Below are 108,247 nucleotides of genomic sequence, written 5' to 3' on the forward strand. Positions count from 1 at the left end.
AATGATCTCTTTCTCATCAGCCCCCGGGTCATCCCCGAAAGCGAGTGCAAAGGTACGCACTTTTTCCGAATATGCAAGAACTGGGGGAAACTTTTTTCAAACTTTTTTGGACACCGGAGAGCAACCGGCTGGAATACAGCGGAATGAGGACGAAAAAAAATGAAAGACGGATCAAGGAGAAGGAAAGGCCTGCACATTATATATAATATAAAGCCGAAAGAGAACATGAGGGAAAAAGAAAAAAACAAAAAGAAAAGACCTTTTCACTCCAGTGAGGAGATCGCATCACTGGAGTGAAGAGATGTCTTCACTAAAGTGAGGAGAACGTATCACTCCAGTGAAGAGATAAAAACAACAAGACATTCTACAAAACACAGCCCGCTAAACAAAAAAGGGTGCGTCATGCGCACCCACAAATTATCCGAATTCTTTTCAGCAGTCCTCATCGCCCTCAGCCATCGGATTAGTCACCAGCACCTTATCGATACGGGCGCCATCCATATCCACAACCTCAAACACAAACCCTTTCCATTCAACAGTTTCTCCACTCTGAGGTATATGCTGAAGTTGTTGAAGAATCAATCCGCCCAACGTATGATAGTCGGTATTCTCAAACAAGTCACGGCGGTCGAAATATGAAAGGAAATCATACAACGGACACTGCCCGTCAACCAGCCATCCCTCTTTATTGACACGCTTGATGATGTCAGGCTCCTCACCCGGCCCGTCCATCGATCCGACAAGCCCCTCCAATATGTCGCGCAGCGTTATGATTCCCACACAAGCTCCAAACTCATCACACACCAGCGCGCGGCTGATCTTTTTCTGCTTCATCTGTTCGAGCGTCTTGTATACGTTCATATTCTCATGAAAATAAACAGGCTCATGAGTGAGCGCGTCCATATTGAAATCCGGTTCAGAAAGATGCAGCACCAGATCCTTCAAATTCACCACACCTTTCACATGGTCCAGATCGCCCTCTTCCACTACAGGATAGAACTCATAGAGATGATCGCTCAACACTTCACGCACATCAGCAGCCTTCATGTCTGATTCCAGACAAACAATATCACTTTTGTGAGTCATGATAGACCCCACCTTCAGATCACCCAGCAAGAAAACCCGCTGGACGATATCCTGCTCTACCGGCTGCACCTCACCGTCTTCCGTCCCCTCCTGAATGATCGATTTTATCTCTTCTTCGGTCACCTTGTTGTCCGACTCCTTGATTCCAAGGAAATTAAATATAACCTCCGTACTTTTTGCCAGCAGCCAGACGAAAGGAAGGGCAATCTTCGCCAGAACATTCATCGGGCGTGCAACCAGTTTGGCAGCCTTTTCAGCCACCCCCAAACCAATGCGTTTGGGAACAAGTTCGCCGAAAATGATAGAAAGGTAAGTAACGATCACAACGATAACGATTTGCGCCAGCATGGGGGCATAGGCCGGCGAAACTCCCCACGACTCAACCACTCCCCCCAAATGAGCGGCAATCTTGTTGCCTGAATAAATACCGGTCAGAATGCCGATCAACGTAATGCCAATTTGTACTGTAGAAAGAAAACGGTCGGGATCTTCAGCCAATTTCAATGCTACTCGGGCAGATTTGTTTCCGTTTTTCGCGTCAGTGGACAACCGAGATTTACGGGCTGATATCAATGCCACCTCGGACATGGCAAAAATGCCGTTAAGCACTATCAACCCGATAATAATTATTATTTCATCCATAAAAAAACAAAAATGTATTCTGAAAACAAAAATACGAGATTGTTCATTTCAAAACCGTATGCCACACTGACAATTAAATAGTTTTAACAGAAAGAAATCACGACAAAGAGCTTTCCCCCGCCTGCCCCATTCCGTCAAATTCAGTTTTCATCAGGCGTTTCATTTCCAGTATTTCATCGGTAAGCAGCGCATTCTTGCGATAGCCGATATACAGCGTATTCTCCAGCGGACGGCTCCCGCCCCATAGGCGCACAAGCTCGCCGCGCCCGAAAGCTTCGCGGCAAAGAAACTCGGGCAAGACAGCCAGCCCCCTGTTTTCCGACAGGCAGTTCAGGATAGCCAGTTTATCAGGCAAAATATAATTGGGAGGAAAATCCGGCTCTCTCCCAAAGTTCTGTTTCCAGAAGCGGTTGAACAGCTCTCTGTCGGTCGTGTTATACCATAGCTGGGATTCGAGCCAAAGCATCAGCTTCTTCTTGTGTCCCAGCAGGCTCCGGAATTCAGAAACATCCGTTTTCGCGCCTGTCACAAGCACAAAACGCGTCACTCCCAACACATCATAAGCTATATTGCGCAAGGGAATTTCCTGATTCAATACAGCCAGATCCACAGAGCCGTGAGCAAGAAGCGGAATAAGCTCCTCAGTTGTCCCGACATGAATTATCAGGTTGAAGTTCAGCTCCGGAACATGCTTTTCCAAGCACTGACGGAACAAAGAAGGATACATGCCTACGCTCAACGTGCTTCTCCCCTCGGTTTTCTTTTTCCTGAAATTGCTCTCCACTTCCTCCAGCTTCACCAGCGAATTGCACACCTGCTGATAGAGCATTTTCGCCCGTTCGTTCGGAACCATCCGGCGCGTGTTGCGCTTAAACAACGGATGTCCGATATAAGCCTCCAGCGCATTCAGATGCAGACTTACTCCGGGCTGAGAGATATTCAGTTCTTTGGCCGCATCGCTCATAGTCCCCGTTTCAAAGACGGCCTTGAAAGTTCTGAACCATTCCAAATCTATTCTCATATAACAATTCTTATAGTAATATCAAATTTTTCTTATTTTCATGATTCGCATCCATCGCTTATCTTTGCGCCACAAATGTAATTCTTATTTAGAACAAATAAAAACATTAACAATAAAAAAGCAACAAATCCCTTGAAAACAACTATTAATTCTTTATTGATTCTTGTGCTGTTAACATTAGGCATACCAACAAACGCACAGCACTCACACAGACAAGGACACGGCAAACGGAAAGCCGAATTCTCATTGTCGGGAAAAGTGATGTCTGCGGAAAAAGTTCCGGTAGACTTCGCCACCGTTTACCTGAAAGGCACGAACTTCGGATGCACAACCGACAGCAGGGGGATGTATCACCTCCATGTTCCATCCGGAAAATATACCCTTGTCGTATCCATGCTCGGATATGAAACCTACGAAAGAGGCATTGAAATAGACGGAAAAACAGAAAACAGATTCAACGTGACGCTGAACCCGTCGGCAGAAGAACTCGATGAGGTGGTGGTCGTATCAAACGGAGTAAGCCGGGTCAAGCGTTCGGCGTTCAATGCCGTAGCCATGGATCTGTCTGAAATGAAAAATACGACCAAAAGCCTCAGCGAAGCCTTGCAGAAGCTTCCGGGAATGAAGCTGAGAGAATCGGGCGGAGTCGGCTCTGACATGCAGATCATGCTTGACGGATTCAGCGGGAAGCATGTGAAGGTATTTATCGACGGAGTGCCACAGGAAGGAGCGGGAACAGCGTTCGACCTGAACAACATCCCTGCCAACTTTGCAGAACGCATTGAAGTGTACAAAGGGGTAGTTCCTGTGGGCTTCGGCACAGATGCGCTGGGAGGAGTAATCAACATTGTCACCAACAAAAAACGGCGGGAATGGTTTCTGGACGCGTCGTATTCATACGGTTCATTCAACACACACAAATCATACATACATTTCGGCCAGACCTTCAAGAACGGCCTTACCTATGAAGTCAATGCCTTTCAGAACTTCTCGGACAACAATTACCACATAGACAATTACATTACGGAATTCAGCGAAGACGGGGTTACTGAAAGTACGGACAGAAACAAAATTTACCATGTCAAGCGCTTCAACGACCAGTTCCACAACGAAGCCGTAATCGGGAAAATCGGAATCGTAGACAAAGCTTGGGCCGACCGCCTGATGATCGGATTCAACTACAGCAATTTCTACAAAGAGATACAGACCGGAGTATACCAGTACATCGTTTTCGGACAAAAACACCGGAAAGGACACTCGCTGGTACCTTCGCTCGAATACAGCAAGCGAGATCTTTTCACTAAAGGACTTGACGTTGTGCTGACCGCCAACTACAACCATAACATCACGCATAACATCGACACCGCTTCCTATAAATACAACTGGCTTGGCGAGCGGAAGTATACGGGCACGCCGGGAGAGCAGTCATACCAGAACAACGAGTCAAAAAACACGAACTGGAACGGAACATTCACGGCAAACTACCGCATCGGGTCTGTACACATGTTCACTTTTAACCATGTTCTCAGCACCTTCAAACGCACGACCCGCTCTTACGTAAGCGGCAGTTCGAAGATTTCTGACTTCAGCATCCCCAAAATCACAAGAAAAAACATCTCCGGACTTTCGTACCGCCTGATGCCTTCAGAGAAGTGGAACCTGTCAGCATTTGCAAAGTACTACAACCAATACAACGAAGGCCCCGTCTCACAAAACGAAGACGGCGTAGGAAACTATATCAACCTGACGCGCCATACCAGTTCGCTTGGGTACGGAGCGGCCGGAACCTACTTCATCATCGAAGGATTGCAAGCGAAACTTTCATACGAAAGAGCATACCGCCTGCCCACCACCGACGAACTGTTCGGCGATGAAGACCTGGAAGCCGGACGCGCAAGCCTGCGTCCAGAACAGAGCCATAACTTCAATCTCAACCTCAGTTACGAGAAACATTTCGGCAAGCACGGCATCTACCTGGAAGGAAGCCTCATCTACCGCGACACCAAAGACTACATCAAGCGCGGACTGGATGCCATCGGAGGAATGAGTTACGGAATTTATGAGAACCACGGAAAAGTAAAGACCAAAGGATTCAACATCTCGGCACGCTACAACTATGCACATTGGTTCAGCATCGGAGGGACATTCAACAACATCAACGCCCGAGATGACGAACGATACCGCGCAGGAAACACGCTGCAGGAAAGCGTAAGCTACGGCCAGCGCATTCCGAACCAGCCTTATACGTTTGCAAACTTTGACGCCAATTTCACATGGCGCGACCTCTTAGGCAAAGGGAATGCACTGACTCTCAGCTACGACAGCTACTACCAGCATGAGTTTCCGCTGTACTGGGAAGAACTGGGCGACCCGACTACCAAAAGCCGCGTCCCCGACCAATTTTCTCACAACCTCATCCTCGGATATTCACTGAAGAACGGACGCTACAACTTTTCGCTGGAATGCCGAAACCTTACGGATGAGAAACTGTACGACAACTTCAGCCTGCAGAAAGCCGGACGCGCCTTCTACGGAAAGTTACGCGTGTATTTCGGAAACTAAATAAAATTATTCACTAAAAAAAGAAGCAATATGAACAAGAAACACTTTACGGGAATCATGGCCGCAACTCTGCTTGCCGGCAACCTTTTCACTGCATGCAGCGACGACACCAACACACCAGACACCGGCGATGAAAAAGGAGAAGCTGTCCGCCGCTATGTCATTGCCGCACAAGCCGGCGATGCCAGTTACCTGATTGCAGCAGAATCTTTGGACGAAGGAGAAGTGTCAGGAAAAGGCAACGGACTTGAAACCGAATCCGGTTCAAACTGGATATTCTACCGCGAACGCTACCTCTTCAACTTCCAATACAACGACGGAAATGCTGGAACTGGATTTTCATACCAGCTCAGCCCGCAAGGAAACGTCACGGAAGCACGTCAGTACACTTATAACCGCACCACAACTTACGGCACATGGGGAAACAACGTCATTACAGCCTCAACCAACGCTGGAACAAAAGAACAGGATGAAAAAGGAAACTATGCTTATTATCTGCAGTTCAACTATTTGAACACAGACGACGGTTCATCAACCACCGGTGACCATATTGCCGAAAACTTTTTGGGCAACGGCGAACGCGTCAGCTTTGCAGGCTTTGTAGAAGCCAACGGCCGCCTCTATACATCCGTAGTGCCGATGGGCATGAGCCACTACGGTGTCAACACTTACCCGCAGCTTATCTCAGACACGAAATACATTACGAACCACAGCGGCGGACAAGGCTCCGGCCAATATACAGCAGGAATGATTCCAACCACCCAATATCCGGACAGCGCATTCGTGGCAATCTACAGCGGAGATGACTTCAACGAAACGCCGGTTATCGCCCGCACCAACAAGATAGGCTTTGCCAGCGGACGCATGCGGTCGCAATACTACCAGACAATCTGGGCTGCCGACAATGGCGACCTGTACGTATTTTCTCCCGGATACGGACGTACAACTGTAGCAGAAACAACCGTAACCAACGAATCCGGGACATTCACCCTTCACCGCGTAAAAGGCGAACTTCCCTCAGGAGTGGCACGGATCAAAGCCGGAGAAACGACATTTGACGATTCGTATTATGTGAACCTGGAAACCTTAGGGAACAACAATCCGATGTTCCGCTGCTGGCACATCTCCGAAGACTATTTCCTGCTGCAAATGTACAGCGATGGAGTGAACGGCATGGCTGGAACTTCAGCCAAGCGCAACGAACTGGCCGTGTTTAAAGGTGAAGACAAAAGCCTGACCGTTGTAACCGGACTTCCGGATGCCAGCGTTCTTTCAAGCATAGGCACTCCTTGCAGCGATAACGGATATGCCTACATTCCCATCGTGACAACCGACGGAACCGCACCGACAATCTACCGTATTGACCCGAAAACGGGAAAGGCAACGGCCGGACTGAAGATCACGAACATAGACTCGGTATCCGCTTTAGGAATCCTTTCGAGCGAGGCTGCAAAATAAAGCCGCAAACACAAACAGCACCCGATTAAATGAAAAAGATCTTCAAGAAGATACACCTCTGGCTGTCTGTACCGGCAGGCATACTGATCTCAGTCATATGCCTGTCGGGGGCAGCACTGGTATTCGAGCAAGACATTACACAAGCGCTCAACCCTCATCTTTACCGTACCGAACAACCAGCTAACGGAAAATTCCTGAGCCCTTCAGAACTGGTATCAGGCGTTCAAAAGCAAATGCCCGACCTGCCGCCGGTTGCCTCCCTGCAAATGCCCGGAACTCCGGAAGGAGTATGCATGGCAACTTTCGAAGGAAGCGGAAAGAAAACGTTAAGCGTCAATCCTTATACAGGAGAAATAAACGGATGGACAAAAACCTACCCGTTTTTTCAGACAATGAAAAAGCTGCACCGCTGGCTGATGAACCCGCCCGCAAGGAAGGGAGAACAGTCGGCTGGAAAAATGATTGTCGGCATATCAACCCTATTGATGGTAATCATTCTGGTCAGCGGACTCGTCATCTGGACACCCCGCACGGTGAAAGCATTAAAGAACCGGCTGAGAGTGTCCTGCACCAAAGGCTGGAGGCGTTTCTGGTATGACAGCCACGTATCTTTAGGATTTTATTCCACGTTATTTCTTCTCGTTATGGCCTTGACCGGACTGACCTGGTCGTTCGGCTGGTACCGAAATGCCGCCTATTCCTTATTCGGAGGAAATACGCAATCCGCTCCCTCGCAGCCTGCAAGCAAAAAAGGAAAAGCCAACAAGGAAAAAGATGAAAAGGCAGGCAACAGGGAAATCAATCTGGAAACATGGAATCAAGTATACAGCCAGCTCCAGGCAATCTACCCGGAATACAAGTCCATAACGTTGTCCGCTAAAGAAGCTCTGGTAGCTCCCGACCCTGCCGCATCCATGCGAAAGAACGACCGAATATCATTCGACAAAGAAAACGGAGAAATAACAAAAATAACTCCCTACAGCCAGATACCCCGTTCACAAACATTGAAAGGATGGTTCTATGCGTTCCATACAGGAAGCTGGGGAGGAACCATAACCAAGATTTTATACTTCGTGGCGGCACTGACAGGCGGAATACTGCCTCTAAGCGGCTATTATTTATGGCTGAAACGGAAAAGATACATCTGATCCAACAGCATAAACACCCATCAAAAGAACAGAAGCAAAGACCTTATTCCAAAGGACAGAAAGAACAACCGTCTTGCGCTTCTGTTCTTTTTTCATCGCCTTATTCGTAGCCATATAACGAAAAATCAAGAGCAAGCCTTATTCTGTAGCCAGATTTTCATATCTTTGCAGACCAACAACACTTATGTAAAACCATGAAGCGTATACGAATCACTCCACCTGCCGGAATCAATGCAGCGGTCCAGCTGCCTTCGTCCAAAAGCATCTGCAACCGGGTGCTCATCTTGAATGCACTGGCAAAAGGGAACAACGACATACAGAATCTTTCGGACTGCGATGACACACAGGTTATGACGGATGCCTTGCGAAACATGCCAGACATCATCGACATCAAGGCCGCAGGCACAGCCATGCGTTTTCTCACCGCTTATCTCGCAGTGACCGAAGGCACGCACATCATTACGGGCACAGCCCGCATGCAGCAAAGGCCCATAAAAGTATTGGTCGACGCACTCAACGCTTTAGGAGCAAGCATCCGGTATACAACCCGCGAAGGATACCCGCCATTAAACATCACCGGACAGACATTGACGAAAAACGCGATTTCGCTGCCCGGCGACATCAGCTCCCAATATATATCAGCCTTGCTGATGATCGGCCCTGAACTGAAAGGCGGACTTCAGCTGACATTGACAGGAGATATCATCTCCCGTCCGTACATTAATCTGACGCTGGAACTGATGAAAGAGTTCGGCGCACAGGCAGAATGGATTTCAGACAACCAGTTGGCTGTATCTCCCAAGCCCTATGTGCCCCGGTCCTATTTCATAGAAAGCGACTGGAGTGCCGCTTCCTACTGGTATGAAATAACGGCCTTGTCCGGTCAGGCAAGCGTCAGGCTTCCCGGGCTTTTCAGAAACAGCTTTCAGGGAGATGCGAAGGTTGCCGAACTGTTCACCCGCCTGGGAGTCAGCACAGCCTTTCATGAAGACTCGGTTGTTCTGAAAAAACAAGGAACTCCCCTTCCCCGTTTGGAATATAACTTTGTCGACCAGCCCGACCTGGCCCAGACATTTGTCGTCACCTGCGCCATGATGGACATCCCCTTCTGCTTCTCCGGACTGCAAAGCCTGAAAATCAAGGAAACCGACCGCATGTATGCCTTAATCACTGAAATGCGGAAATTAGGCTTCGTCCTTACAGAAGAATCAGGCGCCGTACTAAGCTGGAACGGACAACGCTGCAATCCCGAGCCCAGTCCGGCCGTTGACACTTACGAAGACCACCGGATGGCCATGGCTTTTGCTCCGGCAGCTATCAGACTGAAGGAGCTGCGAATAAACAATCCGGAGGTCGTGTCCAAATCTTATCCGCATTACTGGGAGGATTTGGGCAAGGCAGGCTTCTTTATTACAGAGGAGTAAACAGCATGTGGATACTGATTCTTATCCTGATCGGAGTAATCCTTCTCGGACTGATTGCCGGATACTTCTACAACCGGAACCTCCGGAAAAAAATCGAAAAAGGAGAGCTTGAAGAAACACCGGAGGTCAAGCCCGTCGACGGAACGTGCTGCGGACAGCATGCTGTATGTGAAAAAGAAAGCCTGCTGGCCGCCGTAAGCAAACAGATAGAGTATTATGACGACGAAGAACTTGACCGGTTCAAGGGACGTTCTTCCGCAAGCTATTCGGAAGAAGAAACCAACGAATTCCGCGAAATCATGTACACCATGAAAGAAGATGAAGTGGCAGGATGGTGCAGAAGCCTGCAGCTTCGGGGCATTGAGTTTCCCGACGGACTGAAAGACGAACTGTTCCTGATCGTAGGAGAAAGACGCTTCCACTGACAGCATAAATACAGACTATGGAACTGATTGAACTTTTACAATATACCTTCTTCCAGCACGCCTTGCTGGGAAGCCTGTTCGCAAGCATCGCATGCGGCATCATCGGCACCTACATCGTGACCCGGCGGCTGGTATTCATCAGCGGAGGGATTACCCACGCTTCGTTTGGAGGCATCGGCATCGGACTTTATGCGGGAATATCCCCGATTCTCTCCGCCGCCGTATTCTCGGTTCTTTCGGCATTTGGAGTAGAATGGCTGAGCAAACGGAGTGACATGCGCGAAGACTCTGCCATCGCCGTGTTCTGGACATTCGGCATGGCGGTGGGAATCATATTCAGTTTCCTCGCTCCGGGATTCACTCCCGACCTGTCTTCTTATCTGTTCGGCAACATCCTCACCATTACCCAAAGCGACATTTGGATGCTTGCCATACTGAGTGGCGTACTGACATTGTTCTTCAGCATCTTTCTCCGTCCGATACTGGCCATTGCCTTCGACCGCGAATTTGCCCGTTCGCAGCGCATGCCTGTTGCCGCTTTCGAGTATATGCTGATGATGTTCATCGCCCTGACCATCGTGGCATGCCTGCGCATGGTAGGCATCGTGCTGGCAATCTCATTGCTGACACTCCCGCAAATGACTGCCAATCTTTTCACTCACAACTTCAAAAGAATAATCTGGCTTTCGATTCTGCTGGGCTATGCCAGCTGCATAGGAGGACTGTTTCTTTCATATAGCCTGCAAGTGCCGTCGGGAGCATCCATCATTTTCGTTTCGATCCTTATTTATACAGGAGCCAAAACCGGGAAAATACTCCTTTGCCGTCAAAGAAAAAAATCCGCCACAGGTATTTAACCGACCCGCCTGCATTTATTCCATTTTTTATTGTACATTTGTAATCAGATTAAACTAAAGCCATATATGGAAATCAGAATCAATTCACTCGACAATATCCACGAAGCCGCCAAACAGTTTATTGCGGCTATGGGTGACAACACTGTTTTTGCCTTCTACGGCAAAATGGGAGCAGGAAAAACAACCTTTATCAAAGCGGTCTGCGAAGAGCTGGGAGTGACCGATGTAATCAACTCGCCCACTTTTGCCATCGTAAACGAATACCGCTCCGACGAAAACGGCGAACTGATCTACCACTTCGACTTCTATCGCATCAAGAAACTGGAGGAAGTGTACGACATGGGGTATGAAGACTATTTTTACAGCGGTGCGCTCTGCTTCATCGAATGGCCGGAGCTGATTGAAGAACTGCTGCCGGGTGACACGGTAAAAGTGCAGATCGATGAGCAGGAAGACGGCACACGTACCGTCCGCTTCAATGCAGAATAATCATCATGCAATTCCATTACGTCATACAGGCATTGTTCGTTCTGGTCGGACTGCTTGCCGTGCTGGCAGCCATCTTCAATTGGGACTGGTTTTTCATGGCTCAAAACTCACAGTTCATCGTGAAGAATGCAGGACGCCGGCAGGCACGCTTTTTTTATGGTGCAATAGGTTGCCTGCTGATAGCTACGGGCGTTTTCTTCTTCTTGTCCATACAAGGGGTTGTATGACTCATGCAACATATTGGCAGAAAACTTCTAGGCTTAAGAGCCTGTCGTTTCTAAGAAACTGTTTTGAATTTATCGTGTGCTGATTTGGGATGAGTTTTTGAGGCATTTCCGTTTGTGTGATGAGGAAGATAGCGGGCTATCTGACGAAGAACAGAAGCGGAAAAGACCAAAAAATAGCCCAAAGCACACACGAAAACGAACACATCAAGCCAAGAAAAACTTTTTGGAGAAATTCAAAACAGTTTCAGAATGTTTTCGGTTCCTCGCTTGCGGTTCTAAAATATTTTTTATAACTTGCCACTGTTTTTCAGTCAGGTCGGTTGGATAGTGTGTCATAACTTTATAGTTTGGTACCTTTAAAGATATAACATTTTTCCAATTGGCCTGCTGATTTCAAATTTTAAGGAGACTGTAACATTATTCTTGAATCAATTCAAAACAGTTTCTTAATCGGAAAATTTAAGCGACAGGCTTTTATATATATGCAAAATTAAAATAATATTCATATGAAGAAATTGTATTTACTTGCATTACTGCTATGCACAAGTGTATTTGCACAGTCCCAACAACTTGCTGTCGGATTTTCCGGCAATGGCTATATAACCCGCCAGCAAGATGGTGCGCAAATTACAGAAAAAGGAATTGCGCATTGGACAAATCCTAACACAATCATTAGCATTTATTTTTATCTGCATCAACCCACGACAGCTGATTTGTCATTATATGCCAAAGGACATTCTGAAATCAAAGTCAGTTATGGAAAGAATAGCTTTAAAGTCAATTTACAATCAGATGACTACACAAAAGTTCCTGTAGGAAGTGTCAATATACAACAAGTTGGATATGTCCGCATCGACTTACAAGGAATCTCCAAGCGTGACGATAATTTCGGAGAAATCAAACAATTAATAGCAGACAATGTTACGGGAAAAAGTAATTACGTAAAAGATTTCTCTGACTATTGGGGGCGCCGTGGCCCTTCCGTTCATTTGGCATATACGCTGCCAGAAGGCGATACCGAATGGTTCTACAATGAAATTACAGTGCCCAAAGAAGGTGAAACAATGCATAGCTACTACATGGCAGCCGGATTCGGGGAAGGCTATTTCGGAATGCAATACAACTCCCCGACAGAACGCCGTATCCTTTTCTCCGTATGGAGTCCCTTTGACACGCAGGATCCCAAAGAAATCCCTGATGAACAAAAGATTAAATTGCTTCGACAAGGCAAAGATGTACATATCGGTGAATTTGGCAACGAAGGGTCAGGAGGACAAAGCTATTTGAAATATCCCTGGAAAGCCGGTCAGACATACAAGTTTCTGATGCAAGTAAGACCGGACGGAAAGGGCAACACAACCTATACGGCCTATTTCTATGCAACAGATGAAAAAAAATGGAGATTAATTGCAAGCTTTTTACGCCCCCAGACCAGCACGTGGTATAAACATCCTCATAGCTTCCTTGAGAATTTTAATCCAGAACAAGGATATTTGTCACGCAAAGTGTTATTCGGAAATCAATGGGCACGCAGCAAAGAAGGCAAATGGACCCGGCTCACTGAAGCAACTTTTACACACGACGCAACGGCAAGTGCCCAAGTCCGCCTCGATTATCAAGGGGGCTATACTAAAGACAATCGGTTTTATCTGAAAATGGGAGGTTTCTTTAATGAATCCGTTCCAATGGGAACAAAGTTTCATTGCAAGCCAACAGGCAAAGAGCCGGAAATTGACTGGGATGCATTGCAGCAACTGTAAACAAATTCTGCTATGATGGCAAGAATTCGGATATAGTGAAATATTGCTGTCCGATAAAAATGCTTTGGGAATACATAAAGAAATTGCTCGGCCATTGTTTTCAGTGGTCGGGCAATAGCACGAAGGAATATTCATTAAATAGCATAAAATCAGTCAATAGAATCATACATAGAACATTGTGAGTTCGTCGGCTTTTTTGTTTCTTTGTTTCGTAAAATACTGCATACCATGAAAAAGACATGCCTAACTTTTGCTATCGCTTTCTTCGCTTTGGCGGCCCAAGCGCAATACTGCAATACAGAAAAAGGAACTGCTCTGCTGTATATCAGTTCAGACCGGCAGGCAAACGAAACCCGTATCGACACGACCCTAATCTCCGCAGTCAGGACACAAGACAGAAAAACACTTGTGGAGCAGACGCTATGCAACCCGAAAACAAGAGGAAAAGATTCGATTTTTGATGACAACAGTACGATAAAGTTCGCTTACGGAACAGACAAGACCACAGAGCGAATCATCATCGATGAAAACTGGGGAGTTGAAACGATGCAGACACTTCAGAAAGAGCTGGCACCTCAGGAGAAAGGCATGCCATTCGATCCTGAGGAACTGGAAAGAACAGCCGGAAACCACAAGGGAGCAATTACAATCCCCTTACGGAAAGACATTACGGAAGGAGAAAAGATTCCTTCGGGAAAATTCACCATAAAGGCAAGTTTCATGAAAGCCGGGCTCGAAGTCAGCAAAGGCAGGTACGAAGGATTTGAGAAGGTAACCGTCCCGGCAGGGGCATTCAACTGTCTGAAAGTATCATACAAGCTCCGGAAAAACATCCTCTACCTTCCCCGGACTGTCTATGTCACCCAATGGTACGCCGAAGGCATCGGTCTGGTAAAGGAAGAAACGGCAGACAAGAAAGGCTACCTGAAACAAAGCAAAACGCTGCTCCGCATCATCTCACCGGAATAATCAGCTGAAAAAAATGCGCCAAAGCATGTTTCCAGTGCTATGGCGCATCCATTTTTTATTGCCTCATTCTTCGCCGAAGTCAAAAGAGAGCTGTCCGTCACCCAGCAGATTGAACGACATGCGATGGTAAGGCGTTGTACCATATGCCTTAATGGCTTCCCGGTGCTTCTTCGTAGGATACCCCTTGTTCTTTTTCCAGCCATAAGCCGGATACTCCGCTGCCAGACGGTTCATGTAATCGTCACGGTACGTCTTTGCCAAAATGGAAGCCGCCGCAATGGAAAGATACTTTCCGTCGCCCTTCACAACCGTTGTATGCGGAATGCCGGGATAAGGAGTAAAACGGTTGCCGTCGACCAACAAGTGCTGGGGACGCATCTTCAACTGGCCGACAGCCCGGTGCATGGCGAGAAATGAGGCATTAAGGATGTTGATTGCATCAATCTCAGCCGGTTCAACCACACCCACAGCCCAAGCCAGCGCTTCCGCCTCGACCACCTTGCGCAACTCATAGCGCTGCTTCTCCGTCAGCTTTTTCGAATCGTTGAGCATTTCGTTCCGGAAGTCCGCAGGCAGAATGACGGCAGCCGCGAATACGGCACCCGCCAGACAGCCGCGTCCGGCCTCATCACAGCCGGCTTCTATCAAATCTTTATGCAAATAAGGCAGCAGCATACTTCATCTGATTTTCGTTAAAGAATAGTTCAGCCCAGACTCGTTTTTCTCAAAATCACGGTTCAGCAAAGTCAAAGTCTGCGCATCTTTGTCACACAGGAAATTATAAACGTCTTCGTCCCGGTCGGCCACCAGCTGCCATACAACGGCATCCTTGTCAGACGGAATGCCACGCTGCGTATAGCGTCTGCCGACATACGTATAAACGGCATCCTTGCCGTTTTCAGCCTCAAGATAGGTGAGCCGGAGCAGAAACGTCCCATCCCCGCTATGCTTGCGGCTGCGTATGTCCAGCTGATATCTGATGCCCGGACAATCGGCGGCAGGAAGCACGCCTTCGTAAGAAGAATCTTCCCATGGACCCAGGCTTGCGTCATTGTCGCTTGCAGACTGCCTGAACAAAAGCTTTCCTCTTTGGCTGACGGTCCAGCAGCCGTCTGCATAACGCACATTCTTTGTATCATCGTCTTCCACATTCCATACGTGTCCGCCGGAAGGGAGCGTGCGGCGGTCCAACATTTCCGGCTTGCCCTGTGCCGGACCGAACAGTTCCGCCTTCGATGAGTCAGGACTGAACACGATGTAGACAGCACGTCTGCTACCGTCCACCGCCTCCGTTCTGATTCCGGACTTGAACAAACGGATCAGTTCTGCCCCGGGAGCGTTTCCCCGCGACGGAACCGCCCTGCTTGCAACCGTATCTTCCACCATCCCTTTATCATCCGCAGAGCGGGAAAAGTATCCGCAACTCCCGAAAAAGGCGCAGGAAACCGCCAGCAAAATTTCTTTTTTCATCCTCAACAACACCGTTTATTCTTTCTTCAAAGACATTTTTTTCACATCTACCACTTGATACACACTCGCATAAGATTCCGCAAATCCTTCGTCCGATTTGCCCATGTCAACCACCTCCAGTTCAGCGTATACCGGAGTTCCGTTCTTAACGCCTTTCGTCAGTTCATCATACTTTCGGGCCAGATCGCCTGTCTTGTCTGTCACCCAATAAGAAACAGAATCTCCGGCCGGAACAAACGAACGGACTTCATGGGAAAATACCAGCGTGCCTTCTGTCTGGAAACTGGGTTTCTTTGCCGGAACCAGTTCGGCCATAGGCACCGTATCCCCGCTCTGTTTCCCTTCGCTTCTGGAGTATCTCAGCACAAGCGTCCCTTTTTTCAGAATCAGACTGTCTTGTGTCAGCTTCTCCACCAACAGCGTGTCAGAAAAAGGAATAGTCAGTCCGTTTCCGATGCTTTTCCCGGAAAGGACAAGGTGACTGCCTTCGCGTTTCCAGGATTCATACTGCAAGGTCGCCATGTTGACCGACGACGCTTTGCCGCCTGCCTGCAACGAAATACCCTGCATGCAGTTTTCCATGCCGGGAACAGGCTCTACCCATTCCCCTTCGATGCTTGCATCAGACGTGCAAGCAACCAATGCCGCTGCCACAACAAGCCCGCTTGCCGCAGCCCATAAGCTTCTGTTTGTTCTCATAACTGGTTTCTATAATAAAATCATTCGGTTTTCGCCATGTCTTTACAGAATGGACATACTTACAAATATACAAAAACCAGTGCAATTACGGACGAATTTAGAAAGAATAACATAAAACCGCCAGAAATATGCGCCTTCCGCCAGGCAGCAGCCTGTGTCCCTTTTCAACCGCATAAACTTATCGGAAAATGCGGCAAGGTTATTCCAACGTTTTTTCATAATTTTGCGGCGTAAAAACAGACAGCAATGCAGATATGATACAGATTGACGATGTAATAGTAAGTTTGGATGTATTCCGCGAAAAGTTTTTGTGCAACCTGGAAGCATGCAAGGGAGAATGCTGCATAGAAGGAGATGCAGGCGCCCCTGTGGAAGAAGACGAAGTGAAGAAACTGGAAGAATGCCTTCCGGCAGTATGGGAGCTTCTCTCGCCGGAAGCAAAAGCCGTCATCGAAAAACAAGGAGTTGTCTACACCGACGAAGAAGGCGACCTAGTAACCTCTATCGTGAACGGGAAAGACTGCGTATTTACATGCTATGACGAAAAGGGATGCTGCTTCTGTGCCATAGAAAAAGCTTTCAGAGAAGGGAAGTGCGACTTCTACAAACCGGTTTCATGCCACCTCTACCCCATCCGGATCGACAACTGCGGCCCGTTCAAAGCCGTCAACTACCACCGATGGGATGTATGCAAGGCAGCCGTGCTCCTCGGAAAAAAAGAAAACCTGCCCATCTACAAGTTTCTGAAAGAGCCGTTGATACGCAAATTCGGCAAAGACTGGTATGCCGAACTGGAACTCGTGGCAGAAGAACTGGACAAACAGCACATGCTCTGATTCGCCCCAACTTTCCGCCCCCCCTTCCGTATAAAGGCAAAGGCGGACTGCCGAAATCTTGACCTTCAGGTTAAAGACATATATCCCCAGCCTAAAGACATGCATCTCTAAACTGGAGATGTATATCTCCAGGCTGGAGATAAAGAATCCGAACCGCACATCCGGAGTTTTATACTCGGAAAACCCTCTTCAGAAAGTGCGGATATTCAGAAGAATACACTATCTTTGCAGCCTGTTCTATTCAAAAAAACGCAAAATACAACCGAAAAAATGGGATTATTCATTCGAAAAAGCATAGAGTCACTGCAAGATGAAGCTGCCGAAACCGGGTCGAAAACGTTGAAAAGAGTGCTCGGACCTGTCAGCCTGGTAGCCTTGGGAGTAGGAGTAATCATCGGAGCCGGACTGTTCTCCATCACCGGAACCGTTGCGGCAAGCTATTCAGGCCCTGCCATCACCCTGTCATTCATCATAGCGGCCATCGGCTGCTGCTTTGCCGGACTGTGCTATGCCGAGTTCGCCTCCATGATTCCCGTGGCCGGAAGTGCCTATACGTATTCGTATGCCACGATGGGCGAACTTATCGCATGGATTATCGGATGGGATCTTGTGCTGGAATATACCGTTGCGGCAACTACAGTAAGCATCAGTTGGAGCCGGTACCTTACGGTGTTCTGCCAGGGCATCGGCATCGAATTCCCTCACGCCCTGACAGCTTGTCCATGGGACGGAGGCATCATCAACATCCCCGCCATGGTCATCGTAGTGCTGATGAGCATCATTCTGATGAGAGGAACGGCGGGGAGCTCGTTCTTTAACGGCCTCATCGTGTTCCTGAAAATAGCCGTCATCCTGATTTTCGTGATATTGGGATGGAAATTCATACAAACCGACAACTATATCCCATACATTCCCGAGAACACAGGAAAGCTGGGAGAGTTCGGCATCTCAGGCATACTCAGAGGTGCAGCCATTGTCTTTTTCGCCTTTCTGGGATTTGACGCGGTGAGCACCGCAGCACAAGAAACCAAAAACCCGAAACGCGACATGCCGATCGGGATTCTGGTATCGCTGCTCATCTGCACCATATTATATACACTTTTCGCCCATGTGATGACCGGCGTGGCGCATTATACGGAGTTTGAAGGCCAGGTGGGAATCGCTCCGGTTGCCGTAGCTATCGAGAAGATGGGCTATCCGGATGCAGCCGGCGTTGTCCAGCCCGTCTATCCGTGGCTGAACAAGGCAATCATACTTGCCATCCTTTTCGGCTACTGTTCGGTAATCATGGTCACCCTGCTCGGCCAAAGCCGGGTATTCCTGAGCATGAGCCGCGACGGACTGCTTCCGCCTTTCTTCTCAAGAATCAACGAAAAATACCGCACGCCCGTCCACAGCAACTGCCTTTTCATGGTGCTGGTCAGCCTGCTCGCCGGGTTTGTTCCGGCAGAAGTGGCCGGAGAAATGACAAGCATCGGCACCTTGCTGGCTTTCACCCTGGTGTGCGCCGCCATTCTGGTGGTACGCAAAACCATGCCCGACATCCACCGGGCTTTCAAGACACCTTTCGTGCCTTTCGTCCCGATTATGGGCATACTCACCTGCCTCTGCATGATGTGCTTCCTGCCCGCCGACACGTGGATCCGACTCGTCTTGTGGATGCTTGTGGGACTGGACGTATACGCATGTTACGGCATCAGGCACAGCAAGCTCGAACATGGGAAAGCTCACCGTCAGGGCGACATCGTGCTGAACGTGCTCGGGCTGGTTCTGTCGGTACTGAGCGTCATCACAGGACTGTGGCACCAGCAAACCGTGGGATGGCAGGAAGACAAGACATTGCTCACCGTTTCATTCGTGTTCGCCTTTGCCCACTGCGCCTTTTATATGTGGCGGATATGGAAGCACTCGCACGCACATGAAAACGCGGACAAAAACGCAAAAACGGAGCCAAATCCTTAAAATAAGTTATAGGAGAAAGACTTGAACAAAAAAAACGACTTTTAAGCTATATCCCATCTTTAAAAAAGCTGTTATTTTACAGCAATTTATGTATTATGGATAAAAATATTTTATACGTTGCCATTCAGGCTGCCCTGAAAGCCGGGGCGGAAATCATGAGGGTTTACACTGATCCGAACGCTGATTTTGAAATAGAAAAGAAGGCAGACAACTCGCCGCTGACCGTCGCCGACCGCAAGTCACACGCAGTGATTGCGAGTATGCTGGCCGACACTCCCTACCCAGTATTGAGCGAGGAAGGGAAAAAAATGCCTCAGGAAGAACGGATGAGGTGGAATGAATTGTGGGTGGTCGACCCGCTGGACGGAACCAAAGAGTTCATCAAGCGAAACGGAGAATTTACCGTGAACATCGCTTATGTCAAAAACGGAAGCCCCGAAGCAGGAGTAATCTATGTACCCGTAAAACGGCAATTGTATTTTGCGGACACGGAATGGGGAGCGTACAAGGCCGAAGATATCCAGGAACTGAAAGAAGGGACAACCATTGACAGCCTGATAGCAGACTGCCGGCGTCTGCCGGAACCGGGAAACAGACACGACAACTTTGTCATCGTGGCATCGCGCTCGCATCTCACGCCGGAAACGCAGGCCTACATCGACGAGATGAGCAAAAAGCACGACAAGGTGGAAACCGTTTCGAGCGGCAGCTCACTAAAGCTGTGCCTGGTAGCCGAAGGAAAGGCTGACGCTTATCCGCGGTTTGCCCCGACAATGGAATGGGACACAGCGGCAGGACACGCCATCGTACGCGCGGCAGGAGGTGAAGTCTACAATGCCGGAAGCGACAAGCCGCTCCAATACAACAAAGAAGACCTGCTGAATCCATGGTTCATCGTGCTGCCCGCAACGGAACGCCGCACAGATTCAGACGAACGATAAACTATCTGATAAAAGAATATGAATTTTGAAATAATATTTGTACTGCTCGGACTGATCGGAATGCTGACAGCACTTATCCTAGACAAGATGCGTCCGGGCATCGTACTGCTGTCGTTGGTTGTCGTATTCATGGCAGCAGGAATTATTACGCCCAAACAGATGGTAGCAGGATTCAGCAACCGCGGAATGATAACCGTAGCCCTTCTGTTTCTCGTAAGCGAGGGCGTAAGGCAGAGCGGCGCGTTGAGCACCATCGTAAAGAAACTCCTTCCCGAAAAGAAAACGACAGTGACTAAGGCCCAGCTCCGCCTTCTTCCCATAGTGAGCGCATTCTCTGCTTTCCTGAACAATACGCCGGTGGTGGTGATATTCGCTCCGATAGTGAAAAACTGGGCGAAGAAAATCGGCCTGTCGTGCACGAAATTCCTGATTCCCCTCTCGTATGCAACCATCCTGGGAGGCTTGTGTACGCTCATCGGCACATCAACGAACCTGGTTGTACACGGAATGATGATCGACAAGGGACTTGGAGGACTGAAGATGTTTGACTTGGCTTTCATCGGCATTCCCATCACGGTTGTGGGACTGCTTTTCATCATTCTGACATCAAAGAAGCTGCTTCCTGCCGAAAGGCCCGACAACTTCGAGGAAGAAGAGGCAGACGCAGCCGTAGAAAAAGGACAGCACATCGTGGAGGTGGTGCTGGCATCCCGCTTTCCGGGACTGAAACGAAAACTGAAGAACTTCGACTTCAAAAGAAAATACGGAGCTGAAATCAAGGAAATACGCCAGGGAGGACAGATCATCACCGAAAATTTGGGAGAAGTAAGGCTGCAGCAAGGCGATACGCTGGTCTTGCTGGCCGATGATGACTTCACCAAGACCTGGGGCGACTCGTCTGTGTTCTTGATGATGACCAACGGCAAGGAAATTCCTACCCGCCCCGTACCGTCCTGGAAGAAATGGACTGCACTGGTCCTGCTTCTCATCATGATCATCGGAGCTACAATCGGCGAGCTTCCGGCCATTCAGGAACGCTTTCCCAACGTAAAGATGGACATGTTTTTCTTTGCAGCCGTCACTGCGGTTGTCATGGCGTGGCTCAAGATGTTCCCTCCGAAGAAATACACCAAATACATCAGCTGGGACATTCTGATTACAATCGCCTGCGCTTTTGCCATCAGTGCGGCGATGGAAGAATCCGGACTTGCCGCTCTGATTGCAAACTTCATCAAAAACGTGGCCGGCTCGCTGGGAGCATGGGGAGCGCTGGCCTTGCTCTATTTTGTCACGCTGGTTATCACGGAACTTATCACCAATAACGCAGCGGCCGCACTTGCTTTCCCGCTGGCTCTGGAAACAGCCCAGAAATTCGGAGTAGACCCGATGCCGTTCTTTATCGCGATCTGCATAGCCGCATCAGCCGGGTTCGCCACTCCAATCGGCTACCAGACCAACCTGATCGTGCAAGGCGCCGGAAACTATAAGTTTACGGATTTCATGAGAATCGGCATTCCTATGGACCTGATTGTCATGATAATATCCGTTTCACTCATCCCTTTAATCTGGCCGTTTGTACCGGCTTAACAAAAAACAAAAAGATTATGGAACATATCTATCCTATATTCGACAAGATGCTGACCCGTTCCGACAAGGAAAACCTGCTCGGACAGCATGGACTGATGATCTGGTTTACCGGACTGAGCGGTTCGGGAAAAAGCACCATCGCCATTGCGCTGGAACGTGAACTTCAAAAACGGCACTTGCTCTGCCGCATCCTTGACGGCGACAACATCCGAAGCGGAATCAACAACAATCTGGGATTCTCGGCCGAAGACCGCACGGAAAACATACGGCGCATAGCGGAAGTTGGAAAGCTGTTCGTTGATACGGGCATCATTACAATCGCCGCATTCATCAGCCCGAACAACGATTTGCGTGAAATGGCGGCCGACATCATCGGAAAAGACGATTTCGTAGAGATTTATATAAGCACACCGATCGAAGAATGCGAACGGCGCGACGTAAAGGGTCTGTATGCCAAGGCACGCAAAGGAGAGATCAAGAATTTCACAGGAGTGTCCGCACCGTTCGAAGCCCCGCTTCACCCGGCTCTCTCGCTTGACACATCGAAACTGTCAATCGAAGAATCTGTCGGCCGGCTCCTGGAACTGATATTACCGAAAGTAACTAAAATATAACTATACAATCATGCAAGAAGAATATAACCTGAGCCACTTGAAAGAACTCGAAGCCGAGTCTATCCACATCATACGTGAAGTGGCCGCCTCTTTTGAAAACCCGGTAATGCTCTACAGCATCGGAAAAGACTCTTCCGTAATGGTGCGTCTGGCCGAAAAAGCATTTGCCCCGGGAAAAGCTCCGTTTCCGCTGATGCATATCGACTCGAAATGGAAATTCAAGGAAATGCTGAAGTTCCGCGACGAATATGCCAGGGAGCATGGATGGAAACTGATTGTGGAAAGCAACATGGAAGCGTTCCGTGCCGGAGTAGGTCCGTTTACCCACGGAAGCAAGGTGCATACAGACCTGATGAAAACACAAGCCTTGCTGCACGCACTCGACAAATACAAGTTTGACGCGGCCTTCGGAGGCGCACGACGCGATGAAGAGAAGTCACGCGCCAAGGAACGCATATTCTCGTTCCGCAACGAGTTTCACCAGTGGGATCCGAAAAACCAGCGTCCGGAGCTGTGGGACTTGTACAACACGCGCATCCGCAAGGGTGAAAGCATCCGCGTGTTCCCGCTGAGCAACTGGACAGAACTGGATGTATGGCAATACATCCGTCTGGAAAATATTCCGATTGTACCGCTGTATTTTGCAAAGGAACGGCCTACCGTAAACATCGACGGGCAACTCATCATGCCCGACGATGACCGTCTGCCGGAAAAGTACCGCGACAAGATTGAAATGAAGAAGATCCGTTTCCGCACCCTCGGGTGCTGGCCGCTGACCGGAGCGATCGAAAGCGAAGCCGATACAATTGAAAAAATCGTGGAAGAGATGATGACAACCACCAAGAGCGAACGCACAACACGTGTCATCGACTTTGACCAGGATGCCAGCATGGAAGAAAAGAAGCGTGAAGGATACTTCTGACAAGCAATGAATAATCAAGGATGAATGACGGGCAGCAGCCTGCCGATACGTTCTTAATTATCAACAGTTAACTATTAATTGAAAAAATGATGGAAGAATTAGATAAGACCAAATCAGGAAACCCGATGGAAGGCGAAACAAGAGGTAAAATGTCTATCGAGGAGTTTCTGAAAAAAGACGAGCAAAAGGACTTGCTCCGCTTTCTGACTGCCGGATCTGTAGACGACGGCAAATCGACCCTTATCGGCCGCCTGCTTTTCGACAGCAAAAAAATTTATGAAGACCAGCTCGACGCTTTGGAACGCGACAGCAAACGCGTGGGAAACGCCGGAGAGCATATCGACTACGCACTGCTGCTCGACGGACTGAAGGCTGAACGCGAACAGGGAATCACCATTGATGTGGCTTACCGCTACTTCTCGACCAACAACCGCAAGTTCATCATTGCCGACACTCCGGGACACGAACAGTATACACGCAACATGATTACCGGAGGGTCTACCGCCAATCTGGCTATCATTCTGGTAGATGCGCGCGCCGGTGTCATCACCCAGACCCGCCGGCACACATACCTGGTTTCTCTGCTGGGAATCAAACATGTGGTGCTGGCTGTCAACAAGATGGACCTGGTGGACTTCTCAAAGGAAGTATTCGACAATATTGTAGCCGACTACAAGGCTTTCATCGCGCCATTGGGAGTGCCCGACGTCACTTGCATTCCTCTGTCGGCGCTTGACGGCGACAATGTGGTAGAGAAATCTGAACGTACACCCTGGTACGAAGGCCCTTCGCTGCTGGAATTCCTCGAAACCGTACACATCGGAAACGACCACAACCTGACAGACTTCCGCTATCCGGTGCAGTATGTACTGCGTCCGAACCTCGACTTCCGCGGATTCTCATCAAAGGTAGCTTCGGGAATCGTACGCAAGGGAGATGAAGTGGTGGCGCTTCCTTCCGGAAAGAAAACCCACGTGAAAGCCATCTACTCGCCCGACGGAGAATGCGACTACGCTTATCCGCCGATGTCTGTCACACTTACTCTGGAGGACGAAATTGACGTGTCGCGAGGCGACATGCTGGTTCATCCGGACAACATGCCGATGGTAGGACGAAACTTTGAGGCCATGCTCGTATGGATGGACGAAGAAAAAATGGACATGGAAAAGTCCTTCTTCCTGAAACAGACAACCAATATGAGCCGCACACGCATAGACTCCATCAAATATAAAGTGGATGTGAATACGATGGACCACCTGAGCGTGGAAAACGGAAAGCTCAAAAAAGAAGACGTGCCTCTGCAACTCAACCAGATCGCACACGTTGTGCTGACTTCATCGAAAGAACTGTTCTTCGACCCGTATACGGAAAACAAGGCCACGGGCGCTTTCATCCTCATCGACCCGATTACGAACAACACGAGCGCTGCCGGCATGATCATCAGCAAGGTAGAAGACAAGGACATGCATACAACCATGGAAGTGCCGGTGCTCGACCTTCCGCGCCTGGGTATCGGTCCGGAACATTACGAAGCGATAGAAACAGCCGTGAAAGATCTGGGACGACAGGGATACACCATCGAAATCAAAAAATAAACAATTAAAAAATCAACAGTTAATAGCGGAGATTCGTTATTCCAGTCTTCGCTGTTAACCATCAACTGAACGACATGGGATTACTAGAATTCAGCAAACTGCCGGTGAATACACTAGTCGGAGCCGACTGGAAAACATTCAACGAAATCACCAAAGGACGCACGATTGACCCAGCATACAAAGGAAAATTCCGACTGACCAAAGCGGTATGCCGCCTGCTTTCCGTCTTGAAGCCATTGCAGGACAAGAAATATGAAAAGCTGCTGGCCGACAAACCGCTCGAACACGACCCGGTGTTTATCCTGGGACACTGGCGGAGCGGAACAACATTCATGCACAACGTGTTTTCGTGCGACAAGCATTTCGGCTACAACACGACTTACCAGACCGTATTCCCGCATCTGATGATGTGGGGGCAGCCGTTCTTTAAAAAGAACATGAGCTGGCTGATGCCGGACAAGCGGCCCACCGACAACATGGAACTGGCTGTAGATCTGCCTCAAGAAGAAGAGTTCGCGCTCTGCAACATGATGCCGTACACGTACTACAACTTCTGGTTCCTTCCCAAACACATGCAGGAATACGCTGACAAATACCTGCTTTTCGACGACATTTCGGATGCCGAACTGAAGGTGTTTGAGGAAGTGTTCACCAAACTCATCAAAATATCTTTGTGGAACACCCGCGGCACCCAGTTCCTAAGCAAGAACCCGCCGCATACCGGACGCGTAAAAGAGCTGGTAAAGATGTTCCCGAATGCAAAGTTCATTTACCTGATGCGCAATCCCTACACCGTGTTCGAGTCAACGCGAAGCTTCTTCACAAACACCATCAAGCCGCTCCAGCTTCAGGAAATCAGCGCGCAGGAGCTGCAAGACAACATCTTGTCGGTCTATGCAAAGCTATACCATAAATACGAAGCCGACAAGAAGTTCATCCCCGAAGGCAATCTGGTGGAAGTCCGCTTTGAGGATTATGAAAAAGACGCCTTCGACCTGACACAGGAAATCTACCGGAAACTCTCGATCCCCGGTTTCGAGGAAGCCCGGGCCGACATCGAAGCCTATGTAAACAAGAAGAAAGGCTACAAGAAAAACAAATACCAGTACAAGCCCGAAACGGTGGAACTGGTTGAAAAGAACTGGTCGTTTGCCCTGGAGCAATGGGACTATAAGCTGTAAATGCAATGAAACGCAGGAACAAAGAGAGCAAAAAAGCTTCTCCATGTTCCTGCGTTTTTTCATCAAGGCCATTCGCTTCCATAAGAAAATCTGATTTATCCTGCAACAATCCCAATTCCACAATGCGGTTTTTATATTCCACAGTGTGGAACACACAAACCATAATGCGGAACATATAAACCACAATGCGGTTTACAGAAAGCAAGCGGCAAAATACCAAAAAGATGCGGAAGAACAGATAAAAAGGCAGGCGCACAAACCGTGCAAATGCTGCGAACGACTCAAAAAGAATCGGGACAAACATCATCCGGCACCGTTTTTCCACATCAGGAAATTTTCCCCATCTCCACCTTTTTTATACCTTTGCAAAATCAATCGCCCCGAACATGAGAAAACTATTTATTCTATTAACGCTGGCCATGACATGCGGACTTATGGCATGCTCCGGCCACAAAAAGAAAAACAATATGGAAGAAACTACTGTACGTCTGGAAACCACAATGGGAAATATCACCGTAAAGCTGTATGACGAAACGCCCAGACACCGCGACAATTTCATCAAGCTGGTGAAAGAGGGCATGTACGACAATACGCTTTTCCATCGCGTCATCAAAAACTTCATGATACAGGCAGGAGATCCGGAAAGCAAAACGGCCTCGGACACCGCATCATTGGGAAGCGGCGACGTAGGCTATACCATCCCGGCCGAATTCAATCCGAAGTTCATTCACAAGAAGGGAGCTTTGGCGGCCGCACGCAAGGGGGACGAAGTGAACCCGAAGAAAGAATCGTCCGGATGCCAATTCTATATCGTGACGGGGCAGGTGTTCAACGAAGAGCAGCTGCTGGACGTGGAGCAACGCATGAAAGACGCACGGCTGACAAACATCTTCAACTCACTGGCTCAAAAACACATCAAGGAAATCTACAAGATGCGCCGCGCCGGTGACAACGACGGACTGATGGAACTGCAGAACAAGCTGGAGGAAGAAGCATACAAGGTTATGGAAAAGGAAGAACCCGTAAGATTCACTCCCGAACAGATTCAGGCTTATACAACAGTCGGAGGTGCGCCGCACCTGGACGGCGAATATACCGTATTCGGTGAAGTTATAGATGGAATGGATGTAATCGACCGCATCCAGAAGGTGAAAACAAACCGGAAAGACCGCCCGGAAGAAAACATCCGCATTCTGAAGGCAACGGTAGAGGAATAATATTGTAGAGGAACGGAATAAAAATGATAGAAGTAAACCATCATACGCTGGATAACGGACTGCGCATCGTACACCACGAGGACAAATCAACCCAGATGGTAGCTCTGAACCTGCTGTACAATGTAGGAGCGCGCGATGAAGACCCCGAACATACGGGATTCGCACACCTGTTCGAGCACCTCATGTTCGGCGGTTCAATCAATGTGCCCGACTATGACACGCCGGTACAGAACGCAGGAGGAGAGAACAACGCATGGACCAACAACGACATTACCAACTACTACATCACGCTCCCGCACCAGAATGTGGAAACCGGATTCTGGCTGGAGAGCGACCGCATGCTCAGCCTCGACTTCAATCCCAAAAGTCTGGACGTGCAGCGACAGGTAGTCATCGAAGAGTTCAAGCAGCGCAACCTCAACCAGCCGTATGGAGATGTTTCGCATCTGATGAGAGAACTGGCATACAAGCAGCACCCCTACCGCTGGCCCACCATCGGGAAGGAAATCAATCACATTGCAAATGCCACGCTCGATGAAGTGAGGGAGTTCTTCTATCATTATTATGCACCGAACAATGCCATTCTGGCCGTAACGGGGCATATCTCGTTCGAAAAGGCCTTGCAGCTGGCGGAAAAATGGTTCGGCCCCATACCGAAACGCGATATCCCGGCCCGCCAACTTCCCAAAGAAGAGAAGCAGACGGCAATCCGCAGAAAAACGGTAGAACGGAAAGTTCCGGTAAACGCCATCTACATGGCGTTCCACATGTGCAACCGCAAGCATCCGGACTACTACGCATACGACATGATCACCGATGTGCTGTCCAACGGACGCTCATCGCGGTTTGTGCGCTCGCTGATCCAGGAGCAGAAACTGTTCACCGGAATAGACGCCTACATCTCCGGAAGCATAGACGACGGCCTGCTGCAGATTACCGGAAAACCGGCACAGGGAATCACGCTGGAACAAGCCGAACAAGCTATCTGGGAGGAACTTGAACGGATGAAAACCGTTCCGGTAGACGACCATGAACTCGAAAAGGTGAAAAACCGCTACGAAAGTGAACAGATATTCAGCAACATGAACTATCTGAACGTGGCCAACAATCTGGCTTTTTTCGAACTGATCGGGAAGGCCGAAGACATAAATGACGAAGTGAAAAAATACCGTTCGGTCACCGCATCGCAGATACAGCATGTGGCGTCCCGATGCTTCGTCGCTGAAAACTGTTCTGTCCTATATTATAAAGCAGCCGAATGAAACTCAACCACTATTGCTCATTGCTCAAACTGGGTTTGCCCATCATCATCGGACAGATCGGAGTGATTGTGCTGGGATTTGCCGATACGCTGATGATCGGACACCACAGCACGGAAGGACTTGCCGCAGCAAGCTTTGTCAACAACATGTTCAATCTGGCCATCATTTTCTGCACCGGCTTTTCTTACGGACTGACTCCGGTTGTGGGAAGCCTGTTCGGGCAGAAGCGGATTGACGGAGTGGGACGAGCACTGAAGAACAGCCTGGCAGCCAACACTCTGCTTGCCGTCATCGTCTGCCTGGCCATGGCTGCCCTTTATTTCAACCTGGCCAATCTCGGACAGCCGGAAGAGCTGCTTCCTTTCATGAGGCCTTATTTTCTGGTGCTCCTCGCCTCCCTGCCTTTTGTACTCTGGTTCAATGCATTCAAACAGTTCTCCGACGGCATTACCGACACAAAAGTATCCATGTGGATTCTGCTTGGCGGAAACCTGCTCAACATCATAGGCAACTACATCCTTATCTACGGAAAGCTCGGCTTTCCGGAACTGGGACTGACCGGAGCCGGAATCTCCACACTTGTGTCCCGCATACTCATGGTTATCGTTTACCTGATGCTTTTCTTCGGCACTTCACGCTACAGAATATTCCGCCAAGGTTTTCGCACAGGACGCATCAACAAAAAAGATTTCAGCCTGCTCAACCGCCTGGGATGGCCCATCGCCGGACAAATGGGGATGGAAACGGCTTCGTTCAGCCTCAGCGCCATCATGATAGGATGGCTGGGAAGCACTGCGCTGGCCTCGTACCAGATCATGATTGCCGTATCGCAGATCTGCTTCATGATTTATTATGGCATGGGAGCCGCCGTTTCGGTCCGCATAAGCAACTTCTACGGGCAGAAGGATATAGAAAATGTGTGCCGGACAGCCAATGTCGGCTTTCACCTGATCCTGATGATGGTCGTCTGCACTTCCGTTCCCATCTTCTTGCTCCGCCACCATATCGGCGGATGGTTCACCGACAACGAAGCGGTCAGCCTGATGGTAGCGCAAACCATCGTTCCCTTCCTCCTTTACCAGTTCGGCGACGGGCTGCAGATAAATTTCGCCAATGCGCTCCGGGGAATAGCAGATGTCCGGCTGATCATGCTTTTCTCCTTTATCGCCTATTTCCTCATATCCCTTCCGGCAGGCTATCTGTTCGGCTTCGTCTTCAATTGGGGAGTAACAGGCATATGGGCGGCATTTCCTTTCGGACTGACCAGCGCCGGCATCATGTATTATCTCCGCTTCCGGTATAAAACAAGAAAAATGATATAGCCATGTTCTCCACTTCCACTAAAATCATCGTCGGATATATTGTTCTGATCGGCTTGCTGTTCGGAGCCATTGTATATACATTCCAGCAGATGAGTCTGCTGGCCGAACCGACCGGAGTGGAAGAAAACATCAATAACCGGAGGCACATCACACACCGCATCATCAGCAAGCTGTATGATGCGGAGATAACCGGACAAACATTGCGCATCGGCAAACTGGGAGAATACTCCAACTATATAAAAAAGATGAAAGAGGTCAACGCCTCGATCGACTCGCTGGAGACTATGCTCACCGACACGATCCAGCTGGCACGCCTGGATACGGTGCGCACGCTGCTGAAAAGCAAGCAGTGGAACATGTTTGCCGTTATCGAAGCCATGCAGGACAACCCCACCGATGCCCTCTACCAGCAGGAGCTCGACAGCCTGATCGCCTCGCAGGATTCCCTTCTCAACGCCCCGCACATACGCAGGAAGGTTGTGACGCATCACAACTCATATACAATCCGGCACAAGAAGAAGGGTTTTTTCAAAAGACTGGCCGACGTGTTTGCTCCCAAAGAAGATTCGACACTGGTCAACAACGTCATACAAGAAGAATACACCGATACGCTCAACGAAGTATATAGCCCGGTAGACACAATCACGAACATGCTGGCAGGAATCCAGCATAAAGTGTTCCAGACAAAACAAAAGCAGACACGCATGCTGAACGCGCGCCTCGAACGCCTGCGAATGGCCGGAAACAACCTGAGCCAGCGGGTAAACCAGTTGCTGGAAAACATTGAAACTGACGAGCAGACTGCCTACAAAGCGCGCCTGACACAAGAAAGGGAAATCCGGCAGAAAGCGGCACGCACCATGGCAAACATAGCCATCGCAGCCATCGCCATGGTACTCATATTCTCTATCGTAATCGCTAAAGACATCGCCCGGGGGAACCATTACCGGAAAGAACTGGAAAAAGCCAAGCTTTACGCTGAAAACCTGCTTGTCGCGCGCGAAAAGCTGATGCTTACCATTACGCACGATATCAAGGCTCCGGCAGGGTCAATCATCGGTTACATTGATCTGCTGGTGCGCCTCGTCAAAGACAAAAGACAGCTTTTTTACCTGAACAACATGAAGAGTTCGGCCAAACATCTGCTGGACCTGGTGACTTCACTGCTCGATTATCACCGGCTGGAAGCGGGCAAAATGGATGTACAGCGCATCGCATTCAACCCGAACGAACTGTTTGCGCACATTCATAACGGCTTCCTGCTTCTCGCCGAGAAAAAGGGCCTGAAACTTAACCTGAATATAAGATTCAACCCTTCGCTCACCCTGGAAGGGGATCCGTTCCGCATCCGCCAGATAGCGGAAAACCTGCTTTCTAATGCCTTGAAATTCACGGCAACGGGAGAAATCACCCTCAACGCTGACTACAGCAAAGAGGTGTTCACATTCAGCGTCACTGATACAGGATGCGGAATGACGGAACAGGAACAGCAGCGCATCTTTCAGGAATTTACCCGGCTGCGCAGCGCACAAGGACAGGAAGGGTTCGGATTAGGGCTCTCCATCACACGCAAACTGACAGAGCTGCTCGGAGGAGAAATATCAGTCAGCAGTGCCCCCGGAAAAGGCAGCACCTTCCGGGTTGAGATACCGATGCGACAAACCGAAACGCATGACGCGGCCGAAAAAACAGACTCCCGACAAGAAAACATCCATAAGAAACAACTGCACATTCTCCTCATAGACGACGACCGCATACAGATGAACCTGACAGAAGCCATGCTGAAAAGTATCCTTGACAACCACCAAGGAAGCAGCCCCGACATACGCTGCTGCGAACAGCCGGAAGAAGTGTTCAGCCTACTGCTGTCAGAGCAGTTCGATCTGGTTTTCACCGACCTGCAGATGCCGGCAATGAACGGCATTGAACTGCTGCAACGCATCAGAAACTTAAATGTTGCGCAAGCGAAAACGATTCCAGTCATTGCCATCACCGCCCGAGGGGACATGAATGAATCCGACTTTCAGGCAAAAGGCTTTGCAGGAATGCTTCAAAAGCCATTCAGCCGGCAAGACCTGATGCTGACATTGAAAAAGACGCTCCCAAAAGACGAAACGGCAGACAACGCCTCCCCCTGCCCGGAACATTTCCAAACATCTGCCGGAAAAAATGAATTCAATTTTGCTCCGCTCACTGCATTCTCAGAGGACGACCCGGAAGCCGCACTTGAAATCATGAGCACATTTATCAATGAAACGGAACAAAGTATCCAGAAACTGGCTCAGGCCGCAAAAGAAGAGAACATGGAACAAGCATGCGCCATCGCACACAAGATGCTGCCTACATTCATCATGATCGAAGCGAAAGAAGCGGTCCCGGCATTGCAGTGGCTCGAGCGCAAACGGGGGGAAACAAAATACACGCCCGAAGCGGACAAAGCCGTGCATCTCGTCATCGAACAGGCGCAAAACGCGCTGAACAAAGCTGAAAATGCAACAGGACAGATTGATTGAAAAGAAAAATCGCTATCTTTGTAACCACAAACAACTGACACATATATGGCTTCATCTTTATTGATTGTGGAAGACGATCTGACTTTTTCGACCATGCTGAAGACATGGCTTAAAAAGAAGGGGTTTGAAGTAGAAACTGCAAGCACGCAGGCGCGTGCCCGCAAACTGCTTGCAGAACAGCCCTTCGACCTTATACTTTCCGATCTGCGGCTTCCGGACAAGGACGGGATGACGCTGCTGTCATGGCTGCGCGAACAAAGCAACCAGGTTCCGTTCATCATCATGACCGGGTATGCCGAAATTCAAAGCGCAGTGAAAGCCATAAAGGAAGGAGCAACCGACTATATCTCCAAGCCTGTACAGCCGGATGAACTCCTGAAGAAAATAAAAGAAGCAATCAATACAGAACATGCCTCAGCCGAAGAAGAAGAGGCTGGAATCTCCCAACAGAACTTTCTGGAAGGAGAAAGCGAGGCTGCGCACCAATTATATAACTACGTCAATCTGGTAGCACCCACACAGATGTCAGTGCTGATAAACGGTGCAAGCGGCACAGGCAAAGAGTATGTGGCACATCGCATTCACAGGCTCAGCAAGCGTGCCGGCAAGCCTTTCATTGCCATCGACTGCGGATCGATTCCCAAAGACCTGGCAGCATCAGAGTTTTTCGGACACGTCAAAGGTTCTTTTACCGGAGCTTTCAACGATAAGGTCGGGGCGTTTGAAGAGGCAAACGGAGGAACACTTTTTCTGGACGAAATAGGAAACCTGAGCTATGAAGTGCAGGTACAGCTGCTGCGTGCTCTTCAAGAAAGACGTATCCGGCGCATCGGTTCCAGCAAGGAGATTGAAGTAGACGTGCGGCTTATCAGCGCAACCAACGAAAACCTGAAAGAAGCCATCGCCAAAGGAAACTTCCGCGAAGACTTATACCATCGCATCAACGAGTTCACATTGTACATGCCTTCGCTGAAAGAACGGAAAGACGACATTCTGCTATTCGCCAATTTCTTCCTCGACCAAGCCAACAAAGAGCTTGACCGAAACCTCATCGGGTTCGACCAGGAAGCTTGCGAGGCATTGCAGAACTACCCATGGCCGGGAAACCTGCGACAGCTGAAGAACACGGTAAAGCGAGCGACCCTCGTGGCACAAGGCGAATTCATCTCACCGAGGGATTTGGGAGAAGATTTTAACAATGCAGGCCTGGCAGATATTCCTGCATGTGCCGACGAACCGCTTCTTCTTCACAACGAAGAACATGAAAAGCAACGGATTCTTCAGGCACTCCAGCACACCAACAACAACAAGAGCAAAGCGGCCATACTTCTGGGCATTGACCGGAAGACATTATACAACAAGCTGAAACTGTATAACATTCCACAATAAAGTGTGGAATATTTCCACAACAGCCAATTGAGGATTCCACAAATTATCCACAAAAAAACGACCATGCCAGTGCAAACAATTCGGACACTTCGTTTGTTATTACTAAATAAAGAAAACAATTACAAGTTGAATAACAAGATGATAAATAGAAAATAAGATATCCGTTGCCAAATAAAGCAAAAGGATGGCACGCTTTGGCACGGAGATTGCATTAAATTATATATACGGAAATTAAAAACAAAACAGTACACAAAAAAGATTAGAACTAGATTTTAAACCCAACCCCATTTAAGAATTGAGAGAATTTAAGCTTTAAGCTATAATCTCTTATAAATGAAGATGCCTATGTGTTAAAGAGAGGAGAACGCTGTGAAGCCTTCTCCTTTCGTCATTCCAGACCGATCCCTTCGAAGCACCGCCAAAGCCCGTCATCGGGAAGAGGAGCCGTCAAATCAATAAGCGCTTTCGAAACCGGATGCACAAATCTCACCCTGCGCGCATGCAGCGATATGCCGCCGTCCGGGTTCGAACGGGGAAAACCATACTTCAAGTCACCCTTGATGGGACAGCCCATTTTCGCCAACTGGCAACGGATCTGGTGATGCCTGCCTGTCTTCAGGTCAACTTCCAGCAAGAAATAATTCTGCGAACAGCCTATCAGACGATAATGAAGCACAGCTTTCTTGGCATTCTTCACTTCCTTGTCATAGGCATACGACTTGTTCTGCTTCTCATTGCGCACCAGATAATTGACCAGCTCAGCTTCTTCCAGCTCCGGACGCTGGCGGACAATGGCCCAGTAGGTCTTTTTCACCTCTCCTTTCCGGAACATCTCATTCAGCCGCTCCAGCGCCTTTCCCGTCTTGGCAAACATCACAAGTCCGCTCACCGGCCTGTCCAGGCGATGCACCACACCCAGAAACACATTGCCGGGCTTGGCATACTTCTCCTTAAGATACTGCTTGACTGTTTCAGAGAGCGGCGTGTCGCCCGTCTTATCGCCCTGAACGATTTCAGACACAGTCTTGTTGACTACAATGATATGATTGTCTTCGTAAACAACTTCCATAAATACTTCGCATATAAACGCAGAAGACGCAAAGACGCAGAGATCCGGTCCCTGCGTTTCTGCGTCCCTACATCAAACAAATATTCTCAAAAATTACATATTCATGCCACCGTCAACCTGAATAACCTGTCCTGATACATAAGAAGACAAGTCGGATGCCAGGAACAATGCGATGTTGGCCACATCTTCCGGCGTACCGCCGCGGCGCAACGGAATCCGCTTGTTCCATTCAGCCTTCACTTCGTCAGAAAGCTGCGCAGTCATGTCGGTGATAATAAATCCCGGAGCGATGGCGTTCGCACGGATGCCGCGTGAGCCCAACTCCTGAGCAATAGATTTTGCCAGCGCAATCAGTCCGGCCTTTGAAGCCGAATAGTTGCACTGTCCGGCATTGCCGTGTACGCCTACCACAGAAGCCATATTGATGATGTTTCCGCTTCTCTGACGCATCATGATCGGCGTGCAGGCATGGATGAAGTTGAAGGCCGACTTCAGGTTTACGGCAATAACCGCATCCCATTGTCCTTCGCTCATGCGCATCATCAGGCCGTCTTTCGTGATTCCGGCATTGTTCACCAGAATGTCAATCGAGCCGAAGTCGCTGTGGATCTGCTCCACAACCTTGGCGGTTTCTTCAAAACTTGCGGCGTTCGAAGCATATCCCTTCACCTTCACGCCATAAGCGGCGATTTCCTTTTCTGTATTCTGACCGTTTTCATCAATTACCAAGTCTGTAAACGCTATGTTGGCTCCTTCAGAAGCAAACTTCAAGGCAATGGCCTTACCGATACCACGGGCAGCACCCGTAATGATAGCTGTTTTTCCAGTTAATAATCCCATTTTCTTTTTATATTAAAAATTAAACTATAAGTTGTCGCGTCTGTTCTTGCAGCCCAATGCGCCGAAAACGATCTTCGACACATAGCGCCACCCGATTTCATCATCCAGATCGTCGGCGATTTGCCCGCGGATATACGGCACTTCAATACCTTTTATACAATAATGCAGGATATCGGCCATGATATCCACATTGTCGAGATCAAAATAACCTGCATCCTTCCCGTCCTGAAGCACCTTCCGGAAAAGAAGGATTTCTTTATGGTCGAACTCCTTCCTTACAGCCTCAACCTTCCAGATATCCCTGAAGAAGCTTGCCTTCAACGTTCCGTTACGGTAAACGACCATTTTGATGGCCTCGAGATGTGTCATTATCAGTTCCATGATTTTATCGTCGGGGGCCGTATGCCTTTCGGCGGCCTGTTCCATCTTGGTGGAAAGCACTTCAAGCTCCGACTCTACGACAGCCAGATAAATCTGATCCTTGCTTTTGAAATAAGTGTACAAAGTCCGCCGCCCTTTCTTTGAGGCCACAGCAATATCGTTCATCGTCGTCTCTTCAACTCCTTTTTTCGCAAAAAGCTGACGGGCGACATCGACCAATTGGGCTCTCGTTCTCTGTACAGTCATTGTTTATTGCACATAATGATATTGATGTGAGCAAAATTAGTGCTTTTCTTTCTATTACACAAATATAGACACCGCAAATTGGCAAAAAAGGCGAAACCCGAAAGCGCATCCTTCCGCTTCCGTAAAGCAAGGAACGGCATGCCGGCTATTTCTTCATCTCCAGGCTGAAGATACAAATCTCCAACTTAAAGATACATATCTCCAGCCTGAAGACATGCATCTTTAGCCTGAGGATGAAGCTTGCTTCCCGACAAGCCCACGATTCCAGCGTATCTTTTCATGTCAAAAAAACGCCCTGCACAGGTGTCCATAACCGTTTATGAAGAAGCACTGAAAAAATATTGCATAAAAAATTTGTTTTTTCAGAAAAGAAGCCGTACCTTTGCAGCGGATTTGAGAAAGAGTATATATCGCGGAGTGGAGCAGTTGGTAGCTCGTTGGGCTCATAACCCAAAGGTCGTCTGTTCGAGTCAGGCCTCCGCAACCAAAAGTCCGGAAACGGAAAAAGAACCTAACACCGCGGAGTGGAGCAGTTGGTAGCTCGTTGGGCTCATAACCCAAAGGTCGTCTGTTCGAGTCAGGCCTCCGCAACCAAAAGATGCAGAAAGAGCCTCACAAAGGCTCTTTTTTTATTTCACGCAAACAAAAAATAATGTAACTTTGTTGTCATAGACATATAATACAAATCAAATCCTCTTATCATTATGACACGAATTTACTCTAAACTGACCGATTTAATCGGACATACCCCAATTGTACAACTTAACCGGCTGGCGGAAAAACACGGAGTGCAAGCACCGCTGTTCGCCAAAGTAGAATTTTTCAACCCCGGAGGAAGCGTAAAAGACCGCATTGCCCTGGCTATGATTGAAGACGCCGAAAGACAAGGCAGACTGACTCCGGAAGCCGTCATCGTTGAACCCACAAGCGGAAACACTGGTGTAGGACTTGCGTGGATCGCTTCCGTAAAAGGATACAAAACCATTCTGACCATGCCCGAAACCATGAGCATAGAGCGCAGAAAACTATTAAAGGCACTGGGAGCCGAAATCGTGCTGACACCCGGAAGTGAAGGAATGGGAGGAGCCATACGCAAGGCCGAAGAACTGCGGAATTCCATCCCGGGAGCCATCACACTGCAGCAGTTCGAGAACCCGGCCAATCCGGAAGCCCACGCACGCGGAACGGCTCATGAAATCTGGGAAGACACGGACGGAAAGGTTAACGTATTTGTAGCGGGCGTAGGAACCGGAGGCACAGTAAGCGGAACCGGGAAAGCCCTCAAGCAACTCAACCCGCATATTGAAATCGTGGCCGTAGAACCGGACAGCTCCCCCGTACTCTCGGGAGGGAAAGCCGGACCGCACAAGATCCAGGGAATAGGAGCCGGATTCATTCCCAAAACCTACAACCCGGATGTTGTGGACAAGATCATACGGGTTACAAACGAAGACGCCATGCAAACCGCCCGCGAACTCGCCAAGACAGAAGGCCTTCTGGTAGGCATCTCATCCGGTGCGGCCGCTTATGCAGCCCTTCAGCTGGCCAAGAGCGACGAATACAAAGGAAAGAATATCATCGCCCTGCTTCCGGACACCGGAGAAAGATACCTTTCTACTGAACTTTTCAGCACGGAAGGATAGCAGCAAACGGCAGGGAGCGTGCGCAATAAACGCACAACGGTCACATATTGCAGGGAGAACAGCAAAAAAAGAGCTGCAAATTTTTCCAAATCAAAAAGAATCAGTATCTTTGCAACCCGAAAACGACCATTGCACACGTTTTTTGTGTTACCAGGAAATAATAACAATAAAAGCATATACAAAAATGAAAAAAGGCATTCATCCTGAGAACTACCGTCCGGTAGTATTTAAAGACATGTCAAACGGTGACATGTTCTTGTCACGCTCCACTTGCGCCACAAAAGACACTATTGAATTTGAAGGCGAAACTTATCCGCTGATCAAGCTGGAAATTTCAAGCACTTCACATCCGTTCTACACAGGTAAAGCTAAGCTGGTAGACACTGCAGGACGTGTCGACAAGTTCATGAGTCGCTACGCAAACCACAAGAAAAAATAAGCAAACCTTTTAAGAAAACAGGCACTCCTTTTCAAGAGTGCCTGTTTTTTTATGCCCGGACGGAACAAAAAAAGACAAAAAAAAGAATGCCATCCGATGATGGCATCCCCTTGAAAGACATTTGAATCTGCCTTTAAGCTTTCACACGGCCCACATACGAACCGTCACGAGTATCCACCTCAATCATTTCGTCTGTATTAATGAACAGAGGTACACGCACGGTAGCTCCGGTTTCAACCGTAGCAGGCTTCGTTGTATTTGTTGCAGTATCTCCCTTCAAGCCCGGCTCAGTGTATGTAACCTTCAGCTGAACTTTCACCGGAAGCTCTGCATAAAGAATCGTTTCAGTAGAAGCGTCAGAAACCACGTCAACCACCATTTCTTCCTTCAGGAAGTCAACGCCTTCAATCTGGTCATGTGCGATGGGCACCTGCTCAAATGTTTCCTGATTCATGAAAATATAATCTTCACCTTCCTTATAAAGGAACTGGTAAGGACGGCGTTCAACACGGACATCTTCCAGCTTTTCACCGATATTGAAACGGCGTTCCAATACATATCCGTCAACCACATCTTTCAACTTAGTACGCATGAAAGTATTTCCCTTTCCCGGCTTTACATGCAAAAAATCAATGCAGAAATACAGCTTTCCGTCCATACGGATAGCTGTTCCGATTTTAATGTCTTGAGCATTAATCATAACTAGAAATCTTTTATATTATTTACTGTGTTAATCGTCTGAATCTGATTTCGAGCGCAAAATTAATCTAAATCAAGAAAAAACGCAAAAAGATTTCAGTAAAAAAGACTTAGCACTTTGATTATTTAAAAAAAGTCACTAATTTTGCAGCCTGAACGTATGGAATAATAACATAATAATATATAGAAAGATGAAAAGAACCTACCAACCCTCTAACAGAAAGAGAAAGAACAAACACGGATTCCGTGAAAGAATGTCTACCGCCAACGGCCGTCGAGTTTTGGCAGCACGCCGTGCTAAAGGCCGCAAGAAACTGACTGTTTCTGACGAATACAATGGCGTAAAAGCTTAAATCCTTTTATTAAAGCTACATCAGGAGCCGCAAGAACATGAGTCTTTGCGGCTTCTTTCTTTTTTACAGCCGCACTGCCCGGCAACACAGACAATAAGACAATAGAAAAGAAATAAGAAGCACTAAATTTTACGAATCCACAAACCGCATACAGGCCAAAAGGGCTACCTTTGCAGATAACAACCATTAAAGAAAATAAATTATGAAAAACTGTATTTCATTTTTATCTGCCTGTGCATGGCATCTTTCTGCCTGACAGCATGTACAGACGATGAAGGCAAGCAAAGCTCAGGCACCAATCTGACCCCGGATGAACATAAGGAAAAACTGGAAAATATCGGACTGGAAGTGCTCGGAAAAATCAACCCGGCAGACCATGAAAAGCTACTCAACGCCATAGACAACTTCGCAAGGCTGGCAGACGACGGGCTGGACATCGAGCGGGACAAAGCAATCCAGTCGGGAGTGAATCTGGCAAAGACGATGGCAAACATTTGCCGCAGATCCAACCCGGGAGAAATGATGAGTTTCGCCAATGCAAAAAGCGATGTGTATGCGGCTGCTCAGTTCGCAAAAATCTATACATATAATAATGGGAACTAGCCAACGCGGAAGTCAACATCAACAACCAGGCAATCATCAAAGTTTCATGCTCCAACATAAATGCTTTCGTTGACTTTCTGGAAGATTTCGACAACCGGTATCCTTCATGGGAAGAACAAGAAAGTCAGGAATATAACGACAAGGTGGCAGCTGCCTATAACAAATATAACACAGCAGAGCTTTACTATACAGACGGCGACAATGTTATCGCCAATCTGAGCATGCAGAGCTATCTGTATGAGGACACCTACAATCCTGAATACAATTATTATGATGTCGAACCGATAATCACATTCGTGTCCGACGAGTCGTCGTTCAGCATCGAAAGCTATTTTGATGACATCAGTTTCAATGACCTGATCAACAGCGCAGAAGATTTGACCGAAGCATACAAAGACTATCTTCAGTATCTGGTGGAATGAACCTCCCGCCGGAGATACGAAACTTTATCGGGGATGTATCAAGACCGCTTGGTGCATCCCTTTTGTTCGCAACCGTTTGGACTGATATCTCATGACAAAAACCGTATTCGCACTTTTGCTGTTCTTTTCCTGCTGCCAGCTCAAGGCCCAGCCTTCTGATACGCTCTATCTCCCCAAAGACACCGTCTATGAGCTGGACGCAGTGGAAATTTCGGCGGTAAGGGACAACAGCATCATGTCGGGAACCATGTCGGGAAGGATTGATTTGAAAGCGGAAAACCTCCAGTCTTTGCCGAAATTTCTCGGAACAACGGACATGTTGCGGACCATACAACTGACACCCGGCATACAAACCAGCGGCGAACTGGACGCCGGCCTGTATATCAGGGGATGTGAATCCGGACACAATCAGGTCATGTTCAATGACGTTCCCATTTATAATCCTATGCATCTCATGGGTTTCTTCTCTATCTTCAACAGCGACCACATCTCGTCAAGTTCCATTTACAAATCATACATTTCTCCCCAATACGGAGGACGCCTGTCGGGAACAGTCTGTGTGTCAAGCAAGTCGAAGCAGGCAGAGCGTACATCCGTAAGCGGAACCGTAGGGATACTCTCTTCGCAGGCTACGCTGGAAACTCCCGTCAATGACAAGAGCAGCCTGTATCTTTCGGGCAGAGGCACCTATGTCAATCTGCTGCTGGGCCTGATTGACCTGAACGAAGAAAGCGTCCAGCCCGAGTATGGCTTTCAAGACTACAACCTCACCTACACGGCAAAGCCTACCGAGAAAAGCGACGTGCTGGTGAATGCATTTTTCGGAATGGACGATTTTTCCATCAAAGAATATTATTATCAGGCCAACGGAGGAATTTCATGGAAAAATGCAGCTGTATCCCTGCAATGGACGCAGCAATTGTCCGCTTCCAGCCGCATGGCTCATACGGCCTATTATTCGTATTACGATAATCTTATTGACGTAAACTTTGCCGGAAGCCAGATCCGCTTTCCGTCACGCATACAGGATTTCGGTTATAAAGGGAAGTATCACTTCCGGACAGGGCGATGTTACTGGACGGCAGGAGCGGATTATGTCCGGTATTCCGTCCGCCCGCAATATCCCGAAACACAGGATCTGTTCAGCTCCGCATTGAGCCAGTCAGCAGAGAATATACAAACTCATGAATATGGCATCTATGCACAAGGGTCATTTCATCTGTCACCACAGATCAGTGCCCGGCTGGGACTGAGGTACAGCGGCTCTATCCAGCCGGGGCATGCTCCCTACCATGGGATTGAGCCGCGCATGTCTTTGGAATACGAATGGAAAAACGACCGGAAAATCATGTTCTCCTACACTTTACAGCGCCAGTACATGAATCAGATCGTTGTGTCGGGCATCGGATTTCCCACGGACTTCTGGTTGCCAGCCTCCAAGAATATACCGGCACAGAAAGCCCATAGCCTGTCCTTAGGATATTTCCATGCGATAAACGGACGTGACTATGAATTCAGCGTGGAGGGATATTTCAAAAGGCTGTACAATCAGTTTGAGTTCAACGGAGAAATGCTTGACATGGTAAACCAGTCTTATCAGATCGACGAGCACCTCAATATGGGCGACGGGCATAGCTACGGCATAGAATTCATGCTCCAGAAGCATACGGGAAGGCTCAACGGATGGGTCAGCTATACATTGGGACGATCCACCCGGAAATTTCCCGACATAAACGGAGGGAAAACATTTCCCGCAAAGAACGACCGGAGGCACAACCTCTCCGTAGTGACCAACTACAAACTGAGCGAGCGGTGGGAACTCTCCGGCATATTCGTTTACGCAACCGGAAGCGCGTTCACGATGCCCGCCGCGCTTTATCTGATAGGAGAAAATGCCATCAATGAATATGGGCCTCACAACGGAGCGCGGATGCCGGCCTATCACCGCATGGACCTGTCGGCCAGCTATTGGTTCAAGCGGAACTCCAGAAGAGAGAGCATGATCAATATCTCGCTTTACAACGCTTATGGCCGGGAGGACCCGATATACCTGTCAGTCGGAATCGAGGCAGACAGGGAAAAAGGAAAAGTGCGCATCTCGCCCAAAGGCCAGAGCCTGTATTCGTTTGTCCCCTCAATCAGTTATTCATTCAAGTTTTAGCATGAAAAAGATAAGCCTTAAAAGTCTTCCACTTGTGCTGTCAGCTCTCTGCGGATGTACGCCCGAGTTCGACTTCGGAAGCATCGATTTTGAACCTCAGATCGTAGTAGAGGGATGGATTGAAAACGGCGGAGTGGCCAATGTCTGTCTGACGCAGGCATTGACTATGGATATGGACACAGCCGGAACTTCCATTTCTGACATTGCCATCCGCTGGGCAAAGGTAACGGTCAGCGACGGCCAAACAGAAGAAGTGCTGACAGGAAGAGTAGACAAGAACTATATGCCTCCTTTTATCTACAGAGGAAGCCGCATCAAAGGAGAAACAGGAAAAACTTACCGGCTGAAAGTAGAATATTCCGGGCGTGTGCTTACGGCCAGCACGACAATCCCTCCCGTCACCCCGATTGAGAAGCTGACAGTGAGCAAGTGCACGGACAGCGACACGCTTTATCAGATTGAGCTGAAATTCCATGATGACCCGCTCCAGCAAAACTATTACAAGATATTCACTCAGGTCATCCCTGAAGACACACGTTTTTATCCGGCTTTTATGGGAACCTTTGCAGACAATGTGCTGGAAGACAATACGGGAAGCGTCCGGGCAAACAGAGCCATGAGGCATTCGCATATAGGAAAGTACACTCCTTTCTTTTCGCTCAACGATACGGTCAACGTCAAGCTCACCCAGTTGCCCGAAGAGGGATTCGAGTTCTGGAGCGGCTACGAAAATGAAATCATCAACGGAAAGAATCCGATTTTCCCCAGCTCCACCAACCTGAGCACAAACATTCAGGGAGGAAAAGGCATATGGTGCGGATATGGAAAAGTGATACGCCGCGTAACAATTGCGGACAGCATCAGATAAAAAAAGCGAATCCTAAAAGTTTTTTGTTCAACTTGTCGGGTTCGCTTCGCAGTTTAATATCATATCTTGTCCCGAGGCATCCGGCATTCAGTCATACAGCCTTCTGCCCAAGAAACGAAATATCAGTCCTTTATCAGGTCATTGCCCGTCATGTCTGCCGGCTGAGGCATTCCCATGATATGCAGAATAGAAGGAGCAACATCAGCCAGGACACCGTTTTCTACCTTTGCATTCTTGTTGGCTGTCACATATACGAACGGAACAGGGTTCAATGAATGCGCAGTATTCGGAGTGCCGTCATCATTCAGCGCATGATCGGCATTCCCATGGTCAGCAATGATGATTACCTCGTAATCATTGGCCTTGGCAGCCTCTACAGTGTCACGCACGCAATTGTCGATTGCAGTCACCGCCTTCTCGATTGCCTCGTAAACACCTGTATGCCCTACCATGTCACCGTTGGCGTAGTTTACAACGATAAAATCATATTTCTTTGTATTGATAGCTTCCACAAGTTTATCCTTCACCTCGTATGCGCTCATCTCCGGCTTCAGGTCGTAGGTGGCAACCTTCGGACTCGGAACCAGAATGCGGTCCTCATTGTCAAACGGAGTTTCACGCCCTCCATTGAAGAAGAATGTAACGTGAGCATATTTTTCTGTTTCAGCGATATGCAGCTGCGTCTTTCCATTCTTTGAAAGATACTCGCCCAGCGTGTCCTGAACGTTTTCTTTGGGGAAAAGGATATGCACGCCTTTGAATGAAGCGTCATACGGAGTCATGCAATAATACTGCAATCCCGGAATCGTCTTCATGCCTTCTTCAGGCATATCCTGCTGCGTAAGCACGATAGTCAGCTCTTTCGCACGGTCGTTGCGGTAGTTGAAGAAAATAACGGCGTCGCCTTCCTTGATCGTACCGTCAAAGTTTGCGTTATTGATCGGTTTGATAAATTCGTCCGTAACGCCCTCATCGTATGATTCCTGCATGGCCTGCACCATATCTGCAGCCTGCTTTCCCTTGCCTTCAACCAGCAAGTCGTATGCTTCCTTGACACGGTTCCAGCGCTTGTCGCGGTCCATGGCATAAAAACGCCCTACGATAGAGGCAATTCGTCCGGCAGATTGCGCGCAATGAGCAGTCAGCTGTTCGATAAATCCCTTTCCGCTCTTCGGGTCTGTATCACGTCCGTCCATAAAGCAATGGATGAATGTATTGTTTTCCAGACCGTATTCTTTCGCAATATCACACAGTTTGAAGAGATGAACCAATGACGAGTGGACACCGCCATTCGAAGTCAACCCCATGAAATGAATATTCTTGTTATGCTCTTTTGCATAAGTGAAAGCAGAAACCACTTCTTTATTTTTCAGAATGCTGCCGTCAGCGCACGCACGGTTGATTTTAACCAAGTCCTGATATACGATACGTCCTGCACCGATATTCAAGTGACCTACTTCCGAGTTGCCCATCTGTCCGTCAGGCAATCCGACATTTTCACCGCTTGCCTGCAACTGAGAATGAGGATACTCAGCCAGCAGACTGTCCCAATACGGAGTCGGGGTATTGAAAATCACATCATCTTTCTTGTGGTCACCACATCCCCATCCGTCAAGAATCATTAATAGTGCTTTCTTTGCCATAATTATTTTGTTTAAAAGTTGAAATCCACTTTATGTTTTCCGACAGCAAAAATACAAAATATCCTCGGTCGAAATGCATATTTAACAAATAAAAAATGTCATCCAAGCCGTTTGGCTCGAATGACATTTCTCTATTTCCTGATATAAGGCAAATTATTCGGCACGCAAAGTGAAGCGCTTGAAGTCAACGACTGCCAATTCCGGATCAGCAGCCTTCAATGCATCCGCAACCGTCTTTTTCGGATCCATGATGCTTTCCTGCTTCAACAGGCAGACTTCTTTCAGGAATTTGCCCAAACGGCCTTTTGCAATATTCTCAATCATAGCTTCAGGCAGGTTTGCAGCTTTCTCGGCAGCAACAGAAGCCTTGATTTCTTTTGCCTTAGCAACATCTTCAGCAGTAATCCATCCCTTAGCCATGTTGCTTTCCATGTGCTCTTCGCTGTCTACGTGAGCAGGATTAATGCCTGCTTTCTTCAAAGCGGCATCTACAGCCTTCTGCACCTGTTCAGCTTTAGTCTTTTCGATGGCAACCTTGATTTCTTCCTGTTTCACAGCTTCAGGAACACCAGCTTCGTCAATGGCAATCGGATTCATAGCAGCAATCTGCATGCAGATTTCGTGAGCGACACTTTCGCTGCAAGGCTTGTTGAAAGCCACCAGTGTGCAAAGCTGATTCTTGTTCATGTGGTTATAAACAGCTGTGCAAGCTCCCGAAACGAAGCTATAGCCGTCCAGTTCAGTCTTTTCTCCAGTTACACCGCTACGTTCGATCACAGCATCTGCTACCGTACCGTTACCCATCGGCAAAGCTTTCACTTCGTCCAATGTCTTGCATTTATTAGCTATTGCAGCATCAAGGATGGCTTGAGTCAATGCAACGAAGTCTGCATTCTTAGCAACGAAATCTGTTTCACATTTCAGAGCAATCATTGCAGCATAATCGCCTGTAGACTTAGCAAGCACACAACCTTCTGAAGTTTCACGGTCAGAACGTTTTGCAGCTACAGCCTGTCCTTTTTTACGAATAATTTCCATAGCCTTGTCAAAATCGCCTTCAGCTTCTGTCAAAGCGTTTTTGCAGTCCATCATACCAGCTCCCGTCATTTTACGAAGCTTGGTAATCTCAGCCATACTTACAGCCATAATCAATCGGGTTTATTAGTTAATTAATGAATTATCAAAAAAACAAGGAGTTAAAGAAGTCATACCGAACCAGGAGGAAGATGACAGCAAACCATCTTCTACATCCTTTCTGTCCGACTCCTTTAGCTCCTTGAAAATATTAAGCTTCTTCGTCTTCCTTAGTCATGAAAGCAGCAGCCTTAGATGCATTGATGGCATCTTCTTCAGCCTTGTCCATACGAGCTTTAACGGCTTTCTTCTTGCCACCTTTCTGTGCATTTTCGCCAGCAGCTTCCATATCTACCTTTTCAGCCTTTCTTTCTTCCAAGCCTTCAGCCATAGCACCGCAGCAAGCGTCCAGAATTACTTCGATAGACTTTGTTGCATCGTCGTTAGCCGGAATGACATAATCAACATTCGAAGGGTTTGAGTTTGTATCCACAATTGCAAATACAGGAATGCCCAAACGGTTAGCTTCGCGAACTGCGATATTTTCCTTCATCACGTCAACAACGAACAAAGCCGACGGCAAACGAGTCAGATCAGCGATAGAACCAAGATTCTTTTCCAATTTGGCACGCTGGCGAGAAATCTGCAGAATTTCTCTCTTAGACAGATTTGCATATGTACCATCGTTAGTCAGCTTGTCGATAGTAGCCATCTTCTTCACAGCCTTACGGATTGTCGGGAAGTTAGTCAGCATACCGCCCGGCCAACGTTCGATAACATAAGGCATATTCACAGAAGCTGCTTTCTCAGCAACAATCTGCTTTGCTTGTTTCTTAGTAGCAACAAACAGGATTTTCTTTCCTGATTTCGCGATCTGCTTCAAAGCTTCGGCAGCTTCGTCAACTTTCGCAACGGTTTTATTCAAATCTATGATATGGATTCCATTACGTTCCATAAAAATATACGGAGCCATTGCAGGGTTCCACTTTCTTTTCAGATGTCCGAAGTGGCAACCAGCCTCCAATAATGTATCAAAATTAACTCTTGACATTGTTCTAATCTTTTAATCGTTTACTTTCCTTTTTGTTTTAAATGAACCAACCGACAGGTAGTCCTTCCACAAACCACTTGCAGGAAGAGTCCTGACAGTTTAGATGCTAAACGCCTTTTTAAGTTTCTGAGTTCTTGAGTTTTTAAGTTTCCGGATTGACATATCCGAATATTGCCGACAAACTTATAAACAAAAAAACCGACGAACTCAAATCAACGTTTACTGAACTGGAATCTACGGCGTGCTTTCGGACGTCCCGGTTTCTTACGTTCAACAGAACGAGAATCACGAGTGATGAAGCCCTCTGCACGAAGCGACTTCTTATCTTCAGGGTTGATTTTAACCAACGCGCGGGCAATAGCCAAGCGAAGAGCCTGAGACTGGCCGGTAAATCCACCGCCATTCAGGTTTACTTTAATGTCATATTTTTCAGCTACATCCAGCTTGTTCAACGGTTGTTTTACTACAAACTGCAGAATCGGTGAAGGAAAGTATACTGCAAGATCTCTTTTATTGATAGTAATCTTTCCTGTGCCTTCGCTTACGAATACACGAGCGACTGCGCTTTTACGTCTGCCTAATGCATTTACTACTTCCATGCTCTATTATTTAAGTGAATTAATATCAATTACTTTCGGCATCTGAGCTTCGTGTTTGTGTTCGCTGCCTGCATAGATATACAGGTTGCCCAGCAATTTGGCTCCCAAACGGTTCTTGGGAAGCATACCCTTCACAACTCTTCTCATCAGCTTGTCTGCACCGTTAGGCTTAGCCATCAGACGAGCCGGAGTAATCTCACGCTGACCGCCAGGATATCCCGTATAGCTCAGATAAATCTTGTCAGTCATCTTCTTGCCTGTAAATTTCACTTTGTCTGCATTGATGATAATCACATTGTCACCGCAGTCTACATGAGGAGTAAAGTTCGGTTTATACTTACCTCTCAACAACTTTGCAACTTTTGCACCGAGGCGGCCTACAACCTGATCGGTAGCATCAACAACAACCCACTCTTTCGTTACGGTTGCCTGATTTGCAGAAATGGTCTTGTAACTTAAAGTATCCACTCTTTGAAAAAATTTAAAATGTTAACTACTAAAAAACAATTATCTTCCGACCTTCTTTCCCGGACAAAAAGAAAGAGAAGTCCTCAGAATTAAAAATTTATCACTTGTTGATAATAATCGGCTTGCAAAGGTACGGCTTTTCTTTTAACCGACAAAGATTTTAAGCATTTTTTTCGCTTGATAAGAGCTTGATAATTAACCCACACACATACAAAAAAACAGACGCAGTCCGGAAGCCGGCACTGCATCCGTACAACGTCTGTGAAATTTCATGGAATGAAAACCTGACTTACCTGAACACGTCGCCAGGATAAGAAGATGCCACATCAACACGTTTCCACACCTCATTATACCAGGCTTCTATTTTATTGCCGTTTATGTCGGTATCTACAAAATACTTCACTGTCATCAGCGTTCCGTTCTCCTTCATTTCAAAATACATTTTGTTTTCCTTCCCCTCCAATTGGGGCAAATGTACATTCTTTTCTATATATTCGGTATAAAACGTGCCGGAAGTCAGACTGAATGTCCCATAGCCGATAATGACAGCACCCGCCGGTGTCATAACCAAATTGCAAAAACGGCCGTCATTGCTTAAAATCTTCAGCGAATGACTTGTCCGCAGTTCGCCTGGAACATCGGGAGATGCAGAACAATAGAAACACATCTGCCAAATGCCGCTAAGATTAATCGGACGCTTTTCCTGGATATCCTGCGCATTGACTGTACTCATACCGCAGAAACACCCTAAAATCATGACAAACAAAAAACGCATTCTCATAGCTTAAAAGTTTTAAGGATTTCGATAAGTGTTATTTACAAATCTACGAAAAGATATTCACATAAGAGAATTTTTCATGAAATTTCTTCCCGCCGGAAAAGAATATCAGAAAGTTTTACCAACAAACAGAAAAAAGAAAGTCCGCCACAATCGGGCGGACTTTCGATTCTTATCAGAATTCGGCATTGCGCGGCGTACGGGGGAAGGGAATCACATCTCGGATGTTCGCCATACCTGTGACAAACAGCAGCAGACGTTCAAATCCGAGTCCGAATCCGGAATGCGGACAAGTTCCATACTTCCGCGTATCAAGATACCACCACATATCCTTCATCGGGATATGGAGTTCCTTGATCCGGGCGAGCAATTTATCATAACTAGCCTCACGCTCCGACCCTCCGATGATTTCACCGATCTTCGGGAACAGCACATCCATGGCACGCACAGTCTTGCCGTCATCGTTCTGCTTCATATAGAACGCCTTGATTTCCTTCGGATAATCAGTCAGGATTACCGGACGCTTGAAATGTTCTTCAACCAGATAACGCTCGTGTTCAGAAGCCAAATCAACGCCCCAATATACCGGGAACTCAAACTTATGGCCGGCAGCCACTGCGTCTTCCAGTATTTTGATGCCTTCAGTATACGGCAGACGTACAAATTCCTCTTTCAGCACTCCCTGCAAACGCTCTATCAAGCCTTTGTCAAACATGTCGTTCAAGAATTTCACATCATCATAACAATTGTCAAGAGCCCACTGTACGCAATACTTGATGAATTCTTCAGCCAAATCCATATTGTCGTTGATGTCATTGAAAGCAACCTCAGGCTCAATCATCCAGAATTCAGCCAAATGACGCGGCGTATTAGAATTCTCGGCACGGAATGTAGGACCGAACGTATAGATAGCGCCCAGCGATGTAGCAGCCAATTCGCCTTCCAACTGACCGGAAACCGTAAGGCTGGCTTGTTTGCCAAAGAAATCGTCATCATAAATGATCGACCCGTTCTCATCCTTCTTCAAATCATACAGATTAAGAGTAGTCACCTGAAACATCTGTCCGGCACCTTCACAGTCAGAAGCTGTAATCAATGGCGTATGGAAATAAAAGAATCCACGGTCGTGGAAGAACTTATGAATAGCAATAGCCATGTTATGACGAATACGGAAAACGGCTCCAAACGTATTTGTACGCGGACGAAGATGAGCAATCTCCCGAAGGAACTCCATCGAATGGCCTTTCTTCTGCAAAGGATAAGTATTGTCGCAAACGCCGAGCACTTCTATTTCCGTGGCCTGAACCTCAGCGGCCTGTCCGGCTCCCACCGACTCTACCAGCTTTCCGTTCACACTCAGGCAAGCCCCGGTAGTAATCTGTTTAAGAACCGACTCGTCAAAATTAGCCAGATCAACCACAATTTGAATATTATGAATTGTAGACCCGTCATTCAGTGCTATAAAGTTCACCTGCTTGCTGCCACGGCGCGTCCGCACCCAACCCTTTACATTTACAATCTCGCCAAATGTCGGTTTTGTCCACAAGTCTACGATTTTTGTCCTACGAATTTTTTCCATATTATCTCAAATTATATTTTTATTATCTAAGACAAAGGGCACAAAGTGCAGAACCAAGAACATTCTTCCTCCAACTTTGTGCCCATATACTTTTCATGACCGTTTCTCTGCTCACTCAAAAGCTCCCATACGAAGCATGTTCACTTCATTTTCCGTCAGATAACGCCAATCTCCGCGACGGAGCCCCTTCTTCGTCAGTCCGGCAAAATATACGCGGTCCAGTTTTACGACACGGTATCCCAACGATTCAAAGATCCGGCGCACGATACGGTTTTTTCCTGAATGGATTTCTATCCCTACCTGCGATTTGTCTGTGTCCGAGGCATAGCTTACCGCATCGGCATGGATTTCGCCGTCATCAAGCGTGATACCCTGCACGATCTTGTCCAAGTCAGCCCTTGTTACATTCCGGTCACAATACACATGATAGATTTTCTTCTTGAGGAATTTCGGATGAGTAAGCTTCGAAGCCAAATCACCGTCATTCGTCAGCAACAGCACACCGGTTGTATTGCGGTCAAGACGGCCGACCGGATAAATACGCTCCCGACAGGCGCCCTTCACAAAATCCATCACCGTTTTCCGCTCCTGAGGATCGTCAGATGTAGTCACGCAATCCTTCGGCTTGTTAAGCAGCACATAAACCTTGCGCTCAATGCTTACCGGCTCGTCATGGAACTTCACCTCGTCCGAACGTTTGATTTTCGTTCCCAGCTCAGTCACCACCACGCCGTTCACAGAAACCACTCCCGCCGTAATGAATTCATCCGCTTCGCGGCGCGAACAGATTCCGGCATTGGCGAGGAACTTGTTCAAACGGATGGGAGCATCCGGATCTGCCAGAATATCCTTGTATTCGATCTGCTTCTTCTTGCTGTATTTTGCATTCGGATCATAATCGGCTGTACGCGGACGGAAGCCTCTTCCCTGCGGACGGCTGTACCCTCCTTGCCCGCCGTTATTATAGCGCGGACGATACGGGCGTTCTCCATCCTCCTGACCATTGCCAAAACGAGAGTTTCCTCCCGAGTAGCGCGAATTATACGAATTTTGCCGGCCATTCCAGCTTCCTCCGCTGTTAGAGCCATAACGCGGGTTATACGATTGACGTTCGCCCTCCTCAGCATTGTCATTGTTGTACGAACCATACGGACGATTTCCGTACGGACGCTGCTGCGGACGGTTTCCATACGGGCGCTGATAGCGGCCTTCACCGTTTCCATTAAAACGAGGAGTATAGGAAGAGCGGTAATTCCCGTTTCCTCCTTCCTTATTATATGAACGTCGGCCAGCATTGTAGCTGCCGCTCTTTTCACCTCTGTTATACCTGTTGCTTCCTTCTCTGTTGTAAGATTTGTAACCGTCACGGCCAGACTGGCTGTTCTCACCTTCCTGTCTGAATTCTTTTTCTGCCATAATAAAATTCTTTTTTCAAAATTAATAATAGACCCCTCTCGGGCTCAATTCTCAAATTCCTGTATAGTTGTGCGGTGTTATAGCCCGCAATTCTTTCTTAATATTTTCGCTTACTTCCAACGTGTCAATGAAATTCGCTATAGACTCTTCGGTTATTGCCTGGTTCGTGCGCGTCAAGGCCTTCAGCGCCTCGTAGGGATGAGGATAAGCCTCCCGGCGAAGAATAGTCTGGATAGCTTCAGCCACAACGCTCCAGCAATTGTCCAAGTCTTCGTTTATCTTATGTTCGTTCAGCAAAAGCTTGCCCAGCCCCTTCAATGAGCTTTGGATAGCAATGAGCGTATGTCCGAAAGGCACACCCACATTGCGCAAAACGGTTGAATCAGTCAAATCACGCTGCAATCTTGAAACCGGAAGCTTCATCGACAGATGAGAGAACACCGCATTGGCAATTCCCAGATTCCCTTCCGCATTTTCAAAATCAATCGGATTAACCTTATGCGGCATTGCGCTGGAACCGACCTCGCCCGCTTTTATCTTCTGCTTGAAATACTCCATCGAGATATACATCCAGAAGTCACGGTTCATGTCAATCATTATCGTATTGATACGCTTCATCGCATCAAAAACCGCTCCCAGACAATCATAATTTGATATCTGTGTCGTAAACTCCTCGCGCTCCAGTCCCAGCTTTTCAGAAACGAATCTGTTTCCAAAAGCCTTCCAGTCAAACGCCGGATAAGCCACATGATGGGCATTATAATTTCCTGTGGCTCCTCCGAACTTGGCTGTAATCGGGCAAGACTTCAAGATTTCCAGCTGGCGCTTCAAGCGATAAACGAACACCATGATTTCCTTTCCCAAACGGGTAGGCGAAGCAGGCTGTCCGTGCGTCTTGGCAAGCATCGGAATATCCTTCCACTCTTCCGCATAAGAAGCCAGCTTGTCGATGAGTTCCTGAAGCTGAGGATAATAGACTTCGTTCAGCGCATCCTTGACCGACAAGGGAACAGACGTATTGTTGATATCCTGTGAAGTCAGTCCGAAATGAACGAACTCCTTATATGCATCAAGACCTCCCAGCTTGTCAAACTGTTCCTTGATGAAGTACTCCACAGCCTTGACATCATGATTTGTCACACTCTCAATTTCCTTGATGCGTGCGGCATCCTTCTCCGAGAAGTTGCGGTAAATGTCCCGCAGCGATTCAAACCGTGCCGGACCGACTCCTTCCAACTGAGGCAAAGGCAGTTCGCACAAGGTAATGAAATATTCAATTTCCACACGCACGCGATATTTCATCAGCGCGTATTCAGAAAAATAGTCGGCCAAAACTCCCGTTTTGTTTCTGTATCGACCGTCAATGGGTGATACAGCCGTGAGTAAATCAAGCTCCATCATGAGTAGAAAATATTTGATATCTTGTTTTTATGCGCAATTAATCAGGTTGCAAAGGTAATACTTTTTTTTCATAGATACGGGAGAGCAGGCACAAACTTTAGGATTTATTTTTAACGAGCCGTCTGAAGTCCGGCACATGACGCATCCATCGCCACCGTCTTCAACGGAAAAAACGTAGAATTCAGGCGCAGAGCTTGCCTGAGTTATGCGGCCAAGTATCCCGACTTCTGCCGTGAGAAACAGCAAGGGATGCCCTGAAATGAAGCCGCCTCCATCTGGCAACGGCCTTGCCCTCCAAGGCATCCCTCGCGGGTGTGACACTTACGGAATATCAGACACTACTCCGTCCCTGTCACAATCAATAAGAAAAGTCCGTCTTTCTGACAAACACTTTATAATCCTTTATCAATCCCGGAGCGCCGGCTTCAGCGCGGGGCAACATCCGGAATCCGGTAATCTGATACTCCTTGCCCAGATCGATAACAATCTGATGCGGATAAGCCGTATTGTCGACCGTCTGCCAGAATGTACTTTCCTGCAAGTCAAAGACCTTGTCGGCCGTACGATTGCCGCTGCGCGTTTCCTCGCTGTCAGCGTATACAATCTTCCAGGACTCGCGCGATACGGGCTTGCCGTCAGCTCCCAGCACATCCATCTCGGCAATGGCCGCAATATTTGTGCCATCGTAGTTAGAAGTGCCTTCCAGACAGAAATAGCGTCCGTTTACAGCCTTGCCGAACTTCACTTCCTGCCATCCGTTTCCAGAAGCAAACGTGCCAGCATGAACCGGAGTTTCAGAAGCCAGCTTCAGCGTCTGTCCGTCCTTGCGATGAGTTTCAGGAGCCTTTTCGCGGAGCATATCCAGTATCGGCTTTTCCAGTCCCGACACTTTTGCCTCAGCGGGGCCTTTCAGATCGAGCACTATAATCTCATTTTCGCCCTCTTTCAGCCAGCAGCCCGGCATATAAAGCGTCTGCTGAGGACCTATTTCCCAGAAACGTCCCAAAGCATGGCCATTTACCCAAACCATACCTTTTCCCCAGGTCTGCATATCGAAGAACGTATCGCCCACCTTGTCGAGCGTAAAAGTCGCCTTATAGTAAGCAGGCCCCTGAAGAGGCTTCCCTGCCTTATAGTTCTTCTGACTCACAAAATCATAGAACGGAGGAAGATTGTATACTGTCCACCCTTTCAATTCAACGGAAGCATCACCACTGATCACTTCCACTTTTTCAGTAATACCCTTGCGGTCATGGATAGACTTGTCAAAATTCACGCGTCCCATCGCTTCGACCAGGATGTCGAGCCGTGTACCTTTCTTCAACGTTTCTTTCAACGGCAAAGTAAACTCTCCGTGACGGCGGTCAAGACGTCCCAGCAGTTTTCCATCAGCAAACACCTGAGCCCAGTCGTGCATTTCATCCAAATGAAGCGTTCCGCTGACGTCTTCTTTCAATACCGTGCGGTACAGAATGCTTCCCCAGCCCTGGTCGAACATCTCCATCGGCTTGATATCCTCCGTCTGCTTCGACTCCGGAAGATTCTCAAACAAAGGAGCCACCTGCCAGTCCGTAATCGGAGCTACGCTTATCACAGGATAAGAAGCCGGCGGTTCGGGCAACGTTGTTCCTTCCGGAAGATACTGCTTCAGCAATTCACGCAACTGGAAATATTTCGGAGTGGTCCACCCCGCTTCACTGATAGGAGCGTCATAATCATAAGAGCTGCACATAGCCGAATAAGCCGGATTGTTTGCTCCGCCCCACCAGCCGAATGTCGTTCCCCCGTGCGTCATATAGAGGCTGAACGAAATGTTGCGGTCAAGCATATCCTTTATTCCGCTCACCATCGTAGCGGCATCACGGGTTTCGTGCTTGCGTCCCCAATGGTCAAACCAGCCGCTCCAGAACTCACTGCACATGAGCGGAGTATCCGGACGGACCTGTTTCAGCTTTTTAAACTGCTCTTCAATGTTTGCCCCTGTCCCGAAGTTGACAGTCCAAATCAAATCATCCAGCGCATTGTTGGTGAAATTGGAGCTCCAGTCGCACTGGAATAAAGGAACATCCGTAAAGCCGGCCTTTTTCACCAGGTCACGGATAGCCGATACATACGGTTTGTTGGTTCCATAAGACCCATATTCGTTCTCAACCTGAACCATGATAATATTTCCTCCGCGAGAAATCTGCAGGTCTTTCAGCTGCTTGCCCACTTCGTTCATGAAAATGCCGACACGCTCCATATAATATGGATCAAGCGTGCGCAACTGCACATCCTGCTTTTTCAGAAGCCACCAAGGCAGACCGCCCATCTCCCATTCGGCGCAGACATAAGGACCCGGACGTACAATCACATACATCCCATGCTTCTGCGCGAGGCGGCAGAATTTGGCAATGTCCTTATTGCCTGAAAAGTCAAACTCTCCCGGATGCTGCTCGTGGAGATTCCAAAACACATACAGGCAAAGCGTATTCATCCCCAAAGCCTTGCACGAGAGGATACGCTGTTCCCAATAAGGTTCCGGGATACGCGGATAATGCACTTCGGCCGCCTTAACGACAAACGGCTTGCCATTCAACAGAAAAGTTCCTTTCCCCACTTCAAAAGTTTCTTTCTGATCAGTCCCTGTTGCTGTTCCTGCAGAAGAAGCCGTAGCAGAAACCATTCCGCACGAAAGAAGCAACGACAGAGCCATACCTAAAAAACGATGATTCATGATATTCTCTTGTTTTTTTCAAAAGGTTAATACTCAAACGATTCGCAAATATAAGACATTTTTGGAAACCGCAACATATATAAATCGGTCAGCATGGAATGGAAAAAAGTCATATTTGCTTTCCCGCGATCTAAAGCCTGCCAGCATTTGTACAGTCCAACCCAATAATTTAAACGAACAAATGCATGGCAAGTCCTTATTTGTCAAGAAACTCGTTGGTTCCGACCCTCAAAGCCGGACCAAGATGAACCGCTCCGGCTTCTACCGGAAGCCAAACCATCATCTTTCCCTGCCCGCGATTTGCCCACGAATAATAAGGTATCAGTTTCAATGTAACGTCAGAAGTACACAGTTTCCCCTCTGCATCGTACGACAGCCGCTGAGCCTTGGCAGCAATCACACATGCCCCTCCGGGCGCCTTTTCGCCTGTTACCGCCAATTGAGCCTCACGAGGCAAGAGCACCGAGAACAGATCAATATTTTCATTATCCGGCCATTCCGCACAATATACCAACGGACCACGTTCCACCGCCATCTTACCGCGGTCGTCCGCAACTTTCTCGTTGGCCGCCACCAAACGGGGAGTCATATCCAAAGACAATTCAACCACATCTCCTTTCTTCCAGCGTCTGCTTATTGCAAGATAACCATTCTCCAGTTCCCCGTCTACGGTTTCTCCATTCACCTTTACAGAATAACCTGTCTTTTTTTTATCGGCAAAACGATACAGGTCGCTCGGAACCACTTCTCCACGTACCCATCCCGGGATACGCACTTTCATAACAAAATCACCCTTCCCTTTTGTAAGCTGCATCCTGACAGTCCCTTCAAAAGGATAAGCAGTCTGCTGCCGGAGTTCCAGCTTGTACTTGCCCACTTGAATCTCCGAAACCCCTTCCATAAAAAGATTAACATACAGACTATCTCCGCGGGTTGCATAAACATACCCCGGAACGGATGGAAGGAAACGGCAAAGATTCGACGGACAGCAGGCACAGCCGAACCAGGCTTTCCGTTCATACCCTCCGGCAGACTCCAGCGGATTAGGATAAAAGAATTTGCCTCCATCCAGCGAAATGCCCGACAACACACCGTTATATAGCGAACGTTCGAGAACATCATAATATTTAGCATCACCATGGAAAAGGAACAGCCGGTGATTTACATACACGTTTCCGATAGCTGCACATGTTTCACAATAGGCTGTAGCATTCGGCAGTTCATAATTGCCGCCGAAAGCTTCCCCGTTGGCCGTAGCGCCGATTCCGCCGGTCAGATAAAGTTTCTTTCCCACAATATTGTCCCATATGCGGCCAATGGCATGAACATAAGCAGTATCCCCCGTCAAAGCAGCCACATCAGCCATTCCCGAATACATGTAAGTGGCACGTACAGCATGACCTACGGCTTCATCCTGCTGCACTACCGGCTTGTGCGCCTGGCTGTAAGCATCCTTGCGCGATGTATATCCCCGCTTGTCGAGAAAGAATTTCGCCTCATCCAGGTATTTCCTGTTTCCGGTCACAAGATACAGCTTCGCCAAAGCCATTTCAGCGATCTGATGTCCCGGAACGCGCACCGTCTGGCCTTTATCCGGCCCGATCGCCTTACATACACAGTCGGCATATTTGATGGCTATGTCAAGAAAATTCCGCTTGCCTGTGGCCTGATAATGAGCCACCGCCCCTTCAATCATGTGTCCGAGATTATAAAACTCATGGCTCAGCTCTTCAACCTTTTCCCAACGCTTTGATCCGGCCCACGGATGCGGATGCTTGGGATTCATCGTGCGGGCGGTATACAGATAGCCGTCGGGCTCCTGCGCTCCCGCCACGATATGCAGCACGCTGTCGATATAACTCTCCAGCTTCTTGTCGGGATAAGTCTGCAACAGATAGCTCGCTCCTTCTATCGTCTTATAGACGTCCGTATCGTCAAACGAAAAGCCTCCGACCGAAAAGGTATCGCAAGGATGCTGAGCCTTCAGGAAATTATCGTAACGCCCTGTTTCTTCACACTTGCTGAAGGCCAAAGGAATGGTTACATCCCGGCAGGCGTCAAGACGCTGTTTCCAAAATCCTCCGTCCACGTGGGTAGCGGTGAACGGTACCGGCGTGACAGGATATCCGACCTGCTGAGCCATAGTGCCGGATCCGGCAAGCAATCCGGCAACGAACAATACTGCTGTTTTCATCAACTGTTGATTTTATCGGTTATTACTAGAATCAGAAGAAATGCGAAAGACGCTTAAAGAATAGGCCGGCATTTCGTATGCAAGATCTTCTCCGACAGCCAGCGAACTGGAAACAGGCTTCACGTTCTTGTCGGCCGGTTTTCCGGAAAGCACATGCAACGACGCTGAACTGTCGCTCGTTCCGAAAGGCAAATCCAAGTCGGCCTTGACCGGAACCGGAAGCAGATTCACCATCTTCACAATCAGATCTCCCGTTCTGCTGTCACGGACAACAGATGTCGCGATACGCTCGCGGACATCCTCTCTCTGATTGTCAACCGCACATTCAACAGGCAGATAAGTATCTCCCGCGTTCTGCCCGAACAAGAGTTGGGTATAGTAGCCTGCCGTAGGCTTCACCTCCCTGTTGTTGAAATAAATCAGATCCGGATTCCATTGCGTATAGCCTTCCTTTGCCAGCAACGGGGCATAGGATGTCATCCGGACAATATCACCGTTCCGCTCCACCGCGGTCAGGTAAAGCGCTTCAGCCAAAGCCGTTTCAATATTGTTGGGACGTCCCGGCAGATGCGCGGCATATTCACCCAGATAAACCTTCGACCCGGAGCGGTCATATCCGTCATAATAATTCTGGTTATAGATGAACCATCCCGGCGTGTTATAATAATGTTCGTCTACCATCGGCAGTTTCAGCCTGTCGGCCAGATCCCATCCCTCCTCATAGTCAGTGCCTTCGTAAAACGGACCTACTGTTCCGATCACCGTGATTTCGGGATGTTTCTCCTTTATCGCCTTATAGATCATGGCAAAGCGTTCTTCAAACACGTCCGTTATCTGGTCTTCATTTCCGATTCCGATATACTTCAAGCCAAAAGGCTCCGGATGACCCGCTTCGGCACGCATCTTCGCCCATTTGTTATTTTTCGGATCTGCGTTCGCATAATCAATCAGGTCCAATATATCCTGCACATATTCGTCCATCTCATCCATCGGAATGCCTCCCTGCTGGCCTCCTCCCAACAGTTTGCCGGGAATACATGCCGAATTCTGGCAGGGAACTCCGGCAGCCAGTACGGGCAAAGGCTCGGCCCCCATGTCTTCACAAAACTGGAAATACTCGAAATAGCCCAGTCCCATTGTCTGATGATACCCCCAAATGTTCTTCATCGGCTTCCGGCTTTCCAGCGGTCCGACCGTATTTTTCCAGCGGTAAATGTTTTCAAGTCCCTGTCCGTGCGAAGCGCATCCTCCCGGGAAGCGGACGAAGCGCGGATGCAGATCGGCTATCGCCTGCGCCAAGTCCGCACGCAATCCGTTCTTATGTCCCTTAAACGTATTCTGAGGAAAAAGAGAAACCATATCCAGCTCGTAGCTTCCCTCCGCCAACGGAGAAAGAGTCAGCACAGCCTTGTCGGATGAAGCCTCAGCACGAAGCACTGCAGACTTTTTCTTCCAGCCGCCCGACGAAACGCTCACTGTTTTATCCGCCAGTACATTCCCGCTTTCATCGCGCAAACAGACTCTCAGCTTCCCGCTTTTTCCTCCCTGCATTCTGCCAAAGAATGAGAAGTCGTATTTCTCGCCTTCCTTTATTACCATACCGTCAAAGCCGGAATTCACAAGCGACGCTCCCGCATGTTCCACATCTAAAGCCAAATAATGGGAGTTGTTTTCATGGATCGGACGTTCGCTTTTTACGGACATCTGCATTCCTGCCCCTTCAACCGACCAGGCGTATACAGGCCCCCAGTCCTTTACACGGCCGTTTTCCCCCGCAACATACTCGAAGTCACGGTTCTGAACCAGTTCGGCATACAAGCCGCCGTCCGCTCCGTAGTTAATGTCTTCAAAAAACACGCCGATCAACTTGTCACTAATCGGCTTTGCCTGTCCCTCCGGCACCTTCACCTTCAGATTCACAGGCTGAAGTCCGGCAAACCTTGTCCCGTCCTGTTCCGCCCGTTCATCGTGAAGACGAGCCCGATACGCCCGGTGATCGGCAAACATCGACAACCTTTCCACATCGCTCCATGCCACCTTCTGCACCGTTCCGCTCTCGGAGGATCCATCAACCAGCACTGTCTTTTGAGGAAACTTTGTCCATCCGTCCGACACATACCGGCCGAACTGATCGTCTGTAAAATATGTCTGCCGCTTCCACGAAAGCAGGTCTTCCGAAGCCGCATGGGCAAATTCCTTGCCGTTCCCGTTCAGCTGCCAAATGCAGTGCCACGTGCCTTCACTGTCACGGCGCAACTCCGGATCCACCATCCGTTTCTCCGCACCCCATGCCGCATAGTCACACTTCACGTAAGCATATCCGTTTCCGACACTGAACCATTTCTCGCCGTCGGGACTCCACGCAAACTTCAAGCCGCTTCTTCCGGCATCGGGAACCGTTGCGTACGAAAACAGATAGACCGAGTCCGGTTCGTTCATAATCTCTCCGACATGCGCCGACACAGGAAAAGTTCCCGCACATGCGCATAGAACTGCGATACATGCCAAATGTTTCATCATATCAGGATTTTAAGTGACATAAGATTTATTCTGTAAGCTGTACCCGTTTAAGCGTACCGTCCTCGTTAAACTCCAGCCGGTCGATGCAAACCTCCCGATGGACACCAGGGCCTTTGTCTTTATCCAGATAGTTTTTATTGATACGATGATAAACGATATACCACTCATCCGTCCCCGGCTTGCAGATGACAGCATTGTGCGCCGGGCCATAGATTTCCTTTTCCGGATTCTGTATGGTGACAATCGGATCTTCCGCCACCTTAATCTTTCCTAACGGCGAATCGGATGTCCCGTATGCCACATGATAGTTGGCCGAACCCGTATCATCCACCGACCACATGAAGTAATAGATTCCTTTCCGATAGAATACATAAGGAGCCTCCCTGTATTCATAGTCCTTCAATGTTCCGCCCTTGGGAGTCATCACCCGCACCGTTTCCTTCTTCAGAGAAACCATATCAGCATTCAGTTCAGCTCCTGCCATATAGCCATTTCCCCAATAAAGATAAGATTTGCCGGAAACCGGATCAGTAAACACGTCAACGTCTATCTGCTGCCCTTTCCCGGCGGGAGATTCCGTGACAATCGGCTTGCCCATATCCTTGAACGGACCGGCCGGACTGTCGGCCACCGCAACTCCGATCTGTTTCCCGGAACCGTCGTTCGGGTTGCCGCTGTAATAAAAGAAATATTTGTACTTTCCGTCAATCAGCTTTTCTTCTGCGGCCGGCGCCCATGCATTTCCGTTGGCCCAGGGAACCTGCGGAGAACGCAGATCCAGCACCACTCCCTCATAGCTCCAGTCCTTCATGTCGGGCGAAGAGAAAGCGGTGAAATACCACCCTCCCCAGCCGGGCTGTCCGTCGGTAGTGGAATAAATATAGTATTTGCCGGTAAGATGAGAATAAAGAATCTCCGGATCTGCATGGAATCCGGGCAGAACCGGGTTCTGAGGCAGCTCGCCCAGTTCGGCAGGCTTTCCCCATCTGTCTGTTATCCGCTGCAGTTCGGCACGCGTAATCGGGATAATCGTTCCGTGGCGCGGATGGAAGTTCATGCTCACCGCATGGTCAATCACCTTGAAGTGCTCCAGATCAGTAGTTTCCGTGAACTGATACTGGCCTTTCATATACACATCATACATCAGGATGTATTTGTCCTGCCCGATCAGCTTGAAAGTTCCGGCTCCCTCTACCGCCTCTTTCGTCTGCTGCTTGTAGTCGGCGCTTTCTTTCCATTTTCCGGAAACGAGCGAACGGGTGGTTGCAACCTTTATGCCGTTTCCATGCCCTTCGGTCTTGTAAAACAGATGATAGGTTCCATCCTTGTATACAATGTCCCCGTCAATGCACGATTTCTTGTCCGCCGGAATGAACAAAGGCTTCGGCTCGCCGATCAGATCAGTAAAATCATCATTGGCGTATGCATAATAGATAACATCCGGCCCGCCGGCATACTGCATCGACCAATAAATCATATATTTCCCCGCTTCTCTGTCGAAAATAGTCTGGGGCGCCCATACGCGCTTCAGCTTCTCCTGCCCCTTATACCGCTTCTGCATGTTGATGATGGAATGCGACCAGTTTACGAGGTCGGTCGACTTCAACAGCACCATGGCACGGTTCGAATCCCATCCGTTGTCAGACACCATATCCGTAACAACCATATAGAATGTCTTTCCGTCCTCACAGCGCAGGATATGCGGATCACGCACGCCGCCCGTAGAGCTGATAACTTTAGAATCGATAACAGGCTTGTTTCCGTTCAACGCCCAATACGAATACCCGTCCATGCTGACGGCATAACAAACAGCCTCTTCACTGATGTGATTTCCCGTGAAATACGTAAAGAGATAAGCCACATAATCTTTTTCTTCGACAGAAGACGCAAAAGACACATTTGCAACAAACGAAAAAAATGCGAGCAAAGTCAAAATCCGGTTTCTCATAATCTGTTCTTAAAATGTTAACTTGACTGATGCAAAGATAAGGATTAGTGTACAAACTACACAAACAAATCATTCAAAAAACGATAAATAATCGGGCAAAATCAAAATTTTCAGTCTGTTTGATGGCACAGGAACAAAAAATCAGTCACCCGTGAAATTCATCCGGCTTCCCCTATGAGCAAAACGACGGAACGCCACAGAAACTTCAAACCACACTGTGAACTGTATAAACCACATTGTCGTTTCTATAAACCACATCGTTGTTTGTACAAACCACAGTGTGGTTTACAGAATGAAACGGGACAGTCCAAACTTTTCACGGCGGAGAGCGGAATCTTCCGCCCCCTCAAGCCTTCATTCCCTTCACTATAACCTTCTCGTTATTCCCCAGCGTAGTGGCAAAAAGATACACATCCCCTCCTTCCCTGAGCTTTAGCCTCTTGCGCAGGTCGGCCACCGCAGCAGGGAAATTGCGGACGGTCAGATTCGCCTTGTCCACGCCGTGAAGGAACGCTTTCAGCTCTTTCTTCCCGAAACCGGAAACACCGGTCACGCGGAAACGGCGCCCGGGGAAGTCAACAAGCTGCCCTGAGGTATACAGATGGCTGTCGGGGTGCAGCTTCCTGAGCCCGTAACGCTCCGCCAACAGGCGGAACGGACCCGCTTTCATTAAAGAAGCGCCCGGTTCATAAAGGTATTCTTCCACAGAAACTGCCAGCGGGCAATCGGCCTTTTTCTCCTCCGGATAAGTAAACCGGAAGGGTTCGGATAAAAAGTTATCAACAGCCTGTTCACAACATACAACCGGATCAGAACATGCCTCTGTGCCCTTTTCAAGCATAATCAACAGTTCTTTGCACTCGTTATTAACAGCTACCACATGCACTTCGCACACATGCTTCAGTTCCCTCAATGCCGAAAAGATGTCCAGCATCGGAGAAAGCTTGACCATCACCCGCTTCCCTTTTTCCAAAAGCAAAGGCTCGAAGGCCGACACATCCGGCTCACAATCAGCTATTTTCACGGTTTTCCCGCCATGCGAGTCCCGACGGGCCGGATCCAGAAAGAGGCAGTCTACCGGCTCCATCGCTTTCAGATAATCCACGGCATCGGCACAATGCACCCTGACATCCTCCAGCCCCAGCAAAGGAAAGTTATGAACAGCCTGTTCACAAAGAGCCTCCTGCCTTTCCACATAGTCCGCCTCCCTGAAATTCCGCGCCATGCAGACAAAATCGACACCGAAGCCTCCGGTCAAATCCGTAAAAGTATATCCCCTCACCAGCGAAGCCTTATACCTTGCCGTTATTTCAGAAGAACACTGCTCCATCGACAGATGCTTCGGATAGACAATCCCCTCGGTCTGCGCCCATCCGGGCAGTTTTTTCCGGGCAACCTGCCAGCCCGCAATCTGTTCTGCCGCCGCCTGCACATCTATGCCGGGATACCTGGAAGCACGAAGAGCCAGGTCGCGCACATTGTCCGTGCGATGCTCCCGTATGAACTGCAATGTTTCGGATGAAAACTGTATCATGTCTTTTCGTTTTATCGGACACCACAAAGATACGGAAATCCTCCGGTATAAAAAACAGGCGGCTATCTTGATTGAAACAGGCGGCCATCTCAGAAGGGCAATCCGCCGAACCGGAGAAACTTGAAGCAAAATTTCCACAATTAAGCAAATATAGTTACTTTTGCCCCAAACAAGCAGAGAGAATGGACAAAGCCCACGCTCATTTCCTTACCGGCTCCATAACCGACACGAGGAAAAGAGTCTGGCCGGTTCCAGACTTCTGAAATTATATAAAAAAAGACAACAACAAGATGATATCGCTCAAAGATTTCTTTTCGTTCAAAAAGAACCGTTTCTTCTGGCTTAATCTGGCCGGAATGATTATAGTAACCGTTGCGGTCTGCTGGGGCACCTTGCTCTGGCTCGACAAATACACGCACCACGGAGAATCGTATGTGGTGCCTGACGTAACCAACAAGACTATTGCAGAGGCAAAACGTGCACTGGGAACCCAAAAGCTAGAATACGCTGTCGTTGACTCCAGCTATGTGAAAGGGTCGCCTGCGGGAATCGTACTCGACCAAAAGCCGTCGGGAGGATCCCGGGTAAAAGAAGGCAGGACTGTATATCTGACCGTTACAACAACCAACGTACCCCTTGTGGCCCTGCCCGACCTTATCGACAACAGTTCACTCCGGCAGGCTGAAGCCAAGCTGAGGTCCATGGGATTCAAGGTGACGGAACCCGAATATGTATCCGGAGAACAGGATTGGGTATACGGAATCAAATACAGGGGCAGAAGCCTCTCGGCCGGCGACAAGGTGCCAAACGAAGCTCTGCTGACGCTCTGCGTGGGAAGCACCGCCATGCGCGAACTGACAAAGACAGATTCCACCCAGATAAGCCTTCCTGCCGACAACTCGGAGGGAGGAGAAGCGGAAGTTGACGGTTCATGGTTTTAAGGCTATACAACGGAAATGGCAGAAGACTACATTGACAACGAACTGGACGACTCGCTGGAAGACATAGACTCCGCAGAAGGGCAGGACGGACTTTACGAACACTTCCGGGTAGTGGTGGACAAGGGACAGGCTCCCGTCCGCATCGACAAATACCTGTTTGAACGCATCGTCAACGCATCGCGCAACCGCATACAGACTGCGGCTGACGCGGGTTTCGTCATGGCAAACGGCAAGCCCGTAAAAAGCAGCTACAAGGTCAAGCCGCTCGACGTGCTGACGGTCATGATGGACCGCCCGAAGTATGACAACGACATCGTTCCGGAAGACATTCCGCTGGATATCGTATATGAAGACGATGACCTGATGGTCATAAACAAGCCTGCGGGACTGGTGGTGCATCCGGGATGCGGAAACTATCACGGCACACTGGTCAATGCCATCGCATGGCATCTGCGCGACGTTCCGAGCTACAACCCCAACGACCCGCAAGTAGGACTTGTCCACCGCATCGACAAGGACACATCCGGACTGCTGGTGGTGGCAAAGACTCCGGACGCGAAAACAAGCCTGGGACTGCAATTCTACAACAAGACCACCAAAAGGGAATACAACGCACTGGTGTGGGGCATCATTGACGAAGACGAAGGCACTGTCGAGGGAAATATAGGGCGCAATCCGAAAGACCGCATGCAGATGGCCGTCATGAGCGACCCCGAGCAGGGGAAACATGCGGTTACCCATTACCACGTGCTGGAACGTCTGGGATATGTCACTTTGGTAAAATGCGTACTCGAAACCGGGCGCACGCATCAGATCCGTGTCCATATGAAACACATCGGCCACGTACTGTTCAACGATGAACGGTATGGTGGACATGAAATATTAAAAGGAACTCATTTCAGTAAATACAAACAATTTGTAAACAACTGTTTCGAAATCTGTCCGCGGCAGGCGCTTCATGCCAAGACGCTGGGATTCGTACACCCACGCACGGGAAAAGAAATGTTTTTCACATCCGAACTGCCCAAAGACATGGCAAACCTGCTGGAACGGTGGAGAAACTATATCAGCAACAGAGAACAATTATGAAACGTATCATTGCTATCGTAGCAGGAGGCGACTCGTCCGAACACGGAGTCTCCATGAAAAGTGCAGAAGGTATCTATTCATTCATAGACAAGGAAAAATACACGCTTTACATCATCGAACTGACCAGACAAAGCTGGGAAGCCATCCTTCCAGACGGTTCGCGTTCACAGGTGGACAAGAACGACTTCAGCTTTACAGACAACGGACAGAAGATTGTTCCTGACTTCGCCTATATCACCATCCACGGCACGCCGGGCGAGAACGGAATCCTGCAAGGATACTTCGAACTCATCGGCATACCTTATTCCACTTGCGACGTGCTTGTATCGGCGCTTACGTTCAGCAAATTCACTCTCAACCAATACCTGAAAAGCTTCGGAGTGCGCATTGCCGAATCCATGCTGGTACACAAGAGCCATGGCATCAGCGACGAAGAAGTCATAGACAAAATCGGCCTGCCCTGCTTCATCAAGCCGAACGCCAGCGGATCCAGCTTCGGCGTAACGAAAGTAAAGACCCGGGAACAGATCCAGCCTGCACTGGAAACGGCATTCAAGGAATCAGACGATGTGATGATCGAAGCGTTCATGGACGGAACCGAACTGGCAAACGGATGCTACCGGGCTAAAGGAAGAACGGTCGTGCTTCCCATAACCGAAGTGGTAAGCAAAAACGAGTTCTTCGACTTCAACGCCAAATACAACGGAGAAGTGACAGAAATCACGCCGGCACGCCTCAGCCCCGAACTCACCGCACGCGTGCAGAAACTGACTTCTGCCATCTACGACATTCTGGGATGCAAGGGACTGGTCCGTGTGGACTACATCATCACCGAAGGAGAGAAAATAAACATGCTTGAAGTCAACACCACACCGGGAATGACCGCCACCAGCTTCATCCCTCAACAAGTGCGCGCGGCAGGACTCGACATAAAAGATGTTATGACCGAAATTATAGAAGATCATTTCAATTAATTTTATTACCTTTGGAAAAGAAAATGAAGAAACTATGAATATACCTGCCGAATTTGACGAAATCCGTCCGTATACTCCGGAAGAACTACCGCAAGTGCTCAGCGAACTGATGGCTGATCCGATGTTTCAGACGGTCATCAAGGCGGTCATACCCGACATGAGCCCTGAAAGTTTAAGACATGTGCTGGCGCGTTGCAAGACCAATCTGGACATTCAGAAAAACATATTCTACGGACTCCTGCAAAACATCATCAGCCAGTACAGCGACGGCTTTGACCTGGACGTTTCCGCATTGGGCGACAAGCGCACCAGCTACACGTTCATTTCAAACCACCGTGACATCGTGCTCGATCCGGGACTGCTTTCGGTGGGACTGATAGACAACGGCTTCCCGACTACGGTGGAAATTGCCATCGGAGACAATCTGCTCATTTATCCATGGATCAAGAAGCTGGTGCGGATCAACAAATCCTTTATCGTGCAGCGTGCGCTAAGCATGCGGCAAAAGCTCGAATCGTCGGTCCGCATGTCACGATACATCCATTTTGCCGTTACGCAGAAGCACGAAAATGTCTGGATTGCCCAAAGGGAAGGAAGAGCCAAAGACTCGAACGACCACACGCAGGAAAGCGTGCTGAAAATGCTGGCCATGGGCGGCGAAGGGGATATAATCGACCGACTGAAGGAGCTGAATATCGTCCCTCTGTCGCTTTCTTACGAATATGACCCTTGCGACTTCCTGAAAGCAAAGGAAATGCAGCAGAAACGGGACATTGAAGGATTCAAGAAAAGTCAGGAAGACGATCTGAACAACATGAGAACAGGGATATTCGGCTATAAGGGAAGAGTGCATTTCCAGGCTGCAGCCTGCATCAGCGGAAAGCTTGAAGAACTGAGGTTCCTGCCTAAAACTGAAGTTTTCAAGAAGGTGGCTGAACTGATCGACAGGGAGATTCACCGCAGCTACCGGCTCTATCCGGGAAACTATATCGCCTGCGACCTGGCCGAAGGCACCAGCCGTTTCAGCGACAAATATACGCCGGAAGAAAAGGAAAAGTTCGAAGCTTATCTGCGGAAAAAGCTGGATCTGATTACACTCAATGACAAGGATGAAGCCTTTTTGCGCAAACGCATCCTCGACATGTACGCAAATCCGGCACTCAATCATCTGAAAGCGATCGGGGCATGAAAAAATTGCAGTTACTGACAGGAAGTTTGCTGGTGTGCCTTGCCGTGTCTACGGCATGCAAGGAGGAGGAATATGTATATCCCGATGTGATAACCGAATTCATCGATGCGGGTACAGACGCAGAAGGGAGCCTCCAGCGGCTGATAACCGACAATGGAAAAACATTGGAAATCCAGAAACGGGACGGACTGGACGGACTGGACGCAGACACAATCTACCGGACCGTTTCTGTCTACACGCTGCAAGACAATAACGAAGCATACCTCTACTCCGCACAACTGGTGCTTTCCATGATTCCTGTCGCAACGGATTATTTCAAGGATGAAATTAAAACAGACCCGACTGATATCCAGAGCATCTGGCAGTCGGGAAACTACCTGAACATGATTCTGACTCCGCTCGTAAAGGACCAGAGCCATGCTTTTCACTTTGTAAACCACGGCATAACGGAAAGCAACGGAAAACAGATCCTTCACCTGGAACTGTATCATGACCGCAACAACGATCTGGAAGCTTTCAGCAAAGAAGTTTACCTGTCTGTCCCATTATGGGCATACCGGAACGAACTTCAACAGAATGACAGTGTCTTTTTTGAAATCAATACATACAAACAGGGAAAAACTGTTTACAAATTTCTCTATCCTGAAATTCATACCTATTAGCAAAGACTGACCATGAAGAAACTATTTCAGATTATCACCTTCTGCCTGTCGGCAATTATCATACCGGCATGTGCCGGCAAAGCGGATACAAAATTCACAAATCTGTCTGCCGATGAGTTTGAACGACTTATCGATGACAGTGAAGTGCAATGCGTAGACGTGCGTACAGCAACTGAATATTCAGAAGAACACATAGCCGGAAGTCTGAACATCAACGTGCTGGACCAGCACTTCCTCGATGACGCCGAAAAACAGCTTGAACACAACCGCCCCGTAGCCGTCTATTGCAGGAGCGGACGCAGAAGCCGGAATGCAGCCGAACGGCTTTCAGAAAGAGGCTATACCGTCTTCAATCTGGACAAAGGATTTGAAGGATGGAAGGACGCAGGGAAAAACACGGAGAAATAACACCAGGCATTAATCAATAAAACAACCATACCATGAAAAAATTTCTATTTTATGTACTGCTGCTGGCTCTTTTCCCAACAGGAATGCTGGCGCAAACCAAAAACACATTCGAAATCAAAAACGGCCATTTCTACCGGAATGGAGAAATAGTACCGATTCTTTCGGGAGAAATGCATTACTCACGCATCCCACACCAATACTGGAGGCACCGCCTGCAAATGATGAAGGGAATGGGACTGAATACAGTCGCCACTTATGTATTCTGGAATCTGCACGAAACCGAACCAGGCAAATGGGACTTCAGCGGAGATAAGGATCTGGCCGAATACATCCGCACAGCAGGAGAAGAAGGCATGATGGTCATTCTTCGCCCGGGCCCATACGTATGCGCCGAATGGGAATACGGAGGGTATCCCTGGTGGCTGCAAAACGTGCCCGGCATGGAAGTCAGACGCGACAACAAGGCTTTTCTTGAACACACAAAGGCTTATATCAACCGCCTGTATCAGGAAGTGGGCGATCTGCAATGCACCAAAGGAGGCCCAATCATCATGGTGCAATGCGAAAATGAATTCGGATCATACGTATCCCAGCGAAAAGATATTACCCTGGACGAACATCGCAGATACAACGCGAAAATCAAACAGCAACTGGCCGACGCCGGCTTTGACGTTCCCTTGTTTACATCCGACGGAAGCTGGCTGTTTGAAGGCGGAACCACGGAAGGAGCACTGCCTACCGCCAACGGAGAAAGTGATATCGAAAACCTGAAAAAGGTTGTCAACCAGTATCACGACGGCAAAGGCCCGTATATGGTGGCTGAGTTCTATCCCGGATGGCTCTCGCATTGGGCTGAGCCGTTCCCGCAAGTAAGCGCCTCCGAAATCGCCCGCCAGACAGAAGCATATCTGAAGAACGACGTGTCTTTCAACTTCTATATGGTTCACGGAGGAACGAACTTCGGATTTACCAGCGGAGCCAACTACGACAAGAAGCGTGACATCCAGCCGGACATGACAAGCTATGACTACGACGCTCCCATCAGCGAGGCAGGATGGGTTACGCCCAAATACGACTCCATCCGCACGGTCATCAAGAAATATGTAAAATATGAGGTTCCCGCTCCTCCTGCTCAGAATCCGGTCATCGAAATCCCTTCGATCAAGCTGAACCAGGTGGCCGACCTTCTGGCATATACCGAAAGAATGCAGCCGGAAACCAGCGCAGACCCTCTGACATTCGAGCAACTGAACCAAGGGTACGGATATGTGCTCTACACGCGCCGGTTTAACCAGCCCATAAGCGGAACGCTTGAGATACCCGGACTGCGCGATTTTGCCGTAGTATACGTCGACGGCGAGAAAGCAGGCGTACTGAACCGCAACACGCAGACCTATTCGATGGAAATAGAGGTCCCGTTCAATTCCACCCTGCAGATTCTGGTAGAAAACATGGGACGCATCAATTACGGCAGCCAGATCACGGAAAACAGCAAAGGAATCATCAGTCCGGTAACTATAGCCGGCAAGAAGATTACAGGCGGATGGAACATGTATAAGCTGCCGATGAGCCAAGCGCCGGAATGCGGCAAAATGGGAAGCTGCACATTCACAAACAGTGCCGCCCAGGCTGCAAAGCTGAAAGACAGTCCGGTCATCTACGAAGGAACATTCACGCTTGACAAAACAGGCGACACATTCATCGACATGGAAGAATGGGGCAAAGGAATCATCTTCATAAACGGCAAAAACATTGGCCGCTACTGGCAGGTAGGACCGCAGCAGACGCTTTACATCCCGGGCGTATGGCTGAAGAAAGGCGAGAACAAGATTGTCATCTTCGAACAGCTGAACGAAAATCCGAAGACAGAAGTGAAGACTGTCAAGACTCCGGTCCTGACCAAACTGCAATAAATCCGGCTCTGGCCAAAACAAAAGACGCAAGGCCACGGAGTTTTTGTACGCACAGCAGAACGCTCTGGGGCTTTGCGCCCTATCACCTCAAATCATTTACAGCATGAAAGCACTGTTAGTATCCATCCTGTTGGGACTCGGAGCAGGATGCTTCGCCCAACAAACCGAAAAATACCCATTAGGAAATTACCAGGAACTGACCGACACCAAACCGCACGACAGCAAAGAAACCTGGATGAAAATGAACGCCCCTGCCGCTCTGAGCTGGGGAACAACCGACATGCGCTATACCAAACTGAATATCCCGGATGTGAAGAAAAGCACCCGGATACAACTGAAAGCCTGGAAAGGAGAGCGCGTCAATGCGCAGGCGGTGCTGTGGACAAGAAACGATCTCAACCATGTTTCCGTTGCGGTCAGCGACCTGAAGAACGGCAAGTCAGCCATCCCTTCATCAGCCATATCCACTCATTTTGTACGCTACGTAATGACCGATGAATTCGGACAAGGATGCGGACACCGCCCGAACAAAGCCGAATGGGACTCGCTGATCGTGGCAGACGCACTCGACATAAACAAGACACTCGACGTAAAAGCTTGCAGCACCCAGCCTGTCTGGATAAAGATATGGGTGCCGTCGGATGCAAAGGCCGGAAAATACAAGGGAACACTGACTGTATCCGGAGAAAATCTCAGTCCCATGAAACTGCAAATGGAGGTGGAAGTGCTCAACCGTACGCTTCCCGAGCCGAAAGACTGGGCGTTCTATCTCGACCTGTGGCAAAATCCATATGCCGTGGCGCGGTATTATCAGGTGCCTCTTTGGAGTCAGGCTCATTTTGACGCGATGCGCCCGATCATGAAGATGCTGGCAGATGCCGGACAGCGCACCATCACCGCAAGCATCATGCACAAGCCATGGAACGGACAGACCGAAGACCACTTTGACAGCATGATTACGCGCATCAGAAAAATCGACGGCACGTGGGAATATGACTATGCCGTATTCGACAAATGGGTAAGCTTCATGATGGATGAAATAGGCATTGACGACATGATTTGCTGCTACACCATGATTCCGTGGGCCTTACGCTTTGACTACTACGACCAGGCAACCAACCGCATACAGTTTGTAGAAGCCAAACCCGGCGACAAGGCTTATACCGAATACTGGGGAACTTTCCTGAAAGATTTTGCGGACCACCTGCGCAAGAAAGGATGGTTTGAAAAAACGGCTATCTCCATGGACGAACGGCCGATGGAAGCCATGCGTGAAGCTATCAAAGTAATCAAGCAGGCCGATCCGGAATTCAAGATCACACTGGCCGGAAACTATCATGCCGAAATCCAGGAAGACCTGCACTATTTGTGCATCCCGTTCGGACAGAAATTCCCGGACGACGTGCTGGCTGCCCGCAAGAGCAAAGGACAAATCAGCACATACTACACTTGCTGCGTGGAACCATTTCCGAACCTCTTCACTTTTTCTGATCCGGCAGAAGCTGCATGGACGGCCATACATGCCGTTGCAGACAATTACGAAGGCTATCTGCGCTGGGCCGTAAACAGCTGGACCGCCGACCCGCTGCGCGACTCCCGCTTCCGTACATGGCCGGCTGGCGACACTTACAGCATCTACCCCGGGCCGCGCAGCAGCATCCGCTTCGAACGACTGGTAGAAGGAATCCAGGACTGCGAGAAAATCCGCATCCTGCGCAAGGAACTGGAATCAGAAAAAGCCGCCGGCAAACTGAAAAGGCTGAATGAAGAAGTCGGCAAATTCAAGTTCGACAACATCAGCGGCTCCAAGCCGTCGGCAAGCACTATGGTCAACAGGCTGGAAGAGATTCTCAACTCGCTATAAGCGCTTCCGCACAGCCCATGAAAAAAGCCCCATCTTTCGGTGGGGCTTTTTTCATTTCCACGTGGGCGTTGACGGATTCGAACCGCCGACCCTCTGCTTGTAAGGCAGATGCTCTGAACCAGCTGAGCTAAACGCCCGAAAGGGAAAGTTGACAATTTTTGTTTTCGGAGTGGGCGTTGACGGATTCGAACCGCCGACCCTCTGCTTGTAAGGCAGATGCTCTGAACCAGCTGAGCTAAACGCCCGAAAACGATCTTGTTCTTTTTGGTGGGCGTTGACGGATTCGAACCGCCGACCCTCTGCTTGTAAGGCAGATGCTCTGAACCAGCTGAGCTAAACGCCCAAAAAGAAAGCAATGAACAACGAGAAATACGAGTGGGCGTTGACGGATTCGAACCGCCGACCCTCTGCTTGTAAGGCAGATGCTCTGAACCAGCTGAGCTAAACGCCCGATATCTCGTTCTGATTGCGGTTGCAAAGGTACAGCTTTATTTTTAACCTGCAAACTTTTCCGCCGTTTTTTTGAACGCAAAATAAAAATTGTCGCCTGCCGGACCCGCATGCGGCAAACGCACAGACTCAAAAGAAACGCCAACGGCCGCATGAAAAGAACCGGAATGCACCCGGAATTCTTCAAACCACAACGTGGTTTGTATAAACGGCATCGTGGTCTGTACAAACGACACTGCCGTTTATACAAACAGCAATGCGGTTTGAAGTTTGCATAAGGATACATCCGCTTCAAATCCGGCAAAAACGGGACAATTTCTTTCTTCCTACCCGATAAAGTATGAATTATTGTGTGTACCTTTGCAGCACAGAAACAGCAAAGGTCAACATGAAACAAAGAACCGCAAAATACATCAACGTCAACGGCCGGCTGATGGATCTCTCCCGCCCGCAAGTGATGGGAATCCTGAATCTCACACCCGACTCTTTTTATGCCGGAAGCCGGAAACAGACGGAGCAGGAAATTGCCTGCCGGACAAACCAGATCATCTCTGAAGGAGGAAGCATCATTGATGTCGGCGCATATTCTTCACGGCCCAACGCAGCAGACGTCCCCGTGCAGGAAGAAATGGAACGGCTGCGCAAAGGACTGGCTGTCGTATTCAGAGAGCAGCCTGAGGCCGTCGTTTCTGTCGACACCTTCCGCGCGGATGTCGCCAAAATGTGCGTAGAAGAATTCGGTGTCGCCATCATCAACGACATCGCCGCCGGAGAAATGGACAAAGATATGTTTCATGCCATAGCGCGCCTGGGAGTTCCCTATATCATGATGCACATGCAGGGAACCCCGCAAAACATGCAGCGGCATCCTCACTACGACCATCTGCTGAAGGAAGTCATCTGCTATTTTTCGGAAAAAGTGCAACGGCTGCGCGACATGGGAGCCAAAGACCTGATCATCGACCCGGGATTCGGTTTCGGGAAAACGCTGGCCCACAACTACGAACTGCTTGGCAAAATGGAAGAACTCTCCATCTTCGGCCTCCCCATACTGGTGGGAGTGTCGCGCAAGTCAATGATATACAACCTTCTTGGCGGAACGCCCGAAGACGCGCTCAACGGAACGACGGCCATAAATACAATCGCATTGATGAAAGGGGCGGACATCCTGCGCGTCCACGACGTAAAGCCCGCAGCAGAAGCGGTGAAAATTGTATCAACAATGAACGACACGACTAACTGAAAAACAGAAACCCATGCCTTTTGACATACACATACTCAGCCTGAAAGACATACTGGACATCCTGCTGGTAGCCTTCCTCCTCTACAAGACATACAAGCTGATGAAATCGTCCGGTTCCATCAACATTTTCATCGGGATCCTGGTTTTCATCGTAATATGGGTTATCGTGTCGCAGGTGCTTCAGATGCGGCTTCTCGGATCCATATTCGACAAACTGGTCAGCGTGGGAGTCATTGCCCTGATCGTGCTTTTCCAGGATGAGATCCGTCACTTCCTGCTGTCTTTAGGATCGCGGCACCGGAGCAACGGGCTTTTCCGCTTTCTGAAAGGAAACAAAAAAGGAGAAACGCAAAAGGAAGACATCATGCCGATAGTCATGGCCTGCCTCAACATGAGCAAAGGAAAAGTGGGAGCCCTCATCGTCATCGAAAAAGACTTTCCGCTGGATGACATTGTGCGCACAGGAGATGTCATCGACGCGAACGTCAACCAGCGGCTGATCGAGAACATCTTCTTCAAGAACAGCCCTCTGCACGACGGAGCAATGATCATAAGCCACAAGCGGATCAAGGCAGCCGGATGTATCCTACCCGTATCACACAATCTGGACATTCCCAAGGAACTGGGACTCCGCCATCGTGCCGCACTCGGAGTTTCGCAGGAAACAGACGCCATGGCCGTCATCGTATCGGAAGAAACCGGAGGAATCTCCATCGCATACAAAGGGCAATTCCATCTGAAGCTTTCTGCAGAAGAACTGGAGCGCATGCTTACCAACAAAACGGAATAGTCCGCACGCCTCAGTCCAGCATCAGGTTCATATAAGGCAAATGGCCTTCAAAAAACAAACGGGTGAGCCCGGATATCGTATAGGCGGAAAAATCCTGACCCGCTTCGTCTACACGCCGGCAAGCGCCTCCCTCCAGAAGGAAAAGCGCGTTGTTTACCGCAATGGCCTCATCTCCCTCCACTTTAATGAACCGCGGAACATCATCGCAATGAACACGGGCGTAAAGAGAAAGCATCTGTTCGGCATTGATTATGCGTGCCATCCCATACACACGGAGTTCGCCTTCAGACGGAGATACAATCCGCATCTCTCCTGCCCGGTAATGCAGGCGGAAGAAACGCAGCAAAGCTTCATGCGGCCCAGTTCCGGAAGCGAACATTTCGCGGACAAGCAAACCCGTGTCCCGCTTCAGACAAAGCGCCAGTCCGGAAACCTTCTTCCCGTCATAGACAGCCCACACTTCCCCTCCGTTCAGACTCCAGTCGGACAAGACTATCTGAAAGTCTTCTTCCGTATGCAGCACTGAAAAAGGCAACGAACGGAGATGTTCATAAAGATATGGACAAATCTCTTCCGGAAGAGTTTTGCACAGATCTATCTTTTTGATTTCCAATGAAGAGTTGGAGTTATCAACAGATTTGCACCCACCTGTTAATAACTTGACATGCTGTTGAAATCCCGGCACATAGCCCGAACGGGCATAATAGCCGAAAAGCCATTCTTCCGCAGGAATCAGTCCTGCCAGCCATTTGCCTTCTTCATACATGCGGCGATGCGCCGAAGCAAGCAAACGCTTCATGAGTCCCCGGCCGCGATACGCAACGTCCGTACAGGCTCCCGAAATATAGGCCATCGGAATCACTTCTCCGTAACAAGTCATCGGATAAGGAATGCGCTGCAGAGCCGACACCACCTTTCCGTCTTCCTCCAGACAAGTATTGATCTCATCCGTATAGCGGCGGCCGAAATACAAATCCATGAATTCTTCCGAATCGCCGAAGCATTCTTTCCACAGCCTGCGCACCTGCTCTTTCACACTCATCTCAGCGTAGCCATGTATTTTTCCAGAATCACTTCCGGCTGATACGACAATTTAGCCTTGCGCAGACCCTCCAGCCCCAAGTCTTCTTCACGGTTGATATAAATATACTGCTCCGGAAGATGGTTGGCAAACTCGTAATTGATCATCGCATACGCGCCCTCAAAATCCGTATTCGCCTTTTCCACACAAGTGTCGAAAGTGGCTGCATTGATCGGCGCCCCATAGGTGAAAGCCACGATCTCACCGCCAACATGAAGGACACCTCCCTGCAAGCCAAGCTCGCTTATATGCTCCAAGGCGGCATTCATCGAACGGCGCTCGTTCAGCAACGCCTCATTTTCCGCACAATCATTGGCCTTACACCACAAGTTCTCAAGCCGGATACATTCCGGCACCAGCTCAGGAGTAAGCTCTTTGTATTCGTAATCCGGGAAATTCGTCCGGAAACGGTTGATATGATTCCGTTTCGGCTGGAACTTCTTCCCTCGCAACGAAGCCAAATCCGAACGCAAATAGATGTAGTCTGCATAATCACGGTCCGATTCAAATTCAAAATGGTTGGAGAAAGCTTCTTCCAGTTCCTCGCGCATATCGGCACAGACACCCAGCATCTGGAACTTTTCATTTTGGGATTCAGCGTCTTGAATCAGCATTTCAATTACCGGGCGGACATTGCCCTGCCCCACCGGCATCATGTATGCCAGCGCACCGTCTACCCGGAAGCGGAACAGCAGAAACCCGTCCGCCTCAGCCAGCTCCGTATGATAAAGGAAACGCCAGCTGTAAAGATTCGAAAACGACAAGTCGCAATTGCGCCGCGAACTGACAAGCGTGTATTTCTGCACCCGCTGCCTGTCTTCCAGTTTTATCGGATTGAAATCAATCATATGTAATTCGAGATATATTCATTTTATGTTATTCCATCTCTTCCGAAAGATGACGGGACATTTTGAACAAGCCGCCAGCCCGGCCCAAACGAAACGGGCCGTCATCTTGACCAAGATGAGCCGCCACCTTTTTATATAACTTGCGACATCCTGAATTGTTCATTCAATACATCCCCAGCAGATGCAGGATAGTGGGAGTCAGCAATGCGGTCAGAATGCCGTTCAAAGTAAGTCCCAGGCTGGCATAAGCCCCGTATTTGCCGCTCACCTCCATGGCGCGCGAAGTCCCCACGGCATGAGATGCCGTTCCCATTGACAGCCCTTGCGCTATCGGACTCCCGACATGACCCACCTGCAACACCTTGAAACCGCAGATGGCACCGAACAGACCGACAACAATCACCACGGCGGCCGTCAGCGAAGGAATTCCTCCAACCGCATTCGAAACTTCCATCGCAATCGGCGTAGTCACCGATTTCGGAGCCAGCGACATGACCACCTCAGGCGAAGCGCCCATCACTTTCGCAATGACCGTCACCGAAACCAAGCCGACAATACATCCCGCCAACTGGGATACAACAATCGGCATGAGCTGCTTCCTGATCATCTTCAACTGCAAATAAAGCGGCACGCCCAAAGCCACGACCGCCGGCTTCAGCCAAAACTCCACCAGCGAGCCAGCCTCTGAATAAGTTTCATAAGAAACTCCCGTCAGCTTCAAAAAGCAAATCAACAATGCAATCGCTATCAGAATCGGATTCAGAAGCACCCAACCTGTCTTTTTCTGCAACAATTTAGAAATGAAAAAGAAACCAAACGTAATGGCCAGCAAAAAGAACTTATTTTCGAAAAAATCCATATTTCCTAACTAATTGATGAACCCAACCTGTTACAACCAGCACAAGCACCGTACTCACTACCGTAGCAATGACAATCGGCCAGAACTGAGCCGAGATGATGTCAAAGTACAGCATCAGCGCAACGCCCGAAGGCACAAAGAAAAACCCAAGATTGGCAACCAGAAAATTGGTCATTCCCTGGACCCACTCCAGCTTAATCCAGCCCAGCTGGAGAAACAAGGTAAGCAAAAGCATACCGATAACGCTCGAAGGGAGCTTGATCCCTGTCAGATAAACAATCAGTTCACCTAAAGCCAAGCATCCGAAAAGGATAGAACATTGACGAATCATAATACCTAAAATTTATCGTATTGAAAACCGGGCGCAAAGTTATACATTCGCAGATAAAGCGAGCGCGAAAGCGGCGTTTTTTTTAAACCTGCCGTCAAACATATTTATTTTACATACTTTAAACTCAAATATTTCATCTTTTGCCAACTTGATATTACAAAAATGCTTATTTTTGCAAAGTGATAAGGCCACTTCGTTATCGCACACAGGCCAGATTATACACAATAATTCTTAATATATAACCGATATGGATTTAATTAGTCAAATCGTTGAGCGCGCTAAAGCAAACAAACAGCGCATCGTTCTTCCGGAAGGAACAGAAGAACGCACATTGAAAGCTGCCAATCAAATCTTGACAGACGGTGTTGCAGACTTGATTCTGCTGGGCAACCCGGATGAAATCATGGGGCTTGCCAAGGAATGGGGATTGGGAAACATCCACAAGGCAACCATCATCGACCCGGAAAACCACCCGAAAAAAGAAGAATACGCACAGCTGCTGTGCGAGCTCCGCAAGAAAAAGGGCATGACAATCGAAGAAGCACGCAAGCTTGTCCTCAACCCGCTGTATTTGGGATGTCTGATCATCAAATCGGGAGATGCCGACGGACAACTGGCAGGCGCCCGCAATACAACCGGCGACGTACTCCGCCCTGCTCTGCAAATCATTAAGACTGCTCCGGGAATCACCTGCGTATCCGGCGCGATGCTGCTGCTGACCCACGCTCCCGAATGCGGCGACAATGGCGTGATCGTTATGGGAGATGTTGCCGTAACTCCGGTTCCCGACGCAGGCCAGCTGGCTCAGATTGCTGTCTGCACAGCAAGAACAGCACAGGCCGTTGCCGGACTCGACCCGCGCGTTGCCATGCTGAGCTTTTCAACCAAAGGCTCTGCCAAACACGAAGTCGTTGACAAAGTTGTCGAGGCCCTCCATATTGCGCAGCAGATGGATCCGGCACTGAAGATCGACGGAGAACTGCAGGCCGACGCCGCTCTGGTTCCAAGAATCGGCGCAAGCAAGGCTCCGGGATCAGAAATCGCAGGAAAAGCGAACGTGCTGGTTGTTCCGAGTCTTGAAGTGGGAAACATCTCTTACAAGCTGGTTGAGCGTCTGGGACATGCCACAGCCATCGGACCGATCCTGCAAGGTATCGCCCGTCCGGTAAACGACCTGTCACGCGGATGCTGCATCGACGATGTATACAAGATGATCGCCATTACGGCTAACCAGGCTATCGCAGCCAAATCTCAACAGTAATTTTATTCACCAAGAAATTGAAGCAACAAAGATGAAAGTATTAGTATTGAATTGCGGTAGCTCTTCCATCAAATACAAACTGTTTGAAATGACAAACAAGGAAGTGCTTGCGCAGGGCGGCATCGAAAAAATCGGTCTGCCGGGTTCTTTCCTGAAAATGACATTGCCCAACGGCGAAAAGAAAATCATCGAAAAAGACGTGCCGGAACACACAACCGGCGTACAGTTCATTTTCGACACACTCACCAATGCCGAATACGGAGCGGTTAGCAATCTGCATGAAATCAATGCAGTAGGCCACCGCGTACTGCACGGAGGAACCAAGTTCAGCGGCTCTGTACTGATTGACGATGCAGTGATTGCAGCCGTAGAAGAATGCTGCGATCTGGGCCCGCTGCACAATCCCGCCAACCTGAAAGGCATCTATGCCGTTCAGAAGCTGCTGCCTGAAGTGCCGCAAGTTGCCGTATTCGACACGGCGTTCCACCAGACAATGCCCGACTATGCATACCTGTACGCAATCCCTTATTCATATTTCGAGAAATACGGAATCCGCCGCTACGGCTTCCACGGAACATCACACCGCTACGTATCAAAACGCGTATGCGAGTTCCTGAACATTCCGCAAGAGGGATCAAAGATCATCACCTGCCACATCGGAAACGGAGGTTCTATCGCAGCGGTAAAAGACGGCAAATGCGTGGATACGTCCATGGGACTGACTCCGCTGGAAGGTTTAATGATGGGAACCCGAAGCGGTGACATCGACGGAGGAGCAATCACATACATCATGAAAAAGGAAGGGCTGACGCCGGACGAAATGTCTACGCTGCTGAACAAGAAAAGCGGCGTGCTGGGAATGTTCGAAAAGTCAAGCGACATGCGCGAACTGGAAGACGCTGTCGCAAGAGGCGAAGAACGCGCCATCCTGACCGAGAAGATGTATTTCTACCGCATCACCAAGTACATCGGAGCATATGCTGCCGCAATGAACGGCGTTGATGTCATTCTGTTCACCGGCGGTGTAGGTGAAAATCAGGCTACCGCACGTGCCGGAGTCTGCAAGAACCTGGAATACCTGGGCGTAAAAATCGATCCGGAAAAGAACAAGGTGAGAGGCGAAGAAGCCATCATTTCTACCGACGATTCCAAGGTTAAGGTCTGCGTCATCCCCACCGATGAGGAAATGATGATTGCGACAGACACAATGAACATCCTGAACAGCAAATAAGCGCCTCGGGAATCCTAAAGAGATTTAAAAGGGAATACTTCCTGCCGGAAATTTCTTATCTTTGTGACACAGACGTGGAGCAGATAATAAAAAGAATATTCCGACCGGAAGTTTTCCCTTTCTTTATATCGGCCCGCACGCAACAAAATGATAAAACACCCCACTATGAGTAAAAAAATCGTAACATTCGGAGAAATTATGCTCCGCCTCACCACCCCTGACAATCTCCGCATCGAACAGTCAAGGGATTTTCTTGTAAACTATGGAGGAAGTGAAGCCAATGTTGCCATCTCAATCGCCAACTTCGGAGGTGAAGTTGAATACATTACCCGCCTTCCGGACAATGCGCTGGGAGATACCTGTCTGGCAGAACTCCGCTCCCACAACATCAAGACAGACCACGTGCTTGTCGGAGGACACCGCCTCGGTACATATTACATGGAAAAGGCAGCCGCCATGCGCAACTCAAAAGTCATCTACGACCGTGAAGGATCGGCCTTTTCCGAACTCAAGCCCGGCATGATCGACTGGAAAGACGCCTTCAAGGACGCCGCCATATTCCACTGGTCGGGCATCGACGCTGCGCTGACTCCGGGACTTGCCGATGTATGCAAGGAAGCAATCAGTGTAGCCAAGGAAATGGGACTGAAGATTTCATACGACATCAACTACCGCAAGAACCTGTGGAACTACGGAAAAACCGCGCAGGAAGTATTGCGCCCGCTGATGGTGGACAGCGATATCATGTTCGGGAGCGAAGGCGAATATGCTCTGGTGACGGGGATAAAGGCTCCGGGATTCAAGGCTACGCGCAACGGAGAGAAATACGACATCGCCGCATACGAAAAGTTCTGCCAGGAAATCAGCAGGCAAGTGCCGAACTGCAAATACATCTACATCGCATTGCGCAATGTGATGAGTTCGGAGCACCATACCTTTGCGGGAGTGCTTTACAGCAACGGCACGATGAAGCACAGCCGCGTATTCGACATCGACAATGTGATAGACTGCGTAGGCGTGGGCGATGCATTCTGCGGAGCCATGCTGTATGCACAGGGTGCATTTGACGATGACCAGAAGCGCGTAGACTTCTCTACAGCGGCATCCGTGCTGAAAAATACGATTGCAGGTGACTACAACCTCGTAAAGGTTGCCGAAGTAGAAGGGCTGCTTGCCAAACAGGAAAGCGGCGAAGTGGCACGGTAACGGAATATCTTCACATACAAAGGCGCAGATTCCGCAGCCGGCAGGCTGCGGAATCTGCGCCTTTTGCTATAAGGCCGTTTCTCCCTCAATATATTGTTCCAGGAACATGCTTTCCCCGTCGAACACGGCATACGAGAAATCATGAATCCAATCTCCCAGGATCATCAGCCGCGAAGAGCGGGATAGCATCAGGTCGAGCATGATATGCCGATGCCCAAAGATGAAATAATTGATGTCCGCATGCGTCTTAAGGTAATCTTTCGCAAAAAGCACCAGCGGTTCCTTATCCTCGCCCATGTAATCCGGTTCGCGTCCGTTCTCCCGCTTCAGACGGCTGTGCTTTGCCCATTCCAGTCCCAGCTCCACACTCCAGCGCGGATGCAAGGCAGAGAAAAGGCACTGCAGGGTATGGCTGTGGAAGACCGTACGCAAGAACTTGAACTTGCGGTCATCATCTCCCAGCCCGTCACCGTGTGCCAGGAAGAACTCCTTCCCGTAGATTTCACAAGTCAACGGCTCACGGTGCAGAATCACTCCACATTCTTTTTCCAGGTAGTCGCCGCACCAGATGTCATGATTCCCGATAAAGAAATGCACTTCCACCCCCAAATCGGTCAGTTCTGATATTTTCCCGAGGAAACGGGTATAGCCTTTGGGTACGACCAGCTTGAATTCGTACCAGAAATCAAACATGTCGCCCAGCAGATAGACGGCCGCCGCCTTATGCTTGATACCGTCCAGAAAATTTACGAGCCTGCGTTCCTGCGTACGCCCATGAGGAATCGCGCGCGACCCGAGGTGAGCATCCGACAGGAAATATACATTTTTCAGCGCATCCATCATACCATCGTTTTATAGAAATCCCAGTTCGAGTTTAGCTTCTTCGGTCATCATGTCCTTGTCCCATTCCGGCTCGAAGACAAGATTTACCTGAGCAGAAGTCACTCCCTCCACCGACTCCACCTTCTGGCGGATATCCTCCATGATAAAGTCGGCCGCAGGGCAGTTGGGAGCCGTCAGGGTCATGTCAAGCGTCAAGGCCCCGTCGTCTTGCAAGTCTATCCTGTAAATCAGTCCCAGGTCATATACATTTACAGGAATTTCGGGGTCGTAAACAGTTTTCAGCATCTCGACAATCCGTTCTTCTATCTTCAGTTTCGTTTCGTTATCCATAGGTTCTATTGCCATTTAGTATTGTCTGCAAATGTAACAAAAAATATGAATCGCTACAACCTTCCTTCATCTACATAACTGTAATATGCTCCGTCGGTTACAATCACATGGTCGAGCAGACGGATGTTCATGGTGTTCGAAGCCTGATTCAGAGCCTGGGTCAGCCGGTCGTCATCCGTGCTGGGGGTCACATTTCCAGAGGGATGATTGTGGCAAAGCACGATGGATGTGGCACGTTTCAGCAGGGCTTCGCGCAACACACACCGCACGTCTACCTGCGTGGAAGCCAGCCCTCCCTGACTGATTCTGATTGCGTCGACCACCTTTGCTGCCTGGTTGAGCAGCATCACCCAGCATTCTTCAACGGAAAGATCGCACATCAGCGGATGGAAGTAGGCAAAGATATCGGTCGAACAACGGATCTGCACCCGTTCCTTCGGCTCTTCCTCTTTTCTGCGCTTGCCCAATTCAGAAGCCGCAAGAATAGTCACAGCTTTTGCAGGGCCTATTCCCTTGTAGCGGCACAAGTCTTCGACCGAACATTTGCCCAGCTCGCCCAGCTTGTTGTGGCATCCGTCAAGCACCTTGCGCATCAGCTCCACCGCCGTATCCTCCGTGTTTCCCGATCCTATCAGAATGGCGAGAAGTTCCGCATTGGTCAGCGCCGATGCTCCGTGCAGCATCATCTTCTCGCGCGGGCGGTCTTCTTCCGCCCATTGGTTGATGTTCAGTTTTTCATTCATACAGATTTAAGATTAGCGACATGATGCAAAAATAAGGAAAACTTCCGGATAACCCAAGATGGCAGAGGAAGATTTTCAACGCCAGACGCAAAAGGAAACTGCTGATTTCCCGATACATTCTGCAAACCACGATGTGGTTTATAGAAACCACACTGCGGTTTGCAGAAACGGCAACGCGGTTTATAAAAACAACGATGCCGTTTGAAGTTTGCAGGCCGGAATCGCAGCCTTTCCCGCACGAGCTTCCGGACTTTCAGGCGAATCAGGCAATGTCAGATGAGAAAAGCATTCAACGCCCTCCGTCTGCCTGTCCCCCAACCGAAACCTTCATAATGAAGCCTCCGCCGGGTGCCAGATGAATCTTCTGCTTCCTGCCAGACGAAAGAGAAAAGACACGGCGACGATAGTCCCTGCCCACGCGGTCGGCATTGGCTCCGTCTTCAAAAAGCTCCACCCGGATATTTTCTCCTTCCACAAAAGAAAGATCCACCTCTATGTCCCGGGCAGTCCAGTCCGTCAGCCCGGCCACATACCAGGCATCTCCCTGGCGGCGCGCCATGACGATATATTCTCCCACCTTTCCGTCCAGCGGCAACGTTTCCTGCCACGTTGTTGGGATTCCGGCAATAAACCGTGTACACTCGGCCTCCCTCATGTAATTGGAAGGCGAATCGCAAAGCATGTTCAGCGGAGAGTCAAAAATGACATACGCAGCCAACTGGCGGCATCTGGTTCCCTGGCTCATCGGCTCGGAATAGATGGCGCGGAAGTTTTCCCTGTTCATGTTGACCATCGCTCCCTGCGTGTAGTCTACCGGACCAGCTACCATGCGGATAAAGGGCATAGTCACGTCGTAAGTCACCTGGTCCGTCCCCGGCTGCGCCCACTTCATTTCCTCCAGTCCGTGAACTCCCTCAAAATTAACGGCATTGGGATAAGTGCGCTGAAGGCCGGTCGGCTTGGATGTCCCGTGCAAATCGATCAGCAGCTTGTATCGGGCACCCGTTTCGGCACAACGGCGGTTAAAGTCTATCATATACTGGTCGTCCCTGTCCATAAAGTCAATCTTGAATCCTTTGATTCCCATTTCAGCATAATGTTTGCAGACACGCTCCATATCCTTGTCGAAAGCCCGGAATCCCGCCCACAAGATAAGTCCGACATGCCTGGCCTCAGCATAGCGCACCAGTTCTTCCAGGTCGATTTCCGGAACCACTTGAAAAAGGTCAGCGGGACCTGCAACAGCCCATCCCTCGTCCAGAATAACATATTCGATGCCAAAGCGGGAAGCAAAGTCAATATAATATTTATATGTATCCGTATTTATGCCGGCTCTGAAGTCTACGCCGCTGATATTCCAGTCGTTCCACCAGTCCCATGCCACCTTTCCCGGCTTCACCCAAGAATAATCTCCTTCGGCCGGAGCGGCAAGCTTATACACCAGGTCGCTGCACAGCAAGTCTGCATCTTTCTCTGAAACGATTATCACACGCCAAGGAAAAGCCGTGCACCCTTCAGACTTAGCGATATACGGCTCACGCGACTTGACCACTTCCTTCAGTCCCCTCACTTCTACGGCGACCTCTTTAGGATAAGCGGCAAAGTGTCCGTAAAGCCCTTTATCTTCGTCATCCGCTTTCAAGAACATGCCCGGATAATTCAGCAAGTCAGCCTCAGTGATGCAAACTTTCTTGCGTTCTTTCCCTTTTTTAGCGAAAAGCACCGGAAGAAATGCCAGACGTGACTTGTCCCATTCAGAAAGCGGCACATGCCGGTAAGTATTCTGAAAAGAACTGTGATACTGATTCTCTTTCCCGTCAATCTGTCTGCCCTTCGGAGTGGCCGCAAAAATGTCCGGATTATCCGGCAGGTTGAATACCGCCTGCTCGTCCTTTACCCAAAAAGGCGCTTTACGCGATGAAACGAAACGATAGGCAACTCCTTCATCGTATGCGCGGAACACCACCTTATAGTCTTCTTTAAATTCGAGCGTCAGTTCATTGTAACAGTCCGCGATGACTGACTTCTTGTAAACAGGCGGATTGATGGTCTGATTCACCGACCTCGAACGTTTCTTCTTCAGCCGAGGAAAGCGTCCGAACACGGTTCCGTCCGTCAATGTCATGGATATGGGAGAAGGAGCGATCATCGTATCCTCCTCGTGTATTACAGAATAGGTTATCTCATTTCCGGTTGCCACTTCCAGCCGGAGCTTTCCGGAAGGAGATGTCACTTTATATTTCGTCTGCGCATAAATGCAGGAAGGAATGCCCACCAACAAAAGGAGCATCCATTTCTTTAAAAACAGTTTCATATCACCTTGCTTTAGCAACTACAACATACAATTCAAAGCCGTTCCATTTTTAATCTTCTTCTCCAACAGCTGCTTTCCCTCATTCCACACTGTTACCCTCAGCCGTTCTCCTTTCAGCCGGACAACCTCAATGTCAAACGACCCATTGAAAACCTTCACTTTCCGCAAGGCCATTCTGTCCCATTCCGCAGGCAATTGGGGTTGCAGAGAAAAAGCGTTCAGTCCGGTGGAACGGATGCCGAACATGCCTTCCGTAAAGATACGCCCGTACAGAGCACTTTCAGCCGACAGATGACGCTGCCCTCCCTCAGGCCAAGCCTCTACAGCATACGGCACATGTTCTCCCAACAGTCTGACCGATGAATAATGCTTCAGAAACTTGAGAGCCTTTTCGCGCTCGCCCGCCATGAACACGCCCCGCAGAGCATACAAGGTGGAGCGATCCCAGAACGTTTCGCTTCCGGCTTGCGTCAAAAGTCCGTTCTCAGTCCACAAGCGCGGAGAGAACAGGGCGTCAACAGTGCCTTCGGCGCGTTCATGAATCCCTACAGTCAACGGGATGCATATCCAGGCACGCAAGACATCGTTTCCTTTATAGTAAGCATATGTATCATAGCCTTCCACTTCAGCGGCAAAATAAGTGTCGATGGATTTCCTCAATTGCCTGGCCTGATCCCTGTATCGTTTGGCAACACCCTTTCCTTTGCCTAAATCATCAGCAAGATAAGCCGCCGAAAGCAGCGCGTCATAATAAAGCGAAGAGGTGCACAAGTTGGCGTTTCCGGCAGGGAAGCGTCCTTCCAGTTCGTCCGAGTCCGAAGCTACCACCCCATCCGGATTGATTTTCCTCCGGCAAAACTCCAGACACCATTCAATCAAAGGCCACAACCGGGAGGCTTCTTCCCTGCTTCCTCTTGCCAAAGCGTAACGTGCAGCACCGTAAGCTATCATGGCAGCATCGCCCCTATCTCCCGCTCCGTTCCAATAACTATCCCCCTCCGCAACAATTGAACTCGGAATAGGCTTCCAGTCTGGATTCATGTACCGCGCAAAGAGTCTAAAGGAGTTCAAGGCCGATGCGTTTCCGTATGCGTATCCAGTATAAGGGAAATAAGGATTTATATATTCCGCCTGGTCATTGGCCCAGATTGCAGCATAATAAGATTCGCCTCCAGGCCCGTGCATGGGGCCTCCTTTCGTTTCATAGATGCTTTCCAGCGCACGTATCTTGGAAAACGCAAACATTTCATTGATTACCGGATCCGGAGTTTCCAGCATTAGGTTTCCGGTCCATTCATCAACAAGAGCCTTGCGTCTGGCAAGTTCCGCCGAAGCAGACATTGCGGCTTTTTCCTCTCCTTCGGCATAAGCGGCAAGCGTGGCCGAGTAAACGAACGACTGACCGGGCGCAAGCGTGACGCTTCCACCTTTGTCCGTATCCATACAAATGGCGTAAGAACCTTTAACGCCTTTCTCCGGGTCGGTATGCAGCACGGTGTGTTCGTGGGGAAGTTCAAGCGTAACGGCCGTTTCTCCCACATTAGCAAACTCATACATCTCCACCAGTGCCGGATGTTCAGCAGAGGGGAAGAAAGTCCGTTTCAGTGTCATTTTGCTTTTGCCTCCAAGCTGAAGGTCGCTCACAGCCTCCAGGGTTCCGTTCAGCGTAATGCACTTCACCTGCTCTTGCAACGCCCTCCCGTTTGCAGTCACAGCGTCGAGCGGGTTCCAGTCCAGCCGACGCATCAGACTCCCGTGAGTATTGTTAGGGACGGTGCGCAGCATGGGCCACACCATACTTTTATTCAGTTCGAACTCTCCTTCTGCATTCACTCCATATCTCAATACGACAGATACGCTTTTTCCTGACATTTCGATATGGTCATGATGCGTTTCTCCCTTTTTCAGTTGCCACGTGATGCTGTTTCCTTCCTTGCTGATACGCCAGTAGTGTTTCGCATGCAACGGAGCGATGCACAAGATACACAAAGCGATCGGCACTATAAACCTTTTCATGGAATATGATACGTTATTTGTTTTCATACAATTTCTATTTCGATTATCTTTTCACTACAGACATGGCAAAGCCTCCTCCGGGAGCCAGCCAGATGTTTTTCCTCGAAGTCGAAGTGACAGAAAAAGCTTCTTTCACATAATCTTCAGCCTGCCTGTCCGCATTAATGCCATCTCTGAATAAAATGACATCATACGTTCCCTCTCCCAAAAAGCTGAAATCCAGCGTGACACTCCGAGGAGTCCAGTCTGTCATTCCGCCCACATACCACGCACTCCCTGTTCTTCTGGCTGTGACAATAAACTCACCCAATTTCCCTTGAAGTATCCGCGTTTCATCGATGCCTTTATTAGGCATTCCAACAATGAAGTCCGTGCATTCCTGCTCTTTCCTGTAAATAGTCGGATTGTCAGCAAGCATTGTCAAGGGCGAATCATGCACCACGTAAGCTGCCAACTGATGGCAACGGGTTCCCTGGCTCATCGGATTGTGGTATATCGGCTTGAAATCTCTTTTCGCGGCATTGCGCATCGCCCCCGGCGTATAATCCACCGGCCCTGCCATCATGCGGATATAAGGCATTGTCACGTCATACTCCATCATGTCCCTGTCGACTGTGCTCCACTTCATCTCCTCCATTCCGAAGACAGATTCATAGTTGATGACGTTCGGATACGTGCGGTTCATCCCGGTAGGCTTGTAGAAGCCGTGCAGGTCCAATGTCAGCCTATACTTTGCGGTCATTTCAGCTATGCGGCAAGCCATCTCTACTGCCGTCTGGTCATCACGGTCCAGGAAATCCACTTTAAACCCACTGATTCCCATGGCCGAATATTTCCGGCAAGCTTCTTCCAACTGTTCATCAAGCACGTTGAAAACCGTCCAAAGAATCAAATCCACACCCTTGCTTTTACCGTATCGGACCAATTCCTCCAGATTCAGTTCCGGAATCACAGCAAGCATATCTCCTTTAGCCGGGTTATACCAGCCTTCGTCCAGCACAACAAACTCTATCCCGTTCTCCGCAGCGAAATCGATATAATGTTTATAAGTATCCATGTTGATGCCTGCCTTGAATCCGACACCGGAGATTCCCCAGTCATTCCACCATTCCCAAGCCACTTTCCCGGTTTTTATCCACGAGCAGTCCCCTATACGGTTGGGAGATGCCAGCGCATATACCAGATTGTTTACAGGCATTTCCGTGTCCTTTTCCGTCACGGCCCAAATGCGCCAGGGATAATTGCGCTTTCCCGCCGCCTTGGCTATATAATCGGAACGCTCAACGACCTTCGTCATGGCACGCGGGGGAAAACGTTCCAAGGCCTTGGGATAACGGGCGAAAGTTGCCTTCAGCGAGCAGGATTCCCCGTTTCCCTTCTCTATAAACATTCCCGGATAGCTTTCCAGATCTGATTCCAGCAAAGTCATTTTCACTTCATCCCCGCAATCCAGCGTAATCGGCAGGAAAGCGATATTGTCCGCTTCCGCCTCCTTTACGGTCGAAACCGTATAAGTATTCTGGAATGCCATCGCATATTGGTCCGATTTCACACCTGCGGTTGAATAAGCCATATATGAGGTATAGTTTTCCGGAAAATTAAAAGATGCAATCTCATCCTCGACAATGACCGAGTCTTTCATTGTTGTATAGAAACGGTAGGCCATCCCTTCGTTATAGGCACGAAACACAACTCCGTAGTTACCCTTCATCTTCAAGTCCAATTCATTATAAGTGACCGTGAAAGACGGCACCCGATAATGAGGTGACTGAATGTCTTCCGTAAATGAAGATTCTTTCTTGCGGATTACTTTTGCATCTGCTCCCAGCGTCCGATCAAGAAATACCAATCCAATAGGACTTGCATTGAGCAAAACTCTGTCTTTATGCCTTACACTATACGTAATTTTCTGACCAACAGAGATGTTAACCTCCAGATTCTTATCAGGAGAAGCTAATCTGTACGTATACTCTTCACCGAATGCCTGCAAGCACAAGCAGCATAAACTTAAGATAAACAACGGTTTCATTTTCATATCATTCTATTTTTTCATTTCGCAGGGAATATACGGAAATTTATCTGCATCTTCTGTAAGCAAGAGAATGGAAAAAGCGCTTGACCATCCAAAATGCATGGCCGTCATGGCTTCTCCTGTTTCCGAATTCCAGTTTTCGCGGATTGGATACCCTGGCTCAGCCAACCCTTTCAGACGGTCGGGAAGCAGCCACGTATACTTTTCAGCGTCTTCTTTGAAACCATAGTTCTTCCATCCCCGAATACCGAAATAAGTATAGTTCATCCATGTCTGTCCACGGAAATATCCTTTATCGGGCTGGTATAAAGGATGCTTGTGGTTCAGACTGGAAAACGGGAAATACGTACCGAACAATTCCGGATCAAGCATATTCTCCTTGACGGAAGCCGCCTGTTCCGGAGTGGCTACCCCTGTGAACAAAGGAATCCATCCGGAAATGTCTATTACTTTCACCAGCTCCCCTGTTACCAGCTTGCGGTCATAAAAGAATCCTGTTTCCTTGTCAAAGAATTTTTCCTGAATCATTTTGCGGAGTTTGTTGCCGTCAGCGCGGAACTGTGAAGCTTGTTCCTTCTCCCCTATCTCATCCAGCATGTAGGCAAGATAAAATTTCTCGGCACAGAGATAGCTGTTCAATTCGATAGATTCCTGATCAAACGACCAGGCACCTTCCGCATTCTTCAGCATCTTCACCCCGTCGAATTTTACGGCAACATCCATGCCGCTTTCCCACTGTCCCATATAGACTTCCGGGCCGATGCCCCCGTATTCACACAATCCGTTACCGTCATGATCGCGGTACTTGTAACGCCATTCATGAAACTTCAGCAGTTTAGGGAGCATTTCCTTGACAAACGCTTTGTCTTTTGTGCGGCGGTAAACCATATAAGTCGCCCAGCCGGCAATAGGCGGTTTAGAGCAGACGTTGTTGTTTTCTTTCTTATCCAAAGCTATCAGGTCAACAATCATACCTTCAGGAGTCTGGTAGTCAAACATAGTCAGCATCTGTTCTTTTGCCAGTTCCGGATTAAAGACAGCAAGCGCCGCAGCATGTTCCCAACTGTCCCATGCCCAGAACGCATTGAAGTGTCCGGTAGCCGGCTGCACACCCCCATGCTTCAAATCTCCGGCCGCACTGCGCCAGTTGGTATGCAGCGTCATCAATGCCTTTACAGCCCATTTCCTGTTGCGTTCGCTTTCCATATAAGGAGTAGGACGGTCTACAATGGAACGGATATAGCCTTCCCACCGCTTCTTGTTTTCCTTGAAATATTTTTCCGTTTCATTGCTCCGTATGCTTTGGTGTTCAGCCATGGCCTCCTGCTCGGTAGATGCAGGACAATAAGTGGTGAACACATACAATTTTACCGACTTGCCCGGACGCAAGGAACGGCTTCCCATATTCATCATATATCCTTGCGTTCCGTCCATCTGCAAATTTCCGTCTTCCGAGAAGGAGAATATGAAATGATGACGTCCGTCTTTTACACCGACATGTATATCATCTCCGTCTACAGCCTTGCACGAGGCATCCTTATATGTCAGCTTTCCCGTAAATCCAATTTCTATCTCACGCTCAGAATTCCCCTCGTTGCGAATTTCATATTCCGTCAAAGTGCTCCGGTCTGAGATTGCTATCTCTTTCAGATGTACAGCAAGCTCTTTGGCATCCAGGCTTTGTCTGAGCATTCCCGGAAGGTATTCGTTCGCCCCGACAGCTTCGAACGGAATATCTTTCCCGTTTTCCTTGAGTACAAGCCGGCTGAAGCAGTCAGACAGCCATTGCAGCCCCAGCGAACGCTCCCCGGCAAACGCAGGCCCTCTGAATCCTCCCGCCAGTGACAAATCCGACTTCCTGTTGAATCCATAGCCGTGCCATCCGCCCAAATCGGCGAAGAAGAAGCCTTGCGGCATGGGTTTGTAGCCTTTTTCGATATTCAGCAGATTGATGAACTGTTCTTGCGAGCAGTTGTTCTTTCCCGAAACGGAGAGAACAGACAATGCACAGAATGCAAATGTTGCACATGTATTTTTCACTTTCATGGTTTATTCTTTTAGTCGTTTATAAATATCATTCCACAGCCCGCAATTCCAGCGCGAGGCTTGCATATTCGGATGCCAGCAGTTTCGAAAGAGCGATGCCTTCCTCTTTCAACACTTTTCCACTGATTACTTTCCCGTCCAACGGGCAGGGTTTGTCTGCACGTACAGGAGTAAGATCCGTGATTCGATAATTCCTGCCCGGATCAAGACCGCTCATGCGTACAAAAGGAACGGTCATGTTAATGAAGTGATCTGTCTTGTAAGCAAAGAAAACCGCACGGCTCTTGTCTTCCGTTGCGTACATGAGCGAAGATACACCTTTATTGTCATATGGTGAAACCAACCGGTACAAATCTCCCAATTGAACGACGGGACGTATCTCCTTATATGCCGCAATGGCCCGTCTGGCAAAATCCTTATCCTTGTCCGTCATGTCCTTAGGCTGCATTTCCATGCCCAGACGTCCCGACATAGCCACATCAAAACGAAACTTTAACGGCAGGGTGCGCCCTGTCTGGTGATTCTTGTCCGCACTGACATGGGCAGCCATGGCAATGGCCGGATAAAAATTGGAAATTCCCCATTGGAGGTAGATGCGTTGAAGCGCGTCGGTGTCGTCGCTGGTCCAGAACTCGTTGAAGTACGGAAGCATCCCGTAATTCACACGCCCGCCTCCGCCGGCACATGCCTGCAAAACCAGATCCGGATATTTGGCCCGAATGCGTTCCAGCACCTTGTTCAGCCCGCGGTGATAGTCGATGTAGAGATGCGACTGCTTGTCCTTGGGCAGGAAAGAAGAGCCATAATCCATCAGCCAGCAGTTATCGTCCCATTTCATGTAGGAGATTTCGGGATATTGCGTCATCAGCTTGTCTACAACTCCAAACACATGATCCTGCACCTCGGGGTTTGTCAGATCAAGCACCACCTGAGTGCCACCTCTCCCTGTCGACAAGGAACGGTTCGCTACACGCATAATCCAATCGGGATGTTTATCAAACAGTTCACTTTTCGTATTTGCCATCTCCGGTTCTATCCAAAGGCCGAACTTGATTCCATATTTCTCAGCCGACTTCAGCAACCCTTCGATGCCTTCCGGCAACTTTTCCTTGCAGACCTCCCAGTCGCCCAATGCACAATCCGTCCGGTTGCGCGGATATTTGTTGCCGAACCATCCGTCGTCCATGACAAACAGTTCCCCGCCCAGTGCAGAAAAATCCTTCATCATCTCTTCCATGCTCTCCTGATTCACCTTCAGATAAACGCCTTCCCAACTGTTCAGCAGAATGTCATGCAATTCATCACCTCCATGCAGCTTGTATTTTCTCGCCCAACGGTGAAAGGCACGGCTAATGCCGCCTTTCCCGCAACTGCTGTATGTCATGGCAAACTCCGGAGTAACGAACTTTTCTTTTGCTTCCAGCTGATAATGAGAAGTTTCTTCATTGATTCCTGCTATCACATTAAACTGAGTATTTCTCAGATCCATCTTGATAAGGTAATTCCCAGTCCACGCCAAAGTACCCCCGAACACTTGTCCGGACTCTTCCTGAGGCTTTCCGTCCAGACTGATCATGAAAGAAGGATTGTCCGTTTCCGTGTTCACCAGTCCGTCCTTATTGGAAATCACTTTCTGCCCGTTAGTGAGCTTTTCTTCTTCCATCGTTGACTCAGCCCCCCAATGCCCGTGAAAGTGAGTCAGCCAATTCTCGCCGCGTCTGACGGGCAAAAAGGCAGAAGCAAAACGATACAGCGTAACCGGCTTCTTGCCCATGTTTTCCGCCTCCACCCATGTCGAAATGATATCGCTTTCTTTATAAGCCTTGAAGCACTGCTTTACACAAAAAGGATAAACCTTGTCTTTCATGCATATTTCCGTTATCTCTCCCTCATCGTCGGCATACTGCCTGACCTCTTCTACGGCCAAGTTGAGCGACATGTTTCCGTCTGCATGCGTAACCGCCATGGCACGCTCTCCGGCTGTATTGAGTCCGAAAACCGGATAACTGTCAGCGTTGAAAGCGAGCCCGCTATCATAAACGCTTTGTATGTCAGCCGGAGATATGCGGCTTCCGTAATATTGGAATTTGGGCTTCTCCCCCTTCTCCACTGTAAGCAAAAGCGAAGTGTTTCCGGTTGACACCAGATAATCTTTGGCCGGCAAAGACACGGAAAACAGTCCGAGTGCCGCCAGCAAATAAATTCTTGTTTTCATTTTCACTGATGATTATATTGTTGGTCACTGATTTTCTTAAAGTTTGTTCTGATTTTCCCCGCTTCGGCCCGCGAATTATCCGACAGATGGAAACGGGAAAACAGAACGGCAACAAACGCAAAACGGAGCTAAAATTTATCTCTCACTTCAAAACAGAAGGATGTACAGATGTCCCGTCCAGTCTGATGCGGTAAGGCCATTGCGTTTCTTCGCCTTTTTTCTCACCGTTTCTGTGAGTTTCCCAATGTGCTGTCGGTGCACCGGTCACCACCAGCCAAAGGAACTGAGTGTTCTGAGGCACAGAGAAGCTGGCCGTACGGTTCATTCCGTTTTCTCCGCGGTTCATATTGCCGTAGACACGTTTGCCCTCGGTGGTCACAGCAACAAAACCGTAGCGCCATCCAGCCTTGTCCGGGTGTACATTGTGAAAATCCCAGCTGCCCGCAATGCCTTCAAAGTCCAGCCTGACCTCGGTTCCACCTTCAGGAACGCTCAAACGGATCGCATTGTATCCGTAATTCTGCGGGCAACGACTTTGAGCGATCTGCATCCAGCCGTTTTCCTTGCCCTCCATTTTACAGCTATGCTGGTTAGCATAACTGCTGCACGAAGCCTTGACACGCGGCAAATCCCAGGTCACAAAACGTGAAGCGGCATCATAAACCTCATCATTGAACTGCTCCTGACTGACCCCCGTAAGACGCTTATAGGCAGAAACGGGGTCTTCCGTGCCCTCGGCCTCTTTCCAAAGACGTGCAATGAAATCCAGTCCATGCCTGTATGACCAATATTCAAGGAACTGGGGCGCATGGTATTGATTCTCCCCGTTCAGCAGCGAATAGTGCGTCTGTTTCATATAAGCATCCAGATGAAACTTTTCGAGCGTCACCCAAGAGGGATAAACCTGCCAGAGCATCCATTGCGAGGTATACTCCACCAGCGGGCTTCCCGAAAAGCCGCGCGCCCCGTCGGCCTCTGTCATATACTGAAAAGAATGCCCCATCTCATGAGCCAGCGCGCAGTAAGGGTAGGCATTGGTGCGGCACGGGCGCATCCACATCATTCCTACTCCTTCATCTCCCCATCCGTAAGCAGTTGTTTCATCATCATTGAACATCCAGATTATCATTTTATACTTTGATGCATTCGATGTCGTCCGGTCAGCGAATTTCAGCTTGTCCGTATAATACGTATAGAATCGTTCGCCTTCGCGCAAGATCTCGTCCGGATAGAAACGTCTGGACTTGTTGGAATACTGCTCCGGATTCTTTCCGAACGACTTCTCCCAAAACAGGACCAGATTCTCCGACTCAGCCTTATACTCATACGAAAAGTTTCCGTCCGTCTGCCCGAACCTGTTTTCCTTTTTCTGTTTTTCCGGAATCAGAATTGTCTTTCCTTTCGCAGCCGATGGACAGATACCTCCCACCAGCAAGGCACATGCAAGCAGGATGCCCATAACTTTTGTTCTTTTCATAATCGCTGATTTTAATAAGTTGTGTCTTTATATTTATCCTATGTGAAAACTTCCGTCATGAGAAGCCGCTACCTGCGGCATCTGTCTGTGTGCAAATTTAAACGGAGCGATTGTATATCGCTTTGTTTTCCGTCCTTACGACTTTGCTATCTGTTCTAATAAGCGGCATTACCTAAGAGCCTGTTTTATTTTTCCAATAAAGTAATGTTATATCAGGTTCTAGATCCATAATAAAATTCTATCCTGCACATTAAAAAAAGACACCTCCGCTTACAATCCATCGGTTAATTTCATTTATTTTGCATCACAATCAAAAAATCAATACCGACATGAAAAAACTTTATCTTGCACTTGCATTCATTTCTTCTGCGCTAACCAGCCTCATGGCTCAGCCACAAGCCTTGTTCACCGTTTCACACGGCCCTTACCTCCAGGAAGTGACACCTCAAGGAGCAACGTTCGTGTTTACAACCTCGCTCCCATCGTTCTCCTATATCGAACTGAAGGAAGAGGGAAGCGAGGATATCAGACAATGCTATCACGCGGAACATGGACTGCGTGACGCCAACACGACTTTCCATTCCGTCAGGGCGGAAGGACTGAGGCCCGGAACGGTCTACAATTACCGCATCCGCTCGAAAGAGATGCGTGACTTCCAGCCGTACAAGGTGGTGTTCGGGGACAGCATCGTGTCGCAATGGTACACTTTCCGAACCGTCGACCCGGAAAGCAAAGGAGGCTCTTTATTCGTGGTGAGCGATGTCCATAACAACAGCAGCCAGCTGGAAACCCTGCTCAACCTGTGCGACTACAAGACCTGCGACGCTTTTCTTTACGCCGGAGATATGATGAGCTACATGGAAAACGATGAAACGCCATTCCAGGCTTTCATCGACACAAGCGTCCGTTTGTTCGCATCTTCCATTCCTTTCGATATGGTGCGCGGAAACCACGAAACACGGGGAAAGCTGGCACGCAGCTATCCGGGGCTGTTCCCGAAGTCAAGCGGAAAGATCTATGGTTCGCGCCGCATCGGGGACATCATGATTGTGATGCTGGACTGCGGTGAGGACAAGCCGGACAATGTGCCTGTATATGCCGGACTGACGGACTTCGACGCTTACCGCACGGAACAGGCGGAATGGCTGGCACAGCTGGTTGAAACGGAAGAGTTCAAGACCGCACGCTACCGCATCGTCATCTCTCATTTCCCCATGGCAAACGTATTCCCCGACGAGGAACTGAACCACGGAATCAATGACCTGAAAGCCAAAATGCTTCCCATACTCAACAAGGCCGGCATTGACCTGATGGTTTCAGGACATACGCACCGCTTCGCCTTTCATGAGAAAGACAAAGCCGGAAATGCCTTTCCGGTGATTGTAGGAAGCAACCGGAGCGCCACACGCCTGGACATTTCGGATGGAAAAATCAAGGCAAAGGTCATCGACAACACCGGCAATGTCTTGCTGGACACGACATTCTGAACCGAACCGGCCAATCCTATATCTGTCAGACCGCGGCAGGACTTTTCTTCAACGACTCGGACAAAAGATGCAGATTCTCCGACACATTCTGTAAACCGCATCGTGGTTTATAGAAACGACAACGTGGTCTGCACAAACGGCGACGTGGTTTATACAGACCACATCGCCGTTTGAAGTTTTCACAACCCCATTCTGAAGTTTCCGGAACGGGAACCTGCTTTTATTCCACCGCCCGGCCGATTTACATTTTTCTCAAAAAAGCGGAAAGAAAAAGACCTGACACACGACTACCCGGGCTTTTTTCTGCCAAAAAACGTTAACAATCTGTCGTTTTATTCTTTTATACGGTAATTTTACCCCCCATTTTGAACCTGTCCTGATCAGTCGCCCAAATATTTCAAATTTTACGGCCCGACATTCCGGCATGTTCAGAAAAAAGTTACCTTTGAAGTTATGAACAGATTAACAATAAAAATATATCCAAGCACATTGAAAAGCTTGACCCTATCGGTGGGATGCGCCCTATTCGTTTATGGAGGATGGTTTATGGCTCATGACACCTATCCGCTCCATGTCATCATCGGCTATTCAGGTGCCGCTTTCTTCGGAGCAGGCTTTGTTGTTTCATTGGGATATACGATGCTTCGGCTGTTCAGCCGGCCTTGGGCAACCATTCACAAGGACCGCCTTAAGGTGCTGGTTCCCATCAGATTCGGATACAAGACATTCATGTTTGAAGACATCGGATTTTTCTATGTAGCAGGAAGCCAGATTTATGCGGCTTATTCGCGGAAGAAGGGCAATGTTCCTACCGGCCTGCTCAGCGTTATGCTTGACAACCTTCCGGAGATATGCAACATCCTGAACGAAAGGCTCGAACGGTATCGCCTGGACGCAAAATAAGGAGCCGGCAATGCCATCCGCCCTCTCATCACAAGGTCCGGCGGAAATAAAGCATATCACGCAACACCTGTCCTTCCTCTACGATAAGATGATCATAATGCTGCGTAAAAAAGTCGGGCACCGTATGCGAATAGGTGAAACCGCAGCTCAGATAGAAACCGACAGTCTGCCGGCTGTCGCCCGTACCGACAAGCATCGTATGACACATTCCCTTATAACGTCCGAAAAGGTATTCCACCATCCGCTTCCCCATCCCCTTGCGCTGGCATTGCGGAGATACAGCCAGATTCTTCAATTCGCAAACACCTTCTCCCTCAAGCGTAACGACCGCCACGGCAAAAGCGTCGTGCGCCTGCTTATCCCGCATGACATACAGATCGCCCCGTTCCAGGTAACGGTCGATCATCGACTCTTGTTCGTCGGCAAGAAGCAGAAGAGAGAGATACCGTTTCTTATCCGAAGAAACAAGACAAATCTCAGGAGAATCGTTCAGAGCTGGAGAATCCCTCAAGATTCCGTTACGTAAGTTCCACTCTTCCGCAGTTATCCGCATGAAATGCTCTGTACGCACATCTCCCAAAGGAGAAACTTTGCCTGTTTCTGTATGATGATACGTAAGCCCGCACTTCTCCATTACCCGCTGCGATTGCCTGTTCCCGTCATAAAAGCCGCACCATACGGCCGACAAGCCCAAATCGGCAAAACATCTGCGCAACAGGCAACGCACGGCCTCCGGAATCATGCCTTTTCCCCAATAAGGAACGCCGATCCAGTAACCGATCTCAGCCTCATCAGCCTGCATATCTGCGCTGTGCATTCCATCTCCGCGCATGATGCCTGCACTTCCCACCGGCTCGCCCGTTTCTTTCAGCACCACCGCATACGTTTCCGGCTCCGAAAAAACGGTGCGGATAATCTCGCGGCTATGTTCAACCGACGCATGAGGCGGCCATCCAGCAACAGGACCGACGGCCGGATCTTTGGCATATTTATAGAGGGATTCCGCATCGGCTTCTTGCCAAGGACGGAGAATAAGACGAGAAGTTTCCAAACAATTGCCCATAACACTGCCTTTTCATTCTGAGATTTCCACCAGATTGCCTTCCGGCCCTTCAATGCAGCTTTCATAATAACCGTCGCCCGTAATGCGCGGACCGCTGACAACCGCATAACCGTCAGCACGAAGACACTCCGTCAGCTGATCGACTTTTTCTTTCCCTCCCACGCAAAAAGCAAGGTGGACAAGTCCTGTCCGCAAAGGATCTTTAGGCAGGTCCGCCATATCCGGGCGCGACATGATTTCCAGCCGCGCTCCACGGTCAAAAGAAAGGAAGTAAGTCTTCAGCCCTGTCCGCGGGTTAGGATACATCTCATTTGACACCGCCCCAAAATAACGGATAAAGAAATCCCGGGCAGTTTCCAGGTCATTCACATACATCGCCACATGATCAAGTTTCATAAATTCCCCTCTTTTATAAATTACACATTCAGGTACCGGACTGACCCAGCCAATCCGATTTATTGTCTGATTACAAAAGTAATAATAATCCGACAAAAAGCAACTGAAGAATAGAAATCAAGAATGAAATCTTCAAAGTTAAAAAAAGTCCGGTTAATAAGAATAATTCAAGGAACAATGGGAAAATTATGTATCTTTACAGCAGAATATCTTTCTTGGATAAGGCTACAGGAAGAAGACGGCATGTCCAATGGGGATTCAAAGCAGGTAAAAGATAAATAAAAAGAATCTGTTCATTCAATAATATGTATATCGCCGGCGTCATTCTATTTTTTGCAGCGGTAATCTTCATTAAATTAAAGATGCCGATGTGGAAAGGCAAGTATTCTGAAAGGCTTGTAAGAAACAAAATTCAGAAACTGCCTGAAGAATACGTCGTGTTCAATAATCTGCTGTTCGAAGACAATGAACATTCAACACAAATCGACCATATCGTAGTTTCGCCTTATGGTGTCTTTGTCATTGAGACAAAGGGATATAAAGGCTGGATTTCAGGTGGCGAGAACAGCGAATACTGGACACAAACCATTTATAAAAGCAAACACCAGTTTTACAATCCGATAAAGCAAAATGCCGGACATGTGAGATTTTTACGTCACCTGCTCAAAGGTTCGGCAAATATACTTTTTATTCCGATTGTCGTTTTCAATAACAGCGCGGCATTAAAAGTGCATGCCAATAACAGTATTGTTGTAAACAGACATAACCTTAAACGTGCGATCCGACAATACAAGACTCCGTTCTTGATCGGGAAACCATCGATTGGATAATACGGACAATCAACCAAAATCGCATAATTGGTGATAAGAACAAGCTAAAACAACATAAGCACAACGCAAAAGCACGACAATACAGAAGTTCAAGCCTCATAAGTCAGGGCATCTGTCCCCTATGCGGAGGACAGCTTGTTTTGCGGCAAGGCAAATACGGCTCTTTCTATGGGTGCTCAAATTTCCCCAAATGCAAGTTTACTTTAAACTCATAACGGTAATCCTTGCCTAATTCTTAGGCATATCAGAACATAAAATTAAGCGGAAAAGTCAGAGGGGATATTCAGACAAAAAGAAAAAGCTAAGTAATTGACTTATCAGTACTTAGCTTTTATTGTTATTCAGGGATATTCAGTAAATGCCTCCAAAAATAAGAAAAGACTAAAACAGAAAGCTAACCCCTCTCTTCTGCGAAGCATTAAACCGCTCAACCTCCAAAGAGAGAGATTTCTTTAGCTGACCAGCCATAAAGTCCAAAAACGGCTGATTCGTTTCTTCGTCCTGACATTGGTGCAGGGAAAGTATATATTCTTCTCTATTTTCCTTGAATATTTTAGTTGGAAAAAGATTGTAGCAGAACTGAATGTAATTCATCAGCAGGCGGGCGGTTCTTCCGTTGCCATCTACCCACGGATGAATGGCTACTAAGTTAAGATGGGCATTGAAGCTTAGTTCGTATTGTTCCCGGAATGTTCCCACAGCCTTTTGCTTTTCCTGCAATAAAGCGCAAAGTTCATCTACTTTGGCAGGGACTTTCTGATAACCCATATAAGAACGTCCACCAATGCCAGCTGTAACACCACACAAACGGAATTCGCCTTTGGAAGAATCAAAAGAGCCACCCATTACATTATAGGTACTGCCTGTAGTACGCATCAACACAGCATTCAATCTCTGTAAAAATACTGATGTGATGGGTTCTTTATGTTCGGCTTCTTCTTTGGCAAGCTCGTATGCTTTCTTTAAGTCCTCATTCATCAAGTGATATACCAATGGCTTTCCTTTGGCAGTCAGACCCTCATCGAAAAGCATTTGCGCCTCCACTTCGGTAAGTGTTGAACCCTCAATCGCTGTAGAATGGGTAATAAGAGAATAGAGGTAGTACTTCTCATAGTCCACCGCTTCACTGATACCAAGTTGCTGGAACTTCTGGTACAACAGTTCAATCTCATGCCAAACACCTTGTTCCATTGACTTTTATTTAATGGGATTTATTTCTTTTCAAAGGTACTGCATTTGTTTTGTGCATCCAAAGAAAACAACTACTTACTACAATATTTTTTTGCACGTGTGGAGAAAATATGGGAAAGTTTAGACAAAAAGAAAAAAAGCTAAGCGATTGACTTATCAATACTTAGCTTTTATCCTTGTACCCAGACCCGGTACAAGCCACAGAAATCATAGGAAAATAAAAGAATTTATTTTCCTTATTATCAGCTATTTGTGAATTTCTTATTTTCTCCATTTTTGCCATATTTTGCCCATTTTCTGTTATTTAGTACACTTTTAGTACACTTTGAAATTCCATTTTCTTTTGTACCTTTGCAATATCGGAAAACAAAAGAAAATCAATTATTTAGCGTAATCACCCGGTTACGGTATCTAAATCGGGATAAAACCTCTAAACAATGGCAAAGTTAGAAAATAAAACGAAAGAAAACCCTAAATTGGAGCAAAACAGGCTGTCGGACGGCAGAATTAGTTTGTATCTGGAGTATTATTTGGGTAGAGAGGAAAAGCCTGTATTGGATGAAAACGGTAATCAGGTGTATTATGAAAGCGGTAAGATGCGGGGAAAGCCGAAGTTCGCTATCAAGCATCACAGGCGAAAAGAGAACCTCAGCCTGTATCTGATAGAGAAGCCACGTACCCCTGCGGAACGCCAGCAGAACAAGGAAACACTGGAGCTTGCTGTAAAAATACGTGCCGAACGTGAACAGGAGTTTAAGGAAAGTATGTTGGGCTATCGCCTGAAAAAAGACCGGAACGTGAATTTCTTGGATTATTTTCAAGCCTATATCAATGACTATACCAAGAAAGACATTCGGATGGTGCAAATCGCCCTAAGCCGTTTCAAGGACTTTTTGAAGGAGCATTACCCGATGCACGAGTTCGGCATCAAGCCGGAACTTATCACGAAGGACATGATGGAACAGTTCGTAGCTTATCTGCAATCCCGGAGCGTGGGCGAAGGGGCTAAAAGCATCTTCCAGCGTTTCAAGAAGGTTATCCACTATGCGATTGACCACGATGTGATGCTGAAAGACCCCTGCAAAGGCGTTACCTGCAAGGCGGATAGCCAGATACTACGCAAGGACGTGCTTTCGCCGAAAGAAATCCAGCGGTTGATTGCGTGTGCCATTATGACAACGAGAACCCCAACGTAAGGCGTGCGTTTATCTTTTGCCTGTATTGTGGCTTGCGCTTCTGTGATGTGAAAGACCTTACCTATAAGAATATCGACTACGCCAACAAGCTGCTAAAATTTGAGCAGAACAAGACCAAAGGTCATTCCGCCAGTAGCGGTGTGGTTATTCCGCTCAATGACGGGCTTCTTTCGCTTGTGGGAGAACCGCCGGCAGACGGTAACAAAGACGCTCTCATCTTCAACCTGCCTTCGTATGAAAGTTGCTGCAAATCCGTCAAGCGTTGGGTGAAAAGAGCCGGGATAGATAAGCACATAAGCTGGCATTGCGCCCGTCACTCATTCGCCGTGAATATCCTCAACAATGGGGCGAACATCAAGACGGTTGCCAGCCTGCTCGGGCATAGCGGACTGAAACATACGGAGAAATACACCCGTGCGGTGGATAAATTGAAAGAGGAAGCGATAAACAGCCTGCCGGAATTAAAGTTTTAACCATAAAAGACTTACCTTTGCAATTATGGACTTTGAAGCATTAGTAAAACATATCAGCACGATACAAAGCACGTTGCAGGCGCAAGCCGCACACGCTGTAAACCTCGCTCTGACTGCCCGCAACTGGCTCATGGGCTGCTATATCGTGGAGTTTGAGCAAAACGGTGAAGACCGTGCCGCATACGGCGAGCAACTGTTGAAGAAACTGGAACAGCGGTTGAATGTCAAAGGACTGAACGAGCGCAGGTTTCGTGAGTTCCGGCGGTTGTACCTCGTTTATCCGCAACTGAAAGAGCCTATCGCACAATACATATTGGCAGGAAGCGAAATTCGGCACACACTGTCCGCCGAATTTGCAGACCCAATTCGGCGGTCGCCAACCGCCGAATCTTCTCAATACATTCAATCGGCTCAAAACAAATGGATTACCCCACCCGAAAAGTTATTTAGCCGCCTATCCTCTACCCATTTGAATGTAATTTCACCCATTGATAACCCTGTAAAACGTGCTTTCTACGAAATGGAAGCCATTCGGGGCTGCTGGTCAGTAAAGGAATTGGAGCGGCAAATCAATTCCCTCTATTACGAACGCAGCGGATTATCCCAAAATAAGGAAACCTTGTCTGCCTTGGTGCAGCGGCAAGCCATGCAATTACAGCCCAAAGACATTATTAACACGCCCGTTACGTTGGAGTTTTTGGGATTGAACGACCGTACTTTGGTAACGGAAAACGACTTGGAGCAATCCATTCTCGACAACCTGCAGCACTTTCTGTTGGAAATGGGGCATGGGTTCTGCTTCGAAGCACGCCAAAAGAGAATCCTGATAGACGGGGATTATTTCTTTGCCGACCTCGTGTTTTACCACCGCATTTTGAAATGCCATGTCATCGTGGAATTGAAGATAGACAAGTTCCGCCACGAATACGCTTCGCAACTGAACCTATATCTTAACTACTTCAAGGCGGAAGTGATGCAACCCGACGACAATCCGCCTGTCGGCATCCTGCTTTGCACCGAGAAGGGCGACACGTTGGTAAAATACGCCACTGCCGGATTAGACCCGAACATCTTCGTGCAAAAGTATATGATAGAACTTCCCACTGAAGAGGAAATTAAGAAGTTCATTTCAACTGCAAACTATTAGCAATAAAAAACACTACTGGCGAAAAGAAGGAAAGCCATTCTTTCTCTTTTCGCCAGCACGTTTATTACTGCCAACAAGAATAGGTTTAGGTTAGTTTGGATGTATATACAAAAGACAGAACTAAACCGTAAATGCAGACGATAATTATAGCAAGTCACTTATGATACATTCTGTTCTTCCAAGACTATATTAGCATCATTATCGCATTTTTCAGGCTTAATCCGCTCTATACGACGAATATGTTTTGCCCTATTAGCTATAATTAACGGTACACGCTCGACAACAACAACCGATGTGTCAAGCCCCAACGCACTCGGTTCTCCAATGCCTATCTTTCTAATTAAGGCATAAAGGCTCATCAGCAAATTTTGTCGGCGGTTACGGGAATCTTCAGGATAATATATCCGGTGGATAATAATAAAGCGAAAATCACCCGGTATGCCATTCTTATGCAATGAAGGATAAGAGCTTGTTAGTTCTACTTCACCATCCGCAACAAGGTCATCAACTACTTGTCGTAAATAAAGGCTCACGCGCGGTTCTATACGAAAACCTATACGCATGGTTATACTAAACAATGTCCCTTTTATTAATGTGGAACAATTATATTCAAGTGTGTCTGGTGTATCCACAAATTCAAGGTTAATAAGCCAATAATGATCTGCCCGTTTAGGTTGCTTATTGATTATGGAATACAACAATTTATCGTCCACACAACCTTCTTTGTCTGCATGATTCACATAGACAAGATTAGAAGCATATTTGGATATGCTTTCGTCCGCCTTAATATCAGAAATAATGTTGTAGTATTCACTTAACCGTTTGGAAGACATATGTTTTCGACGAATTTTGTTGGCACTTACCCATACAAACATGATAAAACATAATAATCCACCTATTAACAGCGTAAACCAACCTCCGACCATAAATTTGGACAGGTTTGCAGCAAGGAAAATACCTTCAATAACACAATATCCGCCGACAAACAGTATTGATAGAATGCGTGGAATGTTATGCATATGCAAATAGAATCCCAACAACAATGTTGTCATCAACATTGTAATAGTTATGGCAAGTCCATAAGCGGCTTCCATGTGGGTGGAATCTCGAAACAACAATATAGTAAATATTACTCCAATATACATTACAAGGTTTACCATTGGAATAAATGACTGACCTTTTACGTTGGTAGGGTGCTTAATACGCATACGAGGCCAGAAATTCAAGTTCATAGCTTCACTCAATATGGAAAATGAACCGCTTATTAGAGCTTGGCTCGCAACAATAGCTGCCCCGGTAGCCATTGCAATGGAAAACAACAGTATTTCTTGTGGCATGATTGAATAAAATGGGTTCACTGTACCTTCTGCACTTTCCGGATGATGCAATACCCACGCTCCTTGCCCCAAATAATTTAGAATAAGCATCACCTTTACAAATATCCAACTGACCGTAATATTTCGTCTGCCACAGTGCCCTAAATCAGAATATAAGGCTTCTGCACCAGTGGTACACAAGAAAACGGCACCCAATATCAGAAACCAGTGGGGGGATTCCACTAATAACCGTATGGCATAGTAAGGATTGAATGCCTTGAATACTTGAGGATAGGAAGTCAGACTGATAGCTCCGGCGATTCCAAGAAGCAGGAACCAAAGTAGCATAAATATGCCAAATGACCGTCCTATATTTTCTGTACCAAAACGCTGAACGAAAAATATAATGGTAATAATGGTCAGTGTAATAGGAATCACAGGCAGATGCGGACTGATACTTTCAAGTCCTTCTATGGCAGTTGTGACCGTAATGGCTGGAGTGATAATACCATCAGCAAGCAAAGTGCTCGCACCGATAATGGCAATGATGTAAATCCATCTTCTTCTGTGGCGGCGTAAAAGGGCATAAAGCGCAAGTATGCCACCCTCCCCGTTATTGTCGGCACGGAGAGCCACCAGCACATATTTCACCGTAGTCTGAAGAGTAAGCGTCCATATGATACAAGACAATGCGCCTAAAACATAATTTTCATCAAGAGCTTCTCCAGTATGAATGATGGCTTTCATAACATAGAGTGGCGATGTTCCAATGTCACCAAAAACAATACCCAATGTGATGAGTAACCCGGCAAATCCAAGTTTATGTTGAATATTGCCTTCTTTTGATAAGTTTGCCATAAAAAGTAGTTTTTTGTTCTACATATATTTGTTTTCCTTTTAAGCGGCGCAAATATAAAATAAAATCTTAACAATAAGATTTCACTTTTCTTTTTTCGTGAAAATATCATATAAACCTTGACGATGGTCAAGGCTTGTCTAAAAAAATAGTCTATTTGAATTACGTATAACTATTAAACTCAAAAGCCGAAGTTATGGGACTTATCCTTCACCTCGGCTTTTTGCTATTTACTGATTTCCTAACCTATCAGCTTCCTTTTTCAACTGCTCAGCCTGCTCATTAAGCAGCTTTGCCCGTTCCAAGGCTTCCGCCTGCCTGCGGCAACGTTCCTCAAAATCTAGTACCGAATCCGTCAGGTTGCGGATAAAACGCTCGTCCCGCTGCCACTTGAACTTATTCTCCAGTCTTTCAAGGGTATTGCCGTCCGCTTGTCCCTGCATCAGCAGATAACGGTATTTCATGTCGTTGTCCTGCAACTGCCCCATCCGTTCAGCCAGACGGACATTCAGGAACAGGGACGTGGCACAGACAATCAGACCTGCCGAAAAGAGGAATAGCTTCGGGCGTACCAAAGAAGTTACTTTGTTGTAAATCCGCCGATGAAACGGTACGGGTTTGGCTTCTTCTTTTTCTGCCATGCGCTCATCATGGTACCGCTTCATTGTTTCCAGCATTTCCTTGAGACAGCCGAAAGTGGCTACTACATAATTCTTGACCTCCCCGAAAGATTGCCGTTGTTCCTGTCCTGATTTCCGCAGTTCGGCAAGCCGGGTCAGGATGTTTTGCAACTCTTTTTCGGGAACAACT

90 protein-coding genes, 6 tRNA genes and 4 pseudogenes are annotated in these 108,247 nt (G+C 48.4%); 53 read left to right on the top strand and 47 right to left on the bottom strand.

Translation table 11 applies throughout. From position 1 onward, the window contains the following. Nucleotides 1-159 precede the first annotated feature (159 nt). Nucleotides 160-297: a hypothetical protein gene (locus QUW60_RS07935; RefSeq protein ID WP_289559699.1), complete on the top strand. Its 138-nt coding sequence runs from the start codon at nucleotides 160-162 to the stop codon at nucleotides 295-297. A gap of 135 nt (nucleotides 298-432) precedes the next feature. Here QUW60_RS07935 and QUW60_RS07940 read toward each other — a convergent pair whose 3' ends face one another. Together QUW60_RS07940 and QUW60_RS07945 are read right to left on the bottom strand one after the other, a co-directional pair. Next, on the bottom strand, nucleotides 433-1,728 hold the full coding sequence (locus tag QUW60_RS07940) for a hemolysin family protein (protein ID WP_289559701.1): 1,296 nt from the start codon (nucleotides 1,726-1,728) through the stop codon (nucleotides 433-435). A gap of 97 nt (nucleotides 1,729-1,825) precedes the next feature. Beyond that, nucleotides 1,826-2,749: a LysR family transcriptional regulator gene (locus QUW60_RS07945; protein WP_289559703.1), complete on the bottom strand. Its 924-nt coding sequence runs from the start codon at nucleotides 2,747-2,749 to the stop codon at nucleotides 1,826-1,828. 165 nt (nucleotides 2,750-2,914) lie between these two features. Here QUW60_RS07945 and QUW60_RS07950 point away from each other — a divergent pair, with 165 nt between their 5' ends. The 10 genes from QUW60_RS07950 to QUW60_RS07995 all read left to right on the top strand — a co-directional run bounded on the left by QUW60_RS07950 (nucleotide 2,915) and on the right by QUW60_RS07995 (nucleotide 14,068). Next, a complete protein-coding gene (locus tag QUW60_RS07950) occupies nucleotides 2,915-5,311 on the top strand; it encodes a TonB-dependent receptor (protein WP_375338001.1) in 2,397 nt (798 codons plus the stop codon). A 30-nt stretch (nucleotides 5,312-5,341) separates the two neighbouring features. Continuing rightward, entirely contained in the window at nucleotides 5,342-6,769 is a 1,428-nt protein-coding gene (locus tag QUW60_RS07955) for a DUF4374 domain-containing protein (protein ID WP_289559705.1), read from the top strand. Between the two features lie 29 nt (nucleotides 6,770-6,798). Beyond that, the gene (locus QUW60_RS07960; protein WP_258339367.1) at nucleotides 6,799-7,917 is read left to right on the top strand and encodes a PepSY-associated TM helix domain-containing protein; all 1,119 of its coding nucleotides are present in this window, start codon (nucleotides 6,799-6,801) and stop codon (nucleotides 7,915-7,917) included. Between the two features lie 194 nt (nucleotides 7,918-8,111). Beyond that, the gene (locus tag QUW60_RS07965; RefSeq protein WP_289559707.1) at nucleotides 8,112-9,341 is read left to right on the top strand and encodes a 3-phosphoshikimate 1-carboxyvinyltransferase; all 1,230 of its coding nucleotides are present in this window, start codon (nucleotides 8,112-8,114) and stop codon (nucleotides 9,339-9,341) included. Between the two features lie 5 nt (nucleotides 9,342-9,346). Next, complete coding sequence (locus QUW60_RS07970; protein ID WP_289559709.1) at nucleotides 9,347-9,766, top strand: phospholipase; 420 nt, start codon at nucleotides 9,347-9,349, stop codon at nucleotides 9,764-9,766. 17 nt (nucleotides 9,767-9,783) lie between these two features. Next, complete coding sequence (locus QUW60_RS07975) at nucleotides 9,784-10,623, top strand: metal ABC transporter permease (protein WP_289559711.1); 840 nt, start codon at nucleotides 9,784-9,786, stop codon at nucleotides 10,621-10,623. A 66-nt stretch (nucleotides 10,624-10,689) separates the two neighbouring features. Continuing rightward, nucleotides 10,690-11,112 (top strand): tRNA (adenosine(37)-N6)-threonylcarbamoyltransferase complex ATPase subunit type 1 TsaE, encoded by a 423-nt coding sequence (tsaE, locus tag QUW60_RS07980; protein ID WP_258339363.1) that lies wholly within the window; start codon nucleotides 10,690-10,692, stop codon nucleotides 11,110-11,112. Between the two features lie 5 nt (nucleotides 11,113-11,117). Next, complete coding sequence (locus QUW60_RS07985; RefSeq protein ID WP_258339362.1) at nucleotides 11,118-11,339, top strand: immunity 17 family protein; 222 nt, start codon at nucleotides 11,118-11,120, stop codon at nucleotides 11,337-11,339. A gap of 506 nt (nucleotides 11,340-11,845) precedes the next feature. Then, complete coding sequence (locus tag QUW60_RS07990) at nucleotides 11,846-13,099, top strand: DUF3472 domain-containing protein (RefSeq protein WP_258336620.1); 1,254 nt, start codon at nucleotides 11,846-11,848, stop codon at nucleotides 13,097-13,099. Between the two features lie 228 nt (nucleotides 13,100-13,327). Next, nucleotides 13,328-14,068 (top strand): TapB family protein, encoded by a 741-nt coding sequence (locus QUW60_RS07995; protein WP_289559714.1) that lies wholly within the window; start codon nucleotides 13,328-13,330, stop codon nucleotides 14,066-14,068. Nucleotides 14,069-14,131: 63 nt separating this feature from the next. On the opposite strand, the gene rnhB is transcribed toward QUW60_RS07995, so the two are convergent. Genes rnhB through QUW60_RS08010 form a run of 3 tightly spaced genes read right to left on the bottom strand, consistent with a single transcriptional unit; the run spans nucleotide 14,132 to nucleotide 16,237 of the window. Next, the gene (gene rnhB / locus QUW60_RS08000; RefSeq protein ID WP_258336622.1) at nucleotides 14,132-14,743 is read right to left on the bottom strand and encodes a ribonuclease HII; all 612 of its coding nucleotides are present in this window, start codon (nucleotides 14,741-14,743) and stop codon (nucleotides 14,132-14,134) included. Nucleotides 14,744-14,746: 3 nt separating this feature from the next. Continuing rightward, nucleotides 14,747-15,538 carry a copper resistance protein NlpE N-terminal domain-containing protein gene (locus QUW60_RS08005; protein ID WP_289559717.1) on the bottom strand — a complete coding sequence of 264 codons (792 nt, stop codon included), beginning with the start codon at nucleotides 15,536-15,538 and terminating at the stop codon, nucleotides 14,747-14,749. A gap of 15 nt (nucleotides 15,539-15,553) precedes the next feature. Then, a complete protein-coding gene (locus QUW60_RS08010) occupies nucleotides 15,554-16,237 on the bottom strand; it encodes a lipocalin-like domain-containing protein (protein WP_289559718.1) in 684 nt (227 codons plus the stop codon). A gap of 254 nt (nucleotides 16,238-16,491) precedes the next feature. On the opposite strand from QUW60_RS08010, the gene QUW60_RS08015 reads away from it, so the two are divergent. From QUW60_RS08015 to QUW60_RS08075, 14 genes and pseudogenes are all read left to right on the top strand, one after another. Next, nucleotides 16,492-17,073 (top strand): DUF3109 family protein, encoded by a 582-nt coding sequence (locus QUW60_RS08015; RefSeq protein ID WP_258336625.1) that lies wholly within the window; start codon nucleotides 16,492-16,494, stop codon nucleotides 17,071-17,073. A 270-nt stretch (nucleotides 17,074-17,343) separates the two neighbouring features. After that, on the top strand, nucleotides 17,344-19,035 hold the full coding sequence (locus tag QUW60_RS08020; RefSeq protein WP_258336626.1) for an amino acid permease: 1,692 nt from the start codon (nucleotides 17,344-17,346) through the stop codon (nucleotides 19,033-19,035). A 95-nt stretch (nucleotides 19,036-19,130) separates the two neighbouring features. After that, entirely contained in the window at nucleotides 19,131-19,976 is an 846-nt protein-coding gene (gene cysQ, locus QUW60_RS08025) for a 3'(2'),5'-bisphosphate nucleotidase CysQ (protein WP_258336627.1), read from the top strand. An 18-nt stretch (nucleotides 19,977-19,994) separates the two neighbouring features. Beyond that, a complete protein-coding gene (locus QUW60_RS08030) occupies nucleotides 19,995-21,563 on the top strand; it encodes an SLC13 family permease (RefSeq protein WP_289559722.1) in 1,569 nt (522 codons plus the stop codon). A gap of 17 nt (nucleotides 21,564-21,580) precedes the next feature. Next, nucleotides 21,581-22,177: an adenylyl-sulfate kinase gene (gene cysC, locus QUW60_RS08035; RefSeq protein ID WP_289559724.1), complete on the top strand. Its 597-nt coding sequence runs from the start codon at nucleotides 21,581-21,583 to the stop codon at nucleotides 22,175-22,177. A 10-nt stretch (nucleotides 22,178-22,187) separates the two neighbouring features. Then, nucleotides 22,188-23,099 carry a sulfate adenylyltransferase subunit CysD gene (cysD, locus tag QUW60_RS08040; RefSeq protein ID WP_258336630.1) on the top strand — a complete coding sequence of 304 codons (912 nt, stop codon included), beginning with the start codon at nucleotides 22,188-22,190 and terminating at the stop codon, nucleotides 23,097-23,099. Nucleotides 23,100-23,248: 149 nt separating this feature from the next. Next, nucleotides 23,249-24,694 carry a sulfate adenylyltransferase subunit CysN gene (gene cysN / locus QUW60_RS08045; protein ID WP_375337928.1) on the top strand — a complete coding sequence of 482 codons (1,446 nt, stop codon included), beginning with the start codon at nucleotides 23,249-23,251 and terminating at the stop codon, nucleotides 24,692-24,694. A 74-nt stretch (nucleotides 24,695-24,768) separates the two neighbouring features. Then, on the top strand, nucleotides 24,769-25,875 hold the full coding sequence (locus tag QUW60_RS08050; RefSeq protein ID WP_258336632.1) for a cholesterol-responsive sulfotransferase: 1,107 nt from the start codon (nucleotides 24,769-24,771) through the stop codon (nucleotides 25,873-25,875). A 386-nt stretch (nucleotides 25,876-26,261) separates the two neighbouring features. After that, nucleotides 26,262-27,092, top strand: coding sequence for a peptidylprolyl isomerase (locus QUW60_RS08055; RefSeq protein ID WP_434736855.1), 831 nt, complete (start codon nucleotides 26,262-26,264; stop codon nucleotides 27,090-27,092). Nucleotides 27,093-27,115: 23 nt separating this feature from the next. After that, nucleotides 27,116-28,354 (top strand): M16 family metallopeptidase, encoded by a 1,239-nt coding sequence (locus tag QUW60_RS08060; RefSeq protein ID WP_289559727.1) that lies wholly within the window; start codon nucleotides 27,116-27,118, stop codon nucleotides 28,352-28,354. Next, entirely contained in the window at nucleotides 28,351-29,676 is a 1,326-nt protein-coding gene (locus tag QUW60_RS08065) for an MATE family efflux transporter (protein ID WP_289559728.1), read from the top strand. The genes QUW60_RS08060 and QUW60_RS08065 overlap by 4 nt, the downstream gene beginning before the upstream one ends. Before the next feature lie 2 nt (nucleotides 29,677-29,678). Next, the gene (locus QUW60_RS08070; protein WP_289559730.1) at nucleotides 29,679-32,189 is read left to right on the top strand and encodes a hybrid sensor histidine kinase/response regulator; all 2,511 of its coding nucleotides are present in this window, start codon (nucleotides 29,679-29,681) and stop codon (nucleotides 32,187-32,189) included. A gap of 93 nt (nucleotides 32,190-32,282) precedes the next feature. Continuing rightward, nucleotides 32,283-32,519, top strand: a pseudogene (locus QUW60_RS15150) (response regulator); the annotation flags it as partial. Nucleotides 32,520-32,636: 117 nt separating this feature from the next. After that, nucleotides 32,637-33,578: pseudogene (locus QUW60_RS08075) on the top strand (sigma-54 interaction domain-containing protein); the annotation flags it as partial. 388 nt (nucleotides 33,579-33,966) lie between these two features. On the opposite strand, the gene QUW60_RS08080 reads toward QUW60_RS08075, so the two are convergent. The 4 genes from QUW60_RS08080 to QUW60_RS08095 form a co-directional block, all read right to left on the bottom strand. Beyond that, a complete protein-coding gene (locus QUW60_RS08080) occupies nucleotides 33,967-34,647 on the bottom strand; it encodes an RluA family pseudouridine synthase (RefSeq protein WP_258336638.1) in 681 nt (226 codons plus the stop codon). Nucleotides 34,648-34,740: 93 nt separating this feature from the next. Further along, entirely contained in the window at nucleotides 34,741-35,487 is a 747-nt protein-coding gene (fabG, locus tag QUW60_RS08085) for a 3-oxoacyl-[acyl-carrier-protein] reductase (protein WP_258336639.1), read from the bottom strand. 24 nt (nucleotides 35,488-35,511) lie between these two features. After that, nucleotides 35,512-36,114, bottom strand: coding sequence for a TetR/AcrR family transcriptional regulator (locus QUW60_RS08090; RefSeq protein WP_289559735.1), 603 nt, complete (start codon nucleotides 36,112-36,114; stop codon nucleotides 35,512-35,514). 185 nt (nucleotides 36,115-36,299) lie between these two features. Continuing rightward, complete coding sequence (locus tag QUW60_RS08095) at nucleotides 36,300-36,425, bottom strand: hypothetical protein (protein WP_258336641.1); 126 nt, start codon at nucleotides 36,423-36,425, stop codon at nucleotides 36,300-36,302. A gap of 100 nt (nucleotides 36,426-36,525) precedes the next feature. On the opposite strand from QUW60_RS08095, the gene QUW60_RS08100 reads away from it, so the two are divergent. The 4 genes from QUW60_RS08100 to QUW60_RS08115 all read left to right on the top strand — a co-directional run bounded on the left by QUW60_RS08100 (nucleotide 36,526) and on the right by QUW60_RS08115 (nucleotide 38,196). Further along, a tRNA-Met gene (locus tag QUW60_RS08100) sits at nucleotides 36,526-36,601 on the top strand. A 31-nt stretch (nucleotides 36,602-36,632) separates the two neighbouring features. After that, nucleotides 36,633-36,708: transfer RNA gene (locus QUW60_RS08105), tRNA-Met, on the top strand. A gap of 110 nt (nucleotides 36,709-36,818) precedes the next feature. Further along, nucleotides 36,819-37,757, top strand: a complete 939-nt coding sequence (gene cysK / locus QUW60_RS08110; protein ID WP_289559737.1) for a cysteine synthase A — start codon at nucleotides 36,819-36,821, stop codon at nucleotides 37,755-37,757. 184 nt (nucleotides 37,758-37,941) lie between these two features. Further along, a complete protein-coding gene (locus tag QUW60_RS08115) occupies nucleotides 37,942-38,196 on the top strand; it encodes a type B 50S ribosomal protein L31 (RefSeq protein ID WP_258336643.1) in 255 nt (84 codons plus the stop codon). Nucleotides 38,197-38,329: 133 nt separating this feature from the next. Here the strand turns inward: QUW60_RS08115 and efp are convergent, their stop codons facing one another. Further along, nucleotides 38,330-38,896, bottom strand: coding sequence for an elongation factor P (gene efp, locus QUW60_RS08120; protein ID WP_258336644.1), 567 nt, complete (start codon nucleotides 38,894-38,896; stop codon nucleotides 38,330-38,332). 190 nt (nucleotides 38,897-39,086) lie between these two features. On the opposite strand from efp, the gene rpmH reads away from it, so the two are divergent. From rpmH to QUW60_RS08145, 5 genes are all read left to right on the top strand, one after another. After that, the gene (gene rpmH / locus QUW60_RS08125; RefSeq protein ID WP_258336645.1) at nucleotides 39,087-39,248 is read left to right on the top strand and encodes a 50S ribosomal protein L34; all 162 of its coding nucleotides are present in this window, start codon (nucleotides 39,087-39,089) and stop codon (nucleotides 39,246-39,248) included. Between the two features lie 237 nt (nucleotides 39,249-39,485). Beyond that, complete coding sequence (locus tag QUW60_RS08130) at nucleotides 39,486-39,851, top strand: hypothetical protein (protein ID WP_289559740.1); 366 nt, start codon at nucleotides 39,486-39,488, stop codon at nucleotides 39,849-39,851. Nucleotides 39,852-39,994: 143 nt separating this feature from the next. Further along, nucleotides 39,995-40,273, top strand: coding sequence for a hypothetical protein (locus QUW60_RS08135; protein ID WP_289559743.1), 279 nt, complete (start codon nucleotides 39,995-39,997; stop codon nucleotides 40,271-40,273). A gap of 91 nt (nucleotides 40,274-40,364) precedes the next feature. After that, complete coding sequence (locus tag QUW60_RS08140; protein WP_289559745.1) at nucleotides 40,365-42,434, top strand: TonB-dependent receptor plug domain-containing protein; 2,070 nt, start codon at nucleotides 40,365-40,367, stop codon at nucleotides 42,432-42,434. A gap of 1 nt (nucleotide 42,435) precedes the next feature. Then, a complete protein-coding gene (locus QUW60_RS08145; RefSeq protein ID WP_258336648.1) occupies nucleotides 42,436-43,302 on the top strand; it encodes a DUF4249 domain-containing protein in 867 nt (288 codons plus the stop codon). A 122-nt stretch (nucleotides 43,303-43,424) separates the two neighbouring features. Here QUW60_RS08145 and gpmI read toward each other — a convergent pair whose 3' ends face one another. From gpmI to QUW60_RS08215, 14 genes are all read right to left on the bottom strand, one after another. Further along, on the bottom strand, nucleotides 43,425-44,945 hold the full coding sequence (gene gpmI / locus QUW60_RS08150; protein ID WP_258336649.1) for a 2,3-bisphosphoglycerate-independent phosphoglycerate mutase: 1,521 nt from the start codon (nucleotides 44,943-44,945) through the stop codon (nucleotides 43,425-43,427). Nucleotides 44,946-45,098: 153 nt separating this feature from the next. Continuing rightward, on the bottom strand, nucleotides 45,099-46,091 hold the full coding sequence (gene tsf / locus QUW60_RS08155; protein ID WP_258336650.1) for a translation elongation factor Ts: 993 nt from the start codon (nucleotides 46,089-46,091) through the stop codon (nucleotides 45,099-45,101). A 139-nt stretch (nucleotides 46,092-46,230) separates the two neighbouring features. Beyond that, nucleotides 46,231-47,070: a 30S ribosomal protein S2 gene (rpsB, locus tag QUW60_RS08160; protein ID WP_258336651.1), complete on the bottom strand. Its 840-nt coding sequence runs from the start codon at nucleotides 47,068-47,070 to the stop codon at nucleotides 46,231-46,233. Between the two features lie 212 nt (nucleotides 47,071-47,282). Then, nucleotides 47,283-47,669 (bottom strand): 30S ribosomal protein S9, encoded by a 387-nt coding sequence (gene rpsI, locus QUW60_RS08165; RefSeq protein WP_258336652.1) that lies wholly within the window; start codon nucleotides 47,667-47,669, stop codon nucleotides 47,283-47,285. Nucleotides 47,670-47,675: 6 nt separating this feature from the next. Next, nucleotides 47,676-48,137: a 50S ribosomal protein L13 gene (gene rplM / locus QUW60_RS08170; RefSeq protein ID WP_258336653.1), complete on the bottom strand. Its 462-nt coding sequence runs from the start codon at nucleotides 48,135-48,137 to the stop codon at nucleotides 47,676-47,678. Between the two features lie 289 nt (nucleotides 48,138-48,426). Further along, nucleotides 48,427-48,918 (bottom strand): DUF4488 domain-containing protein, encoded by a 492-nt coding sequence (locus QUW60_RS08175; protein WP_258336654.1) that lies wholly within the window; start codon nucleotides 48,916-48,918, stop codon nucleotides 48,427-48,429. A 172-nt stretch (nucleotides 48,919-49,090) separates the two neighbouring features. Continuing rightward, a complete protein-coding gene (gene asnS / locus QUW60_RS08180) occupies nucleotides 49,091-50,494 on the bottom strand; it encodes an asparagine--tRNA ligase (RefSeq protein ID WP_258336655.1) in 1,404 nt (467 codons plus the stop codon). A gap of 111 nt (nucleotides 50,495-50,605) precedes the next feature. After that, nucleotides 50,606-51,910: a pseudouridine synthase gene (locus tag QUW60_RS08185; RefSeq protein WP_289559753.1), complete on the bottom strand. Its 1,305-nt coding sequence runs from the start codon at nucleotides 51,908-51,910 to the stop codon at nucleotides 50,606-50,608. A 51-nt stretch (nucleotides 51,911-51,961) separates the two neighbouring features. Beyond that, nucleotides 51,962-53,308 carry an adenylosuccinate lyase gene (gene purB / locus QUW60_RS08190; RefSeq protein WP_258336794.1) on the bottom strand — a complete coding sequence of 449 codons (1,347 nt, stop codon included), beginning with the start codon at nucleotides 53,306-53,308 and terminating at the stop codon, nucleotides 51,962-51,964. Between the two features lie 361 nt (nucleotides 53,309-53,669). Continuing rightward, nucleotides 53,670-55,976 (bottom strand): beta-galactosidase, encoded by a 2,307-nt coding sequence (locus QUW60_RS08195; RefSeq protein WP_289559801.1) that lies wholly within the window; start codon nucleotides 55,974-55,976, stop codon nucleotides 53,670-53,672. A 247-nt stretch (nucleotides 55,977-56,223) separates the two neighbouring features. Then, nucleotides 56,224-58,221, bottom strand: coding sequence for a glycoside hydrolase family 127 protein (locus QUW60_RS08200; RefSeq protein ID WP_434736856.1), 1,998 nt, complete (start codon nucleotides 58,219-58,221; stop codon nucleotides 56,224-56,226). 12 nt (nucleotides 58,222-58,233) lie between these two features. Then, nucleotides 58,234-60,741: an alpha-L-arabinofuranosidase family protein gene (locus tag QUW60_RS08205; RefSeq protein ID WP_434736857.1), complete on the bottom strand. Its 2,508-nt coding sequence runs from the start codon at nucleotides 60,739-60,741 to the stop codon at nucleotides 58,234-58,236. Nucleotides 60,742-60,766: 25 nt separating this feature from the next. After that, a complete protein-coding gene (locus QUW60_RS08210) occupies nucleotides 60,767-62,689 on the bottom strand; it encodes a glycoside hydrolase family 43 protein (RefSeq protein ID WP_289559755.1) in 1,923 nt (640 codons plus the stop codon). Nucleotides 62,690-63,035: 346 nt separating this feature from the next. Further along, entirely contained in the window at nucleotides 63,036-64,220 is a 1,185-nt protein-coding gene (locus tag QUW60_RS08215) for a THUMP-like domain-containing protein (protein WP_289559807.1), read from the bottom strand. 293 nt (nucleotides 64,221-64,513) lie between these two features. On the opposite strand from QUW60_RS08215, the gene QUW60_RS08220 reads away from it, so the two are divergent. From QUW60_RS08220 to QUW60_RS08255, 8 genes are all read left to right on the top strand, one after another. After that, nucleotides 64,514-65,164, top strand: a complete 651-nt coding sequence (locus tag QUW60_RS08220) for a PASTA domain-containing protein (protein ID WP_289559757.1) — start codon at nucleotides 64,514-64,516, stop codon at nucleotides 65,162-65,164. Nucleotides 65,165-65,179: 15 nt separating this feature from the next. Continuing rightward, nucleotides 65,180-66,253 carry an RluA family pseudouridine synthase gene (locus tag QUW60_RS08225; protein ID WP_289559759.1) on the top strand — a complete coding sequence of 358 codons (1,074 nt, stop codon included), beginning with the start codon at nucleotides 65,180-65,182 and terminating at the stop codon, nucleotides 66,251-66,253. Next, entirely contained in the window at nucleotides 66,250-67,227 is a 978-nt protein-coding gene (locus QUW60_RS08230) for a D-alanine--D-alanine ligase (protein ID WP_258336661.1), read from the top strand. Before QUW60_RS08225 ends, QUW60_RS08230 begins: the two co-directional genes overlap by 4 nt. A 34-nt stretch (nucleotides 67,228-67,261) precedes the next feature. Next, nucleotides 67,262-68,416, top strand: a complete 1,155-nt coding sequence (locus QUW60_RS08235) for an acyltransferase (RefSeq protein ID WP_289559761.1) — start codon at nucleotides 67,262-67,264, stop codon at nucleotides 68,414-68,416. After that, nucleotides 68,413-69,078 carry a NigD1/NigD2 family lipoprotein gene (locus QUW60_RS08240; RefSeq protein WP_289559764.1) on the top strand — a complete coding sequence of 222 codons (666 nt, stop codon included), beginning with the start codon at nucleotides 68,413-68,415 and terminating at the stop codon, nucleotides 69,076-69,078. The genes QUW60_RS08235 and QUW60_RS08240 overlap by 4 nt, the downstream gene beginning before the upstream one ends. Nucleotides 69,079-69,090: 12 nt before the next feature. Next, on the top strand, nucleotides 69,091-69,486 hold the full coding sequence (locus tag QUW60_RS08245; protein WP_289559766.1) for a rhodanese-like domain-containing protein: 396 nt from the start codon (nucleotides 69,091-69,093) through the stop codon (nucleotides 69,484-69,486). A 32-nt stretch (nucleotides 69,487-69,518) separates the two neighbouring features. After that, entirely contained in the window at nucleotides 69,519-71,399 is a 1,881-nt protein-coding gene (locus QUW60_RS08250) for a glycoside hydrolase family 35 protein (protein WP_289559768.1), read from the top strand. A gap of 103 nt (nucleotides 71,400-71,502) precedes the next feature. Continuing rightward, nucleotides 71,503-73,263, top strand: a complete 1,761-nt coding sequence (locus tag QUW60_RS08255; protein WP_289559770.1) for a DUF4091 domain-containing protein — start codon at nucleotides 71,503-71,505, stop codon at nucleotides 73,261-73,263. A gap of 62 nt (nucleotides 73,264-73,325) precedes the next feature. Here QUW60_RS08255 and QUW60_RS08260 read toward each other — a convergent pair. The 4 genes from QUW60_RS08260 to QUW60_RS08275 all read right to left on the bottom strand — a co-directional run bounded on the left by QUW60_RS08260 (nucleotide 73,326) and on the right by QUW60_RS08275 (nucleotide 73,714). Next, nucleotides 73,326-73,400, bottom strand: a tRNA-Val gene (locus QUW60_RS08260). Nucleotides 73,401-73,433: 33 nt separating this feature from the next. After that, nucleotides 73,434-73,508 (bottom strand) — tRNA-Val (locus tag QUW60_RS08265). 20 nt (nucleotides 73,509-73,528) lie between these two features. Next, nucleotides 73,529-73,606, bottom strand: a tRNA-Val gene (locus tag QUW60_RS08270). Nucleotides 73,607-73,639: 33 nt separating this feature from the next. Further along, nucleotides 73,640-73,714: transfer RNA gene (locus QUW60_RS08275), tRNA-Val, on the bottom strand. A 387-nt stretch (nucleotides 73,715-74,101) separates the two neighbouring features. Between QUW60_RS08275 and folP the strand changes: the two genes are divergently transcribed. Continuing rightward, nucleotides 74,102-74,956, top strand: a complete 855-nt coding sequence (folP, locus tag QUW60_RS08280) for a dihydropteroate synthase (protein ID WP_289559772.1) — start codon at nucleotides 74,102-74,104, stop codon at nucleotides 74,954-74,956. Nucleotides 74,957-74,969: 13 nt separating this feature from the next. Next, nucleotides 74,970-75,746 carry a diadenylate cyclase CdaA gene (cdaA, locus tag QUW60_RS08285; RefSeq protein WP_258336668.1) on the top strand — a complete coding sequence of 259 codons (777 nt, stop codon included), beginning with the start codon at nucleotides 74,970-74,972 and terminating at the stop codon, nucleotides 75,744-75,746. Nucleotides 75,747-75,756: 10 nt separating this feature from the next. Here cdaA and QUW60_RS08290 read toward each other — a convergent pair whose 3' ends face one another. The 4 genes from QUW60_RS08290 to QUW60_RS08305 form a co-directional block, all read right to left on the bottom strand. Then, nucleotides 75,757-76,788, bottom strand: a complete 1,032-nt coding sequence (locus tag QUW60_RS08290; RefSeq protein WP_289559774.1) for a GNAT family N-acetyltransferase — start codon at nucleotides 76,786-76,788, stop codon at nucleotides 75,757-75,759. Next, the gene (locus tag QUW60_RS08295; RefSeq protein ID WP_289559776.1) at nucleotides 76,785-77,675 is read right to left on the bottom strand and encodes a DUF2156 domain-containing protein; all 891 of its coding nucleotides are present in this window, start codon (nucleotides 77,673-77,675) and stop codon (nucleotides 76,785-76,787) included. Before QUW60_RS08295 ends, QUW60_RS08290 begins: the two co-directional genes overlap by 4 nt. A 163-nt stretch (nucleotides 77,676-77,838) precedes the next feature. Further along, nucleotides 77,839-78,534, bottom strand: coding sequence for an LrgB family protein (locus tag QUW60_RS08300; protein WP_258336671.1), 696 nt, complete (start codon nucleotides 78,532-78,534; stop codon nucleotides 77,839-77,841). Beyond that, nucleotides 78,515-78,865, bottom strand: coding sequence for a CidA/LrgA family protein (locus QUW60_RS08305; protein WP_258336672.1), 351 nt, complete (start codon nucleotides 78,863-78,865; stop codon nucleotides 78,515-78,517). The genes QUW60_RS08300 and QUW60_RS08305 overlap by 20 nt, the downstream gene beginning before the upstream one ends. Nucleotides 78,866-79,112: 247 nt before the next feature. Between QUW60_RS08305 and pta the strand changes: the two genes are divergently transcribed. The 3 genes from pta (at nucleotide 79,113) to QUW60_RS08320 (ending at nucleotide 82,563) form a co-directional block, all read left to right on the top strand. Then, entirely contained in the window at nucleotides 79,113-80,126 is a 1,014-nt protein-coding gene (gene pta / locus QUW60_RS08310; protein ID WP_258336673.1) for a phosphate acetyltransferase, read from the top strand. 31 nt (nucleotides 80,127-80,157) lie between these two features. Then, the gene (locus QUW60_RS08315) at nucleotides 80,158-81,357 is read left to right on the top strand and encodes an acetate kinase (protein ID WP_289559779.1); all 1,200 of its coding nucleotides are present in this window, start codon (nucleotides 80,158-80,160) and stop codon (nucleotides 81,355-81,357) included. A gap of 165 nt (nucleotides 81,358-81,522) precedes the next feature. Then, nucleotides 81,523-82,563 carry a sugar kinase gene (locus QUW60_RS08320; protein ID WP_289559781.1) on the top strand — a complete coding sequence of 347 codons (1,041 nt, stop codon included), beginning with the start codon at nucleotides 81,523-81,525 and terminating at the stop codon, nucleotides 82,561-82,563. Nucleotides 82,564-82,629: 66 nt separating this feature from the next. On the opposite strand, the gene QUW60_RS08325 is transcribed toward QUW60_RS08320, so the two are convergent. The 9 genes from QUW60_RS08325 to QUW60_RS08365 form a co-directional block, all read right to left on the bottom strand. Further along, complete coding sequence (locus tag QUW60_RS08325; RefSeq protein WP_258336798.1) at nucleotides 82,630-83,394, bottom strand: UDP-2,3-diacylglucosamine diphosphatase; 765 nt, start codon at nucleotides 83,392-83,394, stop codon at nucleotides 82,630-82,632. A gap of 21 nt (nucleotides 83,395-83,415) precedes the next feature. Beyond that, on the bottom strand, nucleotides 83,416-83,736 hold the full coding sequence (locus tag QUW60_RS08330; RefSeq protein WP_258336799.1) for a metal-sulfur cluster assembly factor: 321 nt from the start codon (nucleotides 83,734-83,736) through the stop codon (nucleotides 83,416-83,418). A 53-nt stretch (nucleotides 83,737-83,789) separates the two neighbouring features. Beyond that, a complete protein-coding gene (gene radC, locus QUW60_RS08335; protein ID WP_258336676.1) occupies nucleotides 83,790-84,479 on the bottom strand; it encodes a RadC family protein in 690 nt (229 codons plus the stop codon). 289 nt (nucleotides 84,480-84,768) lie between these two features. Continuing rightward, nucleotides 84,769-86,793: a retaining alpha-galactosidase gene (locus QUW60_RS08340; RefSeq protein ID WP_289559783.1), complete on the bottom strand. Its 2,025-nt coding sequence runs from the start codon at nucleotides 86,791-86,793 to the stop codon at nucleotides 84,769-84,771. 18 nt (nucleotides 86,794-86,811) lie between these two features. Next, nucleotides 86,812-88,809, bottom strand: coding sequence for a glucosidase family protein (locus tag QUW60_RS08345; protein WP_289559810.1), 1,998 nt, complete (start codon nucleotides 88,807-88,809; stop codon nucleotides 86,812-86,814). A gap of 43 nt (nucleotides 88,810-88,852) precedes the next feature. Further along, the gene (locus QUW60_RS08350) at nucleotides 88,853-90,844 is read right to left on the bottom strand and encodes a retaining alpha-galactosidase (protein WP_289559785.1); all 1,992 of its coding nucleotides are present in this window, start codon (nucleotides 90,842-90,844) and stop codon (nucleotides 88,853-88,855) included. Between the two features lie 6 nt (nucleotides 90,845-90,850). Further along, complete coding sequence (locus QUW60_RS08355) at nucleotides 90,851-92,887, bottom strand: MGH1-like glycoside hydrolase domain-containing protein (protein ID WP_289559787.1); 2,037 nt, start codon at nucleotides 92,885-92,887, stop codon at nucleotides 90,851-90,853. A 28-nt stretch (nucleotides 92,888-92,915) separates the two neighbouring features. After that, nucleotides 92,916-95,102: an alpha-galactosidase gene (locus QUW60_RS08360; protein WP_289559789.1), complete on the bottom strand. Its 2,187-nt coding sequence runs from the start codon at nucleotides 95,100-95,102 to the stop codon at nucleotides 92,916-92,918. Between the two features lie 142 nt (nucleotides 95,103-95,244). Beyond that, the gene (locus tag QUW60_RS08365) at nucleotides 95,245-96,579 is read right to left on the bottom strand and encodes a DUF6055 domain-containing protein (RefSeq protein ID WP_289559791.1); all 1,335 of its coding nucleotides are present in this window, start codon (nucleotides 96,577-96,579) and stop codon (nucleotides 95,245-95,247) included. A gap of 329 nt (nucleotides 96,580-96,908) precedes the next feature. On the opposite strand from QUW60_RS08365, the gene QUW60_RS08370 reads away from it, so the two are divergent. Both QUW60_RS08370 and QUW60_RS08375 read left to right on the top strand, forming a co-directional pair. Next, nucleotides 96,909-98,066 (top strand): purple acid phosphatase family protein, encoded by a 1,158-nt coding sequence (locus QUW60_RS08370; RefSeq protein WP_289559792.1) that lies wholly within the window; start codon nucleotides 96,909-96,911, stop codon nucleotides 98,064-98,066. Nucleotides 98,067-98,519: 453 nt separating this feature from the next. Beyond that, nucleotides 98,520-98,969 carry a hypothetical protein gene (locus tag QUW60_RS08375; RefSeq protein WP_289559793.1) on the top strand — a complete coding sequence of 150 codons (450 nt, stop codon included), beginning with the start codon at nucleotides 98,520-98,522 and terminating at the stop codon, nucleotides 98,967-98,969. A gap of 28 nt (nucleotides 98,970-98,997) precedes the next feature. Here the strand turns inward: QUW60_RS08375 and QUW60_RS08380 are convergent, their stop codons facing one another. From QUW60_RS08380 to QUW60_RS08390, 3 genes and pseudogenes are all read right to left on the bottom strand, one after another. Next, entirely contained in the window at nucleotides 98,998-99,462 is a 465-nt protein-coding gene (locus tag QUW60_RS08380; RefSeq protein ID WP_289559812.1) for a GNAT family N-acetyltransferase, read from the bottom strand. A 27-nt stretch (nucleotides 99,463-99,489) separates the two neighbouring features. Beyond that, nucleotides 99,490-100,032 (bottom strand): annotated as a pseudogene (locus tag QUW60_RS08385) (GNAT family N-acetyltransferase); the annotation flags it as partial. A gap of 12 nt (nucleotides 100,033-100,044) precedes the next feature. Next, the gene (locus QUW60_RS08390) at nucleotides 100,045-100,428 is read right to left on the bottom strand and encodes a VOC family protein (RefSeq protein WP_258336687.1); all 384 of its coding nucleotides are present in this window, start codon (nucleotides 100,426-100,428) and stop codon (nucleotides 100,045-100,047) included. 368 nt (nucleotides 100,429-100,796) lie between these two features. Between QUW60_RS08390 and QUW60_RS08395 the strand changes: the two genes are divergently transcribed. Both QUW60_RS08395 and QUW60_RS08400 read left to right on the top strand, forming a co-directional pair. Beyond that, nucleotides 100,797-101,258 carry a nuclease-related domain-containing protein gene (locus QUW60_RS08395; RefSeq protein WP_289559794.1) on the top strand — a complete coding sequence of 154 codons (462 nt, stop codon included), beginning with the start codon at nucleotides 100,797-100,799 and terminating at the stop codon, nucleotides 101,256-101,258. Between the two features lie 140 nt (nucleotides 101,259-101,398). After that, on the top strand, nucleotides 101,399-101,473 hold the full coding sequence (locus QUW60_RS08400; RefSeq protein ID WP_289559814.1) for a topoisomerase DNA-binding C4 zinc finger domain-containing protein: 75 nt from the start codon (nucleotides 101,399-101,401) through the stop codon (nucleotides 101,471-101,473). A gap of 166 nt (nucleotides 101,474-101,639) precedes the next feature. On the opposite strand, the gene QUW60_RS08405 is transcribed toward QUW60_RS08400, so the two are convergent. Further along, nucleotides 101,640-102,449 (bottom strand): Fic family protein, encoded by an 810-nt coding sequence (locus QUW60_RS08405; protein WP_288187094.1) that lies wholly within the window; start codon nucleotides 102,447-102,449, stop codon nucleotides 101,640-101,642. A gap of 437 nt (nucleotides 102,450-102,886) precedes the next feature. On the opposite strand from QUW60_RS08405, the pseudogene QUW60_RS08410 reads away from it, so the two are divergent. Both QUW60_RS08410 and QUW60_RS08415 read left to right on the top strand, forming a co-directional pair. Beyond that, nucleotides 102,887-104,118: pseudogene (locus tag QUW60_RS08410) on the top strand (tyrosine-type recombinase/integrase). A 25-nt stretch (nucleotides 104,119-104,143) separates the two neighbouring features. After that, nucleotides 104,144-105,265 carry a PDDEXK nuclease domain-containing protein gene (locus tag QUW60_RS08415; RefSeq protein ID WP_087337873.1) on the top strand — a complete coding sequence of 374 codons (1,122 nt, stop codon included), beginning with the start codon at nucleotides 104,144-104,146 and terminating at the stop codon, nucleotides 105,263-105,265. 158 nt (nucleotides 105,266-105,423) lie between these two features. On the opposite strand, the gene QUW60_RS08420 is transcribed toward QUW60_RS08415, so the two are convergent. Both QUW60_RS08420 and QUW60_RS08425 read right to left on the bottom strand, forming a co-directional pair. After that, the gene (locus tag QUW60_RS08420) at nucleotides 105,424-107,439 is read right to left on the bottom strand and encodes a KUP/HAK/KT family potassium transporter (RefSeq protein ID WP_018710110.1); all 2,016 of its coding nucleotides are present in this window, start codon (nucleotides 107,437-107,439) and stop codon (nucleotides 105,424-105,426) included. A gap of 228 nt (nucleotides 107,440-107,667) precedes the next feature. Then, nucleotides 107,668-108,247 (bottom strand): hypothetical protein (locus QUW60_RS08425; RefSeq protein WP_289559797.1); only part of this gene is annotated, 580 nt, incomplete at its 5' end.

The sequence above is a fragment of the Bacteroides gallinaceum genome, from assembly GCF_030373775.1.
Classification (GTDB): domain Bacteria; phylum Bacteroidota; class Bacteroidia; order Bacteroidales; family Bacteroidaceae; genus Phocaeicola; species Phocaeicola excrementipullorum.

Excerpts from the sequence above, each read along its gene's own strand:
- QUW60_RS07935 (WP_289559699.1), top strand. The coding sequence starts at position 160 with ATGAAAGACGGATCAAGGAGAAGGAAAGGCCTGCACATTATATATAAT.
- fabG (WP_258336639.1), bottom strand. The coding sequence starts at position 35,487 with ATGGGATTATTAACTGGAAAAACAGCTATCATTACGGGTGCTGCCCGT.
- QUW60_RS08360 (WP_289559789.1), bottom strand. The coding sequence starts at position 95,102 with ATGAAAACAAGAATTTATTTGCTGGCGGCACTCGGACTGTTTTCCGTG.
- QUW60_RS08340 (WP_289559783.1), bottom strand. The coding sequence starts at position 86,793 with ATGAAACTGTTTTTAAAGAAATGGATGCTCCTTTTGTTGGTGGGCATT.
- folP (WP_289559772.1), top strand. The coding sequence starts at position 74,102 with ATGAAACAAAGAACCGCAAAATACATCAACGTCAACGGCCGGCTGATG.
- QUW60_RS08300 (WP_258336671.1), bottom strand. The coding sequence starts at position 78,534 with ATGGATTTTTTCGAAAATAAGTTCTTTTTGCTGGCCATTACGTTTGGT.
- purB (WP_258336794.1), bottom strand. The coding sequence starts at position 53,308 with ATGGAGCTTGATTTACTCACGGCTGTATCACCCATTGACGGTCGATAC.
- QUW60_RS08350 (WP_289559785.1), bottom strand. The coding sequence starts at position 90,844 with ATGAAAATGAAACCGTTGTTTATCTTAAGTTTATGCTGCTTGTGCTTG.
- QUW60_RS08420 (WP_018710110.1), bottom strand. The coding sequence starts at position 107,439 with ATGGCAAACTTATCAAAAGAAGGCAATATTCAACATAAACTTGGATTT.
- rpsI (WP_258336652.1), bottom strand. The coding sequence starts at position 47,669 with ATGGAAGTAGTAAATGCATTAGGCAGACGTAAAAGCGCAGTCGCTCGT.
- QUW60_RS08405 (WP_288187094.1), bottom strand. The coding sequence starts at position 102,449 with ATGGAACAAGGTGTTTGGCATGAGATTGAACTGTTGTACCAGAAGTTC.
- QUW60_RS08235 (WP_289559761.1), top strand. The coding sequence starts at position 67,262 with ATGAATATACCTGCCGAATTTGACGAAATCCGTCCGTATACTCCGGAA.
- QUW60_RS08305 (WP_258336672.1), bottom strand. The coding sequence starts at position 78,865 with ATGATTCGTCAATGTTCTATCCTTTTCGGATGCTTGGCTTTAGGTGAA.
- QUW60_RS08080 (WP_258336638.1), bottom strand. The coding sequence starts at position 34,647 with ATGGAAGTTGTTTACGAAGACAATCATATCATTGTAGTCAACAAGACT.
- tsaE (WP_258339363.1), top strand. The coding sequence starts at position 10,690 with ATGGAAATCAGAATCAATTCACTCGACAATATCCACGAAGCCGCCAAA.
- QUW60_RS08140 (WP_289559745.1), top strand. The coding sequence starts at position 40,365 with ATGACAAAAACCGTATTCGCACTTTTGCTGTTCTTTTCCTGCTGCCAG.
- QUW60_RS08390 (WP_258336687.1), bottom strand. The coding sequence starts at position 100,428 with ATGAAACTTGATCATGTGGCGATGTATGTGAATGACCTGGAAACTGCC.
- QUW60_RS08195 (WP_289559801.1), bottom strand. The coding sequence starts at position 55,976 with ATGGTTTCTGCTACGGCTTCTTCTGCAGGAACAGCAACAGGGACTGAT.
- gpmI (WP_258336649.1), bottom strand. The coding sequence starts at position 44,945 with ATGGCAAAGAAAGCACTATTAATGATTCTTGACGGATGGGGATGTGGT.
- cysQ (WP_258336627.1), top strand. The coding sequence starts at position 19,131 with ATGGATAAAAATATTTTATACGTTGCCATTCAGGCTGCCCTGAAAGCC.
- QUW60_RS08355 (WP_289559787.1), bottom strand. The coding sequence starts at position 92,887 with ATGAAAGTGAAAAATACATGTGCAACATTTGCATTCTGTGCATTGTCT.
- QUW60_RS08370 (WP_289559792.1), top strand. The coding sequence starts at position 96,909 with ATGAAAAAACTTTATCTTGCACTTGCATTCATTTCTTCTGCGCTAACC.
- QUW60_RS08240 (WP_289559764.1), top strand. The coding sequence starts at position 68,413 with ATGAAAAAATTGCAGTTACTGACAGGAAGTTTGCTGGTGTGCCTTGCC.
- rpmH (WP_258336645.1), top strand. The coding sequence starts at position 39,087 with ATGAAAAGAACCTACCAACCCTCTAACAGAAAGAGAAAGAACAAACAC.
- QUW60_RS07945 (WP_289559703.1), bottom strand. The coding sequence starts at position 2,749 with ATGAGAATAGATTTGGAATGGTTCAGAACTTTCAAGGCCGTCTTTGAA.
- QUW60_RS07975 (WP_289559711.1), top strand. The coding sequence starts at position 9,784 with ATGGAACTGATTGAACTTTTACAATATACCTTCTTCCAGCACGCCTTG.
- rnhB (WP_258336622.1), bottom strand. The coding sequence starts at position 14,743 with ATGCTGCTGCCTTATTTGCATAAAGATTTGATAGAAGCCGGCTGTGAT.
- cysC (WP_289559724.1), top strand. The coding sequence starts at position 21,581 with ATGGAACATATCTATCCTATATTCGACAAGATGCTGACCCGTTCCGAC.
- radC (WP_258336676.1), bottom strand. The coding sequence starts at position 84,479 with ATGAATGAAAAACTGAACATCAACCAATGGGCGGAAGAAGACCGCCCG.
- QUW60_RS08070 (WP_289559730.1), top strand. The coding sequence starts at position 29,679 with ATGTTCTCCACTTCCACTAAAATCATCGTCGGATATATTGTTCTGATC.
- QUW60_RS07970 (WP_289559709.1), top strand. The coding sequence starts at position 9,347 with ATGTGGATACTGATTCTTATCCTGATCGGAGTAATCCTTCTCGGACTG.
- cysN (WP_375337928.1), top strand. The coding sequence starts at position 23,249 with ATGTCTATCGAGGAGTTTCTGAAAAAAGACGAGCAAAAGGACTTGCTC.
- QUW60_RS08330 (WP_258336799.1), bottom strand. The coding sequence starts at position 83,736 with ATGGATAACGAAACGAAACTGAAGATAGAAGAACGGATTGTCGAGATG.
- QUW60_RS08200 (WP_434736856.1), bottom strand. The coding sequence starts at position 58,221 with ATGAAAACAGCAGTATTGTTCGTTGCCGGATTGCTTGCCGGATCCGGC.
- QUW60_RS08230 (WP_258336661.1), top strand. The coding sequence starts at position 66,250 with ATGAAACGTATCATTGCTATCGTAGCAGGAGGCGACTCGTCCGAACAC.
- QUW60_RS08415 (WP_087337873.1), top strand. The coding sequence starts at position 104,144 with ATGGACTTTGAAGCATTAGTAAAACATATCAGCACGATACAAAGCACG.
- QUW60_RS07965 (WP_289559707.1), top strand. The coding sequence starts at position 8,112 with ATGAAGCGTATACGAATCACTCCACCTGCCGGAATCAATGCAGCGGTC.
- QUW60_RS08320 (WP_289559781.1), top strand. The coding sequence starts at position 81,523 with ATGAGTAAAAAAATCGTAACATTCGGAGAAATTATGCTCCGCCTCACC.
- cysK (WP_289559737.1), top strand. The coding sequence starts at position 36,819 with ATGACACGAATTTACTCTAAACTGACCGATTTAATCGGACATACCCCA.
- QUW60_RS07990 (WP_258336620.1), top strand. The coding sequence starts at position 11,846 with ATGAAGAAATTGTATTTACTTGCATTACTGCTATGCACAAGTGTATTT.
- cysD (WP_258336630.1), top strand. The coding sequence starts at position 22,188 with ATGCAAGAAGAATATAACCTGAGCCACTTGAAAGAACTCGAAGCCGAG.
- QUW60_RS08065 (WP_289559728.1), top strand. The coding sequence starts at position 28,351 with ATGAAACTCAACCACTATTGCTCATTGCTCAAACTGGGTTTGCCCATC.
- QUW60_RS08015 (WP_258336625.1), top strand. The coding sequence starts at position 16,492 with ATGATACAGATTGACGATGTAATAGTAAGTTTGGATGTATTCCGCGAA.
- QUW60_RS08055 (WP_434736855.1), top strand. The coding sequence starts at position 26,262 with ATGAGAAAACTATTTATTCTATTAACGCTGGCCATGACATGCGGACTT.
- efp (WP_258336644.1), bottom strand. The coding sequence starts at position 38,896 with ATGATTAATGCTCAAGACATTAAAATCGGAACAGCTATCCGTATGGAC.
- QUW60_RS07960 (WP_258339367.1), top strand. The coding sequence starts at position 6,799 with ATGAAAAAGATCTTCAAGAAGATACACCTCTGGCTGTCTGTACCGGCA.
- QUW60_RS08145 (WP_258336648.1), top strand. The coding sequence starts at position 42,436 with ATGAAAAAGATAAGCCTTAAAAGTCTTCCACTTGTGCTGTCAGCTCTC.
- rpsB (WP_258336651.1), bottom strand. The coding sequence starts at position 47,070 with ATGTCAAGAGTTAATTTTGATACATTATTGGAGGCTGGTTGCCACTTC.
- QUW60_RS07940 (WP_289559701.1), bottom strand. The coding sequence starts at position 1,728 with ATGGATGAAATAATAATTATTATCGGGTTGATAGTGCTTAACGGCATT.
- QUW60_RS08050 (WP_258336632.1), top strand. The coding sequence starts at position 24,769 with ATGGGATTACTAGAATTCAGCAAACTGCCGGTGAATACACTAGTCGGA.
- QUW60_RS08090 (WP_289559735.1), bottom strand. The coding sequence starts at position 36,114 with ATGACTGTACAGAGAACGAGAGCCCAATTGGTCGATGTCGCCCGTCAG.
- pta (WP_258336673.1), top strand. The coding sequence starts at position 79,113 with ATGGATTTAATTAGTCAAATCGTTGAGCGCGCTAAAGCAAACAAACAG.
- QUW60_RS08345 (WP_289559810.1), bottom strand. The coding sequence starts at position 88,809 with ATGAAAAGGTTTATAGTGCCGATCGCTTTGTGTATCTTGTGCATCGCT.
- QUW60_RS08130 (WP_289559740.1), top strand. The coding sequence starts at position 39,486 with ATGGCATCTTTCTGCCTGACAGCATGTACAGACGATGAAGGCAAGCAA.
- QUW60_RS08315 (WP_289559779.1), top strand. The coding sequence starts at position 80,158 with ATGAAAGTATTAGTATTGAATTGCGGTAGCTCTTCCATCAAATACAAA.
- QUW60_RS08185 (WP_289559753.1), bottom strand. The coding sequence starts at position 51,910 with ATGGCAGAAAAAGAATTCAGACAGGAAGGTGAGAACAGCCAGTCTGGC.
- QUW60_RS08095 (WP_258336641.1), bottom strand. The coding sequence starts at position 36,425 with ATGGACACCTGTGCAGGGCGTTTTTTTGACATGAAAAGATACGCTGGA.
- QUW60_RS07995 (WP_289559714.1), top strand. The coding sequence starts at position 13,328 with ATGAAAAAGACATGCCTAACTTTTGCTATCGCTTTCTTCGCTTTGGCG.
- QUW60_RS08020 (WP_258336626.1), top strand. The coding sequence starts at position 17,344 with ATGGGATTATTCATTCGAAAAAGCATAGAGTCACTGCAAGATGAAGCT.
- QUW60_RS08245 (WP_289559766.1), top strand. The coding sequence starts at position 69,091 with ATGAAGAAACTATTTCAGATTATCACCTTCTGCCTGTCGGCAATTATC.
- QUW60_RS07985 (WP_258339362.1), top strand. The coding sequence starts at position 11,118 with ATGCAATTCCATTACGTCATACAGGCATTGTTCGTTCTGGTCGGACTG.
- QUW60_RS08005 (WP_289559717.1), bottom strand. The coding sequence starts at position 15,538 with ATGAAAAAAGAAATTTTGCTGGCGGTTTCCTGCGCCTTTTTCGGGAGT.
- QUW60_RS08175 (WP_258336654.1), bottom strand. The coding sequence starts at position 48,918 with ATGAGAATGCGTTTTTTGTTTGTCATGATTTTAGGGTGTTTCTGCGGT.
- tsf (WP_258336650.1), bottom strand. The coding sequence starts at position 46,091 with ATGGCTGTAAGTATGGCTGAGATTACCAAGCTTCGTAAAATGACGGGA.
- QUW60_RS08225 (WP_289559759.1), top strand. The coding sequence starts at position 65,180 with ATGGCAGAAGACTACATTGACAACGAACTGGACGACTCGCTGGAAGAC.
- QUW60_RS08375 (WP_289559793.1), top strand. The coding sequence starts at position 98,520 with ATGAACAGATTAACAATAAAAATATATCCAAGCACATTGAAAAGCTTG.
- QUW60_RS08365 (WP_289559791.1), bottom strand. The coding sequence starts at position 96,579 with ATGAAAAGAACAAAAGTTATGGGCATCCTGCTTGCATGTGCCTTGCTG.
- QUW60_RS08295 (WP_289559776.1), bottom strand. The coding sequence starts at position 77,675 with ATGATTGATTTCAATCCGATAAAACTGGAAGACAGGCAGCGGGTGCAG.
- QUW60_RS08060 (WP_289559727.1), top strand. The coding sequence starts at position 27,116 with ATGATAGAAGTAAACCATCATACGCTGGATAACGGACTGCGCATCGTA.
- QUW60_RS08220 (WP_289559757.1), top strand. The coding sequence starts at position 64,514 with ATGATATCGCTCAAAGATTTCTTTTCGTTCAAAAAGAACCGTTTCTTC.
- QUW60_RS08210 (WP_289559755.1), bottom strand. The coding sequence starts at position 62,689 with ATGAGAAACCGGATTTTGACTTTGCTCGCATTTTTTTCGTTTGTTGCA.
- asnS (WP_258336655.1), bottom strand. The coding sequence starts at position 50,494 with ATGGAAAAAATTCGTAGGACAAAAATCGTAGACTTGTGGACAAAACCG.
- QUW60_RS07955 (WP_289559705.1), top strand. The coding sequence starts at position 5,342 with ATGAACAAGAAACACTTTACGGGAATCATGGCCGCAACTCTGCTTGCC.
- QUW60_RS08395 (WP_289559794.1), top strand. The coding sequence starts at position 100,797 with ATGTGGAAAGGCAAGTATTCTGAAAGGCTTGTAAGAAACAAAATTCAG.
- QUW60_RS08115 (WP_258336643.1), top strand. The coding sequence starts at position 37,942 with ATGAAAAAAGGCATTCATCCTGAGAACTACCGTCCGGTAGTATTTAAA.
- cdaA (WP_258336668.1), top strand. The coding sequence starts at position 74,970 with ATGCCTTTTGACATACACATACTCAGCCTGAAAGACATACTGGACATC.
- QUW60_RS08255 (WP_289559770.1), top strand. The coding sequence starts at position 71,503 with ATGAAAGCACTGTTAGTATCCATCCTGTTGGGACTCGGAGCAGGATGC.
- QUW60_RS08030 (WP_289559722.1), top strand. The coding sequence starts at position 19,995 with ATGAATTTTGAAATAATATTTGTACTGCTCGGACTGATCGGAATGCTG.
- QUW60_RS08250 (WP_289559768.1), top strand. The coding sequence starts at position 69,519 with ATGAAAAAATTTCTATTTTATGTACTGCTGCTGGCTCTTTTCCCAACA.
- QUW60_RS08205 (WP_434736857.1), bottom strand. The coding sequence starts at position 60,741 with ATGATGAAACATTTGGCATGTATCGCAGTTCTATGCGCATGTGCGGGA.
- QUW60_RS08290 (WP_289559774.1), bottom strand. The coding sequence starts at position 76,788 with ATGAGTGTGAAAGAGCAGGTGCGCAGGCTGTGGAAAGAATGCTTCGGC.
- QUW60_RS08010 (WP_289559718.1), bottom strand. The coding sequence starts at position 16,237 with ATGAGAACAAACAGAAGCTTATGGGCTGCGGCAAGCGGGCTTGTTGTG.